Origin of the sequence: Proteiniphilum sp. UBA5384, from assembly GCF_002410825.1 — a bacterium.
In the GTDB taxonomy this organism is placed as follows: domain Bacteria; phylum Bacteroidota; class Bacteroidia; order Bacteroidales; family Dysgonomonadaceae; genus Proteiniphilum.
In genome coordinates this window covers 170,245-285,587 of sequence record NZ_DHOS01000001.1, presented here as the reverse complement: position 1 = coordinate 285,587, position 115,343 = coordinate 170,245, and the positions used below count along the sequence as shown (strand labels likewise).

96 protein-coding genes, 3 tRNA genes and 3 pseudogenes (2 of these 102 only partly in view) are annotated in these 115,343 nt (G+C 42.7%); 55 read left to right on the top strand and 47 right to left on the bottom strand.

Annotated elements, in window-relative coordinates; translation table 11 throughout:
* Positions 1-2,090, top strand: the 3' portion of a protein-coding gene (locus B4G81_RS01160) for an outer membrane beta-barrel protein (RefSeq protein WP_294079196.1). The gene continues 682 nt to the left of window position 1, outside the view; only the last 2,090 of its 2,772 coding nucleotides appear in the window; its start codon lies off the left edge, out of view; the stop codon is at positions 2,088-2,090.
* Positions 2,091-2,217: 127 nt separating this feature from the next.
* Here B4G81_RS01160 and B4G81_RS01155 read toward each other — a convergent pair whose 3' ends face one another.
* The 3 genes from B4G81_RS01155 to B4G81_RS01145 all read right to left on the bottom strand — a co-directional run bounded on the left by B4G81_RS01155 (position 2,218) and on the right by B4G81_RS01145 (position 4,236).
* Entirely contained in the window at positions 2,218-3,192 is a 975-nt protein-coding gene (locus B4G81_RS01155) for a hypothetical protein (protein WP_294079194.1), read from the bottom strand.
* Positions 3,193-3,267: 75 nt separating this feature from the next.
* A complete protein-coding gene (gene ruvC / locus B4G81_RS01150) occupies positions 3,268-3,837 on the bottom strand; it encodes a crossover junction endodeoxyribonuclease RuvC (RefSeq protein ID WP_294079226.1) in 570 nt (189 codons plus the stop codon).
* A gap of 90 nt (positions 3,838-3,927) precedes the next feature.
* Entirely contained in the window at positions 3,928-4,236 is a 309-nt protein-coding gene (locus B4G81_RS01145) for a DUF4286 family protein (RefSeq protein ID WP_294079193.1), read from the bottom strand.
* A 258-nt stretch (positions 4,237-4,494) separates the two neighbouring features.
* Between B4G81_RS01145 and B4G81_RS01140 the strand changes: the two genes are divergently transcribed.
* Positions 4,495-4,571: transfer RNA gene (locus tag B4G81_RS01140), tRNA-Ala, on the top strand.
* Between the two features lie 102 nt (positions 4,572-4,673).
* Here B4G81_RS01140 and B4G81_RS01135 read toward each other — a convergent pair.
* The 16 genes from B4G81_RS01135 to B4G81_RS01060 form a co-directional block, all read right to left on the bottom strand.
* Positions 4,674-6,104, bottom strand: coding sequence for a tetratricopeptide repeat protein (locus B4G81_RS01135; protein ID WP_294079192.1), 1,431 nt, complete (start codon positions 6,102-6,104; stop codon positions 4,674-4,676).
* A 55-nt stretch (positions 6,105-6,159) separates the two neighbouring features.
* A complete protein-coding gene (locus B4G81_RS01130; RefSeq protein ID WP_294079189.1) occupies positions 6,160-7,845 on the bottom strand; it encodes a glutamine--tRNA ligase/YqeY domain fusion protein in 1,686 nt (561 codons plus the stop codon).
* A 349-nt stretch (positions 7,846-8,194) separates the two neighbouring features.
* Positions 8,195-8,380 carry a hypothetical protein gene (locus B4G81_RS01125; RefSeq protein ID WP_294079186.1) on the bottom strand — a complete coding sequence of 62 codons (186 nt, stop codon included), beginning with the start codon at positions 8,378-8,380 and terminating at the stop codon, positions 8,195-8,197.
* Positions 8,381-8,475: 95 nt separating this feature from the next.
* Positions 8,476-9,201 carry a pyruvate formate-lyase-activating protein gene (gene pflA, locus B4G81_RS01120; protein WP_294079184.1) on the bottom strand — a complete coding sequence of 242 codons (726 nt, stop codon included), beginning with the start codon at positions 9,199-9,201 and terminating at the stop codon, positions 8,476-8,478.
* Between the two features lie 184 nt (positions 9,202-9,385).
* Entirely contained in the window at positions 9,386-11,626 is a 2,241-nt protein-coding gene (gene pflB / locus B4G81_RS01115) for a formate C-acetyltransferase (RefSeq protein ID WP_294079182.1), read from the bottom strand.
* Positions 11,627-11,668: 42 nt separating this feature from the next.
* The gene (locus B4G81_RS01110; protein ID WP_294079180.1) at positions 11,669-12,475 is read right to left on the bottom strand and encodes a formate/nitrite transporter family protein; all 807 of its coding nucleotides are present in this window, start codon (positions 12,473-12,475) and stop codon (positions 11,669-11,671) included.
* 215 nt (positions 12,476-12,690) lie between these two features.
* Complete coding sequence (gene tsaD, locus B4G81_RS01105) at positions 12,691-13,707, bottom strand: tRNA (adenosine(37)-N6)-threonylcarbamoyltransferase complex transferase subunit TsaD (RefSeq protein WP_294079178.1); 1,017 nt, start codon at positions 13,705-13,707, stop codon at positions 12,691-12,693.
* A 12-nt stretch (positions 13,708-13,719) separates the two neighbouring features.
* Entirely contained in the window at positions 13,720-14,655 is a 936-nt protein-coding gene (locus tag B4G81_RS01100; RefSeq protein ID WP_294079177.1) for an EamA family transporter, read from the bottom strand.
* Between the two features lie 106 nt (positions 14,656-14,761).
* The gene (locus tag B4G81_RS01095) at positions 14,762-15,166 is read right to left on the bottom strand and encodes a type II toxin-antitoxin system VapC family toxin (RefSeq protein ID WP_294079175.1); all 405 of its coding nucleotides are present in this window, start codon (positions 15,164-15,166) and stop codon (positions 14,762-14,764) included.
* Between the two features lie 3 nt (positions 15,167-15,169).
* Positions 15,170-15,409: a hypothetical protein gene (locus B4G81_RS01090; protein ID WP_294079171.1), complete on the bottom strand. Its 240-nt coding sequence runs from the start codon at positions 15,407-15,409 to the stop codon at positions 15,170-15,172.
* 76 nt (positions 15,410-15,485) lie between these two features.
* A complete protein-coding gene (locus B4G81_RS01085) occupies positions 15,486-15,986 on the bottom strand; it encodes a hypothetical protein (protein WP_294079169.1) in 501 nt (166 codons plus the stop codon).
* Between the two features lie 172 nt (positions 15,987-16,158).
* Positions 16,159-18,357 carry a peptidase domain-containing ABC transporter gene (locus B4G81_RS01080; RefSeq protein WP_294079167.1) on the bottom strand — a complete coding sequence of 733 codons (2,199 nt, stop codon included), beginning with the start codon at positions 18,355-18,357 and terminating at the stop codon, positions 16,159-16,161.
* A gap of 20 nt (positions 18,358-18,377) precedes the next feature.
* Positions 18,378-20,693, bottom strand: a complete 2,316-nt coding sequence (locus B4G81_RS01075; RefSeq protein ID WP_294079165.1) for an outer membrane beta-barrel family protein — start codon at positions 20,691-20,693, stop codon at positions 18,378-18,380.
* A gap of 25 nt (positions 20,694-20,718) precedes the next feature.
* Positions 20,719-22,101: a radical SAM/SPASM domain-containing protein gene (locus B4G81_RS01070; protein ID WP_294079163.1), complete on the bottom strand. Its 1,383-nt coding sequence runs from the start codon at positions 22,099-22,101 to the stop codon at positions 20,719-20,721.
* A gap of 407 nt (positions 22,102-22,508) precedes the next feature.
* The gene (locus B4G81_RS01065) at positions 22,509-22,682 is read right to left on the bottom strand and encodes a hypothetical protein (RefSeq protein ID WP_294079161.1); all 174 of its coding nucleotides are present in this window, start codon (positions 22,680-22,682) and stop codon (positions 22,509-22,511) included.
* Between the two features lie 502 nt (positions 22,683-23,184).
* Positions 23,185-23,379: a hypothetical protein gene (locus B4G81_RS01060; RefSeq protein ID WP_294079159.1), complete on the bottom strand. Its 195-nt coding sequence runs from the start codon at positions 23,377-23,379 to the stop codon at positions 23,185-23,187.
* A gap of 212 nt (positions 23,380-23,591) precedes the next feature.
* Between B4G81_RS01060 and B4G81_RS01055 the strand changes: the two genes are divergently transcribed.
* Entirely contained in the window at positions 23,592-24,956 is a 1,365-nt protein-coding gene (locus B4G81_RS01055; protein ID WP_294079157.1) for a sensor histidine kinase, read from the top strand.
* A 7-nt stretch (positions 24,957-24,963) separates the two neighbouring features.
* On the top strand, positions 24,964-25,644 hold the full coding sequence (locus B4G81_RS01050) for a response regulator transcription factor (protein ID WP_294079155.1): 681 nt from the start codon (positions 24,964-24,966) through the stop codon (positions 25,642-25,644).
* 220 nt (positions 25,645-25,864) lie between these two features.
* On the opposite strand, the gene B4G81_RS01045 is transcribed toward B4G81_RS01050, so the two are convergent.
* The 3 genes from B4G81_RS01045 to ettA all read right to left on the bottom strand — a co-directional run bounded on the left by B4G81_RS01045 (position 25,865) and on the right by ettA (position 31,456).
* Positions 25,865-27,997, bottom strand: coding sequence for an FUSC family membrane protein (locus B4G81_RS01045; RefSeq protein WP_294079153.1), 2,133 nt, complete (start codon positions 27,995-27,997; stop codon positions 25,865-25,867).
* A 91-nt stretch (positions 27,998-28,088) separates the two neighbouring features.
* Complete coding sequence (locus B4G81_RS01040) at positions 28,089-29,690, bottom strand: DUF5686 family protein (protein ID WP_294079151.1); 1,602 nt, start codon at positions 29,688-29,690, stop codon at positions 28,089-28,091.
* Between the two features lie 86 nt (positions 29,691-29,776).
* Positions 29,777-31,456 (bottom strand): energy-dependent translational throttle protein EttA, encoded by a 1,680-nt coding sequence (ettA, locus tag B4G81_RS01035; protein ID WP_294079149.1) that lies wholly within the window; start codon positions 31,454-31,456, stop codon positions 29,777-29,779.
* A 563-nt stretch (positions 31,457-32,019) separates the two neighbouring features.
* Between ettA and B4G81_RS01030 the strand changes: the two genes are divergently transcribed.
* From B4G81_RS01030 to gap, 4 genes are all read left to right on the top strand, one after another.
* The gene (locus tag B4G81_RS01030; protein WP_294079147.1) at positions 32,020-32,763 is read left to right on the top strand and encodes a dienelactone hydrolase family protein; all 744 of its coding nucleotides are present in this window, start codon (positions 32,020-32,022) and stop codon (positions 32,761-32,763) included.
* 89 nt (positions 32,764-32,852) lie between these two features.
* Entirely contained in the window at positions 32,853-33,797 is a 945-nt protein-coding gene (locus tag B4G81_RS01025) for an aldo/keto reductase (RefSeq protein ID WP_294079146.1), read from the top strand.
* Positions 33,798-33,851: 54 nt separating this feature from the next.
* Entirely contained in the window at positions 33,852-34,952 is a 1,101-nt protein-coding gene (locus B4G81_RS01020) for an MBL fold metallo-hydrolase (protein ID WP_294079145.1), read from the top strand.
* 217 nt (positions 34,953-35,169) lie between these two features.
* The gene (gene gap / locus B4G81_RS01015; protein ID WP_294079143.1) at positions 35,170-36,174 is read left to right on the top strand and encodes a type I glyceraldehyde-3-phosphate dehydrogenase; all 1,005 of its coding nucleotides are present in this window, start codon (positions 35,170-35,172) and stop codon (positions 36,172-36,174) included.
* A gap of 142 nt (positions 36,175-36,316) precedes the next feature.
* On the opposite strand, the gene B4G81_RS01010 is transcribed toward gap, so the two are convergent.
* Positions 36,317-36,484: a DUF362 domain-containing protein gene (locus B4G81_RS01010; protein ID WP_294079141.1), complete on the bottom strand. Its 168-nt coding sequence runs from the start codon at positions 36,482-36,484 to the stop codon at positions 36,317-36,319.
* Positions 36,485-36,685: 201 nt separating this feature from the next.
* Here B4G81_RS01010 and B4G81_RS01005 point away from each other — a divergent pair, with 201 nt between their 5' ends.
* Complete coding sequence (locus B4G81_RS01005; protein WP_294079139.1) at positions 36,686-37,390, top strand: porin family protein; 705 nt, start codon at positions 36,686-36,688, stop codon at positions 37,388-37,390.
* Here the strand turns inward: B4G81_RS01005 and B4G81_RS01000 are convergent.
* The 3 genes from B4G81_RS01000 to mtaB all read right to left on the bottom strand — a co-directional run bounded on the left by B4G81_RS01000 (position 37,371) and on the right by mtaB (position 40,775).
* Positions 37,371-38,423, bottom strand: coding sequence for a glycosyltransferase family 2 protein (locus tag B4G81_RS01000; RefSeq protein WP_294079137.1), 1,053 nt, complete (start codon positions 38,421-38,423; stop codon positions 37,371-37,373). The two genes, B4G81_RS01005 and B4G81_RS01000, sit on opposite strands and share 20 nt — an antisense overlap.
* A gap of 136 nt (positions 38,424-38,559) precedes the next feature.
* Positions 38,560-39,462 carry a lysophospholipid acyltransferase family protein gene (locus B4G81_RS00995; protein ID WP_294079135.1) on the bottom strand — a complete coding sequence of 301 codons (903 nt, stop codon included), beginning with the start codon at positions 39,460-39,462 and terminating at the stop codon, positions 38,560-38,562.
* Positions 39,462-40,775, bottom strand: a complete 1,314-nt coding sequence (gene mtaB, locus B4G81_RS00990) for a tRNA (N(6)-L-threonylcarbamoyladenosine(37)-C(2))-methylthiotransferase MtaB (RefSeq protein WP_294079133.1) — start codon at positions 40,773-40,775, stop codon at positions 39,462-39,464. Before mtaB ends, B4G81_RS00995 begins: the two co-directional genes overlap by 1 nt.
* 195 nt (positions 40,776-40,970) lie before the next feature.
* On the opposite strand from mtaB, the gene B4G81_RS00985 reads away from it, so the two are divergent.
* The 13 genes and pseudogenes from B4G81_RS00985 (at position 40,971) to B4G81_RS00925 (ending at position 54,647) form a co-directional block, all read left to right on the top strand.
* Entirely contained in the window at positions 40,971-42,623 is a 1,653-nt protein-coding gene (locus B4G81_RS00985) for an AMP-binding protein (RefSeq protein ID WP_294079131.1), read from the top strand.
* Positions 42,624-42,784: 161 nt separating this feature from the next.
* Positions 42,785-43,018, top strand: a complete 234-nt coding sequence (locus B4G81_RS00980) for a hypothetical protein (protein ID WP_294079130.1) — start codon at positions 42,785-42,787, stop codon at positions 43,016-43,018.
* A 112-nt stretch (positions 43,019-43,130) separates the two neighbouring features.
* Complete coding sequence (locus B4G81_RS00975; RefSeq protein WP_294079128.1) at positions 43,131-44,585, top strand: alpha-L-fucosidase; 1,455 nt, start codon at positions 43,131-43,133, stop codon at positions 44,583-44,585.
* Between the two features lie 92 nt (positions 44,586-44,677).
* Positions 44,678-45,295: a DUF3256 family protein gene (locus B4G81_RS00970; protein WP_294079126.1), complete on the top strand. Its 618-nt coding sequence runs from the start codon at positions 44,678-44,680 to the stop codon at positions 45,293-45,295.
* Between the two features lie 10 nt (positions 45,296-45,305).
* Positions 45,306-45,377, top strand: a tRNA-Arg gene (locus tag B4G81_RS00965).
* Positions 45,378-45,866: 489 nt separating this feature from the next.
* The gene (locus tag B4G81_RS00960) at positions 45,867-46,193 is read left to right on the top strand and encodes a hypothetical protein (RefSeq protein ID WP_294079124.1); all 327 of its coding nucleotides are present in this window, start codon (positions 45,867-45,869) and stop codon (positions 46,191-46,193) included.
* Positions 46,194-46,264: 71 nt separating this feature from the next.
* A pseudogene (locus tag B4G81_RS00955) lies at positions 46,265-46,480 on the top strand (Txe/YoeB family addiction module toxin); the annotation flags it as partial.
* Between the two features lie 30 nt (positions 46,481-46,510).
* Positions 46,511-46,726: a hypothetical protein gene (locus B4G81_RS00950; RefSeq protein ID WP_294079122.1), complete on the top strand. Its 216-nt coding sequence runs from the start codon at positions 46,511-46,513 to the stop codon at positions 46,724-46,726.
* A gap of 31 nt (positions 46,727-46,757) precedes the next feature.
* Positions 46,758-47,297 (top strand): RNA polymerase sigma-70 factor, encoded by a 540-nt coding sequence (locus B4G81_RS00945; protein WP_294079120.1) that lies wholly within the window; start codon positions 46,758-46,760, stop codon positions 47,295-47,297.
* 69 nt (positions 47,298-47,366) lie between these two features.
* Complete coding sequence (locus B4G81_RS00940; protein WP_294079116.1) at positions 47,367-48,344, top strand: FecR domain-containing protein; 978 nt, start codon at positions 47,367-47,369, stop codon at positions 48,342-48,344.
* Positions 48,345-48,558: 214 nt separating this feature from the next.
* The gene (locus tag B4G81_RS00935; protein ID WP_294079114.1) at positions 48,559-51,930 is read left to right on the top strand and encodes a TonB-dependent receptor; all 3,372 of its coding nucleotides are present in this window, start codon (positions 48,559-48,561) and stop codon (positions 51,928-51,930) included.
* A 12-nt stretch (positions 51,931-51,942) separates the two neighbouring features.
* Positions 51,943-53,781, top strand: coding sequence for a RagB/SusD family nutrient uptake outer membrane protein (locus B4G81_RS00930; protein ID WP_294079112.1), 1,839 nt, complete (start codon positions 51,943-51,945; stop codon positions 53,779-53,781).
* A 17-nt stretch (positions 53,782-53,798) separates the two neighbouring features.
* A complete protein-coding gene (locus B4G81_RS00925) occupies positions 53,799-54,647 on the top strand; it encodes an endonuclease/exonuclease/phosphatase family protein (protein ID WP_294079110.1) in 849 nt (282 codons plus the stop codon).
* Between the two features lie 375 nt (positions 54,648-55,022).
* On the opposite strand, the gene ygiD is transcribed toward B4G81_RS00925, so the two are convergent.
* The 4 genes from ygiD to B4G81_RS00905 form a co-directional block, all read right to left on the bottom strand.
* Entirely contained in the window at positions 55,023-55,832 is an 810-nt protein-coding gene (ygiD, locus tag B4G81_RS00920) for a 4,5-DOPA dioxygenase extradiol (protein WP_294079108.1), read from the bottom strand.
* A gap of 44 nt (positions 55,833-55,876) precedes the next feature.
* Positions 55,877-56,533, bottom strand: a complete 657-nt coding sequence (locus B4G81_RS00915; protein ID WP_294079104.1) for a YceI family protein — start codon at positions 56,531-56,533, stop codon at positions 55,877-55,879.
* Positions 56,534-56,639: 106 nt separating this feature from the next.
* Entirely contained in the window at positions 56,640-57,248 is a 609-nt protein-coding gene (locus tag B4G81_RS00910; protein ID WP_294079103.1) for a helix-turn-helix domain-containing protein, read from the bottom strand.
* Positions 57,211-57,372: a hypothetical protein gene (locus B4G81_RS00905; protein WP_294079101.1), complete on the bottom strand. Its 162-nt coding sequence runs from the start codon at positions 57,370-57,372 to the stop codon at positions 57,211-57,213. The genes B4G81_RS00910 and B4G81_RS00905 overlap by 38 nt, the downstream gene beginning before the upstream one ends.
* A gap of 616 nt (positions 57,373-57,988) precedes the next feature.
* On the opposite strand from B4G81_RS00905, the gene B4G81_RS00900 reads away from it, so the two are divergent.
* From B4G81_RS00900 to B4G81_RS00870, 7 genes and pseudogenes are all read left to right on the top strand, one after another.
* Complete coding sequence (locus B4G81_RS00900; RefSeq protein WP_294079099.1) at positions 57,989-58,606, top strand: TetR/AcrR family transcriptional regulator; 618 nt, start codon at positions 57,989-57,991, stop codon at positions 58,604-58,606.
* 147 nt (positions 58,607-58,753) lie between these two features.
* Positions 58,754-60,025, top strand: coding sequence for a TolC family protein (locus tag B4G81_RS00895; RefSeq protein ID WP_294079097.1), 1,272 nt, complete (start codon positions 58,754-58,756; stop codon positions 60,023-60,025).
* Positions 60,026-60,180: 155 nt separating this feature from the next.
* Positions 60,181-61,080, top strand: a complete 900-nt coding sequence (locus B4G81_RS00890) for an HlyD family secretion protein (RefSeq protein ID WP_294079095.1) — start codon at positions 60,181-60,183, stop codon at positions 61,078-61,080.
* Positions 61,081-61,082: 2 nt separating this feature from the next.
* Positions 61,083-61,988 (top strand): ABC transporter ATP-binding protein, encoded by a 906-nt coding sequence (locus tag B4G81_RS00885; protein ID WP_294079093.1) that lies wholly within the window; start codon positions 61,083-61,085, stop codon positions 61,986-61,988.
* A 76-nt stretch (positions 61,989-62,064) separates the two neighbouring features.
* Positions 62,065-62,787: pseudogene (locus B4G81_RS00880) on the top strand (ABC transporter ATP-binding protein); the annotation flags it as partial.
* Positions 62,788-62,790: 3 nt separating this feature from the next.
* Positions 62,791-63,897 (top strand): ABC transporter permease, encoded by a 1,107-nt coding sequence (locus B4G81_RS00875; protein WP_294079089.1) that lies wholly within the window; start codon positions 62,791-62,793, stop codon positions 63,895-63,897.
* 6 nt (positions 63,898-63,903) lie between these two features.
* Entirely contained in the window at positions 63,904-65,019 is a 1,116-nt protein-coding gene (locus tag B4G81_RS00870) for an ABC transporter permease (RefSeq protein ID WP_294079086.1), read from the top strand.
* Between the two features lie 5 nt (positions 65,020-65,024).
* On the opposite strand, the pseudogene B4G81_RS00865 reads toward B4G81_RS00870, so the two are convergent.
* From B4G81_RS00865 to B4G81_RS00820, 10 genes and pseudogenes are all read right to left on the bottom strand, one after another.
* Positions 65,025-65,135, bottom strand: a pseudogene (locus B4G81_RS00865) (FAD-dependent oxidoreductase); the annotation flags it as partial.
* A 21-nt stretch (positions 65,136-65,156) separates the two neighbouring features.
* A complete protein-coding gene (locus tag B4G81_RS00860; RefSeq protein ID WP_294079084.1) occupies positions 65,157-66,791 on the bottom strand; it encodes a PAS domain-containing protein in 1,635 nt (544 codons plus the stop codon).
* 183 nt (positions 66,792-66,974) lie between these two features.
* Positions 66,975-68,612 (bottom strand): CotH kinase family protein, encoded by a 1,638-nt coding sequence (locus B4G81_RS00855; RefSeq protein WP_294079082.1) that lies wholly within the window; start codon positions 68,610-68,612, stop codon positions 66,975-66,977.
* A gap of 95 nt (positions 68,613-68,707) precedes the next feature.
* Positions 68,708-69,589: a metallophosphoesterase gene (locus tag B4G81_RS00850; protein ID WP_349678724.1), complete on the bottom strand. Its 882-nt coding sequence runs from the start codon at positions 69,587-69,589 to the stop codon at positions 68,708-68,710.
* Positions 69,590-69,706: 117 nt separating this feature from the next.
* Positions 69,707-71,161, bottom strand: a complete 1,455-nt coding sequence (locus B4G81_RS00845; RefSeq protein WP_294079080.1) for a hypothetical protein — start codon at positions 71,159-71,161, stop codon at positions 69,707-69,709.
* A 40-nt stretch (positions 71,162-71,201) separates the two neighbouring features.
* On the bottom strand, positions 71,202-74,006 hold the full coding sequence (locus B4G81_RS00840) for a M16 family metallopeptidase (protein WP_294079079.1): 2,805 nt from the start codon (positions 74,004-74,006) through the stop codon (positions 71,202-71,204).
* Positions 74,006-74,467: a hypothetical protein gene (locus B4G81_RS00835; RefSeq protein ID WP_294079075.1), complete on the bottom strand. Its 462-nt coding sequence runs from the start codon at positions 74,465-74,467 to the stop codon at positions 74,006-74,008. Before B4G81_RS00835 ends, B4G81_RS00840 begins: the two co-directional genes overlap by 1 nt.
* A gap of 12 nt (positions 74,468-74,479) precedes the next feature.
* A complete protein-coding gene (locus B4G81_RS00830) occupies positions 74,480-75,904 on the bottom strand; it encodes a RagB/SusD family nutrient uptake outer membrane protein (protein ID WP_294079073.1) in 1,425 nt (474 codons plus the stop codon).
* Positions 75,905-75,927: 23 nt separating this feature from the next.
* Entirely contained in the window at positions 75,928-79,245 is a 3,318-nt protein-coding gene (locus tag B4G81_RS00825; RefSeq protein ID WP_294079070.1) for a SusC/RagA family TonB-linked outer membrane protein, read from the bottom strand.
* A gap of 406 nt (positions 79,246-79,651) precedes the next feature.
* A complete protein-coding gene (locus B4G81_RS00820; RefSeq protein ID WP_294079068.1) occupies positions 79,652-80,620 on the bottom strand; it encodes a FecR family protein in 969 nt (322 codons plus the stop codon).
* Positions 80,621-80,813: 193 nt separating this feature from the next.
* On the opposite strand from B4G81_RS00820, the gene B4G81_RS00815 reads away from it, so the two are divergent.
* Positions 80,814-81,434 carry an RNA polymerase sigma factor gene (locus B4G81_RS00815; RefSeq protein ID WP_294079065.1) on the top strand — a complete coding sequence of 207 codons (621 nt, stop codon included), beginning with the start codon at positions 80,814-80,816 and terminating at the stop codon, positions 81,432-81,434.
* A gap of 15 nt (positions 81,435-81,449) precedes the next feature.
* Here the strand turns inward: B4G81_RS00815 and ypfJ are convergent, their stop codons facing one another.
* Positions 81,450-82,316, bottom strand: a complete 867-nt coding sequence (gene ypfJ, locus B4G81_RS00810; RefSeq protein WP_294079062.1) for a KPN_02809 family neutral zinc metallopeptidase — start codon at positions 82,314-82,316, stop codon at positions 81,450-81,452.
* A gap of 56 nt (positions 82,317-82,372) precedes the next feature.
* A complete protein-coding gene (locus B4G81_RS00805; protein WP_294079059.1) occupies positions 82,373-83,200 on the bottom strand; it encodes a tetratricopeptide repeat protein in 828 nt (275 codons plus the stop codon).
* Positions 83,201-83,307: 107 nt separating this feature from the next.
* Between B4G81_RS00805 and B4G81_RS00800 the strand changes: the two genes are divergently transcribed.
* Positions 83,308-84,228 carry a mechanosensitive ion channel family protein gene (locus B4G81_RS00800; protein WP_294079057.1) on the top strand — a complete coding sequence of 307 codons (921 nt, stop codon included), beginning with the start codon at positions 83,308-83,310 and terminating at the stop codon, positions 84,226-84,228.
* Here the strand turns inward: B4G81_RS00800 and B4G81_RS00795 are convergent.
* From B4G81_RS00795 to B4G81_RS00785, 3 genes are all read right to left on the bottom strand, one after another.
* Positions 84,212-85,786 (bottom strand): peptide chain release factor 3, encoded by a 1,575-nt coding sequence (locus B4G81_RS00795; protein ID WP_294079054.1) that lies wholly within the window; start codon positions 85,784-85,786, stop codon positions 84,212-84,214. The genes B4G81_RS00800 and B4G81_RS00795 overlap by 17 nt on opposite strands.
* A 36-nt stretch (positions 85,787-85,822) precedes the next feature.
* Positions 85,823-86,776, bottom strand: coding sequence for a dTDP-4-dehydrorhamnose reductase (rfbD, locus tag B4G81_RS00790; protein ID WP_294079052.1), 954 nt, complete (start codon positions 86,774-86,776; stop codon positions 85,823-85,825).
* 86 nt (positions 86,777-86,862) lie between these two features.
* Complete coding sequence (locus tag B4G81_RS00785) at positions 86,863-87,423, bottom strand: DUF4924 family protein (protein ID WP_294079224.1); 561 nt, start codon at positions 87,421-87,423, stop codon at positions 86,863-86,865.
* A 232-nt stretch (positions 87,424-87,655) separates the two neighbouring features.
* Here B4G81_RS00785 and B4G81_RS00780 point away from each other — a divergent pair, with 232 nt between their 5' ends.
* Complete coding sequence (locus B4G81_RS00780; RefSeq protein WP_294079049.1) at positions 87,656-88,438, top strand: MBL fold metallo-hydrolase; 783 nt, start codon at positions 87,656-87,658, stop codon at positions 88,436-88,438.
* Here the strand turns inward: B4G81_RS00780 and B4G81_RS00775 are convergent.
* Together B4G81_RS00775 and B4G81_RS00770 are read right to left on the bottom strand one after the other, a co-directional pair.
* The gene (locus B4G81_RS00775; RefSeq protein WP_294079046.1) at positions 88,433-89,911 is read right to left on the bottom strand and encodes a M56 family metallopeptidase; all 1,479 of its coding nucleotides are present in this window, start codon (positions 89,909-89,911) and stop codon (positions 88,433-88,435) included. The two genes, B4G81_RS00780 and B4G81_RS00775, sit on opposite strands and share 6 nt — an antisense overlap.
* 5 nt (positions 89,912-89,916) lie before the next feature.
* Positions 89,917-90,285 carry a BlaI/MecI/CopY family transcriptional regulator gene (locus B4G81_RS00770; protein WP_294079043.1) on the bottom strand — a complete coding sequence of 123 codons (369 nt, stop codon included), beginning with the start codon at positions 90,283-90,285 and terminating at the stop codon, positions 89,917-89,919.
* A 637-nt stretch (positions 90,286-90,922) separates the two neighbouring features.
* Between B4G81_RS00770 and B4G81_RS00765 the strand changes: the two genes are divergently transcribed.
* The 23 genes from B4G81_RS00765 to atpA all read left to right on the top strand — a co-directional run.
* The gene (locus B4G81_RS00765; protein WP_414703141.1) at positions 90,923-92,785 is read left to right on the top strand and encodes an SLC13 family permease; all 1,863 of its coding nucleotides are present in this window, start codon (positions 90,923-90,925) and stop codon (positions 92,783-92,785) included.
* Between the two features lie 212 nt (positions 92,786-92,997).
* Complete coding sequence (locus tag B4G81_RS00760) at positions 92,998-95,106, top strand: M3 family metallopeptidase (protein ID WP_414703139.1); 2,109 nt, start codon at positions 92,998-93,000, stop codon at positions 95,104-95,106.
* A 216-nt stretch (positions 95,107-95,322) separates the two neighbouring features.
* Positions 95,323-98,262 carry a protein translocase subunit SecDF gene (gene secDF, locus B4G81_RS00755; RefSeq protein ID WP_294079037.1) on the top strand — a complete coding sequence of 980 codons (2,940 nt, stop codon included), beginning with the start codon at positions 95,323-95,325 and terminating at the stop codon, positions 98,260-98,262.
* 13 nt (positions 98,263-98,275) lie between these two features.
* Positions 98,276-98,348, top strand: a tRNA-Thr gene (locus B4G81_RS00750).
* Between the two features lie 104 nt (positions 98,349-98,452).
* Positions 98,453-99,964, top strand: a complete 1,512-nt coding sequence (gene atpD / locus B4G81_RS00745) for a F0F1 ATP synthase subunit beta (protein ID WP_294079031.1) — start codon at positions 98,453-98,455, stop codon at positions 99,962-99,964.
* A 60-nt stretch (positions 99,965-100,024) separates the two neighbouring features.
* The gene (atpC, locus tag B4G81_RS00740; protein ID WP_294079029.1) at positions 100,025-100,273 is read left to right on the top strand and encodes an ATP synthase F1 subunit epsilon; all 249 of its coding nucleotides are present in this window, start codon (positions 100,025-100,027) and stop codon (positions 100,271-100,273) included.
* Between the two features lie 38 nt (positions 100,274-100,311).
* Entirely contained in the window at positions 100,312-100,701 is a 390-nt protein-coding gene (locus B4G81_RS00735) for a hypothetical protein (protein ID WP_294079023.1), read from the top strand.
* Positions 100,698-101,798, top strand: a complete 1,101-nt coding sequence (gene atpB / locus B4G81_RS00730; RefSeq protein WP_294079021.1) for a F0F1 ATP synthase subunit A — start codon at positions 100,698-100,700, stop codon at positions 101,796-101,798. The genes B4G81_RS00735 and atpB overlap by 4 nt, the downstream gene beginning before the upstream one ends.
* 238 nt (positions 101,799-102,036) lie before the next feature.
* Positions 102,037-102,423, top strand: a complete 387-nt coding sequence (locus tag B4G81_RS00725; RefSeq protein ID WP_294079018.1) for a hypothetical protein — start codon at positions 102,037-102,039, stop codon at positions 102,421-102,423.
* Between the two features lie 154 nt (positions 102,424-102,577).
* The gene (locus B4G81_RS00720; RefSeq protein ID WP_294079016.1) at positions 102,578-102,931 is read left to right on the top strand and encodes an NADH-quinone oxidoreductase subunit A; all 354 of its coding nucleotides are present in this window, start codon (positions 102,578-102,580) and stop codon (positions 102,929-102,931) included.
* Positions 102,922-103,557, top strand: a complete 636-nt coding sequence (locus B4G81_RS00715; RefSeq protein ID WP_294079013.1) for an NADH-quinone oxidoreductase subunit B — start codon at positions 102,922-102,924, stop codon at positions 103,555-103,557. Before B4G81_RS00720 ends, B4G81_RS00715 begins: the two co-directional genes overlap by 10 nt.
* 119 nt (positions 103,558-103,676) lie before the next feature.
* Complete coding sequence (locus B4G81_RS00710) at positions 103,677-105,308, top strand: NADH-quinone oxidoreductase subunit C (RefSeq protein WP_294079011.1); 1,632 nt, start codon at positions 103,677-103,679, stop codon at positions 105,306-105,308.
* Between the two features lie 30 nt (positions 105,309-105,338).
* Positions 105,339-106,460, top strand: coding sequence for an NADH-quinone oxidoreductase subunit NuoH (nuoH, locus tag B4G81_RS00705; RefSeq protein WP_294079008.1), 1,122 nt, complete (start codon positions 105,339-105,341; stop codon positions 106,458-106,460).
* A 52-nt stretch (positions 106,461-106,512) separates the two neighbouring features.
* The gene (locus B4G81_RS00700; protein ID WP_294079005.1) at positions 106,513-106,986 is read left to right on the top strand and encodes a 4Fe-4S binding protein; all 474 of its coding nucleotides are present in this window, start codon (positions 106,513-106,515) and stop codon (positions 106,984-106,986) included.
* 4 nt (positions 106,987-106,990) lie between these two features.
* Positions 106,991-107,536, top strand: a complete 546-nt coding sequence (locus tag B4G81_RS00695) for an NADH-quinone oxidoreductase subunit J (protein WP_294079002.1) — start codon at positions 106,991-106,993, stop codon at positions 107,534-107,536.
* Positions 107,537-107,539: 3 nt separating this feature from the next.
* The gene (gene nuoK / locus B4G81_RS00690) at positions 107,540-107,884 is read left to right on the top strand and encodes an NADH-quinone oxidoreductase subunit NuoK (RefSeq protein ID WP_294079000.1); all 345 of its coding nucleotides are present in this window, start codon (positions 107,540-107,542) and stop codon (positions 107,882-107,884) included.
* A gap of 5 nt (positions 107,885-107,889) precedes the next feature.
* Complete coding sequence (gene nuoL, locus B4G81_RS00685) at positions 107,890-109,818, top strand: NADH-quinone oxidoreductase subunit L (protein ID WP_294078998.1); 1,929 nt, start codon at positions 107,890-107,892, stop codon at positions 109,816-109,818.
* Between the two features lie 24 nt (positions 109,819-109,842).
* Positions 109,843-111,306, top strand: coding sequence for a complex I subunit 4 family protein (locus B4G81_RS00680; protein WP_294078997.1), 1,464 nt, complete (start codon positions 109,843-109,845; stop codon positions 111,304-111,306).
* An 18-nt stretch (positions 111,307-111,324) separates the two neighbouring features.
* The gene (locus B4G81_RS00675) at positions 111,325-112,752 is read left to right on the top strand and encodes an NADH-quinone oxidoreductase subunit N (protein ID WP_294078995.1); all 1,428 of its coding nucleotides are present in this window, start codon (positions 111,325-111,327) and stop codon (positions 112,750-112,752) included.
* Positions 112,753-113,030: 278 nt separating this feature from the next.
* Positions 113,031-113,300, top strand: coding sequence for an ATP synthase F0 subunit C (gene atpE / locus B4G81_RS00670; RefSeq protein WP_294078992.1), 270 nt, complete (start codon positions 113,031-113,033; stop codon positions 113,298-113,300).
* Positions 113,301-113,315: 15 nt separating this feature from the next.
* Positions 113,316-113,816, top strand: a complete 501-nt coding sequence (gene atpF, locus B4G81_RS00665; protein ID WP_294078990.1) for a F0F1 ATP synthase subunit B — start codon at positions 113,316-113,318, stop codon at positions 113,814-113,816.
* A gap of 2 nt (positions 113,817-113,818) precedes the next feature.
* Positions 113,819-114,364 (top strand): F0F1 ATP synthase subunit delta, encoded by a 546-nt coding sequence (locus B4G81_RS00660; RefSeq protein WP_294078988.1) that lies wholly within the window; start codon positions 113,819-113,821, stop codon positions 114,362-114,364.
* Between the two features lie 17 nt (positions 114,365-114,381).
* Positions 114,382-115,343: the 5' portion of a F0F1 ATP synthase subunit alpha gene (atpA, locus tag B4G81_RS00655; protein ID WP_294078985.1), read on the top strand. It continues 628 nt past the right edge of the window; the window shows 962 of its 1,590 coding nt (coding positions 1-962); it begins with the start codon at positions 114,382-114,384; its stop codon lies off the right edge, out of view.

The following is a 115,343-nucleotide window of genomic DNA, read 5'->3' as shown; positions in this document are numbered from 1 at the left end:
CTCTCAAGCCTCATATGAAAAAAGGAGCTTTCGGAAATGCTTTCGCGGGCTATGGCAGTAAGGAACGCTATGAAGCCAATGCCATGGTGAACTATATGAAAAACAGAGACCAGGTGACTTTCATAGGAGGGGTCAACAATACGAACAATGCCGGTTTCTCCGACTTGGCTTCCACTGTATTCGGCGGACGAAGTGGAGGGAATAACCGAAATGGAGGAAGGGGCGGCAATAATGGAATCACAACATCAGAAAATGCCGGTCTCAATTTTAGTAAAGAATACTCAAAACCTCTGGAAATAGGGGGTAATTTACGCTATAGCCGTACTCATACAGAATTGATATCCAAGATGTATGCACAAAATATTTTGAGCAAAGGAGACACTTTTGAATCAGAGAATGAACGGTCCGACAGCTTCAGCGATAATGTAAATTTTGATTTACGAATGGAATGGAAACCCGATTCGCTCACTACCCTTATTTTTCGTCCCAACGCTTCATTTCAAAGAAATGAAAGGGATGAGGATGGAAATTTTATTACTACCCGCGAAAATGGGGATACTATCAATTTTGGAAATTCCGATTATGCGTCACACGGTGACAGGTTCAACTTGGGTGGAAACCTTCAACTCAGCCGTCGCTTTGGGAAAAAGGGGCGAGTCATCAGCATTGGCCTGGGTAGCGGCCTCAATGATTCAAAAAGCAAAGTAAACAACCTATCAAACACCTATTATACCGGGAAAAAAAAGGACGACTTGATCGACCAGCGCATCACCAATCAAAATAATGGTACGAACTGGCGTTCTTCCATTTCGTATGTAGAACCGATAGGGAAGCGGAAATTTCTCCAGTTCACCTACAGCTATCATCAAAATTCGTCCCAATCAAACAAAGATACCCGTACACAAGATGAGAAAGGTAATTACACTGTTTATGATAAAAAATACAGTAAACTACAAGAAAACAACTCGACGAACCAGAATATAGGCTTCACTTTCCGCTCGAAAAAAGAAAAATATAACTACTCCGTGGGGTTCAGTGCCTTTCCTACCTCTTCCCAAAGGAAGACATTTATCGGCGATTCACTGATCAGCGATCTTACTCAAAAAGTGACCAATTATTCACCCAACGCAGAATTCAATTATACATGGTCCAAACAGAAGAATCTACGATTTACCTATACCGGAACTACTAACCAACCTACGGTCAACCAAATATCACCGGTAATGGATATCACAAATCCCCTGAACGTCACTTACGGTAATCCTGATCTTAAACCCTCGTTTAATCACCGTATCAATATGAGATACCATCATTCTCAACCACAGGATAACCGCTTTTACATGTTAAATACCAGTTTCAACTATACGACTAATGCAATAGTTACATCCCGTTTCACAGATCAGGAATCGGGAAGAAAAGAAAATACCTACATGAATGTGAATGGTAACTGGGATGTCAGCTTGCGATTCACTACCACTCAACCGATCATAAGTAAAAAATTCACCGTCACTACAACTTCCTTTGGAAGTTACAAACAAAACAACGGATTTTCCAATCTTGAAGAGAATGTAAGCAAACAGATCAATCTTTCCGAAAATCTGAGTCTTAATTACAGTTCCTCGAAAATAAGTCTTTCAGTAAAGGGTAATATTACCTATAATAAGGTAAAAAATACTCTTGAAGGAAAACAGGACAGGGAATTTTTTAATTATGGCACCTCAGCCAATACAATCATCTATCTACCGTTCAACTGGAACGTCCAGAGTGATATACGCTATTCTACTAATTCAGGCTATGCAAATGGATTCAAACAAAAAGAAGTATTATGGAATGCGTCTCTGGAAAAACAAATATTGAAACAGAAAAACGGTATTATCCGGTTAAAAGTATATGATATCCTGCAACAAAAAAGTAACATTCGCAGGAATATATCATCAAACTTTATTCGTGATACCACCACTAATACGCTCACCGGTTATTTTATTTTCCACTTTGTATACCGTTTCAATGTATTCAAAGGAGGAACACCGTCTCGCGGCGAGATGCAACGAAGAAATAATAGGGAAAGAAGAAATTCCGGAAGAGGATAAATAATTAAAAATCGGGAAAACGGAATCTCTCAAAAGGCGTTGTCAACGTCTTCCGGTATCTGTAAACCTGATATACCCAATAAAGGACAAATCCTGCAATAATATTATTTTTCAGAGACATAACCAATTATCTTTTTAATATCCAGGCATCAGTATGCCGGGGAAACTTTTTATGTACTTCTTTTAAGTAAACGTCTGCCGCATTTTTATCAGTAAACGATGCTGCATAGACGTCAATACGGTCGGACCGTTTCAACCATCCTGTTTGATGAAAACCTTCGTCGAGCAGCAGTTTTGTGGTCTTTTCGGCCGATTCAACTCCCTTGAATACTCCCATCACTATATAATATTTAGGCGCATTAAGTTCTGCATTCGCTTCGATAACATCCACGATAGGCAAGGTTGCATCGGTCGGAGTTGAACTAACCGATAACTCTTCGACTCTCTTCGCATCTGCTGTTTTATTCGCCTTGACTACAGTAACATTATTCGCCGGTTGTACTACTTTGGGACGAAACCACTCAGTTTCAGAAATTATCCGGGCAGACTGGCGGCGAATATTTGTATCACTTACCGGAAGAATAATCATTAGCACGGCAATGGCAGCTACCGCAGCAGCTGTAACACCTACGCTACGCCTCCAATTGCGGACGGCTTCATTTTCCCTGACTGCCACAACAGGTTGTATCTGTATCAACGGTTTCAAGGTAGCCTGGGTCAGCCCAAAAAAAGAAGGACGTACAAACGTTCCCGGAGTATATACAAAACGTTTATCATCATACATATTGAATATACCCAAGCTCCCCATGTCTACCTGTAAATGCTCATGTAACCGGCGTTTCAATTCTTGCACATCCTGTTCAACTTGCTCCATGGCCAACTCGAATGTCATGTTGCCATTCTTCATATAAGATTGGGCCAATAATCCATCATTATGGGAGAGGTCACGGTTAAAAACCAGTTCACATGAAGGAGCATGAAAGGTCGCTATCCCATCCCTACGGGGAGGAATGGCGTTTACCACGAAACCGCCGAAACCGGGGATAATCACACAATTATGATCATGTAGTAAAAACTCAATATGGGATACTAGTCGATTCATATAACAAAGATAACGAACTTTGGAACGAATCCGATAAAAACAACGATTTTTTTCTCTAAAAGTTTATCTTTGTCTTCACTTATTCACAGATTTGACCTTTTCCGGATTATGGATCGCATAATCTTTCCAGCTTTTGTATTTTTTGTCTCCGGCAATAATATCAGATTGGTAGAAATGACACAATGCAGCAGCAAGTCCGTCCGACGCATCCAATTGCGGAAGCATGTTTTCATCCGGAATACGAAGTATCTTCTGCAACATATAGGCGACCTGTTCTTTGGAAGCCCGACCATTCCCGGTAATGGCCATCTTTATCTTCAATGGGGCATATTCAAAAATGGGAATATCCCTTGAAATGGCAGCCGCCATCGCTACACCCTGGGCACGTCCCAGTTTAAGCATACTCTGTACATTCTTACCAAAGAACGGAGCTTCAATAGCCAGTTCATCAGGGAGATACTCTTCAATAAGCCCTATAATCCGGGCATATATACGCGCCAGCTTCAGGTAATGGTCGTCATATTTGTCTAACTGCATTACTCCCATTGCCTCGAGACAGGGTTTATTCTCGAGAACCTTAAGTATACCGTATCCCATCACTTGCGTGCCGGGGTCAATCCCCATTATAATCCGCTCTTTCCGCATCATCAATATTCACTCACGTTAGATATTTGCTTACCATGGCAAAATACAAACAAATCTGATTCTAGCCATTGGCTTATCGCAAATAGTGTATTAATACTCTATTGTTTGCATTACGATGGAAAAACCCGCCATCTTTTCTTTGAATTTCTTCAACAACGGAGCATATATCCCCCCACTCTCTTCCCTATTCCAACGCTCTAATACATCAATATTAGCGGCCTGGAATTCGATGGCGAAAGAGTGTCCCGGTTCTTCTTCCTTACCAAACACACGTGATAGACGAGGAGATGTAAGCAAGCCACTTTTGGTAGACATAGGAATAAAATACTGAAGCATATATTCTATAAATTCGTCTCGAATATCTTCTTCTACATGGAAGGTCGTATTAAAAACAATCATATTATCGTGATCTTTGAATTTTAGGAACCATTCTTATTTTGAATTTTGTTGTCAGAAATGATATAAACCCGTTATCTCAAATCGGAACTATCTTTCGGAATTGTTTACATTTTAAATCGGCAGATCAAATTTACGGCTATTTTATCAGAAAAACAAACGATATGGAGGCAAAGAAATCATGCGATGAAATTGATTATTTCAGAATAATTATTATCTTTGCACCGTCTAAAGCGATAGACTCTTTTTATAAGTAATCATGGGGGTTTAGCTCATCTGGCTAGAGCGCAACACTGGCAGTGTTGAGGTGACCGGTTCGAGTCCGGTAATCTCCACCAAACACACACATGATAATCAATCAATTAAAATCATGTCGAATAAAAGGCGGACTATTCCTAAAGAAGTAGCCCGTTTTTTTATAAAAAAACGGATGCTAACAATCAATACTTTATATTCTTGAATAGCACTCTGTTTTCCCGGGCTTCATTGAGCCGCGTTAGCATCCTCTCACGAGTGTAATCGGAAAAATCGTTATTGTCGTTACCTGTAATCAGATTAAGCAGATCTTTCAACTCTTGGTCCGAAAATTGTTCCATGATCTGGTCAAACGGTTCTTTGGAGCCGATTTCGAAACGGATAAAGGCTAGCCTCGATTTAACAGTAGGAAAATCAGGGGCAATCTCCAATAATTCTTCCAGGTAGCCAGCTGCCTGTTCAAATTTTCCTTGCGCCACACTGATATTGGCTAATCTATCCAGCACATCCTCATTTCCTTCCGATGCAAGAGCCGCTTTCATATAAGCTGCCTCTGCTCCAACAAAATCTTCTTCATGGAAAGCTAACTCTCCCTCCAGCATAAAATAATCAAACGTTTCCTTTTCCGACTCCGGAATCTGAGAAAACAGTTCTCTCGCCCTATCATACTCATCCTTATTGATATAGACAAAAGCCCGCTTCGCCAACGCTCCTTCACTTCCCAGTATCTTTTCCCTTTTATCTATAAGTTCCATCATCTTATCATACTGTTCCATAGAACCATAAGCCTCTAAAAGTGAATCATATACCGCTTCATCCCCGGGCGACTTTTCCAGACATTCTTCAAAAAGGGCAATTGCACCCTCTACGTTATCATTCAGGTAAAGTGACAACGCTTTCATCTTCAGAATGGCTACATCCTCATCGTTGATGGTAAGTGCAAAATCGAATGCATCTATGGCCTTGTCATGCTGCTCGTTCATGGAATAGAGTTTGCCAATATTCACCCATCCGTCATACGAATAAGGATCGATGTCAAGCAACCGGTTGTTATATTCTATTGCTTTATCCAGATCACCTTTCATCTCATAAGCATAAGCAAGATCAACAATAACATCACTGTTCGAATCATTGATCTTCATGCTTTCTTCTAAAAATGAAATGGCCCGATCGAAAAGATCCACATCATTGAATATATATCCCAGTTCCGTAATGAAGAAGTAAAGATCATCTATGGGAAGTTCCTGTTTCAATGTAGTATTAATCAGTTGATCAGCTGCGGTCTGATTCCCCCTGTGTAGCAATGATTCTATCTTCAATAGAGCCAGGTCCACTTCCCCTTCATCCGAAATCCGCTCCATATAGTCGAGCGCATCCTGATACTTCTCAGAATAGACAAGCATTTTTGCCTTCATCAGCATCAACTCGGGACTGCCGGGATGCATCTTTAGCCCCTCATTGATGAGTTCTTCGGCTTCTTCGTTATCACCTTCCGCATTGTAGTACTCGGCAAGCATGGCAAACTCGTCGGCATCGAAATAAATCTTCCTGCCAAGCACACGCATATGCTCATATTTCTCAATCAATGAGGTTATGTCCAATTCGTTATCGTCCATTTACAGTCTCCTGCGGTCATACAACCATAATATAGCCGCATAATAAAACGGGTCATTATTTTTTCCAGGAATCCTTGAGGGCAACCGTCCGGTTGAATACCAAAGCATTTTCTGTGGAATCCGCATCCACATTAAAATAGCCGATCCGTTGGAATTGGAAGCTATCCAGCGGCTTTGCCCCTTTGAGATATTCTTCCATCTTACATCCCTTTCTCACGATAAGTGAGTCGGGATTCAATAATTCCCTGAAATCCTTTTCTTTCTCACTTGCCGGGTCTTCCACCATAAAAAGGCGGTCATAAAGTCTTACCTCCGCATCTATACTATGTGGCACGGAGACCCAGTGGATGGTTCCTTTTACTTTCCGGTTGGAATCGGGCATACCGCTCTTGGTCATCGGGTCATATTCGGCATACACCTCTATCACGTTTCCCTCTTCGTCCTTCTTGCAACCGGTACATTTTATGATATATCCGTTCTTCAGACGTACCTCATTACCGGGTGTCAGGCGGAAGTATTTCCTGGGAGCCTCTTCCATGAAGTCATCACGCTCTATCCATAGCTCGCGGCTGAATTTCACTTTTCTACTCCCCATGCTTTCATCCTCCGGATTATTGATTGCCTCCATCTCTTCTACCTGGCCTTCCGGATAGTTGGTGAGGACCAGTTTGACGGGATCAATCACCCCCGAGACACGTATTGCATGGGCGTTCAAATCTTCGCGCACTGCATGTTCCAGCAAAGATACATCATTGATGGCCTCATATTTCGTATAGCCAATCTTGTCGATGAAACTGCGGATCGCCTGCGGTGTATATCCTCTACGGCGCATACCGGTCAGGGTCGGCATCCGGGGATCATCCCATCCCGACACCAATTTCTCCTGTACCAATTGCAACAGCTTACGCTTGCTCATCACCGTGTAGGTGAGGTTCAACCGGTTGAATTCGGTCTGCCGCGGACGGTAATCACTGTCGGCCAGTTGATCGATAAACCAATCGTATAACGGGCGGTGTACTTCGAACTCCAAAGTACAAAGTGAGTGTGTCACTCCCTCAAAGTAATCCGACTGTCCATGTGCGAAATCATACATCGGATACGCCTTCCATTGCGTTCCGGTACGGTGGTGTGGAATATGGATTATCCGGTAGATAATCGGATCACGGAAATGCATATTCGACGAAGCCATGTCTATTTTGGCGCGCAATACCATCTTTCCTTCGGGGATCTCATCACTGTTCATTTTCTCGAATAGTTCTAATGATTCTTCGATGGGACGGTCACGATAAGGGCTATGCCTTCCCGGCACAGTAGGAGTTCCTTTTTGTTTTGCGATCTCTTCGGCCGACTGCTCATCCACATAGGCTTTGCCCTCTTTGATAAGTTTTACGGCAAAATCCCACAACTGCTGGAAATAATCGGATGCGTAATAGACATTCTCCCAATGAAATCCCAGCCATTCTATATCCTCCATAATGGAGTCCACATACTCCACATCTTCCTTCACAGGATTGGTATCGTCGAAACGAAGGTTACAGATACCGTTATATCTTTCTGCGATGCCGAAATCGAGGCAAATCGCTTTGGCATGCCCGATATGCAGGTAGCCGTTGGGTTCCGGCGGAAACCGCGTCTGTATGCGGCCGTCGTTTTTTCCTTCTTTCAGATCGTTTTCCACAATCTGTTCTATAAAATTAAGGCTTTTCTTATTGTCTTCCAACACTGGACTTTCTGTACTCATATTATTGAATTATCTTAGAATGTTTTCCAATCCCTTTGGATCTCTTCTACTGTCCCATATAGTTAATACATATATAGCGTCTTTTCTAACTTCATAAAAAATTAGATAGTGGACACAATCTTCACACGTAAATTTTTGTCATCTGTCAGCTTTCCTATTTGAGGATAGGACGAAATTAATCTTAAAGCCTGACTGAATTGCTCATTTAACTTTTTGCTATAAGCTTTAGATTGATTACGTCTACCAAAATATTCAAGGATTCGTCTTCGATCATCCCGAGCCAATTCTGAAAGTATTACTCTTCGAGCCATTGCCTTATCTCGTTTTCGACCTCTTCATTGTCGTAAATCTACCCATTCTTAATCTGTTCCCGAGCAATAGCAATGGCGTCTTTCTGATCATCAGACAAACAATAAACATCCTCTAACTGATTATCTTTTTGAATAAAAAGATAAAGTTCATCCAATAATCTCTCATTCTGAGACCGGTTGATTTCATCTATCAGCTTTCTCCGTTTAACCGCTATTGTTTTCATAACCAATTTTTTATATTTTACCCTGAATACTCATTCAGATTATGATTTACAAATTTAGCGAAAATTTCATTATGAAAGAACTTTTCATTTTCAACTTACCCTACCCGAAGTCCTGCTTCTCTAAAAATAGTACGGACATTTTCCAATCGTTCCTTCGATAGCGGAAGTGTATTTTTCAGGCGGTATTCCATTCCCAGCTGCTCATATTTGCGTGTGCCCATATCATGATACGGCAGCAGTTCTACTTTTTCGATACAGCGGTAGGGAGAAAGGTAATCGGCAGTTTTTTTCAGTAAAAGATCATCATCTGTCCATCCCGGCACAATCACATGGCGGACCCAGGTGGGTTTATTTTTTTCTTCGAGAAAGTTAAGGCTTTTCAACGTGTTATCGATTTTTACTCCGGTGAGTTCTTTGTGTTGATTTGCATCGATCGATTTCACATCAAGCAAAACCAAATCCACCATATCCAATACTCTTTGCACAGCTTGAGTAAAAATGGCGCCGGAAGTATCGAGTGCGGTATGTATGCCGTTCTCTTTACATAAAGAGTAGAATTCATACAGGAATTCGGGTTGCAATAAGGGCTCCCCACCGGTGACGGTCACTCCCCCCTTGGCGATAAAACTCTTGTAACGAAGGACTTCTTCCAGCAGTTCTTCGGGAGAAAGGAGGTATTTCCCGCTTTGCTTCGGATCCCAGGTATCAGGATTATGGCAGTATAGGCACCGCAGGGGGCAGCCTTGCAGGAAAACCACAAAGCGGATGCCCGGCCCGTCAACCGTACCGAAACTCTCCAGTGAATGAATCCGTCCTAACATATCGTGGGATAAAGTATTTGTAACTAAAGCATCCGTCTGACGATATTTTGTGACCCATTACCACTCGTTCGAACTAAAAAGAGTAGAAACTCACTTCGCTCAAACAGCTACTCTTTTTACGCTCTTCACGAGTGATGGGTCCCCACAAAATATCTAAAGGACTCCGCTTTAGTTACAAATACAATTACAGTGCGTGGTTGATCGTCCTTGAGATCACATCCAACTGTTGCTCTTTGGTCAGCTTCACAAAATTCACCGCATAACCCGACACACGGATCGTCAATTGCGGATAATTCTCGGGATGGTTCATCGCATCCACCAGCAGATCCTTGTCGAACACGTTCACATTGAGGTGCTGCCCACCATCCGAAGTGAAATATCCGTCGAGCAGTCCGACCATATTCGTCACCTGTACGTTCCTTTCTTTTCCGAGGGTACCCGGAGAAACGGCAAAGGTGTAGGAAATTCCGTCGTGTGCATGCTGGAACGGCAGTTTGGCCACCGATGCCAGTGCTGCAACCGCTCCCTTGGTATCACGGCCGTTCATCGGGTTGGCACCCGGCGCGAATGGCGTTCCTGCGGGACGTCCGTCAGGCGTTGCCCCGGTCTTCTTTCCATATACCACGTTAGAGGTGATGGTGAGGATCGACTGTGTGGGGATGGCATTGCGGTATGTCTCGTGCTGACGGAGATATCCCATGAACTTGCGGGTGATATCCACCGCGATCCGGTCCGTCCTGTCGTCGTTATTTCCGAAAGGCACATAATCACCCTCCCGTTCGAAGTCCACGGCAATGCCCCGTTCATCACGGATCACTTTCACTTTCGTATCACGGATGGCTGCGAGTGAGTCTGCCACGATGGAAAGCCCGGCGATACCCGTCGCACGGATACGTTGCACATCCCCGTCATGCAGCGACATTTCAAACGCTTCATACGCATATTTATCGTGCATATAGTGAATGATTTTCAATGCGTTGACATATACTTTGGCCAACCAGCGCATCATCTGCTCGAATTTCGCCATCACCTCGTCATAATCGAGGTATTCCGCAGTAATCGGTTCGAATTTCGGTGCCACCTGTACGCCTGATTTTTCATCACGCCCACCGTTGATGGCATACAATAAACATTTGGCCAGGTTGGCACGCGCACCGAACAACTGCATCTGCTTTCCAATCTTCATCGGCGATACGCAACAGGCAATCCCGTAGTCATCTCCATAATCGGGACGCATCAAATCGTCATTCTCGTATTGGATAGCCGAGGTATCCACCGACACTTTCGAACAGAATTGTTTCCAGTTCTCGGGAGAGTGCTGCGACCAGAGTACTGTCAGGTTGGGTTCCGGAGCAGGGCCGAGGTTATAGAGCGTATGCAGGTAACGGAACGATGTCCTTGTCACCAGGGTACGTCCGTCCACGGTCTGTCCACCCAGTGATTCGGTCACCCATACCGGATCACCAGAGAAGAGGTCGTTATAATCCGGCGTACGGAGGAAACGCACTATCCGCAGCTTTATGATCAGTTGATCGACCAATTCCTGTGCTTCCTCTTCAGACAACAATCCCGCTTTGATGTCTTTTTCAATGTAAATATCGAGGAAGGTGGAAGTACGTCCGATCGACATGGCTGCCCCATCCTGGTCTTTCACTGCCGCCAGATAAGCAAAATAAAGGAACTGCACTGCCTCACGGGCATCCTTAGCCGGTTCGGATACGTCAAATCCATATCCGTTACACATTTTTTCGAAAGCTTTCAGCGCTTTGATCTGTTCCGAGATCTCTTCACGACGCTGTATGATATCTTCGGTAATCTCCTGAATGTCGAGGCGTTTCAGGAACTCTTTTTTCTCTGTGATCAGAGTTGTAGTTCCGTAAAGCGGCACACGGCGGTAATCACCGATAATACGCCCCCGGCCATAGGCATCGGGCAATCCGGTAATGATGGCGGAACGGCGTGCAGCCATCATTTCTTCGGTATAAGCCGAGAAAACACCCTCATTATGCGTTTTACGGTAGCGGGTATAAATCTCTTTGGTCATCGGATCGAGTTCGTATCCATACGCATTTAATGCATTCTCTACCATACGGATACCCCCTTTCGGGAAGATTCCCCGTTTGAGCGGAGCATCGGTCTGTAAACCCACGATCACCTCATTATCCTTATCGATATATCCCGGCCCGTAGGTGTCTATTTCCTGCGGGTATTTGGTTTCGGCATCGTACACGCCTTTGGCTTGTTCTACCTTGAACATTTCCGTCAACTTGTTCCAGACTTTACGGGTACGTTCGGTGGAAGAAACCAGAAAACTATCATCACCCTCATACGGCGTATAGTTATTCATAATGAAGTCCCTTACATTTATTTCGTTTCTCCAGATGTCGCCCTTAAAGCCTTTCCAAGATTCATGTTGATTATTCATCGTTGATAATATATTTATTGTGTAATGTAGATATATGCTGTTTTAATTATGCCTGTCTATTTTTGGGGGTTGATGCAGGAACAGGTACCAGTAGACCGTTCCTACCAGTAACATCCCACCGACAATATTCCCGAGTGTGGCCGGAAACAGGTTCTTCGCAAGGAAACCGCTCCAGGTGATATCGGCGCCGCTATATATTGCTGCCGGAATAAAGAACATATTGGCAATCGAGTGTTCATATCCAAGCACCACAAAAATCATAATGGGGATCCATATAGCCACGCTTTTCCCGATGATGTCATTCGCAGTGTATCCCATGAACATGCCGAGACATACCAGCCAGTTAGCGCCAATCCCTTTCACAAAGACACGTGCGAAATCCTGATTCACCTTTGCTTCGGAATAATGGTGCAGGTAAGATTGCCAGGGTTCTTTATCGAACAGGCCCACATTGGCGGACAGTACGAAAGCGATGAATTGCGCTCCTACGAAATTAAAGAGGTAAGAAAGCAAGAGGACTTTCGCCACGTTCATCACCGTTATATCCCGTTTTAACATGGGAAAAGCCAGACCGGCGCAGTCGCTGGTAAACAGGTCTGCCCCCGTGACCGAGACCATGATAAGTCCTACAGGAAAGAGAGCCCCCGCCACAAACTTCACCAGTCCGGGATTAGCACTGCCGGTTTCCGGCATTCCACCGGCCACCATCACAGTGAGTAACCCGCCGAGTGCGATGAATGCCCCACCGAGAACAGCCGCAATAGCAAAATGAAGAAACGGGAGTTTCGACTTATTAATTGCTGTGATCCTAAACGCTTCGGCAGCTTCTGCCGGAGTATAATAATTCATACTTAATACGTAAAATCCAGAACGGTAAAGGGAAGTGCTTTATCGCAAGAAAAGTATTTCCGTATAACCCTAAACAATCCTAATCAAATCGGGGGCAAAGGTACGAATTAACTTTTAATTAAAGAAATATTTCTGTAATTAATTTTCAACAATACGAGATCTCTTTTAGTAAATTATACATAGAATATGATGCATCACAAACATCTAATTCATTATCAGATTGAGACCCTCGCATAAGGTATAACATCCGGCGAACAAAATTCACCGTCGAGATATTTATAATATCCTGTAATGGCGACCATAGCGGCATTATCTGTAGTATACGCAAATTTAGGGATATGTATCTTCCATCCGTAACGGCGGCTATATTCTTCAAAAGCAGCCCGCAGACCCGAGTTCGCCGATACGCCTCCCGCTACTGCAACCTCTTTTATCCGCAGGTCTTTGGCAGCGAGGTAGAGTTTATCCATAAGGATATCAATAATAGTCTTTTGAAGCGACGCACAAAGGTCTTCCTTATTTTTTTCGATGAAGCCGGCATCTTTTTTCAGTTCATCCCGAAGAAAATAGAGAAACGATGTTTTCAATCCGCTGAAACTGTAATCATACCCTGCGATACGGGGTTTACTAAATGTAAACCGGTCGGCGTCACCCAGTTTCGCCAGACGATCTACCACCGGCCCTCCGGGATAACCCAGTCCCATCACCTTGGCACACTTGTCGAACGCTTCGCCTGCCGCATCGTCAATGGTTTGCCCCATGATCTCCATTTCATCATAAGACTTTACCAATATGATTTGGGAATTACCTCCCGAAACCAGCAGGCAGAGAAAAGGGAATCCGGGTTGGTTGGTATCCTGCGCATCCTCCTTGATAAAATGGGCCAACACATGTGCCTGGAGATGGTTAATCTCAATCATCGGGATATTCAGCGCAGAGGAAAAACCTTTTGCAAAGGATGTTCCCACCAATAAAGAACCCAATAATCCCGGTCCCCGTGTAAAAGCAACCGCCGAGATTTCTTCTTTGGAGATACCCGCCTGTTTCAATGCGTCATGCACTACGGGAATAATATTTTGTTGATGGGCCCGTGATGCCAGTTCGGGCACTACGCCGCCATACCGTTCGTGTACTGCCTGTCCGGCAATTACGTTAGAAAGGATCACCCCGTCACGGATCACCGCCGCTGAAGTATCATCACAGGAAGATTCTATGCCTAATATTGTAATCATTTGGTTCGGTTGTTATTCAGTTGTTATTCGGAATTTTATATTCGTAAGCACGATGGCAGAGAGGATCAGTAAAACCCCGACCCATTGCAGTGCCTGTACATTCTCACCGAGAATGAAACTGGAAGAGATTACCGCAACCGGCAATTCTGCCGCGCTAAGGATGGCACCCAACGAAACACCGGTGCGCGGCATCCCGAAAGAGAAAAACAGGGGAGGAATCACTGTGCCAAGCAAAGCCAGTGTCAGGCCCCATTTATACAGACCGTCGAAAAACAGTCCATCAAACAGAAATAACGGAGGAAAGATGGTCCATGTGACAATGCATGACCCGGTAATCATCAATGCTCCTTTCTTCAATACAGGAAGGTCATTCCCTACCCGACCGCTGGCTATCAGGAATATGGCATAACAAAACGCTGCCAGTAGACCAAATCCTATTCCTTTTATGTTTAAAGTCACAGCCTCGTTGAAGACTCCGGCAGCGAATGCTGTGCCGACAAGCACTATAGAAGCGGCAATCAATTGCATTTTATGTGGTTTTTTCTTAAAGACTACCGCTTCAATCAAAATACTGATCCACAGGTACTGCATCAACAGGATAATAGCAATGGAGGCCGGGAGCAGTTTCACACACTGATAGTAAAAAATACCTACCAATCCCGTAAATATACCGGCGAAAGAAACCTTCCACCATGCCGTCGGTCTTGATGAACTGTTCTTCTCTATTTGTGGATGCTTTATAGGTGTACTATTTTTCCCTTTGAAAAGAGTACTATGCAAAAAATAGAGTACCCACAATATCACCATTCCCAAAAAAGCCTGTGATCCGGTTATCTGCCCAAGTGTATAACCTTCCTTATACGCATTCTTTACAATTGTCGACAGTACCCCGAAGCTGCAAGCTCCCAGAAAAACAAAAATACCTCCTGTGAATTTATTCTGATTCATCTCCCTATATTTCCAACTCACGAAAACATAAAACGAAGTTCGCAAGCAATCTACATTTGATAAAACGAGTACAAAGATACGAATGATATCAGTATCATGGCATAGATTATTTTCTATCGAACCAGTTTTCGAGTTTCAAGTTTTTGATAAATTTAAAATCTTTGGTGTTATCAGTCACCAAAGTCAAATCATTGGCAAGTGCAGTTACGCCTATTATCAAATCAAATTCATCGTGTAAAGGTGTACCGTTTTTTCTTAAATAGACTTTGGTTTCGGCATATTGATTTACTATTCCATAAATAGGAATAACGGTCAATCCTTTGACAAATTTATCAACTGCTTGATGTGATTTTTTAGGATTAGTACTATTTTCTGCTCCGTATTTTAGTTCAAATACTGTAAGTTCTGATATAAAACAATTGTCAAGTCCTTTTTGCCTGATGATTTCATCAAATTTTAGCATTCCACGGAGAAAAAAAATACAAATATTGGTATCAAGCAAATATTGCATAACTCAAATTTTAAGATCTTTTTTTCTAAACTTTCTACTGTCTCTAATTTCTTTTGCAATTTCTTCGGCAGGTTCATCAGAAGCAAATGCTCCAAACGAACTAAAAAAATCCTTTTCTTTAGATTTTCCATCTTTCCTAATAGACTTTGCAAGACGTTCAAGTAATTCCAACTTACCAAGGGAACTTAAACCCTCAAAAAGCCCAGAATAAGTATCTATTATATGTCGTTCTGTATGTGTCATATTGATAGCTCTTTCCACAAAGATACTAAAATAATTGCTAAACAATAATCTAATCTCAATATTTCTTTCGATTATTCTATTTGTTTACTGATACCTTAATAATCATCATAATCCACTTCCAAAAAGTGGTGTACCTCAATTCTATTTTCGCAGGAAAGTTAAAGGGCGTTGGTATTTCAATGGCCCGGGCATCATTATCCAAGGGATGGACCTCCACTTCGTACCAACCTCCCGATGAAGAGACGTACAACGTGTCGGGAACATCATGGAAGATAAAGCGCACCGGCACCGCACCTTCCACCGGAGGATTTGCCGCTATAAAAGCGAAGTTTTCCTGCTGCGCCATAGCCCGTTGCGGTATCCGTGCCGTATAGTGCACCTCTCCTGTTTCGTCCTGTGTGGCTGTGATTTCGATGGAGATCTTCGGTTGGTAGGGAACAAAGGCGGCAATGCCCGCCAACACCAGTAACGCACCGACGATCATCACAGTGCCATACCGCACCAACACCGGCGGCATCCGCCCGATAATGTTCCGCACCTTTTCACTGCGCAATTCTATGGGTTTATTCTCTTCCATTTAGCAATCTTTCTTAATAATCTCACCCCGTCAGGCCGGGATCTCCACTTCGTTTCGATTAGCACTACCCGTCCCGGTTTCCCGATAAATCGGGCCAAGTTATCGGGATTAGTCTCATTGGTACATTGGTATATTTAACTACGCTTTGCTCCGTTGAACGTTGTTTGTCATATTAATTTCCCAATTCCAACTGGTTCTTCACCAGTTCGTAATACTTACCCCGTTTTTTTGTCAGTTCCCCGTGGGTACCCGATTCGGCGATGCGTCCGCCGTCGAGCACCACAATCTTGTCGGCGTTCTTCACTGTGCTGAGACGGTGCGCCACCACGATCACCGTCTTGTCATGGTAGAACGTCTCCAGGTTCTCCACTATGGCACGTTCGTTGTTCGCGTCCAGCGAATTGGTCGCCTCGTCGAGGAAGATGAACGGCGGGTCCTTGTACACCACCCGCGCGATAAGGATACGCTGCCGCTGCCCCTGGCTCACCCCCTGCCCGTCCTGCCCGATCTTCGTGTTGTAGCCCAACGGAAGGCGTTCAATGTCTTCCGCGATATTGGCTACGAGGGCGGCATGGCGCAGCCGTTCCACATCAATCCCGTCGCCTGCCACTGCGATGTTGCGGGCAATAGTATCGGAGAAGAGGTAACCGTCCTGCATCACCGCCCCGCACTGTGTACGCCACCAGGTAAGGTTGACTTCCTCCAGGCCGGTTGTCCCGGCAGTGATCCGCCCCTCGTTAGGAGCGTAATAGCCCAGCAGGAGTTTTACGAGGGTAGTCTTTCCGCTGCCGCTGGCACCCACGATGGCGGTCACCTTCCCCTGTGGTATGATCAGGTCGATATCTTCCAGCACATAATCCGGCCGTGCACCGTCGTATTTGAAGCACAGGTGTTCGACATGGATGGAGCGCTCTGAAGGCAACTCCGCCACGGTACGGCTCCCGTCCTCCTCATTGCGCTGCGTATGTATCTCGTTCATGCGGTCGAGGCTGATGCTCACGTCCTGCCACTGGTAGATAAATCCCATGATCTGTTCCACGGGGCTGTTCAACTGGCCGATGATGTACTGGATGGCCAGCATCATCCCCAGGGTGAGGTTGCCGTTTATGACGGCGGTAGCCGCCAGCACCGTCACCAGAATGTTCTTCAGTTCGTTGATCAGGATGCCGCCCGCTTCCTGTCCCTGCCGCAGGTTGAGCGATTGCAGGTTCACGTCGAACAGGTCCGCCTGCACGTCCTCCCATTCCCAGCGCTTGCGCTGTTCGCATCCTTGCAGCTTGATCTCCTGCATGCCCGTGATCAACTGGTAGGTCACATTCCGGTTGATGCCCTGCTGCTCGAACATCCTGTAGTCGAGGATCCGCCGTTTTTTCAGGAATACCATGATCCACAGGCCGTAGAGGATGCTGCCGGCAAGGAACACGGCGAAGACAGGCACGTTATATATGAACAGCACCACGGAAAAGATCACGAAGGTAAAGGCGGAGAGCAGCACCGAGATGGTCTGGTTGGTGAGGAAGTTCTCGATGCGGCGGTGGTCTTCAATGCGTTGCAGCAGGTCGCCCGTGAGTTTGGTGTCGAAGAACTTCATGGGCAGCTTCATCAGCTTGATAAAGAAATCGGAGATAAGCGACACGTTGATGCGGGTACTGATATGCAGCAGTATTTTCCTGCGGATAAAGTCGATGGCCGTACGGCTGAACAGCAGCATCAACTGGGCGATGAGCACCAGCCAGATAAAGCCGATATCTTTCCCGGAGATACCGGTATCCACGATCGCCTGGGTGAGGAACGGGAAGATAAGTTGCAGGATACTGCCTATAAATAGGCCCAAAATCAATTGTGTAAAAAAGCGCTTGTATCTGAGCAGGTATTTCCAGAGGAATTTCAGCCGGTTTTGTGCGGGGGCTGCATCACCCTCCTGCTCATAGAACAGGTTGGTAGGCTCCAGCAGCAGGGCCACCCCTTTCTCTTCGCCTTGGGTGCGGGTACTGATCCAGTTATTACAGAATTCTTCCCGAGAATAGGTAAGCAATCCCTTTCCCGGATCAGCCGCGGAGATTCTGCAATCTTTCCTGTTTTTCCTTATCCCGTACACCACCACAAAGTGCTCCTGCTTCCAGTGGACAATGCAAGGCAGCGGGGCTTTCTCCGCCAGCTTGTCGAAGGTGAGGCGTCCTCCCACGGTATGGAATCCGATCTTTTCCGCCGCACGGCTGATACCCAACAGCGACACGCCGTCACGCCCGATAAAGCAGTTTTCACGCAGGTGCTCCAGCGTGTACCGCTTGCCGTAGTGCTCACAGACCATACTCAGGCAGGCAGGGCCGCAGTCCATCGAATCGGGTTGTTTGGTAAAAGGAAAGGGCATAGTGTATGATAAATATTTTACTACAATCTATTGATTTCGTCTTGAGAAACCGATTGTCCTTTATATGTTTTCTGATAATTATTGAAACGCCAGACAACGTTAAAAATTAGAGAACGGCGGTCTTGATAATCCTCATTGTGCATGTAAATGTGATGCACTTGCCCATTGAGACGTATAATATCTTTTCCAAAAATATCTTTTGCAGTAAGGCTTAGTTGCAATTTGTCTTTGAAAAAGGTTTTCTGCACACGGGCATTGAAAACGTGCGTTGGCTCAATATAAAACATCCCAAATGTTCCACGTCCTGTGTAGGTATATTGAACGTTAAACAAGAAACCATTTGACAGGTCAATATCATTGTTCAAATCCACGTAGCCGTAAGGCTTTTTGATTTTTTCTAAACCCTTATTGGTACTTACGTTTAAAAAATTCTGCATATATGCCAGTGTGAGCGAAGGAGTGTAGGCCCCAAACGTATAGCGCAGGTTTAGTATTGCTTTTATTTGTTGCAAATTATCATAATTTATCCATGTATTTTTTATAATGTTTGATGTCGGGGTTAGACTTTGAAGTTCACTTTGTATCGAATTTTTTATGTTATTGTATCTTAGAGAAAAATAAATATACCGATACATTAGGTTATATTGAATATTGTGCAATATCTCAGGTTCCAATTTTGGGTTTCCTTCCTGATATACAAACTCATTGACATAATATGTACTACCATTGAGTACGCTGTAAGAAGGGCGTGTAATTCCTGAACGATAAGACAAACTTTGGGTAATCAAGCCTTTCCGATAGCTTACTCGAACATTGGGAAACACATTACTGTAACTTCTGTGTATGTTATTGTTATCATTAAGAAGATCATTATATCGGGAATTTACCCATTCATAACGCAATCCGGTACCGAAGATGAAACCATTCTCATTATTATACGAATAATCCAGATATCCGGCAAACTTTGTTTCCGAAGTTTCGCTTCGGGTGTCACTTAATATCTCAGGTTCGTATTTCAGCATAGTCTGCACGCCTACCGAATTAAACTCGGTGCCTGCCGAGAGTTGATGCCGGGCGTTGAAGGCATAACGAAACTTTGGTGTAATGCCGAATAACTTATTATCTGATTGAGTATTTACTTTGGTTGTTTCCTTCTCGTTTGCTGTCGGTTTCTCCGTTACGGTCTGGTTTCCATTTGTTTGCCTTTTAAGCCAGTCAGCATAAAGTTCCATTTGCAGTTTGTCCGTCAGTTTTCCACGATAATAGGCGTTGATATAGTGGCTGTTTTCTTTATCTGATTTATCAGATAGTCCATCTATTGTCTTAAAAACTTTATCGTTCGCCCAGAGCGTGAGTGGTTGCGAGATTAACGAGTAAGTATGATTAAAACTGCCATCGTATTTTAACCCGATACTGTGTTTCTTTGAAAAAGTATAATCCCCACCTGCGGTATATTCGAGAGTTTTAAAAAATCGTGACAACTCTCGCATCGGCATATAGCTCCGCCACGTAGTGTCTGGTGCGTAAATGATGGTTGTAAGATTCTGTCCGGTTTTTTTCCGATAGTCCGAATATCCAATTTGCCCGAAAAGATTAATCTTATCTTTTTTGTAATTAATTTTCAAAGAATTATTGTACGTGAAATAACTATTTAATCGTGCCATAGTTTCCACATGCAATGCTAAACCGTCCAGTCTATTATGTGTAATAATAAGCAGGACAGCACCGGCAGAACTATCGTATTCTGCACCTGGATTGGTATTCAATTCTACAGATTTGATGTTTTTTACTTCCAACTGCTTGACTTCGGTTATCGACTGTACTTTTTTTCCATTGACGTAAATAATAGGCGTTCCACCAATAAATGACGAAAGTTGTTCGTCTTTCAATGTCATTCCGGGTATTTTCCGAAGAACTTCCAAAACAGTTACTTCTTTCCCAAGTAATGTCCCCGACACGTTTGCCACAATATTCCCGTTTTCCATCTGAAATACTTTGCGATGCCCCTGAACAACTACTTCGTCCAGAAATATGCTGTCGGCTTTCAGCACAACGGTTTGTTCCGAAACTGCCGGAACCGTTTGTGTTTCGTAACCGATAAACGATATTTTTAGAAAAGCATTGATGTTATCGTTTAGTGTAAGCGAAAATTCGCCTTGTTGGTCGGAAACAGTTCCTGTAACAAAGGTGCTGTCGGGAAGTGAATAAAGAGCCACGTTGGAAAATTCAATGGGTTGGTTATCGGTGTCGGTAACTTTACCTCTGATTTGTTTTTGTTGTGAATAGCCCGCAGATGTAATTAGAAATAATACTTGAAGTAGAAAAACATATTTCATCGGTTCTATTATCAATTTAATGGATTTACAATTGCATTTGTCTTTCTTTAGCTTTTGCCATAAGTTTTTCCCAATAAAGAGGTTCTCGCCTTAGAGCAGCTATCATAAGAATTATTTGCGCAATATGTTGTTTATTTATTTCACAAAGTTCGCTATTTGGCTTTTTCTGGAATTTTTTTTGCTGTTTATTATAAAATTGATGTACCGCGCATCCACCACACAAATATTGACACCAACACCCATTACATTTTGGATTGTCTTGCAAATCTATTATAAATTCACTCGATTTGTAAAGAGTTCTTTGGTTAAAGAAATTTTGGGCTTTTATGTTTCCAAGATTATTATTTGTATTTCCGGCTAACATATGACATGGGAATATGTATCCATTAGAAGATATTGAAAAAATTCTCTTCATTACTGGACATATTTTTCGTGACTGCTTCCCTGCTATAGATTTAAGTATACTCCAAAATCCAATTGGCATATTTTCAAAGTTATTTTCAGCAATCATCTTATAATCATAATTTTGCCAATAATCCAATATGCGATTTATTTCTAAACTTTCTTCTTCTACTATTACTCCTTTTATTCCAAATTCATTTAACATAAAATTATGTATGTCTTTCGACTTATATTGCTTTTCAATGTGCTGTCTGGTGTAAGTAGCCTCATAGATAATAGGAATTTTTGTTTCACTCTTAACAGTTTTAATAAATTGTTTTATTGTCTCATAGCTGCCTTTTCCATTGCTATAAACCCTATTTTCATCATTTATATCTTTTGGTCCATCAATGCTTACTGTCAAGCTTGTGATATTTTCCTTCAAAAATGAAATTATTTCTGGATTAAGAATTGTACCATTTGTAATTATCCCAAATTCTGGCATCTGAGATAATCTCCCACTAGAAAAATTATTTTTGAACAGATTACAAATGTACTTCATAATCTCTATATTTAACATTGGCTCTCCACCGAAAAAAACAATTCGGTTGATTTGGTCAAAATGATTTATACAAAAATCTACAAAATCATTTGCTGTTTGTTTGTTCATGAATGCTCGGTCTTGATTGTAATTACCTCCTAAAGCATAACAATATCTACATCTTAGATTACAATCATTTGATACATGCAGGGTTATTCTATCTATAACTCTATTGTTATTAGAATTCTGTTGTGGCAAATAATTTTCATTTTTCGATATTTTTTCTTCAATAAATTGAATTACGGACATAACATCATTCTCTGAATATTTAGCTTCCTTTGATATTTGAATTACCGAATACCCCCTTTTTAAAGCCTCAAGTATCTGGCAAACTTCATCTTTTACAACCATCATCGTGAATGTTTTATAGTGATATACAACATTTATACCCTCACCTTTAATTACATGTATCTCGTTGTAATTCATAATATTATATATTTTTATCCGAATAAGATTTTTTAATAATAGAAATACTGAATCCCATTTTGTGATTTTAAGACTTTTCCACAAATGATAATTTATTACACATTTCCTCACCCATATTTCAATTTGTTTTTTACATTAGAGTTTATATTTAATAAATGATTATTTTATATGATTATCAGTTTCTTACGAAAGTAAATGTTTTAAACATCACTGATTATCAACCGTTTGAAATGCGGAACTTATAACTTGTTGATAATCATATATCCCAAATCTTATTGCGTATAATGTCTATTTTATATATTTTGTTCGGTATTTAATCTCTTTGGGTTAACTTCTCCGCCGCAAGCAGCAGAGAAGTCCATTAGAATTTGAGAAAGGTCCTGCCTCTCTCAAATTCAACTATACAATTACGATTGATCATCACTAGCCTTGCAACCGCCGCTAAGGGGAGCAAAACATCCAACGTCTCCTTCTTCCACTTTGCTTGAATTTCCACCAAGTACTTGGCTTAATTCGCTAAAATCCAAAACATCTACTACATCAATGTATTTTTGTTTTGCTTCTAAATTAATCTTGTCCATTTTTTTAGTTGTTAGCTTCTCATCCCTCATTCAATTTTTATCGAGTGCTGAGAAAATTATTTTTAAAATTTGGCAGGTCTTACGTTTTACAAGATTGACCCACCCATCTCTATTTACTCATCTCACTTTTCGGAATTGCTTTCCGATTATTATACTCTACAGTTTCATCACATAGCTATATCTCTGTAAGAAATACATCTACCGAGTATATTCCAAACATTCTGATTTTGCCCTTAAGATACTTTTCTTCTCTATTCCGGGCAGTTTCCGGTAAGATCTGTTATACCCAAACCCGTGGGTGTTTGAAATTACCGTGTGTTGTATTATCTTTACAGCGCCTTTCTTTGTTGGTTTAGTGATACTTCCTGCGAGTTTGCTTTCATGTTGGGTTGTTTCGCTTTCCTGGCGGGGGAAGGCTTTTTTGCTACCGGTCTTTTTTGACCCTTAGCGTTGGCTTTCCGGGTTCTGAATCCGTTTTGCCGTTGTTGGTTTTTGTCCTTTACTAAAGCGGTTTCATCTCAATAATTTGTCCTGCGCTGTTTCTGATAACTAAATAGGGAACACCGTCAATATAAACTATTTCATACTCTTTTTCGGCATCAGCCGTTCCACCTTTTAGTTGTGCCATGGCTACACCCTGTAATACATCGGCACGTTGTATGAACGTGTAATTGATACTTATTTCCCGGTTCTTCATACGTTGTTTTTTTAATGGTTTTTATGGGAGATAAAATTGGAGACTCTTTTCAGAATTGTCTCTAACGAAATACTAACATTTGTCTAACCAATCTAACGAAACGGAATTAATTCCGTTTTATTAATATTCATTTTGATTAATTTTTAACCTGCCCGGCATATCCATATTCCAATTTTTTATTTAGATTTGTACAGTATATTATAACACCGAGTATGAAACGAGTCGTAAAAAATTACTTGTGGGTTATCCTATCCATAATGGCCATCGCCTTGCTCATTGTATCTCAGATAGTGTGGGTGAGGCAATGGATGATACGCGACAAAGAAATCTTCGAGACAGATTTACAGCAAAGTTTAAGAAGCATTGTACCCTTTTGCCTTTCCCGGGAAATAAGTAAAAAAGGAGACGCCAATAAACAGGATTTTACACTCATCCCCCTCGATCCCTCTAAATTACCTCCCGGAGCAGTGATCAGAGGCTCTTTTAATACAGGAGAGTATCAATCGAATAAAAATTTAGGCAGTTTCCTGGTAGGTGCCTTTGCCGAAGAACTCTTACAAAACAACAAGATACCACTGGAACCTATCGACTCTCTCTTCAGAAAAGAATTTGTGCATTATCACGGGATTAAAAATTATTCCATGTATCTGCTGAAAAATGACTCCGTGACGCGGGAGATGCATGTGGGCGGTAAAGCAGCCCCGGCCCTACAAGACCAGGATAAAGGTGTCACCGTTAATATTCCGTTAGGAGAAACCGGAACTTACCGTTATATGGCGCATATAGCATTCAAACCCTCGGTATATATGCAACGGTTACGTTCCACTGTAATCCTTTCGGCCGTCGCAGTCATACTTATTTCACTGCTCATGCTATACCAACTGGTGCAGCTGAAGAAAAGGGCAGACTTACTGGCAGCGCACAGGCAGGCGGTGAGCGGTATTGTGCACGACCTGAAATCTCCTCTCGCGTATGTATATACCATGCTGGGAATATTTGAAAAGAATGAAACGGTTGCCGAAAAGAAAACCATGCTGCATACCGCCAAAATGAGGATAAAGTACCTTTCGGACAAAATTGGCGTTTTGCTTACGATGGTGAGAAACGGAACGGACATCCTACAAATAAATCCGGAAGTTTTCCCTTTCACCCTGCGTTGCAAAGAGATATTAAAAGAACTGCAAGTGGTGTATGGCGACAAGAAAATCTCCTGTACCATTGAACCCGAAACGGAAGTAACAGTGTTGGCCGATCCGGTCTATTTCGACGGTTGTGTACGCAACCTGCTCGATAATGCCATAAAATATGCGGGTGAAGAGCCTGAGATTAAGATCACTGCCGAGACACCCCCCGGCAGGGTAATCCTCTCTTTTACTGATAATGGCAAGGGAATGGACGAAAAAGAACAGAAAAGGGTGTTCAGCGAATTTTACCGCTCCGACGCACGGTCATCCCTGAAAGACCACGGCATCGGGCTGGCTTTTGTGAAACAGGTGGTCAAAGCGCATAAAGGAAAGATCAACATAGAGAGTTCACCGGGAAAAGGTAGCACTTTTACCATCACCTTACCACAATGATTTTTATATGATGGAAAATCCTGTTAGAGTAATATTGGTTGACGATGATACCCTTCTGGGAAATATGGCCAGTAAGGAATTAACGGCTGATGGCTACAAGGTACATTTTCAGAATTCGCTTACCGGTATCAACCATATTATTGAAGAGTTCAAACCCTCCATACTGGTATTGGATGTGGAGATCGGCGAAGAGGATGGTATCAACTGTGCCAGGGAGATACTCAAAACCTACCCGTCGCTGCCGATATTGTTTATTTCTTCTCATATCGATACCGGAAGTGTAACCCGGGGTGTGGGTACCGGAGGCGTGGGATATATCCGCAAACCATTTGACATGGAGGAACTAAAGGTGTTTATTGATCGCTTTGCCCATCCCGTGAAGGATTATTTAGTGATACCTTTAGGCCACAACTATTCATTACAGATCAAGACAAGGGAATTGCTCTATCAAACAAACCCGGAGAAACGGTTGAGTCCACATGAGTTTGATGCTTTATTGTTGCTGGCACAAAACAAGGATAACCCGGTATCTTATGAAAAATTATCTGAAAAAGTGTGGGGCAAGAAATATTCCGAAACAGAAGCATCGATGAATAACCTGATTTCCAAATTAAGGAAGTTATTGGCAAAAGACCCGGATATACAAATACTTACCTTAAAGAATGAAGGGCATAAATTAGTCTGCTGATTAATGGTGACTTTATTTTTGACCGATTCTTATTCCGTCACATATCTTTCATAGAAAGGCTTTTAGATGCCATCTCGCACAAAAATTTACAACTGTAAAATTTACGACCGTAAAGTTTACCATCCACAAAAATAGACTAATTTTCCACTGCAACAAAATAAAATGAGAAATTTATTGAAGATTCTACAAGTTACAAATGCCCTGAATATCAAAAGATTTTTCACTGATCAATAATGATCCCCCTCGCCTCCAACAGCAATTCCCGTGAAACATGCGCTATATTATAAATAAGCCTTACCCTTCTGTTTCCGGGGTCATTCATCATCACTTCCATCTGCTCATCCCAACAGTTTGCTTTTTGAAGATAAGAGGCTATCTGCGCCTCATCGGCTTGACGGGTTAGCATTTCGGAAACCAACCGGAGTACATCACTCACATCACGGCAAAAATCGAGTTCTTTCTCTGACAGGTCTTCTGCTGATTTATGTACACCCAAAGCGGAAATATAAGATAATAGGGCGTGGTTCAGATTGGTAAGATTAAAAGCCCTGTCCTGGTTTCGGCGTACATTTTTAGGTTCCAGCCGCATCCATTTCCAGGCGGAAGTAAGCGCATTGTCGGCATTGTAAGCGGTACGCCGGTTATGAAGGTAGTCCTCTTCGGTAATAGCACCGTCATAGATACTCTCGAAATAACGCCGACTCTTTACTACCGCATTCAACAACAATCCCGGGAGTTGCTTGTACTGCCAGTTGGGCCAGATAAAGCGTACCGACAGATATGCCAATACGCCACCGACTATTGTATCGATCACCCTCGGAAAGATGACCGCAATCCCTTCGTTGGCGAGAAGATCGAACGCTCCCATCACAAATGTAGTAATAAAAATAACGGCAATCGTATAATTTTGTTTTAACCAATAGAAGAAGAGGTAGATGGAGCCGATCATCAACAGGATATGCCCCGGAACCGTCGGCAACAGTTGTGTCAATGCCACCCCGGCAACGACTCCCAGCAAAGTCCCGAACAGCCGGTGAAACAAGCGGAGCCGGGTAGCGCTGTAAGTCTGTTGAAAGACGATCAGCGATGTCATCAGTATCCATGACCCTTTCCCGAAATTCAAATAAAACATGAACCCATATCCCAATAACCAGCTCAGGGTGAGCCTTACGGCAAAACGAAAACGTGGATGGGTCGGATTCAGTAAAGCCTTCAAACTGTTTCTTTCCGGTTTACGGCTATGAAAAACGGCCACATCTATCTGCCCGATGGTTTTCTCTTCCTCGCGAAGGTTTATTTCCATCCCTGTCAGGTTCCTCATCAGCAGCGACAAAGTAAGATAATGCGGTTCATCCTTTTCAGCTTCAAGCATTGTCTGCAAGGCCGATATCGTCCATTTCAACGATAGTGGATGTTTATAGGGTTGATCCGTCAGCAACGAGTCGGCATAAAGATGCGCCGCCGATGCGATTTCCCGCATCAATCTACCGAATCCATCCAGCAACTCGCTATTTTTTACTTGCTCTGAAAGCAGATCATACTGTTCATGGCTCGAGATGGCTCTTTCCTGCATGGCTTGCAGCAGGAACCATATACGGTAATAATGATCTACGGTCTGCAGTGCTTCTTGACTGCTTTCCCCCGAAAAACTATAGAGGTCCTGCTTGCAAGCCTCTATCTGCTGTGCCAGTTCTATATTTTTTTGTGCCAACTGGTTTCTGAGGGTTACCTGTATCTGGGGATCACTGGGGAACAGGTTTGCCTTCAGGTCGATATATTCCGCCAAAGAGTGAAAACCTCGGGCCAGTTGCTGCTGCAATAACCGGTAGGGTCTGAAATACAACAACGAGATGGAGACAAGGGAATAAATGAATGCGCCTATGGTGAGGAGTACCGGCTGATAATACCATTCCAGATCGTTGCCATCGGCCCCCAGCATGGTGTAAACGATAATCAGCATGGCTCCGAAAGTCACTCCCTGTAACCGGGAATCAATGCCGCCGACCAGTATCAGCGAAAACGACATCACTGCCAATACAACCGCAAACCATGCCGGATGGGGAAGAAAAATAGTCACCAGGCTACTGGCGACAAAGAATAAAAGCAACGCGATGGCAGCCGATTTGATACGCCCGACGGGATGCACATCGGTCTCCCCCAATGCCATCGCCACCACACCCAGCGCCAGCGTAGTACCGATAAAAGAATTATGGAAGATCAATTCAGCAGGGATCAACAGGCAAGCGATGGAGACTGTCACCTTCAATGCCCATAAATGATTCGGGCTTTTCCAGAAGACATTGACCCAAATATAGGTTATCCCATCTACGAGTCGTTTTATACCATTATTCATCTTTTTATCTTTTTCCATCTTCACTCCGGAAATTAATTACCAATTTTCATTAGCCCTATTGGCACATTAGTCTCATCACTACATCATCACATCATAACGTTACATCCACCCTGAAAGCACCACGTAATGCATTAGGATGATCCCGGTATGTGAAACGGTGTACATACTCCACGCGTAATAGTCCGAGGATATTGGTAATACCGATGGTTCCTTCTATATAAGGCACATTATCGTATTGATGTGAGACAGCTGGGAAGCGATACAATCCATCCGGAGAAACCTCCGGATTGTTTTTGTCGCTCAAGCGACCATAGGCCGCCCTCAACGAGAGCAGTTCCCTTATCTGCAACAGATCGGCTATGGGTATTTTTGCCAGCAGGAGGTCGTCTCCCACAAAAGTCATCCGCAACGTATATTGCTCATCGGCAACAAACTCCAGAGAACGATTCAGGAAGAAAAAGTTATTCTCGATCCGATGCCGGAAGCGCTGGTTGGGATATACCAATAGCGGGAAGGGCACTTTATCCCATACTTTCATTACATCACCCACTACATCCAGACGGCCTATACCACGCAGTAAAAACCGTTTCTGTGCCGAAAAATCAGTCCTGTGGTAGGCCACTTCACCACCCATAAAATTATTGATCCCTATCGTGTGCGAAAGGAAAAAGACAGGGAGCGTCATCGCCAGCGGTATCCTTTTCCGTTTTTGCTGATCATACGCCTCCCTTACCGAATAGCGCAACAGCAGACCTACATCGGCAGTATTCAATTTATTGCTGGTAAGCACTTTTCCCTCTTCAAAATCCCGGTTGAATTGCAATTTTCCCTGGGGGACAAATCGCGAACGTCTCACCTTCAATGTATATGCCAATCCGTTTTTATGTTCCCTCTCATAATTGATTTCTGCAAAATTCCTATAAGTCGCTTCGTTCTTCGCTCGCCTGATCGTAATCAGCAGCAGGTCGTTCATTACAAAGGGATGCATATCACCGGGAGAATAGAGATCATTTTCGTAAGCCAACCGCAGGTTGTTTTTCGGAAATTCATCTTCGTGATACGCCTTTTTATTGAATGAATAGACGGCTTCACCCCGGTATTTGATTTTTTTGTCTATAAAACCATAAGCCACATACCCATTCACAAAAAAATGAGGGCTCAACCGGGAATTGGAAGCGAACCCCGCCCTGAGACGGATACCTTCAATAGGGTTGTAAGTGGGAAAAGTTTGGATCCTTCCTAAATCGAACCGGTTGGTTTCCGCATCACCAAGCGGAATCCAATCATTTTCCACGAATTGTACTACTTTTGAAAGAAATACCCCAAATTTACCGGAACTTTCTGCGATGCTATCCTGTAGTGCCCGGATTTCATCCATGTGTTCTTGCGGTTGCAATGCCACAATCAATTCTTCTGTGTAGTGTTCATCCAAAGAAAGAGACATCAGCTGGAACCCATCTCTCGCGATCATCAATTGCTTACCGGAAAGTGAATCAGGAACTGCGAACGAGAATTCCCCCACGTTATCGGCCAGAGTTCCCACGGGGAAGCCTTGGATAAATAGTGCAGCATAAGGTACCGGAGTGTGATACTCCGCATCCACCACCACTCCTCTGACCAGCATGTTTTGTGTAAATACCGGAATACCGGTACTTACCAATAACAGGAAAAACAATATTGAACCCTTTTTCATTAATTCAGAGTAAGGCATCCCATAACGTTTTTATCCTTTCCTTGTTGGGATTAGCCTCATTGGCATATTGGATCATTCGATCATTATTAAAGTTTCCTATACCTCACCCTTTTCGGCTCCTCATTTCCGAGACGCATCTTCTTATTCTCCTCATATTCACTGTAGGAACCCTCGAAGTAAAACACCTCCGAATTACCTTCGAAAGCAAGGATATGGGTACAGATACGGTCCAGGAACCAACGGTCATGCGAGATCACCACGGCACAACCGGCAAAATTTTCCAATCCCTCTTCCAACGCACGCAAAGTGTTCACATCTATATCATTGGTCGGCTCGTCGAGCAGCAACACATTGGCACCTGCTTTCAATGTCAGCGCCAGATGCAAGCGGTTGCGTTCACCACCCGACAGCACGCCGCACAGTTTCTCCTGGTCGGCACCCGAAAAGTTAAACCGGGAAAGATAAGCACGGGCATTAATCTCTTTTCCACCTACACGCACGAACTCCGAACCGCCGGACACTACCTGATACACTGTCTTCTCAGGATCGATGGCTTCGTGTGCCTGGTCCACATAAGCCGTTACCACAGTCTCACCCACTTCAAATTTCCCGGCATCAGGAGTTTCCATTTCCTGGATCAACCTGAAAAGTGTGGTCTTTCCCGCACCGTTAGGACCAATCACCCCGACAATACCATTGGGTGGCAACATAAAGTTCAGATTATCGAACAATAGTTTGTCGCCGAATGCTTTTTTTACATCGACCGCTTCAATTACTTTATTTCCCAATCGCGGACCGTTTGGAATAAATATTTCCAGTTTTTCTTCTCGTTCCTTCTGATCTTCGTTCAACAGCCTCTCATAAGAGTTCAGACGGGCTTTTCCCTTGGCCTGACGGGCCTTCGGTGCCAGATTAATCCACTCCAACTCCCGCTCCAGGGTCTTACGCCGCTTGCTGACCTGTTTTTCCTCCTGCTCCATCCGTTTGGTCTTCTGCTCAAGCCATGAGGTATAATTCCCTTTCCAGGGGATTCCTTCGCCACGATCCAGTTCGAGGATCCAACCCGCCACATGGTCGAGGAAGTAACGGTCGTGTGTGATACAGATCACTGTACCCTTATATTGCTGCAGATGCTGTTCCAACCAGTCAATCGATTCGGCGTCGAGGTGGTTGGTCGGCTCATCCAGCAACAACACGTCCGGCTCCTGTAGCAGTAGCCGGCAAAGTGCTACCCTACGGCGTTCACCTCCCGATAATTCCCGGATAGACTGTTCTTCCGGGGGACAGCGTAAAGCATCCATTGCCCGTTCCAGCCGGTTGTCAATACTCCATGCATCGGCAACATCGAGCTTATCCTGTAATTCGGCCTGACGGGCAAAGAGGGAGTTCATCTTATCTTCATCCTCATAATATTCGGGCAATCCAAATTTGAGGTTGATCTCTTCATATTCTGCCAAAAGGTCCATAACAGGTTGCACGCCCTCACGGACTATTTCAATCACCGTCTTATCCGGATCAAGCGCCGGATCCTGCTCGAGATAACCTACCGAGAAACTCTTATCGGATACCACTTCACCCTGATACTCTTTCTCAATTCCGGCAATGATCTTCAACAGTGTAGATTTCCCTGATCCGTTGAGACCGATAATACCTATCTTGGCACCATAGAAAAAAGAGAGGTAAATATCTTTCAATACCTGTTTATGCGGCGGAAACGTTTTACTTACACCCACCATGGAAAAAATAATTTTTTTTTCGTCGGACATATTTTTTTAAATTACTATTTTTTTAAGTTACTAATTACCAATAAATTTTCTGATTTTATCTTTCTTGTGGCTCATATATGCCATTTGTGCACTAAACTATATAAACCTGAAATGGAGCACAAAGATATATAGAATCTCGCAAAGATAAGCAAAATCCGGAAAAATAGAGTAAGGTCTTGACAATTAGTATTATTCGTCGTTATTCGCTGTATTCTTCCAGTAGGCCAAAAGGAAGAATATAGAGTAGTTAAGCAAAAGATTTGCTACCTAAATGCAGCCGAAGTGAACGATTGTTGAATAAATGATTATTGCATAGGGTAACGAATAGTTTAGTAACAAATAATTAGAGAGGAAAACAATGCAACAAGCCCCTCATAAAATAATCAATAGGAAAATACAATGAAGGCTATGGATTGACATATGCAAATCCTGCACATAGATAAATAACGGGAAAAGGGATGAAACATTCAATCCCTTTTTTTGTTTTAATGAAAGATGATTGTAAAAAGAGGGAGATAAGACTTCACATGGTATGTTTTTCACCAATAAATGAATGGACTAATATGAACAAATTAATTGCAATAGTATCACTGATGACCATTATACAAATGGGTTCGGCACAGTCGCTGAAAACAGTCTCCTATATGGACGGCACACAGGAGTTGAACGGTTTGGTTACTGCCAATGCCGGTCGGCAATTACCGGGCGTATTGATCCTGCCCGCATGGAAAGGGATAGACGATGAAGCCAAAATGGCGGCATTGGAATTAGAAAAATCAGGCTATATCACTTTTATCGCTGATATATACGGCAAGGGAAATATTCCGGAAGACAATGCCTCTGCTGCAAAGTTGTCCGGTGCTTACAAAAACGACTACAAGGCTTATCAGCACCGAATCGCTTTGGCATTAGATGAGTTGAAAAGTCAAGGTGCTTTGCCTGACAAGATAGCTGTCATCGGTTATTGTTTCGGCGGAACGGGAGCACTGGAAGTGGTGCGGGCAGGATTTGAGGTGCAAGGAGCCGTCTCGATCCACGGCGGATTGAATAAAGACAAAGACCGGCCAAATATTCCGATAAAGGCAAAAGTATTGGTGCAGCATCCGGCCGAGGACAAGAGTGTATCCCGGGAAGATTATGACAGTCTGGTAAAAGAACTGCGGGATGGTAACGCCGATTGGCAGATCGTCACTTATGCTAATAGTGGTCACACCTTCACCAATCCGGAATCGCCCGAATACAATGAAATAATGGCCAAAAGGGCGTGGAACCATCTGCTGATGTTTCTCGAAGAAATATTGAGATAGGTCTATTACAGGGAAGATGATTGTAACCCAAAATGCGTGTCAGGTTATATCCTGAGTATCTTACATAAAATAGAAAAGAAGTATTTATTATGAGCAAAGTAAAAATTAACAACACAGACTTGGAAATAACCCGTATCAATCTGGGCGGTAATGTATTCGGGTGGACATTAGATGAAGCCAAATCCTTTGAAATCCTGGATCAATTCGTTGCACAGGGTGGAAATTTCATCGATACCGCCGATACTTATCCCTGGTGGGTAAACGGTACAGGAGGATTGTCGGAAACCATTATCGGGAAATGGATGAACTCGAGAGGAAACCGCAAGAGTCTGGTGATCGCCACCAAAGTGGGTTCACAAACCAAAGAGCACGGGTTCGACATCAGTAAAAAACATATCCTGAGATCGGCAGATGAGTCGTTGCAACGGTTGCAAACCGATTATATCGACCTTTATTACACCCATTTCGATGATGGTAAAACGCCCGTTGAAGAAACATTATCCGCCTATGATGAAATCATCAAGGCCGGAAAAGTCCGGTATATTGCCGCATCCAATGTATCACCCGAAAGGCTGGTCTCCTCCTTTGAAGCGGCAGAAAAGAATAGCTTCCCGAAATATGTCGCTTTACAACCACATTACAACATGATTGAAAGAACTAAATATGAGCACGAATATGCTCCTTTGGTAGAAAAATATAATTTGAGCGTCTTTCCCTACTACTCTTTGGCGGCAGGTTTCCTCACAGGCAAATACCGTTCCGAAGCTGATTTCGGGAAGAGTGTCCGGGGAGAAGGCGCAAAAAAATACCTGAACGAGAAAGGTTTTACGGTATTGGGAGCTTTAGACAAAGTATCCGTGAAACATGGCGCCTCACAGGCGACGGTCGCCTTGGCATGGCTTCTGGCACAACCACATATCGGTGCACCCATCGCAAGCGCCACCAGTCAAAGTCAGTTAGAGACCTTGTTCGCGGCTATCCGACTGAATTTAGCCAAAGAGGATCTGGTATTGTTGGACAAAGCCAGCGAATAGCCAAGTATTAAAGAGGAACAGCTAGCTTGTTATATGAACTTTATAAAAAGAATAATGACAATATTTCTAAGTGTTGTATTGCTATTGGGCATTACAACATTTTTCTATATGCGGTTACCAACGTTCGGAAAAGCGCCGGGTGGAGAACGACTCGAGCAAATACAACAATCCCCGAATTACCAAGATGGACAGTTCCATAACATCCACCCTACACCCAACCTTACAACCGGTGGATTCCCTGTGAAGATTTTCTTCACCTTTCTTTTCAAGAAATTTCCACGCACAAGGCCTGTGGATGAAATCCCGTCGGTAAAGACTGATTTGAATAATCTGACTTCCGACAAAGATATACTGGTCTGGTTCGGTCACTCCTCTTATTTTATTCAACTCAACGGAGTACGGTTCCTGATTGATCCGGTCTTTAGCGGTAATGCTTCACCGGTACCCGGAACCAACAGGTCGTTCAAAGGAACGGATATCTATTCAGTTAAAGATATGCCCGGAATTGATTACCTGCTCATAACCCATGACCATTATGATCATCTCGATTATCCGACCATCAAGAAGCTGAGATCAAAGGTCGGGCATGTTGTTTGCGGTCTGGGCGTAGGCGCACATCTCGAGCATTGGAAATACGACCCGGCCATCATTACCGAAATGGACTGGAATGAAAGCATGCCTCTCTCCGGCAATATCACCCTGTATACGGCACCGACACGCCACTTTTCAGGCAGGAGTTTTAAAAGGAACAACACTCTTTGGCTAGCGTTTATTTTACAAACAGCGAAGCAACAATTCTATCTCGGCGGTGATGGTGGTTATGATATGCATTTCACTGAAATAGGAGAGAAGTTTGGCGGATTTGATTTGGCAATCCTGGAAAACGGTCAGTATAACGAAGCATGGCACGTCATCCACCTACTACCGGAAGAGGGATTACAAGCAGCCAAAGATTTGAAAGCAAAACGCCTGTTCCCGGTCCATTCCTCCAAATTCAAATTGGCCCAACATCCTTGGGATGAGCCTTTAACGTCTGTTATCGAGATGAATAAGCATGGAGACCGGATTCCTCTGGTAACTCCAAGGATAGGTGAAGTTGTTTTTCTAAACGATACCACACAGATTTTCAGTAAATGGTGGGGAGGGATTCATTGAGTTTTTCAGTTTTTTGTTCTGAATAATTTTATCAAACCGAAAAAATATGCTATTTTTGCAAGTCCATTAAAAAGATGGTTTTAAAGATGGTTTTTAGGGACGATCTTCATTATATGGAATGGGCTGAATAAAGGTAGCATTACCGGAATGACGCCAAGCAAATATAATAATGTAACAATTAGCGATAATTCTTTTAACAAATAAATTCAACAAAGTTATGATTAAAGTAGGTATTAACGGATTTGGCCGCATAGGACGTTTGGTTTTCCGTGCTGCGCAAAACAGAAGCGATATCCAGATTGTGGGTATCAATGACTTGCTCGATGTAGATTACATCGCATATATGTTAAAATACGACACGATCCACGGTCAGTTCACCGGATCGATCGATGTAAAAGATGGTAATTTGGTGGTAAACGGAAATACAATCCGTGTATCTGCTGAAAGAAACCCGGCTGACCTGAAATGGGATGCCGTAGGCGCTGAATACGTAGTTGAATCTACCGGTTTGTTCCTTTCTAAGGACAAGGCACAAGGCCATATCGACGCCGGTGCAAAATATGTAGTGATGTCTGCTCCTTCTAAAGACGACACACGTATGTATGTTTGTGGAGTAAACGAAAATACTTACACCAAAGGTGAACAATTCGTATCCAATGCATCTTGTACAACCAACTGTTTGGCCCCCATCACAAAGGTGTTGAATGACAAGTTCGGCGTATTGGAAGGATTGATGACTACCGTACACTCAACCACTGCCACACAAAAGACAGTAGACGGTCCTTCAGCAAAAGACTGGAGAGGCGGACGTGCTGCTTCTGCCAACATTATCCCTTCTTCTACGGGAGCAGCCAAAGCAGTAGGTAAAGTAATTCCTGAACTGAACGGCAAACTAACCGGTATGTCAATGCGTGTTCCTACACTGAACGTATCTGTAGTTGACTTAACTGTACGTTTGGCAAAAGAAACTACTTACGCAGAAATCTGTGCCGCTATGAAAGAAGCTTCTGAAGGAGAACTAAAGGGTATTCTCGGATATACTAACGAAGATGTTGTTTCGAGCGACTTCATCGGCGATTCACGCACATCTATCTTCGACGAAAAAGCAGGTATTCAATTGAGCCCTACTTTCGTGAAGGTGATTAGTTGGTATGACAATGAATGGGGTTATTCCAATAAAGTACTTAACCTGATTGCCCATATGGCAAAAGTAAACGGATAATATATCGTCGTACTTATCTTATAAAAAACGCCTCTTAACGGAGGCGTTTTTTGTACATTGGAAAGATGTGAAAATTGGAATAAACCCATAAAAAAAGCCGGACAGGAATGTTCGACTTTCTTTTTATCAAATATACCGGTTTCTATTCCGGATGAATTGATTCTGTGGGACACACTTCTGCACAAGAGCCGCAGTCAGTGCATAAATCAGGATCGATTACATAGATATCGCCTTCTGATATTGCCTCAACAGGACATTCATCGATGCATGTTCCACAGGCAATGCAAGTATCATCAATTACGTAAGCCATAATAGATAAAAGTTTGTTATTGTAATTAGTTATATAAGTGCAAAGATAATTAGTTTTTTTCTAATAAAAAAAATGTGCTATACTTTGCCTCCTATTTAGAATCTGTATAAATTTCCTTTTCCTTTGATGTCGTTTCCAATCGTACCGTTTTCTGTCCATGTAAAACACAATAAGCCGGAAAAAAAAACGTTTAAACAAAGCATGATAAAAAAAGTGACATATTTACTTCTACTCATTCTGCTTTCGGGAAATCTCTTTGCCCAGCATCGTAAGCTCCAGCACCGCCCCTATGCAGACCAGCGGCTATTCCATCTGGGTTTTACACTCGGATTGCATACCCAGGACCTGATACTTACACACTCGGGCTTTATCAATGAAAACGGGGAGGCATGGTTCTCCGAAATTCCCGAGTATTCACCCGGGTTTGCTGTTGGTATTATCGGAGATATGTATCTAAACAGGTTTATGAATCTTAGATTAATTCCATCACTTTATCTGGGTGATAAAAAATTCATATTCAGGGAACAATCATCCGGAGAAGAATATACTATGCGTATTCGCAATAATTATATAACCCTACCGTTACATCTTAAAATATCGGCTGACAGGATCAACAATTTTCGCCCTTATGCCCTTGTGGGAGGATACGGGTGTATAGAACTATCCTCTGCAAAAAACCGTGCGGTATTGCTGAAGCCATACGATGCAGGAATCGAATTTGGAGTGGGGTGTGACTTTTATCTGCCTCTCTTTAAGCTCTCACCGGAGTTGAAGTTGAGTTTTGGGCTGATCGATATTCTTGAAAGAAACAGAAATGACCTGAAAGACGATGAATTCCGAAAATATGCCAACTCCCTGTCTAAAGCTACCCAACGAATGATCACTCTCAGTTTTCATTTTGAATGAGCCTCCCTTTATCCTTGAAAACTGCAGAGTAAGTCTTTTTTCCTTTGAAATAAAAATTCAATAAGATGCTTTTCCTGTATTGAGTAGGAATTCTTCCAACGATTGTTTTAGCCAGATTCTCTTTCCGTACCGTCTTATAATACGGGCGCATTTTCAGGAAATCACTATAGGCCTCCACCACCGCATATGCACTTTTGAAATTACCGGTCGATAAGAGTCGAACAAAGGCCATGATATCAAAGAAAAAACGCATGATAAATACAGAATAGTATCTTCGCTGTGGCATATTTTTATAAAGCATTAGCAGGTTGTTACGGAAATTGAGATACATCTTTTTCGGATTATCCTGGTTCAATGAAGCTCCCCCAACATGATAGACTACAGATGAAGGCACGCACATTACCTTCCTGCTACGCGCATTCAAACGCCAACACAAGTCTATCTCTTCCATATGGGCAAAGAAACGGGCATCCAATCCACCCACTTCCATGTAATCCTTCTTTCTGATACAAAGGCATGCCCCTGTCGCCCAAAAAACCGGTATGATAGAATCATATTGACCGCGATCCTGCTCTACCACATTCAGGATCCGTCCTCTACAAAAAGGATATCCATAACGATCGATAAATCCGCCCGAGGCACCGGCATATTCAAACAGCATCTTATCTTTGTAGGAACGTATCTTCGGCTGTACTGCCGCCACTTCGGGATGTGCATCCATATAAGCAATCAGTGATTCAAGCCAGCCGGGCGAAGTCTCCACATCGGAGTTTAGCAACACCATATATTCCGAGTCTAACTGTTGCAGCGCCTTATTGTAACCATCCGCAAACCCATAATTCTTATCCAGCACGATTACCGGTAGATCAGGGTAATAATTCCTGAGAAATTCCAGCGAATCATCACTTGAATTATTATCTGTCACAACCACGCGACACTCATCATTTAAGGAATGTTGCAATACCGGAGGAAGGAACTGCTCCAGCAATTTTTTCCCGTTCCAGTTCAATATGACTACGGACGTTTTTACCAATTACTTTCCATTTAAAATCCAGATAAAACCGGATATTTTACTATCAATTACCCTGAGATTAACTTTTAAATCACATCGTTAAATCATCGCTACTCGTCCCGATTTATCGGAATCAGCACATCGTCAAATCAGCAAATCAATTTCCAGGTTTTTTAAATTTCCAGCGGTCATGCGACCATAAGTAGTAGGCCGGCTCCCGCATTACAGACTTTTCTAATTTCCTCAGATACTGTTCAGTTATCGTATATTCATCTTCTTTACTGGCATCGGAAGTAATTACAAAAAATTTGCCGGAATAATATCCTCTTTTTACTTTTTGAATATCTAAATAGACAACCGAAGTACCAAGATGACGTGCAATTTTTTCCATTCCGGTCTGTACCGGCGTCGGCTGATTCATAAAAGTAGTCCAATAATGTCCCTGACGCTTAGAAGGGCGTTGATCACTAAGAAAGCCCACGACCATTGTTTTCCCTTCGTTTTGAAGACGGATCATTTGCCGGAAAGCATTATGCATTTCAATAGGGATTGGATCAAAGCGGGTCCGCATCTTCAAGAAAAGCTGATCGAATACTTTTGAATGCAGTTCTTTATAGATGAACCCTTGCCCCAATCCCGGCCTAAAATTCAGTACGATAGAGGGCACCCACTCCCAGTTAGCATAGTGACCAAGGCTCAGTATACAGGATTTTCCATTGGCTGTCAACTGGTTAAAGATATCCGGATTCTCTAATTTAAACCGTTTTCGCACCTCCTTGTCCGTAAAACGAAGCATCTTGAGTGTTTCAAAGAAATAATCGCACAGATGACGATAAAATTTTTTCTCGATCTTCACGATACTTTTTTCTGTCTTCTCCGGAAAAGCATTTTTCAGGTTTTTCCTGACAATCTTTCTCCGGTATCGTGCTACATAATATGCAAGCAGATACAGAATATCAGATAATACATATAGTACCCTGAATGGCAGCAACGCATGCAGATATGCAACCCCATATAACAGTGAATATCCAATTCCTTTTTTACTTTCTTTCCCCTCCATTAAAAAATCGCTTTCATTGCCATTTCGTTCTCGTCATACGCACCCACTTCTACCTCTATCACCTTGTTTACAAGAGATGCATCATAATCAGCATACAATTTTACATAATTTTCGGTAAACCCGTGCATTTTTTTACCCCGTTTTGTATGTTCAAACAACACTTTTCTCCGGCTACCCTGCTGAGACAGGTAAAACTCCTCCAAACGCCGATCGGACAAGTCCAATAAAGTTTTACTTCGTGCATGTTTAGTCCTTGGATCTACTGCGTAGTCAATCGTCAGGGCAGCAGTACCCGGACGTTCAGAATAGGTGAACACATGCAATTGCGAAAAATCGATGGAACGGATAAATTCTTCACCCTGGAAGAAATAATCATCTGTCTCACCGCGGACACCTACAATAACATCCACACCTATAAAAGCATGCGGAAGCACTTTTTTAATCTTTTCCACCTTGTGGCGGAACAAGGTACTATCATAACGTCGTTTCATCAATTTCAAGACATCATCACTTCCTGATTGCAGCGGCATATGGAAATGAGGTGCAAAACGATTCGAACCGGCGACAAAATCAATAATCTCATCTGATAAAAGGTTCGGTTCAATGGAAGAGATTCGGTATCGCTCTATACCTTCCACCTTGTCTAGTTCCTTGAGGAGATCCAAAAAAGACTCTTTGGTTGTATGTCCGAAATCTCCAATATTCACCCCTGTAAGCACTATCTCTTTACCCCCTTCCTGTACTACTTGTCCGGCCTGCTTCACCAAGTCGGCAATCGATCCGTTGCGACTCCTTCCCCTGGCAAAAGGAATGGTGCAAAAAGAACAAAAATAATCACATCCGTCCTGCACTTTCAAAAAATAACGGGTACGGTCGTCCGCTGAAACAGAAGGGACGAATGACCGGATACGATGCGTTTTGGATGTAACTACCTCGCCCTTCTCCTTTTTCTTCAGATCGTCAAGATATTTGACCACATCCAGTTTTTGTTCTGCGCCAAGCACCAGATCTACTCCATCTATGCCGGCCACCTCTTCCGGTTTTAGCTGGGCATAGCAGCCGGTAACAACGATGAATGCAGATGGGTTCTCTTGTATCACCTTCCGGATAGCCTGACGCCCTTTCTTATCGGCCAGTTCCGTAACGGAACAGGTGTTTATCACACAAATATCGGCTTTCTGCCCCTTTCGCGCACGACGCACACCGGAGTTCAAGAGTTGCCGGCCGATAGCCGATGTCTCGGCAAAATTCAGTTTGCAACCCAAAGTATAGTAGGCCGCCGTTTTATCTTGAAATATAGTTTTATCAATCATATCTGGGTTGTCATTTTCGTAAAATCTCCTCCCGGAAAATACTTCAGCGCAGAGATAATTCACATGACACATGGATTAAGCTGTAAATAATAAAACCGCAAAATTACAATTTTACTCCTAATTTACCTCCCTTTTTTCTTTGATAATACATTTTTAGCTATTATTTTTGCACAGAATTAGAGATAATGTGCAATCATGATTGAACAAAACTTCATCAAAATTTACGAAAACAGTTTTAAAAAGAATTGGGATTTACCTGCTTTAAGTGATTACAAAGGAGACAGGTCATATACATATGGAGAGTTGGCCCATGAAATAGCAAAACTGCATCTCCTTTTTGCGGAGTTACAGATCGGGAAAGGAGACAAGATCTCACTGATAGGGAAAAACCATTCTTCATGGGCCGTTATTTTCATGGCTACTGTCACTTATGGTGCCGTCATTGTCCCCATCCTTCACGAATTCAATAAAGAAAGTATCGAACGGATCATTAACCATTCTGACTCTAAGATGGTATTTATAAATGAATCTATCTGGAAATCAATCAACAAGGATAATTTTCATATTCCGGTATTCGATTTATCTTCTTTTTCGCTCTTAAAAGAGGAGGACGGCAGTATGATCAAAAAAGTAAAAGAATTGAAGGTAACTTTTCATAATGCCTATCCAAATGGCTATTCACGCGATGATATCCGTTATGCCAAAATTAGTAACGAAGAAGTTATCTGCCTCAATTATACGTCAGGAACAACGGGATTCAGCAAGGGTGTGATGCTTACAGCAAATAATTTTGCAGGAAATGTCACCTATGCACACACATTAGAGTTACTTCATACCGGTGAACGTATTCTGGCATTCTTACCATTAGCCCACGCCTATGGCTGCGCTTTTGATTTTCTATACGCACTTTCTGTAGGAGTCCATATCACTTTATTGGGAATCTCCCCTACCCCGCAGAATCTTATTACTGCTTTAGGCGAAGTGAAACCTCACCTTATCATCACGGTGCCGCTCATCTTCGAGAAGATATATAAGAAAAAGATCCTGCCGACAATACAAAAACCGGCGATTAAGATACTTTTGAAAATACCCGGGGTCAATACACTTATCCTTAACAAAATAAATAATTCACTGAGAAATACATTAGGCGGTAATTTCAGAGAAGTAATTATTGGAGGTGCCGCCCTGAATACGGAAGTAGAAACCTTTTTCCATAAGTTGAAATTTCCTTTTACCGTGGGCTATGGCATGACAGAGTGTGCTCCACTCATTTCTTACGATCATCATTACAATTTTATACCTGCTTCTTGCGGTTCCATATTGGACGATATTATGGAAGGACGCATCGATTCTGCCGATCCCGAAAATATACCGGGAGAAATCCAGGTCAGAGGTGAAAATGTAATGAAAGGATATTACAAAAATCCCGAAGCAACTGCAGATGCCTTCACCGACGATGGGTGGCTGAAAACCGGTGACCAGGGTATTATGAAGGGAAAACGACTGTTCATTAAAGGAAGAATAAAAACTATGATTCTCTCGTCCAGCGGGCAAAATATATACCCTGAAGAGATTGAATCCCGGTTGAATAATTTACCGTACATATCTGAAAGTTTGGTCATTGCCCGCAACACAAAACTGATAGCATTGGTATATCCCGATTTTCCTGCGATGGAGGAAAATAATATTCCGAAAGAGAAACTGGAGGAAATAATGAGTGAAAACAGAGATATACTTAATCAATCAGGGGCTCAATATGAGAAAGTCGCCTCCATTGAAATAATACCCTCAGAATTTGAAAAAACTCCAAAAAAAACTATCAAACGATACCTATATGAAGACAAATGATAAAAAAGAATGATTTTTACTTCAAATCATCAAGGCCGACAATCACTTAAGATTATTTAACTATAATTTTTTAGAGAAACATGTTATAAAACATGTTTTTGATATAATTTTGCATCGTTTTTGATAAAGCAATATTATTTATCGTTTAAAACTACTAAAAGATGAAAAAAGTACTTTTCTTAGTTGCCTTCGTAGCAACTTTAGGTTTCGTTTCTTGCAACAATGCTCAGACAAAGGCTGAAAAAGCGAAACAAGACAGTATCGCCGAAGCAGCCAGACTAGACAGTATTGCCGCTGTTCAGGCGGACAGCATCCGTGCTGCCATAGAAGCAGCTGAAGCAGCCGCAGTCGATACTTTGCAACAAGTGATTGAAGAACCTGCTGAAGTGAAGTAATAAGCAGCAAAGTTGAAATTGAAGTGCAGCCACCCCAAAAGGGTGGCTTTCTTATTTGATATTCTCTCAAAAATTGTAACTTTGCTTCTCTGTTGCCAAATATTATAAACTTATGAGAAAACTCCTTTTGACTCCATGTATGGTCTGCTTTGTACTACTCTCAGGATGTAACCAGAGGGCCAATACTTATTTTGAGAAAAAACTAACCTTCCCCGACATACTTCTTACCTCTGACCAAAAAGTCAAACTTTCGGCGTATGTAGTTCCTACAAACAACCAATATGAATGGCAACGGATGGAATTGGCCGCATTCATCCATTTTGGAATTAATACTTTTACTGGACGGGAATGGGGTGACGGTACCGAAGACCCGGCGTTGTTCAATCCTACTGACTTCGATGCAGAACAATGGGTATCCACACTACAGGGATCCGGCTTCAAAATGTTGATTCTCACGGCAAAGCATCACGATGGGTTTTGCCTTTGGCCAACCCAAACCACCTCTCATTCAATTGCTTCCTCCCCTTGGAGAAACGGGTCGGGAGACGTAGTAAAAGAAGTGAAGGAGGCTTGTGACAGGTATAATATGAAATTCGGAATCTACCTTTCTCCATGGGATAAAAATGCCAAAAGTTATGGAGACTCTCCTCGCTATAACGCCTTGTTCGCACAACAATTGGCCGAACTTCTCACAAACTATGGTGATATTCATGAAGTATGGTTTGACGGGGCGTATGATGAAGGACATAATGGCAAAGTACAAAAATATGATTGGCCACGATTCTACCAAATTATTGACAGCCTCCAACCCAACGCAGTAAAAGCGATCATGGGCAACGATATACGATGGGTAGGCAATGAAGATGGGTTAGGAAGGGAAACAGAATGGAGCGCTACTCCACTGCAGCCTGACATCTCTGATACACATATTAACGAAAATCTACGGCTGGATATTTCTCCTACTGCCGAAGATCTGGGTAGCCGCCGGCTTATCGCTGAAGCACAAAGCATTCACTGGTACCCCTCAGAAGTAGATGTCTCCATCCGTCCCGGTTGGTTTTACCACCCGGAGGAAGATGAAAAGGTAAAAACATTATCACAATTGGTGGATATCTATTTTCATTCTGTCGGCATGAACTCGGTACTCCTCCTGAATATCCCGCCGGATAAACGAGGCAAGTTACATGAAACAGACAGGCAACGCCTCCGTCAACTGGGCAATTATATCTCCCAAACATTTGATAATGAAATGTTAACTAACGGAAATATGGAATGGAAAGCCCGTGCGGGAGCTATCAGGGAATTCAACGTCATACCCGGCGAAACCATCAATACAGTAATGCTTCAGGAAGATATCCGTAAGGGGCAACGTGTGGAAGAATTTGCAGTGGAAGGATGGGTAGATGACGAATGGATAGAGCTTGCTTCAGGAAGTACGGTCGGTTATAAACGGTTACTTAGGTTCGACGATGTCACAGTCCCGAAGATACGGGTAATCATATCAGGGACACGGGACATTGCCAATATTTCCAAAATAGGAGCTTATCATGCTCCGCATTTGGACTAGGGTTGAGGATACTTATCCTTAGCAGACGATCAGATTAATGGGATTAATGGGATTAATAAAGATTGAAATAGAATAATAAAATAATAACGACTATGCGAAATTTTATATGGATATTTTTCCTATCGGTTTCCTTGCTGGCAGAAGGACAAAATATAGGGGATCTGTTCAAGTTAATGCCATCGGAACTCCTTCCGGGTATGTCAGAGGGCTCTAAGACCATGCTATTGGTCGATTCAGGTGAAACAGCTGTTCCCTATGCTCTGGGAGAGATCAAGAAATTAAAACAAAGTAGCGACTATCTCAAGATAAAAACATCAGACGCGGGCACTACTCAATTGAAGCTATTGACACTCAATAAGGATTCTGCGATCGTGTGCATGATCAGAACAGTATGTGCAACCGCTTGCGACAGCCATATATCATTTTACACTACAAAGTGGGAAAAAATAGAGAATAACGGGTTTCTACCGGAAATTTCTAAAGAAATTTTTTTCGATTCTTCCAAAAAAGAGATGGAAAATTATAAATATGCTGTATCTTTGCACCACATTTATCCGGTCTCGGCTGCATTCAGTGAACAGGGAAGCGATTTAACACTGACATTCAATTACAAATCGCTTTTAACCGATGATCAGATAGCAGAAATAAAACCTTTTCTGAAGAGCGATTCCATTACTTTAAAATGGAAGAACGCCACTTTCAGGGAATAAGGTTGATCCTGCGCCCGTAGTTCAATGGATAGAATATCGGATTCCGGTTCCGACGATGTGGGTTCGATTCCCGCCGGGCGTACTAAAAACCGCTGTAAATCACCTGTCGAGGAAACTGACTAATTGAAAAAAAACGAATTTATCCTTATGCATTGTTGTTCTTTCTAAGAACTACAAAGACGAGAATTGAAATCCGTTTAATCCAAAAATGACTACAACTAACTAAATTTCAAATATTTCAAAGAACTCTACGAGATTTTAATAGGACAGTAATGTTATGGAATATAAACATAATATATTATCTGTTGATACTTTCTTTTTATGTCTAATTGGGTCACCCACTGTTTGAATGACACCAAATCACTCTCCGGATCCTTGTCAGGATCGTTAATTTTGACACCGTTTTTCGCAAAGGCCCTGGCAGCTCGATGGGTTATTTGGTGTCTTCCGCTGTTTGGATATCGGAATGCCGGAGGAAGATCCTTCACTGTCGAGGCATCAAAATAAATTAGGTTTCAGTTGTGTAGATCAACAAATGTATGTATATTTGTATGTACAAAAAATAATTGATATGAAAGTAATCACAACAAGAGAAATCGTCAGGGAGACAAAGACATACTTTGAACTGGCAGAGAAGGAAAGGGTTGTAGTTAAACGGGGTAAGAAATACGTCAATCTTATCGTAACTGATAGCCCGGATGATAAATTTGTCAATGAGGACTGGATTAACGAGTTTATGAACATCCCCGAAGAGTACAGGGTGAATCCGTTTGATATAAGCCCGTCAGGGGATTTATTCTTTGCGGACAGGAGAAACATCGATCACATTGATAAAGCCCGTGCAGGTCGAACAAAACGGCTTTCTGATGAAGAAAGAAAGAAACTGTTTAGTTTATGAAAGAAAGCATAGAATACATCTTGGAATATACCGAACAATTCATATAAGATGTCGAAGCACATAAAAAAACGGGACAGAAATCAATCCTTTCAAAAATCAACTCCCTTATAGACGAAATACAACATCATCCAACAACAGGCACGGGTAAACCTGAAGCTTTAAGAGGGGATCGAAAGGGACAATGGTCGAGACGGATCACACAGGAACACCGGCTAATCTATGAAATTCACGAAGATATTATTACTGTTGTGATGATAAGCGCTGCCGGCCATTATGGAGATAAATGATATGTACTATTTTTTACACACTAAGCCCTGATGAAAGAAAAATTAATTGACAAACAGACCGCAGAGCATTATTTTGGGGGAGACAATTGTGATTATTGGGAATTAACTGAAACATCCAGGCTTTCGGTAAAACAGGAATGTATGCCGGGAGGAACAAAAGAAAACTGCATTTTCACACGAATGTGCAACAATTTTTTTGTACTTAAAGGTGCTGCAACTTTTACTTATGCGGTTTCGCGACTTTGACACTTGATCTTTTAGATACCCAATACCCAAAATGGATGCCGCTTCTTTCCGTATCATATATGACTTGTATTTCGAGTCAATATGCGAATTTCTGGCTTATTATACCGGTGATACCGCCGCTATTGAGGATGTAGTGCAAGATGTTTTTGTCAGTTTATGGGAAAATAAAGAGTATTTGGAAATTCAATACATGAAAACATACCTTTACAACGCGGCACGTAACAGGATACTAAATTATCTGCGGAATAGACAAAACAGGATGGTTTTACTAACCCAATGGATAAAAGACAAAAAAATAGCAGAAAGGAGTCCCGATTGTTACGATCTGGAAGAATTTTCCGTAATATTGAAGAAAGCGGTTAATCTGCTTCCTGAGCGGTGCAGAGAAATTTTTATCCTGAATAAAAAACACAAACTCACTTATAAACAAATAGCCGCCTATTATCAAATTTCAGAGAAAACGGTAGAAACACAGATGTCCATTGCATTGAAACGAATCCGCGATTTTGTGTCCCGGAATTATGGTTCAATAATACAGACGGGCATATTTCTCCTATGGCTATCGGTGTAAATAATTTATCAATTTCCTTTCAGGGTATTTTCTTTTCGGCGGGTCTATTTATAAACATGACTAAAATAAATGGAAATACCTTACGAACAAATTGCAGCGTTTTTAAAGGGAGAGATCTCAACGTCGGAAAAAATGAAATTGGAAGCGTGGCTTGAAGACAATCCCCGTCATCGCGCCATTTTTTATTCTTTGGAAAAAGAGTGGAAATTCTTGAAAGCGTCACCTACAAACAAATTACCGGATAAAGAGCAAGTTTGGGCAAAGATCCAAAAGAAGATTGATTTTCCGACAGCGGCCACCTTGTATACAAAACATACAGTACTAAAAATTACCGGTATTGCCGCCAGTATCGCATTAATATTAGGTATAAGTCTTTCTTTCTTAATAAACCGAACAGAACACCAATCCATACAATTTACTGCGTTTGCCCCTTTAGGTGAAAAAACACAGCTTACGCTTCCCGATTCATCCCGGGTATGGCTGAACTCCGGTTCCACACTCACCTATTATGCACATCCACACCAACGTTTGATCAGTCTACAAGGTGAAGCCTTTTTCGATGTGAAGAAAAACCCCCACAAACTTTTTATCGTCCAGTCGGGAGAGATTAGTGTACAGGTACATGGTACCAGCTTCAATGTTTCTGCATATGAATCCGACAAGGTTATATCTGTATCACTCGAAAAAGGGCACGTATCACTTATAAATCAATCAAATGGAGTGGTACTGACAGATCTTCGTCCCAACCAGATGGCTGAAATCACCAAATCAGACTTGAAATACCGCGTTGTTGCCGACGATGTAGAAACAACCAAATTATGGACAAAAAACATTTTGAAGGTTTACAATAATGATATCTATGAAGTCGTAAAAAAACTGGAACGTTGGTATGGAGTGAACATTACCCTTGAAAATGTAACCTCACGCCCACACTACACCTTTGTGGTAAAAACAGAATCAATGAGAGAATTTCTGGATCTGATGAATAGAATGACACCAATAACATATAAGATAGAAGGAAAGGAGGTGTATATCCAATTGAAATGAAACAACTTACTCATATCTCACTTAGTTTTATCGATCATTATCCATCGATGAATGGATTATGATTTTTATTATTTGGAGTTACAAATTCAGGTAAAGAATTTATCTAACTAAATCTTAATTTATCATGTATAAAAAAATCTTATTATTATCCTTTTTGTTATTCTCCTTCCTGACAAATGCGCAAACAGACAATCTACAACGCATTAATATTGAAATGAATAATGTAATTTTGAAAGATTTCTTCTCATATATTGAGAAAAACTATTCTTATACATTTATGTATGACAATACCGAAATAAACGACAACGTGCGGATCTCGGTGAACGAACAGAATCAGCCCATTGAGACGATATTGTCTTCTTTATTGAACAGTAAAGGAATTAACTACGAAATGCAGGGAAAGCAGATAATCCTGACAAGAAAAAGCTTAGAAGCGTCAGCAAATACCAACCAACCGGAGCGGCGGACGGTAAATGGAAAAGTACTGGATGAACACGGCGACCCTGTTATTGGTGCCAATGTTGTAGAAAAAGGGACTACTAATGGCACTGTGACGGATATTGAAGGCCGGTTCTCGCTACCCGTTTCCAAAGACGCCATGCTACAGGTTTCTTATATCGGTTATTTGACACAGGAGCTTGCCACTACCGGAAAAAACGTAGTGGATTTCATTTTACAGGAAGACTCAAAAAGTCTGGAAGAACTTGTGGTTGTGGGATATGGCACGCAAAAGAAAGTGAATTTAACGGGAGCTGTTGATCAGGTTACAAGTGAAGTTTTTGAAAATCGCTCTGTTGCCAATGTTACTCAGGCATTGCAGGGAACCATTCCCAACCTGAATATATCACTTGATGATGGAAAGCCCACCCGAAGCGCAGGGTACAATATTCGCGGTAAAACATCTATCGGTCAGGGAGGTAGCGCGCTGGTACTTATCGATGGTGTGGAAGGAGATCCTGCTTTATTAAACCCGAATGATATTGCAAGTGTATCGGTATTAAAAGATGCTGCTTCCGCGGCTATTTATGGAGCCAGAGGATCGTTTGGAGTGGTACTGATTACAACAAAAGATCCGGAGAAAGGGAAGGTTAGCATTAACTATACAGGAAATGTTTCGTCACAGAAACCAACAGCCGTACCCGATTTCGTCTCCGACGGTTTGCTGTACGCAGAGCATTTTCGTGAAGCCTACTATGGGTGGAACAACTATTCTTCGTTACCCAACAAAATCAATAAAAGTCAGCTGTATTCCGATGCATGGTTAGATAATTTCAGAAAGCGCCGAGAGCAAGGAATAACTGACGATATTGTAGTTGAGCCGGACGGAACATATACTTATTATGGTAATGTAGATTATTATGACATGTTGTATAAGAATCGAACCTTTGCACAGGATCACAATATGACCATTTCGGGTGGATCGGAAAAAGCCGATTTTTATATCTCCGGGCGATACTATGGATATGATGGATTGTTCCGATACAATTCAGATGATTATGATATGTTGAATATCCGGGCCAAAGGGTCTCTCCAATTGACGAACTGGCTACGTATAACAAACAATATGGAGTTTTCAAACATGACTTATCACAATCCTCTAAATGTGGGGGAAGGAGGTTCAATTTGGAGAAATATTGCAGATGAAGGGCATCCAACATCGCCTATCTTCAATCCCGACGGTTCATTGACCATGTCTGCAGCATACACGGTTGGAGATTTCATTTATGGAAAAAACGGGATTGATACACACAAAAAAGTGTTGAAAAACACCACCGGTTTTTCAGCTATGTTCCTGAATAACAAGCTGCGTGTAAATGGAGATTTCACATTTCGAAATTACGACAACAACGAAGCGCAACGCCGCGTGCCCGTACCCTATAGTGTGAAAGAGGGAGTTACAGTTCTTCTGAGCGAGAAATATAACGATTACAAAAAGAGCATTCGCAATACGCTATATACGGCTACCAACCTTTACGCCGAATACGAAGACACTTTCAACGATGCACATTATTTTAAAGGGATGATTGGGTATAATTACGAAACGTCGAAATATGAAAGCACTTACGTGCAACGAAATGGGTTGTTGTTTCCCGATTCCGAAAGTATAAACCTTGCCCTTGGTGATGCTATCACCACATCGGCCGGTTGGGAAAAGTGGAAGATAGCAGGTGCATTTTTTCGTTTGAATTATGCTTTCAAAGATCGGTACTTAGCCGAATTGAACGGTCGTTATGATGGTTCTTCCAAATTTCCGGAGAATGAAGAATGGGCATTTTTCCCCTCATTGTCACTCGGATGGCGAATTTCGGAAGAGTCTTTCTGGCATGTAAACGAAAATTTCATTTCGGATATAAAACTGCGTGGTTCTTATGGCTCGTTGGGCAATGGAAATGTATCGTCTTACAACTATATGGAGCTCTTGTCTATTGAAACTGCAGGTTATATTGTAAATGGTGCCAAGAATAAATACACAAGTGCTCCCGATGTTATTCCGCGGTCCCTTACCTGGGAAACGGCAACCACTACGGATATAGGGGTTGACATGGGATTCCTTGGCGGGAAGTTGAGGCTGACCGGCGATTATTATGTGCGCAAGACCAAGGATATGTATACAAAAGGAGTCACCCTGCCCGATGTTTTTGGTGCAGATTCGCCCAAAGGAAATTATGCCGATATGACTACAAGGGGGTGGGAATTGTCCCTTAGCTACAACAACAAGTTTACATTAGCCGAGAAACCCTTCAACTATGAAATACGGGGTACTTTAGCAGATTACAAATCAAAAATAGACAAATACAACAATGCGACCAGGAGTCTGGACGATTATTATGAAGGACAAACGGTAGGTGAAATTTGGGGATACCGCACCGATGGATTTTTCCAATCGGAAGAAGAGATAAAAGGTTACGTGAATACTATTATCAAGACTTCGGCTAATGGAACCACTTATCCCGGCGATATCAGGTTTGTGGATGTGAACGGCAACGGAAAAATAGATTACGGCGACAAGACGGTCGACAACCCCGGCGATCAGGTCATTCTCGGTAATGAAGAACCACGCTATATCTATAGCTTCACCTTAAGCGGGGACTGGAATAATTTCTTTTTCTCGGCATTCTTTCAGGGTGTTGGAAAACAAAATTGGTTCCCAAGCAACGAATCGGGTTTCTGGGGACAATACAATCGCCCGTACAACCCACTCCCTAAATGGCACTTGGGAAATTACTGGACAGAAGATAATCCCAATGCTTATCTTCCACGCTATGCCGGATATACCCCTTCATTGCGCGAAACAATTTCTGACAGATATTTGCAGAATATTGCCTATATCCGGCTGAAAAACATACAGGTAGGATATACAATTCCTCAACACCTGATAAAAAGGGCCGGCATGCAAAACGTACGTGTATATGTAAGCGGAGAAAATCTATGGAGTTGGTCACCGTTATATAAGCGAACCAAAGATTGGGACGTAGCAAACACGTTTTCGGGCTCCGATCCCGACTTGACCAGTGGAACCAGTGGAGACAATTACACCTATCCACTGATGAAAAATTTGACACTCGGATTATCAATAACATTCTAAAATATAGATGTAATGAAAAAAATACATTATTTGTTTATTTTTCTTTCAGCCCTATACCTTACTTCTTGTGATTTGTATGAAGAACCTAAAGCTTCGGTTACCAAAGGTGCGATTATGAGTTCCGAAGCAGGGTTGAAAACCTATGTATATTCGTTTTATGAAAAGTTATTCCCATCGGGAAGCGATGCCAGTCAAATGGAAATTAATCTGGTTGATTTCGGCGCAATCAATAATCTTCCTGATTTCCAGGTAAAAAATGCATATAGTGAAACAAATGCCGGTGGATGGTCGTGGAGCAATCTTCGAAATATCAATTATTTCATAGAGAATTGTACCGACGAACGGGTGGAAGAATCGGTACGTAATCATTACATTGGAATTGCCCGTTTTTTCAGGGCATATTTCTATTATGATATGGTGAAACGATTTGGTGATGTTCCGTGGATTGACAAAACACTTGATGTGGACGATGAAAAATTGTATGCTCCCCGTGATTCCCGGGAGGTGGTAATGGAAAAGGTTTTTGAAGATCTTGAATTTGCTTGTAACAATATCACTATGCTAACAGATGCCTCAGGAAGTATGGTAACAAAATGGGTTGCTTATGCTTTTGCCTCGCGTGTCTGCCTGTTTGAAGGAACATTTAGAAAATATCATCATTTAAACCTGTCCACATCAGCCGACGAATGGTTGGAGAGAGCAGTGGATAAGGCTGAATACGTGATAGATAATTCCGGAAAAACACTCTATACTGCGGCCGGAACAAGCAAATCGTACAGGGCCCTGTTTACAAGCGACGATCCTGTGACCGACGAAGTACTATTGGCGGTGAATTCTAGTGCGGATTTGGGCGTTTTACACCACGCAAATTGGAAATGGACTTCTCCCACCTATGGCAACCGGTTCAGCATGACACGTACATTCATCAACACCTATCTTCAAACGGACGGCACACCCTATACTTCACGAAACGGTTGGGAAACAGAGGTATTTTATGAAGAATGTCAAAATCGTGACGCCCGTCTTGCCCAAACCATCCGCACACCTGGATATACACGCAATGGCATAGCTACTGCACCCAATTTTATGGGATACGTCAGAACCGGGTATCAGCCATTGAAATTATGTCTCGATGATCCTAAGTACGATAATGCTGCTTTGAACACCAATGCAATCCCTCTTTTTCGTTATGCCGAGGTTCTGCTGAATTATGCCGAAGCAAAGACCGAATTGGGAACCCTGACCGATGCCGATTGGGTGTTAACGGTGGGTGCATTGCGTGCCAGAGCCGGAATTACAGGTGGACTCACAACAAAACCAACTGTCGTGGATTCCTATTTTCAGGAAACTTATTTCCCCTCCATTTCAGATCCGGTACTACTCGAAATAAGGAGGGAACGTGCTATTGAACTCTGTCTTGAAGGATTTCGTTTTGACGATATTCGTCGTTGGAAATGTGGTTACTTACTGTTAAAAAGCTGGGATGGCATGTATTTCCCGAAACTGAATGAAGCAATTGACCTGGATCGGGATGGAACCTACGACGTGTTGTTTTATGACACCGATGCCAACCTGGCGGCTGCAAAAGAAAAATTGGATTGGGATACAGTAGGGAAAACCTGTGCAACCATTCAAATTCAGGGAACCAATGTATTACAAAGGGTAAAAGAGGTTGAACCCGGAAATCCTTCTGCCGGATATTATCTGACATGGGACACCCCAAATGACCATAAACGCGTATTCGGAGAAAAACAGTATCTTTACCCAATTCCATCTTTGGTTATGGTGAAGAACACCAACATTGTGCAAAATAAAGGATGGGAAGAGGGCGCATCAAATGACGGAAATTAATTAATAACAATAGAAAAATGAAAACAAAATGGATTCTTTTAATCGTATGTTTGCTGGGAGTTACACTTCCTATAAATGCAAAAGAAAAATGTAAAATGCGAGTGGCTACATTCAATCTGCGAATGGACACTCCAAATGATGGTGAGAACGCATGGAAACATCGAAAAGAAATGGTAAAGTCTCTGGTGATGTTTCATGGATGGGATGTTTTTGGAACACAGGAAGGATTCAAGCACCAATTGGACGGTATTCTTGAAACAGGAAAATATGCTTATGTAGGAAAAGGTCGTGATGACGGTGAAGATGCCGGTGAACATTCGGCGATCTTCTATAATAAGGAACGCTTTGAGGTATTGGATAAAGGGGATTTCTGGTATTCCGAAACTCCCGATGTTCCCGGTAAGGGATGGGATGCTGAATGTTGTAATCGGATTTGTTCATGGGCTAAATTTAAAGATACCGTAAGCGGTAAAGAATTTTATTTTTTCAATTCCCACTATGACCACCAGGGAAAAATCGCCCGAAGAGAATCGTCTAAACTCCTACTATCCAAAATGAAAGCTATTGTAGGCAAAGGGACATTCTTCTGTACAGGAGATTTTAATGCCGCACCCGAAGATGAACCCATCCAGATCATTTATCATGATGGCTTTCTTACTGATTCAAGAAAAGTAACCAAAGAACCGCCTTACGGTCCGGAAGGAACATTTACAGGATATCAAATCGATGCTCCGATGAAAGATCGAATAGATTATATCTTTGTGTCGAAAGATGTAACGGTCGAAAAATATGGAGTTTTAACAGATAGTCAATATGGACGTTTTTATTCCGATCATTTTCCTGTGATGATCCAAGCGACTTTCTAATAGTAGAAGAAACAAGAGAGTCATATTTTAACTATTAAGGTGATCAGTTGCAGGGTAGACCTGCATTGATCACCTTAATTTTATTTACTTTCTAAGATCTCAGTTTTCGATGTTAAACTTGACTCAGGCATCAATCAATTCTTGACCTACCTGCTTCACAGCATTTATAATTTCCTTCTCCCGTTCTTTTGAAGATTTTTCATTTCCGCTTATATAAGCAGCCAAAAAGCTTTGTTTCACTCCTAGGCGCCGAGCAATTGCCGACACATTCAGTTCAGGATGTTTGCGGAAAATCCTTGCAACTCCTACAGGTTCGGATCATCGTAGAGAAAGCTGTTCAGCGACATATCTTCGTCCACATCTTCCCAACGTATCCTACTGCCTGATAATAACCGATGTCATTGTCAGTGAGCCGGCTAAGGCCTGATCGTTAAAAAACTCGATATCGTCTTTCTTCTCCTGCAAGGATAGCGCGTAGAGCAGGGGGATGTAGTGATCGGGAGTTGGGATGGCAAGCTTCGCGGCCTTGCTTAGCGACGGATAATCAATCAGCGCCTGATGATCGGCAGATCGGATTTTTCTTTTAAAAACATCGTTCATCTCCAAAGCCCAGTCATACCCGTAAGGTTCGTTGAATCCTTCTATGGATTTCATGTGGATTAACCGCAGGTTATGCACCATATTACCACTGCCTACAATAAGTACTCCCCTTCTGCGCAGAAAGGCCAGTTCTTTTGCCAGATCGTAATGGTATTGCATTCCCCGGGTGTAATCAATACTCAATTCCAATACGGGTATATCGGCTGCGGGGTAGATATGCCGCAATATACTCCAGCTTCCATGATCCAGTCCCCAGTCGGTATTCAGTTCCACAGGATACTGTTTTATTTCCTCCTGTATGCTCGCCGCCAATGCCGGATTGCCGGGAGCAGGATACTGCACTTTAAACAGTTCACATGGAAATCCACCGAAATCATGAATGGTTTCCGGATAGGGCATAGCCGTAACAAAAGTGCCGTTTGTTTCCCAATGAGCCGAAATACAGAGGATGGTGGATGGGCGGGGCAGCTCTTCTCCTATTTGCTTCCATTTCCTGGAGAAAAGATTATCCTCTATCGCATTCATCGGACTACCATGACCAACAAAAAGCACCGGCATGGCCGGTGTACTTTTCGTTTTATCCACAAGATTTCTCAGATTATTCATCATCCGGATTTTTCATCGCCTGATTACGCATTTTTCGCAACCAACGTTATGGTTATTTCCATGTCGTCGTTGATAAAGGCATCCTTCAGGTCTTTAAAGATATTTTTTGAACCGTAGTTTACGCCCCATTGTGTACGGTCGATTGTGAATGTCGCTGTCTTAGCGGTATAAGTATCACCATCTTTAGAGATTGTCGCGTCAAAAGAGATATTCTTTACCGCTTCTTTCAATTCCAGATTACCGCTAATCTTATGCGTATACTCACTTCCCGAAAGTTCTTCAACACCGGTAATGGTAAACTTTCCTTCCGGATATTTTTCCACATCAAAAAAGTCCGCGCTCTTCAGATGTCCTTCCAACTGTTCTTTTCCTTTTCCGGCTTCAAGATCTTCTACGTTAATAGAATTCATATCAATCACGAATGTACCTGATTTCAGCTCGCCGCCATCGATATACAGTTCACCTGATTTGAGACTCAAGACACCATAATGACTACCGCCGGGTTTAAATCCTTTCCAGTTAATGGTTGAAGCACTCAGATCAACAACCAGGTCCTGCCCTTCGGCAACTGCCACTTCCTTAGCCGCGGATGCTTCCGTTTTATTTCCTGAACTTTTTCCACCACATGCGGATACCGCTAAAATAAGAGCCAATGCTATAAAATAATTATACATTTTCATATTCTTGTTGTTTTAATAATTAATTATACCGCAAAGATCGGGGTATTTTAAAGGGCAGAGGTAATACTTTTAGGAAGAATAGTAGTAAATATCGGTAATATAGCGATTAAAGCATCTTTTTCATCTCATTACGGAACCCAGACGGAGTTACTCCCGCTTTTTTCTTGAATACTTTCGTGAAATAGGCCTTTTCATTATAGCCAAGATCGAATCCGATTTCGGAGATTGTCTTGTCGGAATGCATAAGCAGATTCTTTGCTTCGGTCAGTTTACGGGTTTCGATAATTTCAGATACACTCCGTTGCAAAATACTGCGACAGATCAGATTCAGATTACGCGCGGACATATTCAGTTTCTCCGCGTAAAAGTCCACGCTTACATCCCGTTTGAAATTATCTTCCAGAATGCGCAAAAACGATTTAAAAGTAATATTCTGATTATTATCCGTAGTTACAGGCAGGGCTTTCTTTTTTCGCTCGGCTTCGATTAACACGAAAAGGGTGCTTAAAAGGCTTCTGATTATGGAGTAATCAGCCGCATCTTTTACATATTCATCTTCGATCATTTGCGTAACAACACAGATCCGGTCAAAACTCTCCCCTACCGGCAGTTCCACATTGGCGTAATCGTGATAGTTGGAATAAAGCTGGAAACGCGATTCTGAGATCAGACTACTCTTAAACCGTAATATCCAGTATTTTTCCTTTACTGACAAAACAAACCAGGGGAGCAATCAGTCTCGAACGTTCGAAGTCGATAAGGTGTTCTATCATCCCGGTCTTACAGATCACAAGCTCTTCAAAGTCATGACTATGCGGCTCAAACGTAAAATCCGACATACGTTTTGACTTTTTTTCCGTAAACCGAGTGATAGTAAACAATTGCTCCATAGCATTCCCTGAGTTTATATCATGCAAAAATAACTTTTCCCGTGAATATTACACAATATTTACCCCTCTCTTTTGATATCAGGAACAACCCGCACTCGAATGGGCTGAAGCTGTTACACTGATTTCACAGGATCATATCTCTGATGAAATTTATGAAAATGTCAGAAACATTTCAGCGAACAGGAATTGTTGCGGTTAACCATCGGAATCGTTGCAATCAATGGCTGGAATCGCCTTGCAATTCCGTTCAGAACACCTGCCGGAAATTATGAGCCCAGATAATTAATCTGACAGATCTTTCAATCCGGCAAAATGGTAAAACCTTTTTGTCGAATTGGGAGATCTTTTTTAACCGGACAACAACAGCCGGTGTTTATAATTGAAAGAAAATGAACCTCCCCGCCGCAAGCGGTCGGAGTATCTATAAAGAATAATTTTCCATGTAAAGATTGCCCATAAAAAAATCTATTATTTTTTTCCTCGAAAAATTCTCCTGTTTAATTATTTCATTTAACTTTGAATTTTAATAGACAAATTTAATCAATCAATTAAATAATTCAGAACAATGAAAGAAGATGACAAAAGCATGGAATTCCAAATTTTGGAAGCAGCCGAAAATCTTTTTCTGAAACAAGGATATGCAAAAACATCAACCGGTCAGATTGCGAAGCTGGCAGGCTGTAACCAGGCATTGGTGCATTACTACTACCGCACCAAGGACAACCTGTTCGAAAAGGTATTCGAGGAAAAAATCGGGATGATAGCCTCAAATATTTTAAGTACAGGAGAGAATATATCCAACATAGAAGAAAGGATAGCCCAATTGGTAAGCTTCCATTTCAATTTTTTGAAGCAAAATCCGATGCTTCCGCAGTTTGTATTGAATGAAATATCCTCCAATCCTGACCGGCTCCAATCTTTAGTAGACAGGTTGAAAGTACACATGATTCCTGTTTTAACCCAATTGGAAGCCGAACTTGAAAAGGAAATCGAAAAAGGGACTATTCGTCCGATTCTGGCCACAGACTTGCTAATTACCATTTTATCGTTGAACATCATGCCATTTTTGGTAAAACCCGTACTCCAAAGAGCGTTCAGCATACCGGACGGAAATTTTGAAGAAATGTTGGAACAACGGCAAAAAGAAGTAATCGAAACGGTTTTATCCCGTCTAAGGGTATGATTTTCCCGGGATATACTGAACAATTCGATAAATATAATAGTTTGAGTCAACAGCTTAACGATTCAACAATTCAACATTCCAAACAATGTATTTTTTTACCACCGGATTAACTGATCAATTAAATAGTCAAATTAATAAAAGACCTCTATGACAAAAAAGTTTTTCATTCTACACCTTTTGTTGCTAGGTTATCTTACAAGTTTTGCCCAAATAACAATCGAGGATTGCTATACAAAAGCGCAGGCAAATTACCCGCTTATCAAACAATACGATCTAGTCGAGAAAACTACAGCGTATAATCTCTCGAATGCCAATAAGGGATACCTGCCGCAAGTCACATTCTCGGCCAAAGCCTCCTACCAGTCGGACGTGACAAAGTTTCCGATTGACTTGTCCCAATTGGGAATACAAGACATAAGTATCCCTACATTGAGCAATGACCAGTACAGCGCCACGCTTGATATCAACCAGGTAATATGGGACGGCGGCACCATCAAGTCGCAAAAGGAAGGAATGGAAACGGCAGCCGAAGTGGATAAAAAAAATGTAGAAGTGAGCATCTACGCCCTCAACGAAAGGATCAACCAGCTTTACTTTGGCATTTTGCTCGCCGAGGCGCAAACTCAACAGAATCGCCTATTGCAGGACGAACTCGAAAGGAATTATAACCAAATAGAATCATACATCCTTAACGGTATCGCCAACCAGTCCGATTTGGATGCTATAAAGGTAGATTTATTAAAGGCAAAACAGAATGAAGTCCAGTTTTCCAATACAAAAAAGGCATACATCGAAGTATTGTCGAAGCTGATTGGTGAAGAATTGGGAGAAGATACAGAATTTGTAAAACCCATGCCGGTACGTCCCTCAACCCTCACGATCAACCGTCCCGAATTGAGTTTATACGACGCGCAGATCCAAAACCTTGCCACAAAAGACCGTGAAATCACTTCAGGGCTGATGCCGAAACTCGGATTGTTTGCTACAGGCGGATATGGCAAACCGGGACTGAACATGCTGAAAGACGGTTTCGAGGCATACTATGTCGCCGGTGTCAGAGTATCCTGGAATATCGGCAACTTTTATACCCAAAAGAACAACCGCAAGGTTATTCAAAACAATATACAGAGCATCGAAACACAACGTGAAACCTTCCTGTTCAATACCAATCTCGACATTACACAAAAAAGCAGTCATATCGACAATTGGGTCGAACAGTTAAAATACGATGATGAAATCATTGCCCTGAGAGGTTCGGTCAAACGTGCTTCAGAAGTGAAAATGGCCAACGGCACCATCTCCGCCAGTGATCTGACACGCGATATCAATGCCGAACAAATGGCGATTCGGGACAAGCTCTTACACGAAACGGAACTACTGCTCGCCCTCTACAACCTCAAGTTCGCCACCAACAATTAGAATATAATTGAATGTTTGCGATAAGCGAGTACAGAGGAAAAATTTGTTTTTACCGGGTCGAGCGTAGCAAACACCTAAATTTACAACGTGAATTTGAATAACAACTGAATAACAATCGAATAACAACCGAATAACAACCGAATAACAATCAAAATATGAAAACGAATATTTTATTTATCGTCGGGATCACTACCCTAATTTTCACTTCATGCGGGAAGAATAATGGAACCTATGATGCTTCGGGTATTTTTGAAGCAAGGGAAGTTACCGTATCGGCCAGGTCAACCGGGGAACTGATCCAATTCGATATCGAAGAGGGGCAAAAACTGGAAGCAGGCAAGCAAGCAGGTTATATAGACACCGTGCAACTCCATCTCAAGAAAATGCAACTATTGGCCGGCATGAAATCGGTAGAGAGCCGCCAGTATAATGTCTCCCGGCAAATCGCTTCGATCCAACAACAAATCGCCACCCAAAAAAAGGAACAGAAAAGATTCGAAAACCTGGTACAGTCCAATGCCGCCAACCGGAAACAACTGGATGACATCAACGCGCAGATCGCCCTGCTAGAAAAGCAACTCTCCGCGCAAACCGAGACATTGGAGAACAACAACCGCAGTGTTTCAGGAGAAAGTTTGGGATTGATCGCACAGATCGACCAGATCGACGACCAGATACAGAAGAGTATTATCTCAAGCCCTATCGATGGAACTGTGTTGTCGAAATACGCCGAACAGGGCGAATTGGCCATACAGGGACGGACATTGTTCAAGGTGGCCGATATCGAGAATATGACATTGCGGGTATATATTACCGCCGACCAGCTAACTTCCCTGAAAATCGGGCAATCGGTGAAAGTATACGCTGACCGGGGGAAATCGGACCGAAAAGAATATTCCGGAACCATCACCTGGATTTCTGACAAGGCCGAATTCACGCCCAAGACGATCCAGACCCGAGATGAACGCGCCAACCTCGTGTATGCCGTGAAAGTGGCTGTTAAAAACGACGGCTATATCAAAAAGGGGATGTATGGAGAGATTAAAATCAATTAATCATGGTAGCCTTATCAGCCAATAACCTCAACAAAAGCTACGGAACGGTACAGGCCCTCACGGATTTGAGCCTGGAAGTGGAAAAGGGCGAAATTTACGGTATCATCGGTCCCGATGGCGCCGGCAAGACTACTCTTTTCCGTATCCTGACCACACTCCTGCTCGCCGACAGCGGCACGGCGACGGTGGATGGACTGGACGTGGTAAAGGATTATAAACAGATCCGACAGATTATCGGGTACATGCCGGGGAAATTCTCGTTGTACCAGGATTTGACGGTGGAGGAAAACCTGACCTTTTTCGCCACTGTTTTCCATACCACTATCGAAGAAAACTATCACCTGATTGAAGATATTTACAAGCAGATAGAACCATTTAAAGACCGCAGGGCGGGAAAACTGTCCGGCGGGATGAAACAAAAGCTGGCGTTGAGTTGTGCCTTGATCCACAAGCCGACGGTCCTGTTTCTCGATGAACCCACCACCGGGGTAGATCCCGTCTCTCGCAAGGAATTCTGGGAGATGCTGATGAAATTGAAAACAGAAGGAATTACCATCATCGTTTCGACACCCTATATGGACGAAGCCACGCTCTGCGACCGCATCGCCCTGATACAGGATGGTGAATTCCTAAAAGTGGACACGCCCCGAAACATCGTAGCCGACTATCCTGACACCCTGTGGGCCGTGCAGGCAGACCAGATGCATCAATTATTGCGGGACTTACGCGACCTCCCTTTTATTCGCCGTTCATTCTCATTTGGAGAGACGTTCCATGTCACATTCGACAACGATACGACTCCCGGGCAATTAAAAGATTTTTTAGCAGCAAAATCCTATACAAATATTGCTATTAAGGAAATAGAACCCACAGTAGAAGACTGCTTCATGCTGTTATCCCGAAAATAGCCCCGGAAGAGGAAGAGAAATGCAATCCTCTATCAAAAATCAAAGAAAGAAAATAATGGAAGATAAAGCAATATATACGGAAAACCTGACCAAGCGGTTTGGCAATTTCACGGCTGTCGATCAGATCTCCTTTGAAGTGGAAAAAGGGGAGATCTTCGGATTCCTTGGTGCCAACGGAGCCGGTAAAACCACCGCCATGCGCATGTTGTGCGGATTGAGCCATCCCACCTCCGGAAAAGGAAACGTCGCCGGATTCGATATTGCCCGGGAACCGGAAAAGGTAAAACAAAACATCGGCTATATGAGCCAGAAGTTCTCACTGTATGAAGATTTGAAAGTGTGGGAGAACCTGCGGCTCTTCGGCGGTATTTACGGCATGAAAAGTAAAGAGATCGCAGTCAAGACCGATGAGGTCTTACAGGAACTCGAACTGGAAAGGGAACGGGAGACTCTCGTAAAATCACTGCCTTTGGGTTGGAAACAAAAACTCTCTTTCTCAGTATCCATTTTCCACGAACCGAAAGTGGTCTTTCTCGATGAACCCACCGGTGGCGTGGATCCCGTCACCCGGCGACAATTTTGGGAACTCATCTATCAGGCGGCCGAACGGGGTATCACCGTCTTTGTGACGACCCACTACATGGATGAAGCCGAATATTGCAACCGTGTGTCCATCATGGTGGATGGTAAGATCGAGGCCCTCGATACCCCTAAAAATCTGCGCCAACAATTCGAGGTATCCACCATGGACGACGTCTTCCAGCAATTGGCGAGAAGAGCCACACGCAAAGCAGATTAAGATATGAAACAATTCAGATCATTCGTAAGGAAAGAATATTATCACATTTTTCGTGACAAGCGGACAATGCTGATCCTGTTGGCCATGCCGATCGTGCAGATACTGCTGTTCGGTTTCGCCATCACCACCGAAGTGAAAGACGTGAAGGTAGCCGTGTTCGACCCGTCAAAGGATGCTTCCACGCAACGGATCAAGGAACGCATCAATACCAGTGAATATTTCACCATTGCCGAAGAACTGACAAATATCGACCAGATCAACGACATATTCAAATATGGCAAAATCAACTTGGTGATCGTATTTAGTGAAAATTTTGCCGAAAACCTGTTACACACGGGTGAAGCGAAAGTGCAGCTGATAGCCGACGGCACCGACCCCAACCAGGCATCCACGCTTACCGGCTATGTTTCGGGCATATTGGGTTCTTACCAGCAGGAACTCATGGAGCAATACCAGGTGCCGTTCCAGATCATCCCTGAAACAAGGATGCTCTACAACCCGCAATTGAAGAGCGCCTACAATTTCGTGCCGGGTGTGATGGGACTCATCCTGATGTTAATTTGCGCCATGATGACATCGATAGCCATTGTGCGCGAAAAGGAGACCGGTACGATGGAGGTACTGCTTTCATCGCCGATGAAACCGATCTACATCATCCTCGCCAAAGCGGTTCCCTACTTCACTTTGTCCATCGTAAACCTCATCACCATACTCCTCCTGTCGGTGTTTGTGCTTGGCGTGCCGGTTTCCGGAAGCCTGTTCTGGCTTGCGATCCTATCCTTGCTATTTGTCTTTGTAGCGTTGGCGCTGGGCTTGTTCATCTCCACACTGGTCAATACCCAGATGGCCGCCATGCTGGCCTCGGGTATGGGATTGATGATGCCGATCATGCTCCTGTCGGGCATGATGTTCCCCATTGAGAGCATGCCGCCCGTATTGCAGTGGGTCTCCGCCATCGTGCCTGCCCGATGGTATATTGAAGCGGTAAAAAAGATCATGATTCAGGGAGTGGAATTGCAGTATATTGCCAAGGAACTGGTTATTATAGGAGTTATGGCGATCAGCCTTATCATGCTTGCCTTGAGTAAATTTAAAACCAGATTAAGTTAGACAGCCATGCTGAAATTTTTAATAGAGAAAGAATTCAAACAAATTGTCAGGAATACCTTCCTTCCGAAAATAATCATAATGATGCCTGTGATGATGATGTTGGTGCTTCCATGGGCGGCCAACCAGGAAGTAAAAGACGTCAGGTTGAGTATTGTCGACAACGACCATAGTGTCTATTCTGAACGGCTGGTGAATAAAATCATTGCTGGAGGTTATTTCAAGCTGACGGATGTGTCCGCCAGCAATCCCGAAGCCATGCGTAGCATTGAATCGGGGAAAGCGGATATTATCCTGGAAATTCAGGATGAGTTTGACAAGAGTCTTATCAACGAAGGTGTGGCCCGTGTGATGATTTCGGCCAATTCGGTCAATAGCACAAAAGGGGGCTTGGGTTCATCCTACTTGTCGGCCATATTGGCTGATTATGCCACTGAGCTTCGGGAAGAGGGAGGGCAAGCGGTCGTGACAGCGGTCGAAGTTCCCTCATTCGGTGTGATGCCGCAATACAAGTTCAATCCCCATCTGGATTACAAGGTATTTATGGTACCCGCCTTGATGGTGACCCTTTTGACGATGCTGTGCGGATTCCTGCCCGCGCTGAACATCGTCGGTGAGAAAGAAGCCGGCACCATTGAACAGATCAACGTGACCCCGGTAAAAAAACTGGTTTTCGTACTGGCGAAACTCATTCCCTACTGGGTTATCGGCTTCGCGGTGTTGACAGTCGCCATAGGGTTGGGAGCATTGGTTTATGGTATTTATCCCGTAGGCAACCTGCTTACCATCTTCCTTTTTGCCACAATCTATATTCTTGTGGTTTCAGGGATGGGACTGGTTATCTCCAACTACTCCGATACCATGCAGCAGGCCATGTTCGTGATGTTTTTCTTTATGATGATCCTGCTGTTGATGAGCGGGTTGTTCACCCCCACCACCAGTATGCCGGAATGGGCGAAAACCATCACCGTTTTTAATCCGCTGAAATATTTTATACAGGTAATGCGGTTGGTATACCTTAAAGGGAGCACGTTCTTCGAAATGATACCCCAATTCCTTGCCTTGTGTGGCTTTGCCTTGGCATTGAACACATGGGCTGTGGTGAGTTACCGAAAAAGTCAGTAGTTGATCATCGCGATAGATGCGGCGGTGGCAGCGGATTGCCCCATTATCATAAAGACCGGTTCCATCCTTATCGAGCCAAAAGCGATATGTGACGAAAAGATTGCACATGTAACCAAAAAAATGACACCTCGAAGGCTTCAATAACTCGCAATCAGTTCTTTGAGTTTGTCGATCAGTTCCTGCGGTGGCATACCTGCTTGTTCGCTCATCATCTTGATGGTGGCGATGGGTATCATCACTCTTGCCATAGGGCTCTTCAACATCGAGAACCGGGGATGGATACTTGGCAGGTCATCTCTCAGTTGAGGATAGCGGTGAATCAATACTTTCAGTTTGGTTTCCGCAGAAATAATTATCTCACCTTCATCACTATCACCTTCGTTCAGATCGTTATCGTTATTACTTTTGTCTTCACTTTCGTTTTCCGGCTCCCGGGAATAGTGGGAATCCCGGGCTGTTTGGGAAGGAGCCTCTTCTCCCCCACCCTGCAGTTTTTGTTCCTCTTCCCAAGTAAGCAACCTTCGTTCCCCTTCGAGCCGGCGTATATGGGTGCAATCCTGCATCATTTCCAAGACGCCTCTGAAAGTGCCGTCCTTGTCCCTCACTGCCACATAGACGATATAAATAAAGAGATCCGGCTTGTTGATCCAGAATTCCGCTTTGCTCTGCGCACCACTGCGGAATTTCTCAATAATCTCTTCCACGGCGTGCAAGCTTTTTGGAGGATGGCAATTACGCACCTCCCTGCCGATTACTCCACTGCTACGTGGAAAGACACGATGCTCGGTGTCGGTATAGAATTTCACCAAATCGTTTTCATCCACGTAGGAAAGATCCACGGGCATGTGCCGGAAAATGAGATTGATCTGATCCAGCGTAAGTTTGCCTTCAGCCACATCGAGTATACTATCTTTGGGTGCCGTATCTATATTTTTTCCATATTTGGAGAGTAACAAGGCCAGATCGTCCATCAGGCCGGCTTGTCCTGCTTCTGCCGGTTCCTCTTCTTTGGCAGATGAGGGACGCTCAAGGTCGGGCATATCAATCAGGAAGAAACCGATTTCCCTGTCACCGGACTTCATCTCTTCAAACTCATTCTCCGGAATCAACTTCAACGAAGTAGGATAAAGGATCATCTCTTCTTTCTCCATCAGGTCTCTCAGGTCGACGGTCATTTGCGTATATGCATCGAGAAAGAATTCGGGATTTACATTGCCGTTCCGTAAAATCTCGAGCGCTGTGTTCATCTCGTCACGTATCTCGTCGTCGTAAACCCACATAGTGGTAGACGGACGGTCGAAACCATGTCTCTCTAATGCAGAATAGAGCTGGTTCTGCTTGCGGCTGAAATGTACTTTGTATTGGATGACTTGCTCCATCAATTCCAGCCAGGGATTCAGGATAAACGGCTTTTGGGCCAGCTCATCCCCTTTCCGGAGCAACTCTCTCATTTTTTTAATTTCCCGCAAATAGGCATCGATGGGATGGCCATACGGAAGACCCGGCTCATCGGGTTGGATCAATCCTTCAAATATATCCAACATGGAACGGACATCTTCATTGCGACATTCGTCGGGATCCTCGTCCTTGAGCAGCTGCTCGGCGGCGGCAAACTCTTCGGGTGAGATTTTCCCTACTTCGTTTTTCATCCGGCTCTTCGCTTCATCAGCCGACAGACTACCATTCTCGTATTGTTGCTTGATCTGAAGCATCCTTTGGAGTTTGTCACGATCTAAACTCTCAAATGTGGTGTTGCCCATTTTTTCGTCCATAATATTCTTTTTACAGAAGAGTCCTTCTATTTTACGCTGTGATTATTTATTGTGTGATACAAAAGCTCTGTTATGAACCAGTCGTTTTGCACTGCTGTCACAAAGATACGAGATCAGGGACATATTCCACAATCACAATAAATAGCTATTTTTCAGGTGAAATATCCCTCTTTATAGCCATATTTATAGCCCGTTTATATTTGTATCCAGCCATTGGAGGCGTTTTTCCACAAAATCTACCAGATAATCAACCTCCGCCTTATAAGATCCCCTGGTAATTGATGAGTTCCATTCAGGTTTTGTGATGATCCATCCGGCACCGGAAGGCTTCGGGCTGAAGTTCTTGGCTTGGGATTCCTGTAACGCAGCAGCATGTTCTCTTATGAAATCGGGGATTTCATCCAATTGGGGTTTTAATTCGTTCCATCGTTTTTTCACCTCAGTGACAAAATAGGGGTCTTCAAAGAAACGGTCGAACCAGGGAGTATAAGTATTATCATTAGCACTATAGCTATTAATAAACCAGCCGTCCCATTCCCGGGAAGAAGCACCTTGCTCCCATGTGATATGGTCGGCATTCCCGAAAGCGATATCAAAATCCCATACCAATGGCTGCTCTATCTTTCCGTTCCGTTGAATAGCCAGATAACAACTACCCCGCATATTGCCATCCACATTCTTGGCAAGTTCCTGTATGATAAAGTAGTTTACAAATGATTCCACATCGATATATTTGCGGTAGCCATCTTCGGGATCTTTGAAATTATCTCCGTATAAAACTGCCTCGGCTGTATTGAAATAATTTTCCACAAACTCAAATTGCGCCGGTGTAGGTTCATCCGGATCTTTGAACATGATAGGTAACTCCTTCATGGCCGTTTTGAACTTATACGGTTCATCAAAATGAAAATCCAATTCCAGAAAATAACCACCGGTCAACGCTTCACCTGAATTATCGGAAGGAGTTACCAGCTCTATATCAAGCCTCTCATCCGAAACCTTTACATGTTCTGTCAATGCATACACTCCCTGATATGCATCATTCAGGTAAAGATCCACACTATAAGAAGACGGTGTCCAACTCATTTCCGCAATCTCCGCAATTTCAAAAGCGGTTATATTTCTCAATAAGGTCTTGTCTGTATGATTGGCGAGCAACGCCCAATTCTTATCTTTCCCCATTCCCAAAAGGGATGCGCTCTCGTCCAGCTTTATGCGGTATGGTTTTTTATCCATTCCCCAGGTAGAGTTGCCGCGTCCTCTTACTCCTGCCGATCCTTCAAATTCAACTCCGTCGGTATAGTATTTATCGAGATCCTCCACTCTGACCGTAGAAGTCACGTAATTTTCCTTATCAAGGATAGGAGCCCCCCCTTCTGTATTGACATATACCCTTGGAATACGGCGTTGCATATTCGTAACGGTAATCCTATAATCTGTTCTTGTCCCGTCTTCGGCAATAATGCTATAAACGACAGTTTCGCTAAAATCATTTTTTGTAACTTCACTGGTTTGTTCCTCCTCTCCTATTTTCACCGATGCACCCTCATAGGTAAAAGTAGCGATTAAACCATCGGTTGATACATTATAAGGGAATGATACGCTTATATCCGTGCCGGATATCACACCCAATACCGTTTCCTCCAATGCTTCATTGAGTTCGGGACGAAAAGTAAATGACTTGAATTGGGAGACAGAAGACAACACCGGATCCTTATCCGAGCAGGAAATAAAAAATGTGAATGACAGAAGGAATAAAAGTATGCGACCTGCAGGATACGTCTTGATAAATTTTGACGGTGATTTTTTTAAATATTTCATAAATGTACTGATTATAATTTACACTCACTGCTTGATTCAAATTATTACAAACTTTAAAGGTAACAAAAAATTCATCTTTGCAAAGTAAAAGAAACCTATTCTTTTGCACCCCAATTATAATCAATATATTTATATTCAAAATTGTTGTTATCAAGTATGTCTATCTGCACAAAACCTTCCTCCATATCATTCATCTTGCCCATCCACCATTTACCACAAAATGAAGGAGCCGAGATTACCGTTGTTTTATTCAATATATGCAAGGCCTCATAATAATGGATATGACCTTGTAATATCAATCTGAGATTTTTATTTTTAAACAATCGAAGAATTTCTCCGCTGTTCTCTATGGCTAACTTATTATTGTTGGCATTTATCCCTCCGCCATACCATTGTGAAAGCGTAGTAATGAACGGAACATGTGCCATTATAACCACGGGGGTGGCATCGGCTATCTGCTCGATATCTTTACGGAGCCATTCCAATTGCACGGAATCGACCCTCCCGATATATCTGCGGTCTTCTGTAACAATCATATCATCCAAAGTGATAAAATGCCATCCCTTATGGTCAAACGAGTAATACCGGGGACCAAAATATTTTTCATAAAAATTCTTTCCGAAAAGAGGATGATCCACATCAATCATTTTATTATAAAGGGCAAAATGATCATGATTGCCTATTGCGTAATAGATTGGGGCATTCAATTTAGAGACTTTCTCCAGAAAGAGTTCTCCCTGTTTCTCAGCTTCTTCCTGTGAGCGTCTCAAAGCATCATACACCATATCTCCCCCCACAAGGATGAAGTCAGGATTCAGCTTGTTAATCGTATCAATGGCCATATCGAATGCCTCGGGTGCTCCGTTCTTATCATGATAATGTACATCGGCCATAAAAATAAATCTGAAACTATCCTGGGCATATCCACTGCACAGGAAGAAAGAGACAATAATAAATGTAACTATTTTTTTAATCATACTATTTACCATATTTAAAATAAATGGATTACAGAATGCAACAAAATAAGAAAAATGAAAGGGTTTAACAAACCGCCAAACCCCTCCATTATTCCAATTATACTTTACATTTCCCTATTATTGTCCGGGGGCATCATATTTATAGCTGTAGAGTGTTCTATTCTTTGTATAGACAGCATACGCTTTTCCGTCCGGAGCAAAACCGATCGACAAATTATCTCCTTCTGAAGCTTCCAGAATATTGGGCGTAGTCCAGTCCTGTGTATCTTTATCCAAAGAGACAACGGTCGGGAAAAGACTTTCATTCCTATAGAAAAGATAAGGGACTCCTAAGGGAGAGAGAGCCAAATCAAAATCAAACAGTCCTCCGGACGCTCCCGGTAAATAACTACCAACACTTGAGATTTGTTTCGTGTCAGCCTCCCATTTAATTACTCTATACTTGTAGACACCTTCTGAACTATTATCGGCCAAGGCGGCATATACATTGCCATCCTTATCCACAGCCATCTCAAAGTCTCTCACATTAATTCCGGTTGCATTTTCATCCGTCCACTTGTCAACAAGCGTAGTCCAGTTACCATTTTCATATTTATAAATCGATATAGTATTGGGTGTTACGGAATTATGAGCTCCCAGATAGAGTGCATTCCCCAATCTTTCCGCTCTCACCAACGAAGGGATCAAGTCATCGGTCCTTCCCGTAATTTTTGCGTTATGGATCCAGGTGCCACCCTCTAATGAATTCACCGTTAATGCTCTCCGGGGAAATACATTATCATTCAATTCATACCGGGCAAATACCATTAATTTATTATCAGTTGCATAGTTCATAGCGAGATGCGAAACCCTATTGGTAGTTGCCAGATTACTTCCAACCGCGCTCCAGGTGGTACCATTCCAAGATTTTACCGAAGCCTTACGATCAATTGGCGATGTAAAATCCAGGTATGAAACTACCGGAAGATTATCAGATGTAAATGCGATATCATAATATGAGTCTACACGTCCTTCCGAAGGTTGTCCTAAAGAGGTCCATGCACCATCTTTCAAAGTCATCACACCAAGCGCTTCCTCATCCGATTCATCTCGTTTCATCTTGTATACTATATAAGGGACACCGGTCGGACTGACGTCCATAATTAAAGAAGAAAAGTCTTCTTCAACAGCGGGCAATGAAGTCCAGACAAATTCAGGAGCCTTCCCTACCGTTATTGTATATTTCACATTGGCTGTACCTTCTGAGACAATATAATCAACAGGGCCGGTAAAATCATTGACCGTTACACCACTTTGCTGCACAACAGTACCCACCTTCACAACATCGTTTTCTGAAACGGTGAAACGTGCTACTAACGCAGTTTTATCCACGTCTTCCGGCAATAAGATAGAAATAGACGGACCAATGGAGGAGGCTATATAATCCTGCACAATTATATCTCCATTATCTTCTGCATAAAATCCAAAAGAGGTCATTTCCGCCACATAGACGGGTGCATCCGGCTCATCGGATGAACAGGAGGCCAATAGAATAGCCACCGAGAGGGTAAATAAAAAACTTTTTAATTTCATAACTACATTCATTTAAACTTATTGGTTAGTAAATTTGACATCAATTATTTTTTGGAAGCAACACCGCTTCAATCATATTATTTATATTATAGTATTGTGACAAGAATTTTGAAATATCTTCGTTAGTGATATTATCTACCATATTCCTAAAATTGGAAACATAGTTCCACTCCTCGTCCTCTTCAAAAGTAGAATTTCTTATAAAGGAACTCCAATAGCTGTCTTTTTGCACATTGGCAGCCATATCATTTACCAGGCTTAACTTTATATTTTCGATTTCCGTGTCATAGCTATGGGGATTTTCTATCATCTCTTGTAAAATCGTTTTAGTTTTATCAATCAAAACCAAGTAATTACCGGTATTGCAAGTAAACGAAATGGTATTGCGTGCCAGTTCGGCAGGATATTTTCTGGCACCGCCCGATACTCCTACACTGTACACCATTCCCATTTTTTCCCTTAATTCCGACAGCAATTTCATCCTTACCACTCCACTGGCTATATTACTTTTCAAGTCATATACTTTTTTTCTGTCCTGAAGATCGGTATGTTGAAAAATCAGCGACACAATAGTGCGATCAGCGTCACCCGCCCGACGTACCAATTGGGCAGAAGAGGTCTCTATTTTCCCTCCATCATACATGAACGGGACTTCCGTGTCATCCTTCATTGCAGGTAAAGAGCCGATATAATTATTGATATAAGGAACCAATGCTCCAAGTTCGCTATCTGAGATAATCACAAAGGTAAAACCACCGGCATCCCCGAAAAATCGATGAAAGACCGGGAGCATCTTTTTAAAATGGAGTTGCTCTTCTATAATAGAATCGGTCATTTCCCTTGTCACATAGTCTTTACCTCTCATCAAATAATTCAAATCCTGATAAAAGACAGTTTCATCAGTGATATTCTTATGCCGGTAATTTTCTATTGCCCGCTTCTTCGTCATCTCAAAAACCGAAGAATCAACTTTAGGTTGTGTCCACTTCAAATAAATAAGCTGAAACAGGGTTTCTATATCGTCCAGCGACGCGCTACCCACCATGCCGGTCCGTGTATTCTCGATCAGCAACCGCACCGAAGCGGAGTTACCCGCGAGAAAATAGGATAGCTCATCCCTCGAAAAACTACCGGCGCCACTCAGCGACACTACACCGGGAGAGAATTGTCCATTCACATAATCAACTGAATCCAAAGAATAGAGTCCCCCTTTCTTATAGGCAGAGATGCTGATCCTCTCTTTACCGGAAACGGATTCTTTATAGATCACCCGGATCCCATTGGAAAGCATAAGTTCCACACCATTGATCTCCGGTATTTTTTTCTCACTGATAACTCGTCCCGAGGTCGGTTCATCCTCTAATAATTGGGATGGAATATCCATCTTCAATTGATAGGGCTCAATAGTCTCACTTTGGATAGAATCTACAAATTGAATCAACCGCAGGGAATCAGCCATATCTTCTTTTTCAAAGGATGAAAAGATATAATGCATATGGTCTGTCTTCACCAGCTGCTGCAACGAACCAGTTATTGAAACGGAATCAATCTCATTAATATATTTTTTAGTCAATCGATATTCCTCTTGCGGCGTAGTAATCGTATAATCCTTATAAAAATCGGCATATACCTCCTCCATCAATTGGGAGGAATTGACCGGTTGTTCCGATTTGGCTGCCCGTTCTCTTGCGTTTAGCAATGCTTTTTTCACTTTCTCTATCTCTTCAGGAACAAATCCATATTGATATATTTGAGACAGTTGGGAGATAAAAACAGATATTCCTTCCTCAACCCTGCCGGGTACCAGTTCAACTGAAGCCATCAATACACCTTTTGTATTTAAAAAGTCGGATATCCCGATACTCCCTTTTGAATAAGCATCATTGGTAAAGGATAATGTATTCAATCTATTCCTAAATAACCTGTTAAGAATGGTACGCTGCAGATAAAGGGAATAATCACTTTCGTTTCTTACTGCTTGGGAACGGGGCACAAGTTGTATGACTGTCAACTCCGTTTTTTTAAGTGCGTCATTCACTACAATCTTTGCTTCCACATTCTCATAATCGGGAATGGAATACACTCCCGATTCCGGCTTATCCCTTTTCTCCATCCCCGAAAATTTAGCATGGATCAAATTCTCCACTTTCACCGGATCCACATCACCCACAACAGCCACAGCAGCTAAACCGGGTCGATACCATGTACTGTAATAACCACGCAGTGTCTCATACGGGGAATGTTGAATGATTGCCGTATCTCCTATTACTTTTCTCTCAGCGAATCTCGAACCATTCATCAATGCATCAAGCAACACATCATTTACCTCTGCCTCCGGTTTTTGTTTAGAGAGCCACTCCGACATGATCACCCCCCTTTCCGAATCAATTTCATCCGCTTCCAGCAAAAGACCATCGAGCCAATCGGCAAGTATGGTCAAAGTGGTATCCACCATACCGTCTGTGTTGGTAGGAAGTTTTAATTTATACACAGTTTCGTTATAAGAAGTGTGCGCATTTAGATCTCTACCGAATTTTGCTCCTTTGGATTCTAAAAATTTTACCAGTTCATTACCCGGAAAATGTTTTGTACCGTTAAAGGCCATGTGTTCCAGAAAATGAGCAAGTCCCCTCTGCTCCGGAGTTTCATTGATTGATCCCGATTTGATAAATAACCGGTAGACAGCTTCTCCTTTTGGATAGTCATTCGGATAGATATAATATGTCAATCCGTTTTGAAGAGAACCTTTGACCAGTTTAGGATGTGCCGGGATATCTTTTGCGGAAAGATACCCCGTGAATAATAAGAGGATAAATGAAATAAACAGTTTTTTATATAATCGCATTACACTTTTGTTATAGTTAATTCTGACTGATTCTTTGCAGGACCGGGTAGTCCGATTGTATATCCCTTGTCGTTGCTGATCAATTTGATTTTAATCGTGTTGTCCTTAGAGGAATCCACGGGATTTGCCATCCATTGGATGCGGATTGGCATGTCGTAGATACCGGGAAGAAATGTAAGGGTATTGTCATTACTCATCAATTTATAATCAACACCCTCTTTCAATCCATCACCCACTATTATTTCATAGGTAACCGCTACTGTTTCATTCGAAGCGGGGGCACTCAGATAAACATTATAGCTACCTATCGTATTTGCTCTTTGGGAAACATTTACCGCAGAAGATTCATTCACCATGATATGGATAAATTTCAAATCATACACCGGGTTTTCATCTAATCCACACGAATTGAACAACAACAATATACCCAAAACAGAGATAATATATTTTTTTTGTCTCATATGTTTTTTATTTTAATTATTAACGGTAGGATTACCCTTCATATTTGTATTGGCATTCAATTCTGTAAGAGGTATTGGTAATACAAACAAATCATTCGGGTATGGAAGGTATTCCACATTGGAAGTGGTAGTGGTGCCTCTCACCAAATCATCCTTGTATCTCACTATATCAAAGAAATTATGCCCTTCGAAACTGAGTTCCTTTGCCCTCTCTTTTTTTACCAGAAGCAGGAGTTCATCCCTATCGGTATAATTCAAATCCACGTCTGAGGCATCCTTCTGCAATGCTCTTCCAATAATCTCTTTCAAATCATTGGCGGCATTTGTCAGATCATTCTTCCTCACATAAGCTTCAGCCCTGTTTAAATACATCTCGGACACCCGTAAAATAAAAGGATCGTATCGTTCCTGCTCCGGTGTATAATCAATTTTTATCCTGTATTTGGTTGTAATCCTTGCGATATTACTATTATCAGGGGTAAATAATTGCAGCCTGATATCTTCAGCATCTGTATACAAACTCAAAAGGGTATCCGCAGCAATAACATCCGCTTCTTTGGCAGAGAAAAAAGTACCTAAAGACTTGGCCTTTAGTGTACCGTTTAACCGCAATATTGCCTCCTCTCCGGCAATCAGATTATGATACATGGCCAGATAATCCTCTTCGTACGCCAATGATGAAACATCCATTACTTTCGAAGCATAAGTTATCGCATTGTCCCAATCCTCCTTATAGAGGTATACCCTGCTCAACATAGCCCATACCGCCGTTTTCGATACATGGTAGGCGTCTTTCATAGGGATATCTCCAAATAGTGCCTCGCTCGCATTCAAATCCTTGATGATCTGCTCAAACACCTGCTTAGCGGTAGCACGTGAAGGCAAATCGTCAGGACCGGGTGTGACCAATAAAACCGGGACCCCCAGATGAGAAGCATCGGCAGTGTAATTATAGGGCTGGGCATATACCCTGTACAGGTCGAAATGACAAAGAGCCCTTAGAAAATATGCTTGCGCCTGTACCTGTTTGATATCGGCTTCCAAGTGGGGAAATTTATCAATCAGCGGCGGTGCATACTCCAAGACATTGTTCACGTTTGCCAAGGCATCCAGTATCTTTCTCCAAATGTAGCCAACTGCGCCAATTTCCTGTTCGGGATCGGACGTAAAATTAAATTGATCCATCATTTCCCCTCCAGAACTGACAAGATTTATATCCACCATATTCCCTGCCACCTCCGGATATTTATAAAACTCTGAAGAGTAATAATTATACATCTTGCTATAACTACCCGTAAGGCCGGCTTTCAAACCCGGGAGATCCGAGAAGAAGTTAGGCATCGTTGTCCTTCCAACTGTTTCCACCTCCAGAAAATCACAAGAGGAAATGGAGAAAAACAAGCTGAGTACAATCACTATTTTACATATAGTCTTCATATGATTCTTATATTGTATAATTTCTAAAAACTTAAATTCACTCCCAATGATACCGTTGTCTCCAAAGGATACCCCCTCATCGATTGCTTGTAACCGTTACGATCTTTTTTATCATAAGGAGTCCAGATCAAAATATTATCGGCAATCAAATCAATACTACACACATTGGCTCCTATAAGGTTTGCAAACCGGGAGGGCAAATTATAACCCAAGGCAATATTATTGAGTTTCACATTGGTCGTCTTGTATATATGCCGGGTAGAACTCATGACCGATTTGGTAGATGTACCCCATATCGGTTTGGGAGATAGCGCCACATCACCCGGTTTTTGCCAGCGGTCCAACTGGTTTACAGACTGATTTTCTGTCATGATATTATAGCCATCAGACATCACATTACGACCAAAAGTACTAAAAGCATATCCTCCCACTACAAAAGAAAACATCCCAGTAAGTGAAAAGTCTTTATAATAGATTCGGGAAGTAAGGCCTCCAGCCAGCACAGGAGAAGCCGATTTCCAGGGAACCCGGTGCTGATCGCTATAATTACGTGTTAAATTGCCTTCACTGTCATACCATAACGGAGCTCCGTCTCTGGGGTCTACTCCGGCCCAACGTATGACATAAAAAGTTTTCAGGTCTTTTCCTTCCCGCCAGATATAATTACCCATCACCTTCTCGATCCCATTATACAACTCCACCAATTTATTTCTATTGTGGGACATATTCAATTCGGCCGACCAGGTAAGATCTTTCTTTCTAATCAGATCCGCGTCTATCGTAAATTCAACTCCCCGATTGACTATTTCTCCGGAGTTACGGTAACTCCTCGTATCACCGGTAGTCCTTGACACATCAATATTGCTAAGAAGGTTTACTGTTCTTTTGTTATAAGCCTCCACTTCAAAATCCACCCGGTTGAACATCCTTATCCTTACCCCTATATTCGTCATATAGGCAGTTTCCCAACTCAGTTTTTTATTAGGGCTTCCGGACATTGTCCCTCCCAATTCACCCATATAGTTATGGCCTTCGCCATAGGAATATAAGCCTAATGCCTCTTGAGAACCTATTCTGGAATTACCGTTTGAGCCGTAAGACATTTTTAATTTCAACACATCAATCACCTCTGATTGAAAAAAGGACTCATTATGGATATTCCAGGAAGCACCCACAGAGGCAAAGTTACCCCATTGCGAATCGGAACCAAATCCGGAATTACCGTCCCTACGGGCGTTTATCGTGAAATAATAACGATTGTCAAACGAATAAACTCCCTGTACAAAATAGGACAATGACTTTGATATACTCCTACCACTACTTCCATTCCTATCCACAGCATAGGATACCTCTTTGATCTTGTCATTGATAAAACCGGAGCCGTTAGCTCCCATCGTCCTTGTATCCTGCGAACTGGCCTCAAGTCCGAGCAATCCCCCCACACTATGTCTGCCAAATGTTTTGTTATAATTCAATCGCTGAATAGCAGTCCATGTCAGGAAGTTGGCACTATTCCGGTAAGAATAACCAACACTCCCCGTGGTGGTGGACATACCCGACCAGTTCGTCCCCGCTGAATAGCGATCTTCGTTTAAAGACTGGTAATCAATACCAAACTGGGTAGTGGACGCCAAACCTTCTATTATTTGATAACCTAAAACAGCATTTACATTGGCTACGGCTGCCTTTTGTTTGTTATCATTCTCCTCTCTCTCGGGCACCGAGTTCAGGAAACGGGATATCTGCCAGATAGGATTCCCGTTGGAATCAATTCCAGATACAGTTTTATTATATAACCGATATGTACCGTCAGGATTTACAGGGTCATAAATAGGTAGGAATTGATAATAATCATGTCCGGGAACAAAAATATCGTTGATATTGTATGATGCCGCATAATTCAGTGAAAAGTCAAACTTGGGAGACATTTTGACCCCCGTTCTCCCTCTCACAGAATAGCGTTCCTGTTTGTTTCCTATAACAGTGGACTGATTGGTATAATAACCTCCTGAAAGATTATAGTCTATTTTACCCTCTTCCCCCGAAATAGATAAATGCGCATTTGTCTGGTATCCTGTATCATAAAACACTTTAGACCAATCTGTACTGGTTGTACTATAATTGTTCATATCATTATCCTGAAAAGGAAAACTTCTCATATCACGTCCGGAATTCAAGTATGATTCCTTCGCCAGCAGTAAATATTCCTCTCCATCCAACACTTTAAATTTGGCACTTTGATTAATTTGTGATATTCCTGTGCGTAAAGAGAACCTGATTTGCGGTTTCCCACGTGAACCACTTCTGGTGGTAATCAATATAACTCCATTGGCGCCATCTGCGCCATAAATAGAAGTTTCCGTGGCATCTTTAAGCACCGTGATACTTTCTATATCATTGGGATCCATATAGCTCAATGGACTAATAGATAGGCTCATTCCCGCAACCATATTCGTTCTATCGCCGCTAAAAACACGTACACCGTCTACAATCCAAAGCGGCTCGTTGGAAGCACTCATGGATCCCTCTCCTCTTACTCTTAAATTTAACCGCTGTTTGGTACTTGAGGGATCGTCAGAGTTTGGCAACACTTGTAAACCGGGGACAATCCCTTCCAATAAATTGTCCACACGGGCAGCCGGCAAGGTCCTTATTTTATCCGAATTAACCTGAAAGGCAGAACCCACCATATCTGATTTTTTTTGTACAGTACCATAGGCGCCAATAATAATCACATCCTCGAGCATGGCCGCATCTTCGCGTAGTATTATACTCATTTCGGAAGTTCCATCCCACACCCTTTCTTGTTTCTCAAAACCAATGTATGAAAATACAAGCGTACTATTTTGTGAAATTCTTAAGGAGAAATTACCATCCATATCGGTAACAGTTCCATTTGAAGTTCCTTTCTGAACTACATTCACGCCAATCAACGGTTCCTTATTGTCGTCAATAACCCGTCCTTTTGCCGTTCTTACCTGTTCAACTTTCTTGGCTTCAGCAACTTTTGTTTCAGATACTTTGACTATGACAATGTATTCCTTTTCGCCTACTTTTTTATAAGTATAGTCAGAATCCCTCAACGATATGTCCAGCCATTCTTCCATATTATTTGTACGGGCAGTAAACGCCGGAGCCATTCCATTGATGACGGAGCGACTGTAAGACAATATCTGCCCGGTCTCTTTTCCTAACTCTTTTATCCTTTCCAATCTCTCTATCATTGGCTCTCTATTAAAGGCGAAATGTTCATTTTGCGCAGAAACAGATAAAGGAGCCAAACTCAGCCACAGTATCATCATATCGACAATACTCCTTGTGGTTAATTTTTTTTTCCCCATTCAATATCAAATTTTACAATAATCAACTGTTCAAAAAATATTAACATAAAAAATTTGTCATTAGAGTTTATATTTAATAGTTTATTATAGCCCTCTTTTACATACCTTTGTGATAAGATAGGATCAATTATCACAAATGAAATACGACAAAGTCCGAAAAACTCTAAGTCAGTTGCTGTCCTTGACGGGTTTTACACCCGAAGAATTTGAAGCGTTCGTACCCACTTTTGAGCATCACCGGAACGAGTACTATAGCCATTTTACCCTAAAGGTGCTTGTGGACTCTATAACTTTAGAGTGACAATGTCGCTCTGTTTGAAACATATATAATTTTAATGAATATAATGTCTATTTTATGCACGATAGTAAGAATATTAAATTCTTCCATATCTTAACCTAAAACTTTTCAATAAAAATAAATTGTATTATTTTCTATCTTATAGAAAACACCAAACACATTTGCCACATTCTTTACCACATGTTCTAAAGGTGTACTTATATGAAAAGAGGTGTATATTTCCATCTCTTCCGAAACAGCTTTATTTACCACTTCTACCCCATAATATTGTTTAAGCCTGAATGCAAGCTCGTTCATTCCAACATGTTCTAAAACAATAAGGCCACTACGCCAATCCGCGGCAGCAGTACCATCCGTGAGTCCAGCTGTGATTTGTTGTGTAGCAGCATGAAAAATGGCTTTCTGGTTGACATCCAATAATACCTTTTCACCTGTTTCGTTACTGACCTGAACACATCCTGTTTTTACACTCACAACCTGACTTTCCAATTGATGATATGCCTTAATATTGAATGAAGTTCCTAATACTCTGGCATTCATCCCATCCGGTGTATGTACAATAAAAGGACGTCCAGGATCTTTAACCACCTCAAAAAAAGCTTCTCCTTCCTCCAACCACACTTCACGGGTATACGCATTAAATTTTCCGTTTCTCAACTCAATTACCGTACCCTTATTCATATGTATTTTTGATCCATCGGCAAGTGTGATCCGTTTCATATTATCATCGGTGACGAATTGTCTTGTAACTTCAGTCGTCGCATGTCGTTCCGGATGCCCCCCTGAATTGAGTCTTTCAGAGGGAAAATCTAACAAGACCAGCAATAAAATAATAGCCGCAGTGCCCACTAATCCATACAGAATTCGAGGACTCCACCGACGCTTCGTTTTTGTTCTTTCTTCATATATAAGAAATTCGTTCCATATTCGTTGAGAAAATTGTTCTACTTCATCATTACTCACCGGATCAATCAGAGATTTACCTTTCTCTTCGAACCAGAGGTCAATAATTTTTTTCTCATCTCTGGTCGATTTTCCACGAATATAGTTCGAAAAAAGCTTTTTAAGCTTATTCATAATGCGCTGAAATTATATAAAATCAAATAATCGAGCTTACTACATTAGTAGCAGGCTTTTTCATATAGACGTCCCTATTAATTTTAATCAAATAAAAATAAAAATTTATAAAATGAAAGAAGTCAGCCACTCAAAAAATGAATTTATAATATTCATTTTATTACTTTGCATTATCAATTGGTAGAATTTTGATATGTTTTTTGATATTAATACAACAAAAAGTATTACAGACATAGAAGCATTAGGCAATAAATCTCTGTTTCAGATAATTTATATTCGGTATGCTACTCGTTTATACAAAACTGCGAGTCGTTATATGGGTAAAGATGATGCGGAGGATATCGTACAGGAACTTATGATAGAAACCTGGAATAAGAAAGATTCCCTTAAAGGGAATGCTGACGGCTGCCTTCAAAATTATTTATTTATCAGGTTAAAGTATAAAATCATTGATTTCTATAGTAAAAAACCGAAATATGTACTTTGGGAAGATACACTTCCCGAGTTAATTCAATTGGCGACTAACCAAACGCATGAAAAAACCATCATAAAAGAATTGGAAAAGGTTATTGCTGATACAGTTCGAAAAATGAGACCCTCAGATCGGGAAGTATTCCGTTTACGTTGGGAACAGCAATTATCTGTACAGGAAACAGCAAAATATATAGGTATCTCTCATAAATCGGTCATAAACAGATTTGCAACTGCTATAAAAATGATACGAAAAAATGTTTCGAAATATTATAATAATGAATCCATCATAGAGTATCAATCTATACTCCTGTTACTTATCTTTATAAAAGTATTTATATAAAACTATATTTTCTTTCTATCTCAGTCCGGGGTCGTTAAAAGTATCCCCCTGACTGATATCGCCGCTCTGCATCCCTTTCCTGAACCAGTAAGTACGTTGTGCCGCAGTGCCATGCGTGAATGAATCGGGAACGGTATAGCCTCTTGCACGTTTCTGGATGGTGTCATCGCCCACTGCGGTAGTGGCACTGATCACCGATTCCAGATCACCCGGTTCGAGCCGGATCATATTCATCCGCTGTGCATGATACACCCATACTCCCGCCAGGAAATCAGCCTGCAGTTCCAACTTTACATTCATCTTATTGTATTCCGCTTCACTGATCCGCCCCCGGTATTGATTGACCTGATCAATAATACCCAACAACTTCTGCACATGATGCCCCACCTCATGGGCTGTCACATAGGCCATGGCCAGATCGCCTTCAGCCCCGAAATCGGATTTCAATTGATGAAAAAAATTGAGATCGATATACATTTTCTGGTCGGCGGGGCAGTAAAAAGGGCCCACCGCCGCTGTTGCCCCACCACATTCGGTTACCGTTGCGTCGGTGAAAGTAACCAAAGTAGGACGTACATATTGCTTATCGAGTTGTGACCTAAAAATCTCTGCCCATACGTCGTTGGCACTGTTAAAGACTCCAAGTGTGAGCACCTTCAGGTCTTCATTCTCATTCGCCCTGGATGGATCCACAACCTCAGAGTCTCCACCCGGCGCCATATTGCTCACCATGTCTATGGCCTGGAAAGGATTTTGTCCCAGCAACAAAGCAATCACGGCAACAATAATCGCTCCTACTCCACCGACGGCGGCATTCCTTCTACCTTTACCTCTACGATCTTCATAGTTGGCCTGGCTATCGTTCCTATTAATCCACTTCATAAAACAAGTTTTGGTTTTCTTTATTTCTCTTGACTACTTCTCTCTCCCGGTGCCTATTATTCCGCTTTTTTCAGCCAGTCCTTCACTATATCTGCATCATAGCCCAGCTCTTTGGCCTTATTAAAATCGGCACGGGCGGCTATCTTATCGAATTGCGACAGACGAATACGCCCCCGGAGAATGTAATAATAAGGGTTTTCCCTTTGTGAGCCCTCCACTGCCCGTAAATCGGCCGACGCCCTGAAAACCTGATCACTGTTCACATAACATTCCGCCCGGTTCATGTAAAAGCTGGGATCAACCTTATCAGACGACTGGATAAGGCCGGTATAAACCTTCTCGGCAGCCTCCCAATTATCATCGAGTTTATAAAGCAGTGCCCTGCTCAACTTCGTATACATGTTATCCGGATCTATCGTGTCCGAAGTTTTGAAATCAGCTTCGGCTTTGGCTCTCTCATTCTTTTCAAGAAAAAGTAATCCTCTCCGGTAATAAGCCTCTACATCCTCCGGATAATTGCGGATAAGGGTGTTATAATCCTCCATTGCTTCATCAAAACGCTCCATCTCGCACAAAAGGGAAGCCCGGTTATGTAACACCAACTCAGACAAAGGACTATTCCCCAGGGAAGCGGTGAATGAAATATAGGCATCGTCATAAAGCTTCATTTGACGCTGTAATATTCCAAGATTAAGCAGTAAGACGGGGTTATTTTCATTGGCCGGCTCCAGCGCCATCGCCTTTTGCAGTGCCACAGCGGCACTATCAAGCCGGTTTTGTTCTATATGACCAGCCGAACGCTCTACCCATCCCATATAATCCAGTGACTGGGCAGAGAGCCCGTAAACAAGGAAAAACAATATAACCGTAAAAATAAACTTCATTTTATATCGTATATGAATAGTAAAAAATAATGTATCAATTCTTTATTCTCTTACAAAAATAATTGTTTTTTTGTACTTTTGCGATGTTACACTGTACAAAAACCAAAATGATGACATTGCTTCAAATATCGACTCCTTCCGACAGCATTTTCGTGCCACGATCTATCGATAATCCTTCTTTCGGTCAACTGATCAAAGAGGGTAAATATAATGAAATTCTGGATAGTTTCATCGCCTGGGGTATTGACCTTATAGTGAATATATTAATAGCCATTGTATTGTTCATCATTGGCCGTTTTTTGATTACGAAGATTGATAATTTCTTGGCAAAGGTCATGCGGAAGAGTTCGCTTGATAACACACTGAAAGGATTTATAAGCAGCGTATTGCAAACATTCCTTTTCATTGTATTATTTATGATCATCATCAATTCGGTAGGAGTAAAGACAGTATCGATTGCCGCCATTATTGGCACGGTAGGTCTGGCGATAGGACTTGCCATGAAAGATAACCTCGCCAATTTTGCAGGTGGGGTAATGATTTTGTTGAGTAAACCTTTCAGGAGCGGAGACACTATCAAAGCGCAGAATCTGGAAGGAACCGTGGAGCAGATCGGCATTATGCATACCATCTTAAGAACCGGTGATAACAAGACAATTTATATACCCAACGGACCACTATCGACCGGCAGTATCATCAATAATAATAGCCTTAATGGCTTACTTCGCGCCGAGATTATCGTCAATGTAGATTATGGCTGTAATGTGGAAGAGGTTAAAGAGTTGTTGCTACAAACAGCAGCAGAGCACCCCAAGGTATTGAAACAACCGGCACCTTTTGCAAGGATGTCGAAGATCAATCCTACTACCCTCGAATTTATTTTCCGGGTATGGACAAAGAAAGGGGACGAGGGAGGGGTGAATCACGATTTGAGTGAAGCCGTTTACAAACAACTTTATGAGAAAGGGATGATTAGCTCCATACAACGTATGTCGGTCACCTTGGAAAGCCCTAATACTCTGAACTGAAGTTGAATATAATATTTTTAAAATCCTGTTGTGCCATCATCAGAATATAGTTAGACTCGGCCAGGAAGACATCCCTCCCCTCTTTGTCGTGTGCCATATACTGGTATTTCCGTTTCTTGAAATCCGCCAGTTGTGCAGCATCATCGCTCTCAATCCAGCAAGCTTTATACAGACTGATAGACTCCCAACGACATTGCGCACCGTACTCATGCAATAAGCGATACTGTATTACCTCAAACTGAAGCTGTCCGACCGTTCCAATAATTTTCCGTCCATTAAACTGGTTAGTAAAAAGCTGCGCAACTCCTTCGTCCATCAACTGTTCAATCCCTTTTTGAAGCTGTTTAGACTTCATCGGATCGGCATTCTCGATATATTTGAACATCTCAGGGGAGAAATTTGGCAATCCTTTGAAATGCAAATCTTCACCTGATGTAAGGGTATCGCCTATCTTAAAATTGCCGTTATCAGGCAATCCCACAATATCACCGGCATACGCTTCATCCATGATTTCTTTCTTTTGTGCCATAAAAGCAGTGGGCGAGGAGAATTTCATCATCCGGTTGAAGCGGACATGCTTATAATTCACATTCCGTTCGAATTTTCCGGAGCAGACTTTGACAAAAGCAATACACGAACGATGATTCGGATCCATATTCGCATGTATTTTGAAAACGAATCCCGAAAAATTCTCTTCATAGGGATCCACTACGCGTTCTTCGGTTTGTACCTTACGAGGCGACGGAGCGATATTCACAAAACAATCCAATAATTCTTTCACTCCAAAATTGTTTAGTGCAGATCCAAAAAATACAGGTGCCAGTTTTCCGGCAAGGTATTCCTCTCGGTAAAATACAGGATAAACCTCAGTAATTAGTTCTACATCATCACGCAACTTTTTTGACAACCGGTCACCAATATGATTTTCCAGCTCCTGGGACTGGATATCGAGTCGTAACGATTTTGTCACTACCTGTTTACTGGGCTGATAAAGATCCAGACTGTTCTTATATAAATTATATACTCCCCGAAAGCGTTCCCCCATATCTATCGGCCAGCTCAACGGACGGACACTGACTCTTAGTTCTTCCTCCAGTTCATCGAGAATATCAAAGGGATCTCTCCCCTCACGGTCGAGTTTATTGACAAAAATCATCACCGGAGTATGTCGCATACGACAGACTTCCATCAATTTACGCGTCTGGGCTTCTACCCCTTTCGCCACGTCCACCACCACGATTACACTATCCACAGCCGTAAGTGTACGGTAAGTATCTTCCGCAAAATCCTGGTGGCCGGGCGTATCCAGAATATTGATCTTATGCCCGTCGTATTCAAACCCCATAACCGATGTAGCAACAGAAATTCCGCGTTGCTTCTCAATCTCCATCCAGTCGGAGGTAGCTGTCTTTTTAATCTTGTTCGATTTTACGGCTCCCGCCACGTGGATAGCTCCTCCAAAAAGGAGTAATTTTTCCGTCAATGTGGTTTTTCCCGCGTCGGGATGACTAATTACGGCGAATGTACGCCGACGTTGTATCTCTTCTTTGAATGTCATTCTTTTAATATTGTTGAAAGTTGAATTGTTAAATCATCACATCAACAAATCAACACATCGTTTTAAAGCCTCCTTCCAATCGGGAATCTCCACATGAAAGGCTGCGCATATTTTCGACAGGTTCATCACGCTATATTTCGGGCGGGGAGCAGATGCTCCATACTCACGTGTCGTGACAGGCACTAATTCACACCTGTCAATCCCTGCCGTTCTTTTGATCTCTTCAGCAAAGCCAAACCACGAAGTTTCCCCCCTGTTTGAGAAATGATAAATACCCGTTTTCCATTCGGTCTCTTCCGTATATTGCAGGATATGAACAATCATCTCCGCCAGGTCGGCCGCATAGGTAGGTGCCCCGCGTTGATCATCCACGATAGTCAATCTATCCCGCTCACGCATCAACCGGATCATTGTCTTCACAAAATTATTGCCATACTCTGAATACAACCAAGAAGTGCGTAGGATAATCCATTCTCCGCCTGCCGCTTGCAGAGCTTTCTCCCCTTTCAGTTTCGACTGGCCGTAGACAGAAAGCGGATTCGGCTCAGTTTCCTCGGTATAAGGAATTTTCGACTGTCCATCGAATACAAAATCGGTAGATATATGAATTACTTTTATGCCTTCTTGTCTTGTTACGAGTGCAATATTTTCCACTGCTTTTTCATTGACTGCATAAGCTGCTTCAAAATCTGTTTCTGCTCTGTCCACAGCTGTGTAAGCAGCACAATTGATAATATAAAGGATACGGTAATCTCTTACAAAAGCAGACAATTGCTCCCTATCGGTCACATCCAGCGTATCACTATCTGTAAAAAAGAATTGGAACGGCAGGTTCATACGAGCAGTCAAAACCCTTAACTCATTTCCTAACTGACCATTTGCACCGGTTACCAGTACATTTTTCTGTACCAGCCCGTAAAAAAACTGCTGTTTCAGGGTCTCTTTTTCCGTTTCCCCCAACAATTTAGTCATCCCTGTAAATATTGGCATGCTTTTTTTTAATTACTAATTACCAATTTTTTATTCGTCTCATTGGCACATTAATCATCACTACTCGTCCCGAGTTATCGGGATCATTAAATCATTACTTCCAGTTCCGAGTTATCGGGATCATCATCAACCTCCTTATATTTTTTCGAAAGAAGTCGCAGCAAACCGGTAATTTGTGCAATAGCAGCTTGGGTTTCACCCGAGATTTCCCGTTTCTGCAATCTTAGCAACAAATACCCGTACATAGCCGTAAAGCAGGTTTCCAGTTCAGGAACATCTTTACGATCCGACTTTGCCCTTAAAGCCACAATATGAGGCAGGGTATTATAATAGACACCGATATACGCCGATTCCTTAGGATCTTTCAATAACCGCAGGTGTAAATCAGTAAGGTCTATAATCAGGTTCTTGTTAATTTGCAGATGTCCTTTTGCTTGTACACCCTCCGATTTCATCATCAGGATGAGCCCTTCATACCAGTCTCGGGCCTCTTTCCTTTCTTCTTCCGTATGATACACCGGATCGACCAGCAACTGCTGTACCTTGTCGATGTCCAACTCATACGAGCGCAAAATATCTTCCAGTTGCCACATATACAACAGATATTCCGCAATATTCTCTTGTTTCTTTTGCCGGGCTATCAACATAACGTAATTTTGTGCAAAAATACAACGAATGATCAAGTTTTGCATCATCGAGTCGTCATATTTTCTCTCATCTTCCAATAACGACTTATCTCTTCAGATAGTTACCATTCATTATTACCGGAAATATCGAAGATTACGGTCCTATTTTTATCAATGACCGTTGAATGAAATCTGACGATTTCAGTGCGCAATACCGCAAAAAGTGCTAATTTTGCATAAACATTTATAGTGTATGATCAAATTCCATATCATTGAATCGGGATATTTCCATGGCGACGGCGGCGTGATGTTTGGCACCGTACCAAAAAAATACTGGTCCGTAAAATACAAGGTCGATGAAAAGAATATGTGCGTGATGGCGCTTCGCTGCCTCTTTATTGAGACAGATACACGACGTATCCTGGTGGATGCGGGAATAGGTGACAAGCATAACTCCCGCTTGAAATTCTTTCAGCCGTTCGACCAGAAAGATATTGCCGGGGAAATCCGAAAAATCGGATATACGCCGGAAGAGGTGACCGACGTGATCATCACTCATCTCCATTTCGACCATTGTGGCGGCTGTACAGTATTCAATAGCGATAAAAAGGCAGTACCCGCCTACCCCAACGCTACTTATCATTTGAGCCTTGCCCAATGGAAAAATTACCGCACCCCTTCGCTTTTTGAAAAGGGATCTTTTTTCGCCGACAATATTGAACCGGTATATGATGCGGGACAATTACAGTTCGTGTTGGAAGATAGGCAACTCGATGAACACATCCGGCTGGAACTCTATGACGGACATACGCCGGGACAGATCGCCGTGTTTTTCGATACAGAAGAAGAAAATTACGCCTTTCCGGGGGATGTGGTACCCACTTCGCTCAACCTCTCATTAAGCTGGCTTTCGGGCTATGACAATAGTGTGGCCGTAGCCATGGAAGAAAAAAAACGCTTTATGGACAAAGCGATAAAAGATAAGCGCACACTTATCTTTTACCACGATGCCTATACTATGTCAGCAAAATTATAAGGTTTTTTTCGTGATAATGATCACGCCGTTCTTTCCTTCTTCTCCATAAATATCAGTAGCAGTTTTATCTTTTAACACCGAAATCGACTCAATATCATTCGGATCGATGGAATTCACTTTAAAATCTTCAGGCATCTTTTCTCCGTCAACAACAATTAAGGGTAAATTTGCATTGAATGAATCTAAAAACGGAGAGTTACCATCTTGTGATCTTATTACTATGTGATTCATATTACCCCGGAGAGAATCCATTGAGCCGTGACCTATTGCTACAACATCATTCTCCTTATTCCTCTTTTTTGTCTCGATCAGGAGCACACCATTCTTTCCTTTATCTCCATACATTTGGATAGCTGAGTTATCTCTCAAAACTGAGAAAGATTGAATATCGTCTACGTTTAGTTTTTGATATTCTTCATCAGAAATAGTCACCCCATCTACAATCTTTAGCGGTTTATGAGAGGCACTATCACCTTTGAAACCCCTTATGACAATATTGCCTATTCCGGTTGATTGGATGGGTAATATTGAATCTTTCTCCACAATTTCAGCATTACCTGAATCCGGGAGATCAGCATTTAAATCGGGAATGTTTGCATTCAGTTTTGGCACTGAAAGCGCAATCATGGCAACCAACAATGCCGGTAAGGATATTGCATAGTTCCATTTCATTTTTCTGTCTGTTTTCTCTTTCTTCATCATTATAATTCGTTTGTGCAGGTCGCGTTGATGAAAATTATTCGCCAAAGCAAATTTATAATCGCCTACGCTTTTGCGGATTAATAATAGTTGGTATTGTTTGGAATCGATTCCCTGATTGATGACTTGTTCATCCGCCTGGTATTCATGCACAGATTGTATTTCCCGGCGCAATAACCAGGAAAAAGGATTGAACCAGAAAATACAGGTAAAAATATCGCATAGGATCATATCAAAAGAATGACGGTAATGAATGTGCGCCCTTTCATGACGTATCACCGCTTGATTATCCGATGACCACTCCTTTCGGGAAAGCACGATATAGCTCATCCAACTGAAGGGCAAAATATGCTTATCGGTGATACATAAGACGGTATGATCAGCCAAGATTTGTTTTTCTGCTTTACGGATGATGGAAACAATATGACCAATCCCAATAAGATAACGGGCAAATGTGAATAGAAATCCCACCACAAACAAGATCATCAGGATCTGAATCCATGGAATTTCTATCCGCGGTTGCGTTTCCACTAACCCGGTAACTGGAATGGAAGAAAAATCCGTCCAAAAAGATTCATCAAGAAGTTCCGGTTGCTTCCCAGGAATAAGATTAAAACGGAAAAGGGGAAGCACTGTTATCGACAATAACATCCATATCAACGAAAAACGGTTGACACTGTGGAAAGTATTATTGGCAAAAAAACACTTGTATAAGCCATAAAACAGTGCCATTAAGACCGATGCACGGAGCAGGTAAAAGAGAAAAAATTCCATAATAGTTATTTTTTAGGATCCGACTTCTCCACTTCATCCAATAGTTTCCGTATTTCCTCTACCGAAATATCCTGCTCTTTTACAAGTGATGAGACCACACTCAGATAGGAATTATCGAAATACTTCTTCACCACACTCCGCAATGTACGATTTCTATATTCTTCCTCACTGATAACCGCGAAATAACGGTAAGTGCTTCCGAATACTTCGTGCGACAAAAAACCTTTCTCTTCCAGCATACGCGCATAAGTCGATAAGGTATTGAAATGCGGCTTCGGATCGGGATACCTCTCCAATAATTGCTTTACGAATTGAGGACCGTCATCCCAAAAATATCGCATTACTTCCTCTTCCCTGGGTGTCAACTCTTTCATATTTTCGATTATTAAACTGTTATACTTCATTTTGAATGTTGCGTAATCACCAATTTTAAACGTTTCATCCCGATTCGAAGAACAAAACTTGATAAAAATCAATCACCATACAAATATAACTAAAACATTTCGTTATATAACGAATATATTTAGTTAAATAAATAAGATTCAAAAGTTAAATTTTCAATTAAAAGAATTAAATGACTGAAAATCAATTGATTAATTATTGCATATTTTTCATTTATTTGCATAGTTAATTCCCTAGTTTGATAGGGGGGGCTGAATTCTAAGTCATCTCCAAATTAAAAATCAGTTTCTTTGGTCAAGCTTGATGTTTTTAACATTAAACTTGGGCAGAATTATAATTTAAAATGATATCATTTTAATATCACAAAGACATATACTTTTTCGATTTTCAAAATTTCCCCCTATTTATTTTTATTGTTTAGGTTGTTCAGACAAGTAATATTTCTTGCTTCAAGGAAAGCGATTTATAACGGAGAAAACAGAGATTGCAACTTATACCCCATACTAGAACAAGGGAACTAGCCAAAACAAAAAAAATAATTACTAACTTTGCGACCGCTGTGATAGTCAACTTCTCATTTAGCTACACTCAATACGTATGGATACAAATATTTTTATAGTTTTCGGGATTATACTCCTGACGGTTACTCTTTTCGTTTGGGGGAAAATACGATCGGATATTGTCGCCCTCTCCTCGCTGGTTTTATTGGTATTATCCGGAATACTCACACCCGAAGAGGGTTTGTCGGGATTTTCCAACCCCGTGGTAGTCATGATCGTTTGTCTCTTCATTGTGGGTGGAGGCATCTTCCAGACCGGTCTTGCTAAAATGATTAGCACAAAGATCCTCACCCTGGCAGGCGGCAACCAGTTCAAGCTTTTCGTACTGGTGATGCTGGTGACCGGAGGAATTGGAGGGTTTGTAAGTAATACCGGCACAGTAGCACTGATGCTGCCAATCGTGATGAGTATGGCAACAGACGCAAGTACAGACTCGCGGCGGTTTCTTATGCCGATGGCATTTGCCAGCAGCCTCGGATTGCTCACATTGATCAGCACCCCTCCCAACCTGATCATCAACGATGCACTGATCAGCGGTGGATTCGAGGGACTATCCTTCTTCTCCTTTCTGCCGGTCGGATTGATTACGCTAACGATTGGCATCCTGCTATTATGGCCCCTCAGCAAGATACTCGTCTCGGGGAGAGATAAAGAAAAATCTGCTGTAAAGAAAAACAAGTCGCTCAATCAACTGGCTTCAGAATATCAGTTGGCCGACAATCTTTATAGGGTGCAAATAGAAAAAGAATCTCCCTTTGTCAATAAAACCCTGCAAGAACTGAATATCTCCCAGAAGTATAACGTAAGTATACTTGAAATCCGCAGGATCAATGCTCGAAACCGTTTCCATAAGACTGTAGACATGAAGATGGCAGGCCCTTCGAGCACTTTAAAAGAAGACGATATATTGTATGTGTTGGGGAGTTTCAACGATGTGTCGTCGCTCATCGATGCGAATGGTTTGACCTGGGTTGACACCCACAAGACAGAGGGTAACGGCAACTTAACGTCTGCTTCCAAAACGGGAGGGTTGGCTTTCAGTGAAATAGGCATCGCGGAAGTGGTCCTGATGTCCACCTCAAAGCTAATCAACAAATGCGTCAAGGAATCTAATTTCCGACAATTGTATAATGTGAATATACTGGGAATACAGCGAAAAGACGGATATATCCTGCAGGATGTGAAGGATGAGAGAATGTTTTCGGGCGATGTGCTCCTGGTACAGGGAAAATGGACTGATATTGAAAAGTTGAATGAAGAGACCTCAGAATGGGTGGTGGCCGGACAACCTATGGAGAATGCGTTGAAAATTCCACGCGACCATAAAGCACCGATCGCCGCTGCTATCATGGTAATGATGATCGTGGCGATGGTCTTCAACATAGTGCCTAATGTGATCGCTACAATGATAGCAGCACTTCTGATGATCATATTAGGCTGTTTTCGTAATGTGGAATCGGCCTATAAGAGCATCAACTGGGAAAGCACATTTCTCTTCGCCGGCATGTTTCCTCTGGCGATTGCCATGGAAAAGACAGGCGCTTCCGACCTGATTGCCAATGCAATCGTGAATGGGCTGAGCCAATTTGGACCGGGAGTGGTATTGGCAGGCATCTATCTTGCTACATCTATACTTACCATGTTCATCAGTAATACTGCCACCGCCGTATTGTTCGCTCCCATCGCTCTGCAATCAGCTATCACAGTAGGAGTCAGCCCCTATCCGTTTCTATTTGCAGTGACAGTAGCAGCCAGCATGTGCTTCGCCAGCCCGTTCGCCACGCCGCCCAATGCCTTGGTAATGTCGGCGGGACGATATAAATTTATGGATTACATAAAAGTGGGACTGCCATTACAACTCATCGTAGGTATTATTATGGTCTTCCTTCTGCCTCTTCTGTTCCCTCTTTAATAATTTTCAGAAAAATCATCGACCTCCCTTATGCAAAAAAGGTAAAATGCGAAGTTCAACTTAGATGTGCAAATAGTCAATGGATAATTTTAGATATTGAAGTAAAAATCATATCTTTGTACCTATTTATTTGAACCCAAGCAAATATCAGACATCAAATGAACCAAACATAGTTTACTTCATTGTTTAAATCACATTTAATTAGAAGTCGCATGAGAAAGATTTTTATCATTTCATTAGTATTTATGACGTTATTTGCCTGCAACAACACAAAAGCCGGTGAAGCCGGCGCTATTTTTTATACCGGATACGATACTCCGTTCGGTATGCCTCCTTTCGACCGGATTTCTTTCGCAGATTACAAGCCGGCCTTTCTGAAAGGAATAGAAGAACAGGCTGCAGAAATTGAAGCGATTGTCAGCAATCCCGAAGCACCTACTTTCGAAAACACAGTGGTGGCGCTGGACAACAGCGGACAATTACTCAATCGTGTTTCGAGTGTGTTTTACGGATTAAAAAGCGCTGACACCAATGATTCCATACAGGCATTGGCTGAAGAACTGTCACCATTATTGTCGGAACACAGTGATAATATCTACCTGAACGATCGACTTTTCAACCGGATCAAAACATTGTACGACGACACCACCGGTATGCAACTCAATACCGAACAGTACAGGCTTCTGGATACTAATTACAAACATTTTGTACGCTCGGGAAGCATGCTCACTGAAACAGAAAAAGCACGACTAAGGGAAATCAATAAGGAACTGTCCGGCCTTACCCTCCGGTTCGGCACCAATCTCCTGAATGAAACCAATGGCTATCAAATGGTGATTGACAAAGAGGAAGACTTGGCAGGGCTCCCTGAAGGAGTGATTTCTGCGGCCGCTGAAGCAGCAAAAGCTGCGGGACAAGAAGGTAAATGGATCTTCGGCCTCCAAAAACCAAGCTGGCTACCCTTTTTACAATATTCGGAAAAACGCGGCCTGCGCGAGAAATTATATAAGGCAATGTATATGCGTGGAGACAACGATAACGAAAATGATAACAAAAAGATTATCAACGATATCGTAAACCTGCGGATAGAAAAAGCACAAATGCTTGGCTATAAAACACATGCCGATTTTATATTAGAAGAAAGTATGGCTAAGAATCCGGAAAACGTCTACAAACTCCTCAATGACGTATGGAAATACGCCCTGCCCCAGGCTAAAAAAGAAGCTGCAGAACTACAGAAACTGATCGATACCGAAGGGGGAGACTTCAAGCTGGCATCGTGGGATTGGTGGTATTACACCGAAAAACTCCGTCAACAGAAATATTCGCTGAATGAAGAAGAAATCAAGCCTTATTTTAAAATGGAGAATGTACGTAAAGGTGTATTTGAAGTAGCTAATAGATTATATGGACTAAATTTCAGGAAGCTGGAAAACGTCCCGGTATATCATCCTGAAGTAGAAGCATACGAAGTACTCGATGCTGATGGTGCACACTTGGCAGTATTCTATTCCGACTATTTTCCGAGAGCCGGTAAAAATGCAGGTGCATGGATGAGTAGCTTCCGCGATCAACAGATACTCAATGGGGAAAATATTCGTCCGTTGATATATAATGTAGGCAATTTCACCCGTCCTACCGGTGCAGAGCCTTCATTACTCAACCTGGATGAAGTTGAAACGCTGTTCCATGAATTCGGACACGCACTGCACGGTATGCTCTCAAATGTAACATACGTAGGGTTATCAGGGACAAGTGTATCGCGCGATTTTGTTGAATTGCCTTCGCAGGTACTCGAACACTGGGCTTTCCATCCGGAAGTATTAAAATTATACGCCAAACATTATCAAACCGGAGAAGTGATTCCCGACGAACTAATTGCTAAAATCGATGCAGCTTCTAAGTTTAATATGGGCTTTACCACAACCGAATTCGTTGCTGCTGCATTACTCGATATGGACTACCATACGCAGGATGCCACAAAAACTTTCGACGTGCGTGAATTCGAAAAGAAATCGATGGAAAAAATCGGGCTGATCAACGAAATTATTCCCCGTTACCGCAGCACTTATTTCTCTCATATTTTCAGCGGTGGTTATTCTGCCGGGTATTATGCATACCTGTGGGCAGAGGTTTTGGATGCCGACGCTTTCCAGGCATTTGTGGAAAATGGTGTCTTCGATAGGGCTACAGCCACGAAGTTCCGCGATAATATCTTGTCTAAAGGTAACTCCGATGACCCAATGGAGCTTTATAAAAGATTCCGTGGCACTGAGCCCAATCCGGTATATCTGTTGAAAAACAGGGGATTTATCGAGTAAATCAAATAAGAAGGTTCACCCCTTTCTTGGATCACCGGATAATTTCCAACAAAAATTATCCGGTGATATTGTTCTTAAAAAGATAAAAATAACGTATATTTGCACGCTCAAAATAGGAAGGCATCAATCATGCCTTTATTTTTACATATTTACGGGGTTAGTAACATGGAAAGAACGTAATTGAAAATAAAATAGTAAACAAAAAGTAATATTGAAATGCAAAACAAAGGATTCATTAAAGTTTTCAGTATTATCCTGACACTTATTAGTTTGTTTTACCTCTCTTTTACTGTAGTAGGTAGGCAATACAACAAGAAAGCGGATCAATACGCCAATGGAGACTTAGCTCTGAAGAATCAGTATCTTGATTCCCTCTCGACCGAGAAAGTATATTTGAACTATACACTCAAACAGGTCAGGGCGAAGGAAATCGGACTGGGACTTGACCTGAAAGGGGGAATGAACGTTGTCCTCGAAATTGATGCGGCACAGGTTATTTCCTCATTAGCCAATACCGATGATCCACAATTTAATCAGGCATTAAAAGAGTCTATTGCTCAGAATCGCAGGGGCAGTTCGGCCGATTTCATCACACTATTCCGTCAAAACTACGAAAGAATAGCTCCGGAAGGAAAACTGGCCAATATATACAGCATCACTATGGGTGACAGGGTACGTCCGACTGCCTCCAATGATGAGGTGATCACCATATTGCGTCATGAACTGACCAGTGTAGCCAACAATTCATTTAACGTATTGGCTACCCGTATCGACCGTTTCGGGGTAGTAGCACCCAATATCCAAAAGTTAGATCGTGCAGAGCGTATCCTTGTTGAACTCCCCGGAATCACAGAACCGGAACGCGTCCGTAACCTATTACAGGGAAGTGCCAATCTCGAATTCTGGAAAACATACAACGTAAGCGAACTGGGGGTTTATTTCAACGAGATGAATGCCAGGTCTAGCGAGTACGTTATGGCACAGAGGACAGCCCAAGCCACTACGACCACTTCTACCGACGTAGAAGAAGAAACTATTGCTACTGATTCTCTCACTCAGGCTGATTCACTTTCATTGCCACTTTTGGAAGAGGAAGGTAAAAAAATCGTTATCAATAAAAACTTTACAGAGTATTTCAATGAGCCTTACTTTGCCATGGGTGGAGCCGGAGGCCCTATAGTAGGAACCGTATCTAAGCTTGATACTGCCGAAGTTAATTTCCTGCTGAACAGATACAAAGATATATTCCCTGCTGATGTAAGGTTTAAATGGGGATTCAAAGCTATAGATAATCGTGAGACCTACTTCCAGTTGTTCGCCCTCAAAGGTGACGGCAGTAAGCGCGGTCCGGCATTGGATGGCGACGTAGTAACAAATGCCCGAGCCGACCAAGGACAAAGAGGATCGGCATGGGAAGTGAGCATGACAATGAACTCAACCGGTGCCAGCCGTTGGGCAACCATTACCGGTGCAGAAATTGGTAAATCCATCGCCATCGTATTGGACGGATATGTTTATTCTGCTCCTACCGTCAATGGACGGATTGACGGCGGGCGCTCCCAAATCACCGGTAATTTCACACCACAGGAAGCCCAGGACCTGGAAAACGTGCTTAAGTCGGGTAAAATGCAAGCCGGCGTACGCATCGTCCAGGAAGACATTGTTGGTCCCTCTCTGGGACAGGAAGCCATCCGTGACGGATTTATATCTTTTGTAATAGCATTAGTGGTGCTTTTTATTTTCACTTGTATGCTCTATGGTGTCATACCGGGCACGGTGATCAACGGAGCCCTGCTCCTCAACTTTTTCTTCACCTTGGGAGCACTTGCGGCATTCCAGGCGGTGCTCACCCTTCCCGGTATTGCCGGTATGATCCTGTCGCTCGCCATGGCGGTCGACGCGAATGTGCTTATCAATGAGCGTATCAAAGAAGAACTGGCGGCAGGGAAAACAATTAAACGGGCGTTAGAAGATGGGTATAAGAATGCGTTCTCAGCTATCTTCGACTCTAACCTCACCACAATCATCACCGGTATCATCCTTGCGATTTTTGGTGTAGGAGCTATCAGAGGATTTGCCATTACACTTATTATAGGTATTGCCATTTCATTCCTTACCGCTGTGTTCATTACCCGTATGGTATATGAAACCCAATTGGGAAAAGATAAATGGTTGCATCTCACCTTCAATACGGGATTCTCAAAAGCAATATTTAAAGAATATAAATTCGATTTTCTTCGTAATAGTAAGAATGTACTTATCGCAATCGGTGTCTTCGTGGTGATCAGTGTAGTCTCACTCTTTACATTGGGCTTGAACTCTGGAATTGACTTTACAGGAGGACGTAATTATATTGTCCGTTTCGACCAACCTGTGCGTGTGGGTGATATAGAAAATGCCCTCAGCCCCTATCTGAATGAATCAGTGCAGGCTATCACCATCGGTTCAAGCAATCAGGTACGTATTTCCACCAATTACATGATTGAAGAGGAAGGCTCCGGAGTGGAAGAGCAACTGAGGGATCTGCTGGGACAAGGGCTGAAAGAATTCATAACCCCGGGAAAAACGATTGACGACCATATACAGAGTTCCCAGAAAGTAGGACCAAGCATTGCGGAAGATATGATAAGGAATGCATTCCTGGCACTCTTCATTGCATTGATTTGTATGGGTATCTATATCCTTTCCCGCTTCCGCAACTGGGGTTTCTCAGTAGGTACAGTGGCTGCACTGGCTGTAGATGCCTTTGCCGTAATAGGATTGTATTCACTGCTTTGGAAGGTAATGCCTTTCTCCATGGAGATGGATCAGACATTCGTAGCAGCAATCCTCACCATTGTAGGTTACTCCATCAATGACAAAGTGGTAGTGTTCGATCGTGTACGTGAATACAGGCAACTTTATCCCAAACGGGGACTACGGGAGCTTTTCAACGATTCTATGAACGCAACGTTAGCACGTACTATTAACACCGGTTTAAGTACTATACTTGTGATCATCTGTATTCTTATATTTGGGGGTGATGCGGTGAGAAGTTTCGTTTTCGCCATGCTTATCGGCGTGGTAGTAGGAACCATTACCAGTTTATTTGTAGCTGCACCTGTCGCCTATAAAATGATGATTAACCAGCAAAATAAAAAGAAATTAGATAAGTAATAATGCATGGCAGGCCACAATAGCTCAGTTGGTAGAGTAACGCATTCGTAACGCGTCGGTCGCGAGTTCAAGTCTCGCTTGTGGCTCTTTTTAGCGATTGTGCAAATAAAATTAAAATTATTTGTACAATCGCTTTATTTTGTACCTTTGTAAAAAGCGTGCATATATTGATCAATAAATACATACAATTATGTCAATATTAAATGGACATATCTCTCAAATCATCGGTCCGGTAGTGGATGTACGTTTTGATCTTTCCCAAGCGGAAGAAGCAAAACTACCTGCTATCGACGATGCCCTTCTCGTGAAACGATTGGATGGACAGAATATCTTCCTGGAAGTACAACATCATATCGGTGAAAATATTGTTCGCACCGTGGCAATGGAAAGTACCGACGGGCTCAGCCGAGGTCTGGAGGTGGAAGCATTGGGACGTCCTATCAGTGTTCCCATAGGGGAACAGATAAAAGGTAGATTGCTCAATGTGGTGGGTGCCTCAATCGATGGATTGTCGAAGCTAAGTCGCGAGAATCAATACCCCATCCATCGCCCGGCTCCCAAATTCGAAGATCTTGTCACTTCAGAAGAGATACTTTTTACGGGGATCAAAGTGATTGACCTGTTACAACCCTATCTGAAAGGTGGAAAAATCGGACTCTTTGGAGGAGCAGGCGTTGGAAAGACCGTTGTGATCATGGAACTGATTAATAATATTGCCAAAGGACATAACGGTTATTCCGTCTTTGCCGGTGTAGGCGAACGTACCCGTGAAGGGAATGACCTGTTGCGTGAAATGATCGATTCCGGCGTTATCCGATATGGAGATGAATTCAGGAAAGGAATGGAAGAAGGCAAATGGGATTTGAGTAAAGTCGATTACGAAGAAGTGAAAAAATCCCAGACAACACTTGTCTTCGGCCAGATGAACGAGCCTCCCGGCGCCCGCGCATCGGTTGCCCTTACCGGATTGGCCGTAGCCGAATCGTTCCGTGATATGGGAGGTGAAGGCAGTGATACTCTCCTCTTTATAGACAATATCTTCCGATTCGTGCAAGCGGGATCAGAAGTCTCCGCCTTGCTTGGACGTATGCCCTCAGCAGTAGGATATCAGCCTACATTAGCTTCGGAAATGGGTATGCTGCAGGAACGGATTGCTTCTACCAAATATGGGTCCATCACTTCCATTCAAGCCGTGTATGTACCGGCCGACGATCTTACCGACCCGGCACCGGCCACCACATTCAGTTATCTCGATGCCACCACCGTTCTTAGCCGTAAGATTGCCTCACTGGGTATCTATCCAGCGGTAGACCCGCTGGAGTCCTCATCACGTATACTTGATCCGCATATTGTAGGCGAAGATCATTATAATACCGCGATGCAAGTAATACAAATACTGCAACGATATAAGGAATTACAGGATATTATCTCCATACTGGGGATGGAGGAACTCTCAGATGAAGATCGCCTCACGGTAAACCGGGCTCGTAAAGTACAACGTTTTCTCTCTCAACCATTCTTTATGGCCGAACAATATACAGGTGAACCCGGAGTGATGGTTTCCATTGAAGATACCATCAAAGGATTTAAAATGATTCTCGACGGAAGCCTCGATCGTTATCCGGAGTCGGCATTCATGAATGTGGGAACCATCGAACAAGCTATCGAAAAAGGCGATAAGCTAATGGAAGCTAGCAGGTAAACTGATGTGATAATTTACTGATTAATCGGCAACTAGTAATCAATGAATTAATTAAAAAAGATGACACTGGAAATTCTTACACCTGAGTCTGTTTATTATAAAGGAGACGCTGAGTCTGTCACTCTACCGGGAGTTTTGGGTTCATTCCAGATACTGAACAACCATGCTCCCATTATTTCATCGCTGACCAAAGGAGTGCTCTCTTTCAGGTCAAACGGTGAGACCCGGCAGATCGAAATAACGGACGGGTTAATAGAAATGCATAATAATAAAGTGTCGATTTGCGTGGATGAGATCCGTGGAATATGAAAAAACTCACCATATATTTCCTCATTGTGCACACGACAATGTTGTTCATCACAGGATTCGGATTGTGGTTCATCCTGCATGAATTCTTTCCGGAATTGATGATCGACTATTACTTTGTTATTCCACTCTTTTTCTATATAATGGGTGTCATTTTTATTTTCCGATTCAGGCGTACTCCCATCGATGAACCCAAGAAAATGGTCAACCTCTATATGCTTATACGTATGATCAAGATATTCTTGTCATTTGTGATCATACTTATATATTGGTTCTTGGACAGACAGCATATTCGTAATTTTGCCGTTATTTTTATCATTTTCTATCTTATCAACCTGATTTGGGAAACATATATCTATATGAGGATGGAACTCTATTTTAAGTATAAGGATAAACAACAAAAAAATCCGAAAAAGTCTATTGAGCAATGAAACGAGTCATATATATTTCAGGCCTTTTTCTAGCGCTCCTTTTTATGGGAGGTTCTCCCGTAGTGGCGGAAAATCAAGACAATGCCAAAGAGGAATTGAATGCCAAAGAGCTTATTATCGAACATCTGGCCGACTCTTATGAGTGGCAGATTGTGAGTAACGGGACTAAACAAGTAGCTCTCCCTCTTCCGGTGATTCTTCATAGTAAAACCTCAGGATGGCACTTGTTTACATCGTCACATTTTCACCATGGAGCAAGTTCTTATAAAGGATTTGAAATTGCATCTGAAGGCAAATACAAAGGTAAAATAGTAGAAACGGATGTCAATGGGAATATCTCCCGGCCACTCGACTTTTCGCTCACAAAAAATGCAGCTTCCCTGCTCTTCGCATCTTTGCTGGTCATCCTGATTATCATGGGTGTAGCACGTTTGCTGAAACGTGACCCGATGAAACCCAGGAAAGGGTTTCCCGGAATGATAGAAATGCTCGTACTCTCTATCAATGACGATGTCATTAAACCCTCAATCGGAAAAGATGCTCCGCGATATGCCCCTTATCTGCTGACAGTTTTTTTCTTTATTTTCACGAACAATCTGTTGGGATTAATTCCTATCTTCCCGGGGGGTGCCAACGTAACGGGCAACATAGCCATCACACTCGTACTTGCGGTCATCACATTCCTGATCGTCAATTTAACAGGAACAAAAGAATATTATAAAGAAATATTCTGGCCTGATGTGCCTACCTGGCTTAAGGTTCCTCTTCCACTGATGCCGGTTGTGGAGATAGTAGGAACACTCACCAAGCCTTTTGCTTTAATGATCCGTCTTTTTGCTAATATGATGGCGGGGCACTCTATCGTATTAGGATTGACAATGCTTATTTTTATTACTGCCAGCCTTGGCTTCGCTATCAATGCCTCCATGACGGCCTTATCGGTCATATTCACCGTATTCATCGATCTTGTGGAACTATTGATTGCATACATCCAAGCCTATGTATTTACACTCCTTTCAGCTGTTTTCATTGGCCTGGCGCGAATAGAATCCCATTCCGAAAAAAAGAATGTGATCGAAACAGGACAGGCAGCATAAAAAATCCCCCTGCCCAAGGGCTTTTTTTGTAATTTAGCAATAAGGGCTTGTGAAGTCAAATATATTCATTACATTTGCACGCAAATTCAGAAGGGGTTTTATATTCAAATTTTGACGCCATTAATTTTTAATGCAACCCTTAGAGATTATTAAAAAGGTTTCTTGTTATAGAATGAAACGGTTTCTTGTTTATTTGTTTTGCTTTTCTATTATTTTACAGTCAATTATCGGACAATTTATGTTCATTGATAATTCGACGGACACTTTCTACACCTCCATTCCTTCCTTGTTATCCGGAAAAAAAAGAACAGACGTACTTTCCCATACCGCAAGCTTGGCAAAACCGGAGCACAATTGTTCTGACAATACGAACAATGCAAATGCCAACCTTCCGAAATTCGTACGTGATTCGTTTGCGGAACATCTTTTTTCACCATCCAATTGTCCTGAAGCAGGACTCACTTTAATTTTTTTCTCTTGCCTGTTCCTTGGTCACTGTTTCGATCTGTTTGCCATAGAAGAGAAAATCAACAATATTGTACATTTTTATTCTTCCTTTTTTAAAAACATCCAGATAGGACTCCCTTCTACCAAGATCATATATCCCTATCACAATTTCTATTAATACCTATCGCTAAAAACACGGCTAAGAAGTATTATATCAATTTTTGCTGAATTGATTATACTGCATAAAAGAGGCATATAACTTGTGTTTCTATGAGAATGTATTAGATTTTCCACCACCGGATCGTTATAATTCACATTAAAATAATATATCAATGGATAATTTATCACTGTTCGTGATAGTGCTGTTGGCGGGTATTACGCTGGTTACAGTAGGTATAACTGCTGCCCGGCTCCTATCACCTAAGTCCATCAACTTTCAGAAAGGAGAACCCTATGAGTGCGGGCTCCCCACGCATGGTACATCCTGGATGCAATTCAGGGTGGGATATTACCTTTATGCTATTCTTTTTCTGATGTTCGATGTGGAAACGATTTTCCTCTTTCCATGGTCAACGGTAGTTAGAGATATTGGCATGGCTGGATTGGTCAATATCCTGATTTTTGTGGTAATACTGGGCTTAGGGCTTGCCTATGCCTGGAAAAAAGGAGTTTTAAAATGGACGTAAAGGATATAAAAATTAAAGGTCTTCCTGCAGAAGAGTTCAAAGATAACGACACTCTGCAATCATATATCGACCAACTGAGAGCTGGTGGTACTCCTCTGGTGCTGGGCAAACTCGACGAAGTAGTCAACTGGGGACGATCCAATTCATTATGGCCGCTGGCTTTTGCCACTAGTTGCTGCGGCATTGAGTTTATGGCAGCGGCTGCTGCCCACTATGACCTGGCCCGGTTTGGGATGGAAGTGACACGTAACAGTCCGCGGCAAGCTGACCTGATGGTGGTGGCAGGTACCATTGTCAATAAAATGGCTCCACTCTTACGCAGGGTATACGACCAGATGGCGGAACCGAAATATGTGGTGGCAATGGGAGCCTGTGCGATATCGGGCGGCCCCTTTGTGAACTCCTACCATGTTGTCAGCGGAGTGGACAAGATCATCCCCGTAGATGTATATGTACCCGGTTGTCCTCCGCGTCCCGAATCACTTTTTTATGGTTTGCTTCAATTACAACGCAAAGTGAAAGTCGAAAATTTTTTCGAACAAAGGCATATTGTACGGCCCTACAATCCGGAAACACTCACAGACCCCGATACAGGAGAAACCATTGACCCGGGGACCGGAGGATGATGTGATGATCCCGATAAATCGGGACAACTTGTCCCGACATTTGGGAAGTAGTGATGATTCGGTAATCTGATAATTTACTGATTTCATTTCCAATTTCCATTTTTCAATTTTCAAAACAAATGAGAGATATTCAACAATTTATATCGAAAACAGTAAGTGACGCGGTGATTGAACAGAAACAGAAATTTACCGTCACGGTCGCTCCTGAACAGGCATATTCCCTGATCAAAGCGCTTCATGATAACGAAGAACTGCCTTTCGATTATCTTATCAGCCTTACGGGGATGGATTGGGAAGATAAGCTGGGAGTAATCTATCTCCTCTCCTCTTCCGGAGACCTAAGCAAAGAAATTGTGGTCATCACGGCAACAGAAGATCGGGATAATCCGCTTCTCTATTCGGTGACCGATATATACGAAACTGCCCATCTCAACGAACGGGAAGCATATGCTATGTTCGGCATCCGCTTCATTAACAACCCCGATATGCGTCGCTTCCTGTTATCCGACGACTGGAAAGGATTTCCTCTCAGGAAAGACTACGATGGTAACCCGGGACTGAATCCTATTACCATCGTAAATAAAGAAATCGTGGACATCGCTCCCCGTATCATGGAAGATGCCAAAGGGAATTTAATAGAAAGTACGGTTAAAGTATTTGAAGATGATGATTATATCGTCAATATAGGGCCCCAGCATCCTTCCACTCACGGGGTAATGCATTTTAGAACCGCACTCAACGGCGAAATTGTCAAGAAAATCGATGTCAAGAGCGGATATATCCACCGGGGTATTGAAAAACTGTGTGAAAGCCTCACCTATCCCCAGATACTGCATTTTACCGATCGGCTGGATTACCTCTCGGCCAATATTAACCGCCATGCACTCTGCATGTGTGTAGAAAAAGCAGTTGGTATTGAGGTGCCACCACGGGCTGAATATATCCGTGTGATTATGGATGAACTGAACCGCATCAGTTCCCACCTGCTGGCATTCGCCGCACACTGCAACGATCTGGGAGCTACCACCGCCTTTATTTACGGGATGCGGGAACGGGAACATATCCTCGACATTTTTGACAAAACCTGCGGTGGAAGACTGATTATCAATCAGGACGTGATAGGAGGAGTAATGTTCGATATCTATACCGACTTTCAGAAAGATGTAAAAGCATTTATCCCCTATATGCGAGATAAGTTGAAAGAATATGACGATTTCTTTTCACATAACCCGATTGTACTCAGGCGTATGATTGGCGTAGGCAACCTAAGTTTCACCGACGCCGTCAGTTATGGTGTGACAGGACCTGCCGGTCGAGGATCAGGATGGTCGTGTGATGTACGCAAATACAAACCCTATTCACTTTACGACCGGATAGAATTCAAGGAAGTGATCCGTACCGAAGGCGACTCCTATGCCCGTTATCTGAACCGACTAGATGAAATAGAGGTGTCGTTACAAATCATCGAACAACTCATCGACAATATACCTGAAGGGAACATAGTAGGAACAGTAAAACCGGTACTGCGATTACCCGAAGGACAATATTTTCAGAGTGTGGAGACCGGCAAGGGTGAATTCGGTGTCTTCATAGAGAGCAAAGGTGATAAACATCCATACAGGGTAAAATTCCGGTCTCCCTCCCTATCCGCCGTTTCAGTGATGCCTCTGATCTGTAAGAATGAATTACTCTCCGACTTCATCGGTATCGGCGGATCCATGGATTATGTGATACCCGATATAGACCGATAAGTAGCAAGAAAAATAAATAGTTGTAATCGTATGAACTACAAACAGCCATTAGAACTGAACGGATTGCTCTTGCAACTCGATTTATTCCTCAGGGGTAATCTGCCGCCGTTTTGGGCATCATTGATTGAAGGCTTACTGATCCTTATTGCAGTATTGGCTGCCTATGCGGTAATTGCCTTAATCCTGATTTATGCAGAACGAAAAGTAACCGCTTTTTTTCAGGCGCGATTAGGTCCCAACCGCGTGGGTAAATATGGTTTTATCCAGAGTATAGCCGATATGATCAAAATCTTGATCAAAGAGATTATCCATATCAACAGGGTGGACAGATTCCTGTTTTATGCTGCCCCTTTCTTTGTAATATGCGCTTCGGTAATGGCCTTTGGTGCCATACCGTTCGGACAGGGATTACAGGCGGTCGATTTTAACATTGGAATCGTTTACGTATTGGCCGTCTCTTCGCTGGGAATCATCGGCGTACTCCTGGCCGGATGGTCGAGTAACAATAAATATTCGATGATCGGAGCGATGAGAAGTGGCGCCCAGTTTATCAGCTATGAACTGTCGGCTGCATTTGCACTGATGACAATAGTGGTGATGACCGGCACAATGCAGTTATCAGAAATTGTAGAAAACCAGCGTTATGCCTGGAATATTTTTAACGGGCATATACCGGCTATTGTCGCCTTCGTAATCTACCTGATCTCCGGACATGCGGAAACTAACCGGGCTCCGTTCGACCTGCCCGAAGCCGAAGGCGAGCTCACAGCCGGATACCATACCGAATATTCTGGTATGCAGTTCGGTTTCTATTATCTGGCAGAATACCTCAATATGTTCATTATCGCCGCCATCGCCACAACCGTCTTTCTGGGCGGATGGATGCCTATCCAGATAAAAGGGATGGACGCTTTCAATCAGATCATGTGGTACATCCCTTCTTATGTATGGTTTATCGGTAAGACGGCCGTACTGGTATTTATCAGCCTATGGGTACGTTGGTCATTTCCGCGCTTGCGTATTGATCTGTTACTTAATTTGGAATGGAAGTATCTCCTCCCTATTAATCTGGTAAACATTCTGATAATGGTACTAATCGTACTGGCCGGATGGACGCTGACCGATCTGTTTCCCATTCTGTTCGGAAATTGACAGTGGACAATTGGCAACAACTCATAATTGGTAATTGGTAATTTAAAAAAAGATGCAATCATTTTCAAAATATATTTCCGGGATTTTCACGTCACTTCGGTCGCTTCTGAAAGGGATGGGCGTTACATGGAAAGAGTTCTGGACAAAAAAAGTGACTATGGAATATCCCGAAAACAGGGAAACATTGGTCATCTCCGACCGTTGGCGATCAGAACTGATCATGCCGCACGACGAAAACAATGAACACGCTTGTACCGCCTGCGGCATTTGCATGATGAATTGCCCCAATGGCACTATCAAGGTGATATCTGCTTCTATTGAGACGGAAGAGGGTAAAAAGAAAAAAATATTGGATAAACATATCTGGGATTACGGAAGTTGTACCTATTGTAACCTCTGCGTCATCACCTGTCCCTCGAATGCTATCATCTTCAATAATGACTTTGAGGGCGCCGTATTCGACAGGAATAAATTGGTACATCAACTAAATAAGCCGGGCTCCAAATTAAGAGATAAGAAAAAGTAAAACTATGTTAGAACAAATTATTTTCTCGATTTTGGCCATTGCGATAGCGCTGTTTTCGGTACTGGCCGTCACAAGCAAACGAATCATCCGTTCGGCAATCTACCTGCTGTTCGTCCTCTTGGCTACAGCCGGATTATTCCTGATGCTCAACTACCATTTCCTCTTTGCCGTACAGGTTACAGTGTACGCGGGTGGTATTATGGTATTGTTCATTATGGCAATATTCCTTACCCACAAGCCGGGAAAAATTGTTGAACGGAGAACAAATTTAAAAATAATTTCTTCGATATTACTTTCTGGCGGCGGACTCATTTTGTGTGGATATATCATCCTCCGGAATGTTACCCGAGTCTACAATTACCTGAAAATAAATGAGATAAACATGCAAGATATAGGTCGTGCGATGATGGGAACCGAAAAATACCAGTTCCTGCTGCCCTTTGAAGCAATAAGCTTATTATTGCTGGCATGTATCATCGGCGCCATCATGATTGCAAGAAAAGAAAAGAATATCGAAACAAACGACAATAAAGATTTAGATCATAAATAAAATATGGGAGAATTAATAGTAAATACATCAGGGGGGGCACCAATCCCCTTAACGGCATACCTGATCGTAAGCCTGATTATGTTTTTTGCCGGGATTTACGGTTTCTTTACCCGTAAGAACCTGATTCTGATCCTGATTTCCATTGAGTTGATTCTGAATTCGGTCGACATCAATTTCGCCGCATTCAACCGCTACCTGTTCCCCGACCGGATGGAAGGCCTGTTTTATGCGTTGTTCGTCATTGCCATTTCAGCCTGTGAAACAGCAGTAGCCATCGCCATCGTTATCAACGTCTACCGGAAATTTGGCAATACGGAGGTCGATAATATACAACAAATGAAGAATTAATGGATATGGATTATACACTACTCATTCTGCTGTTGCCATTGTGCTCATTCCTGTTTATCGGTTTATCGGGCACGAAACTAAAACCGGCTGTCGCCGGAATAGTCGGGACCCTGTCCCTTACAGCGGTCACGCTATTATCTTATTATACCGCTTATGATTATTTTAGTTCTCAAAATATAAGCGGCGTATGGCAAACGCTGACTCCTTATAATTTCACATGGCTGCATGTGGGAGAAAAACTGCATATCGACCTGGGTATCCTACTCGATCCCATTTCAGTATTGATGCTGGTGGTTATTTCCACCGTATCGCTGATGGTACATATCTATAGCATGGGTTATATGAAAGGAGAAAAGGGATTTCAGCGTTATTATGCATTCCTGTCGCTTTTCACCTTCTCAATGCTCGGTTTGGTACTGGCGACCAACATCTTCCAGATGTATATCTTCTGGGAGTTGGTTGGCGTTTCTTCTTACCTCCTGATTGGCTTTTATTATACCAAACCGGCGGCGGTAGCAGCTTCCAAGAAAGCATTTATCGTCACCCGGTTTGCCGATTTCTTTTTCCTTATCGGGATACTGGTACTCTCCTACTTCACCCAGACCTTCGATTTCGAAGCGCTTCTGATCGGTGACGGCAGCATCCTCAGCGGGGCGATGGGATCTACCTTTATCGGTGCATCGGCCCTCACTTGGGCAATGGCATTGATCTTTATCGGCGCTGCCGGAAAGTCGGCCATGTTCCCCCTTCATATCTGGCTGCCCGACGCGATGGAAGGACCTACTCCCGTATCGGCATTGATCCACGCCGCCACGATGGTGGTAGCCGGCGTATATCTGGTAGCGCGGATGTTCCCCATTTATATCGGTTTCACCCCCGAAGTGCTGCAGGGCATTGCTTATGGAGGTGCTTTCACCGCCATGTTTGCCGCGGTGATCGCTATTGTACAGACCGATATCAAACGGGTGCTCGCCTTTTCCACCATCTCCCAGATAGGATTCATGATGGTCGCCCTCGGCGTTTCCACCTCGATGCAACTGGCAGAACACGAGCACGGCGGACTGGGATATATGGCTTCAATGTTCCACTTGTTTACCCACGCCATGTTTAAATCGCTATTGTTCCTTGGTGCAGGATCTATCATCCATGCGGTACACAGCAACGAGATGGCAGATATGGGCGGATTGAGGAAATATATGCCCATCACCCATATCACCTTCCTGATTGCCTGTCTGGCTATAGCGGGAATCCCTCCTTTTTCGGGATTTGTAAGTAAGGATGAGATCATGACTGCTGCCTATGGCTTCGGCACGGGAATGGGAATATGGATGACCATCACAGCTGGACTGACCGCCTTTTATATGTTCCGACTCTACTATCGTATTTTCTGGAATAAGGAATATGAAGTACATGGAGGCCACCTTCCCCATGAAAGCCCACGGTCGATGACCATCCCTCTGATGTTCCTGGCACTGCTCACTCTTGTGGGAGGATTTATACCTTTCGGAAAATTCGTTACCGCCGACCATACCCAATATACGATCCATCTGGATACTACCATCGCCATCATCAGTGTAGTGGTGGCATTGGCAGCAATCGGGCTGGCAACCATCCTTTACCGGAAAGAAAATGACCAACCGGCGCGACTTGCAGGCAGGATGCAAGGATTGTATAAAGCCGCCTATCACAGGTTTTATATAGATGAAGTGTATCAATTTATTACCAAGAAGATTATCTTCAACGGCATTTCCCGTCCTTTCGCCTGGTTCGACCGTCATGTGATCGACGGCGCCATTAACGGTCTGGGATGGATCACCACCCGTACCTCTGAAGCCGTCAAAGGATTCCAGTCAGGAAGCGTACAGTGGTATGCCTGGGTATTCCTCTTCGCCACCCTACTGATCACATTCCTGACAATTCTATTCACCCATTAGTCACACATCATCACATCAACTAATATGAACTTCCTGATAATATTCATCCTCATACCGGTAATTATGTTGCTCTCCTTGTTTGCTGCAAGGAACCGTAAACAGATACTGGCTATAATGGTAACCGGCAGTATAGCTTTGGTAGCCGCATCCGTTTACCTGGTGATACGTTATGTCACAGAAAATGATACGACAACAGGCACCATGCTCTTCACCTCCACCCACATGTGGTATAAGCCGCTGAACATAGGCTTTTCATTGGGTGTGGACGGTGTTTCGGTAGCGATGCTCTGCCTCTCTTCAGTGATTGTTCTCACCGGCACCTTCATTTCGTGGAATATCCAACCCCTCACCAAAGAGTTTTTCCTGTGGTTCTGCCTGCTCTCCTTAGGAGTATTCGGATTCTTCATCACCACCGACCTGTTCACCCTATTTATGTTTTATGAAGTAGCACTCATTCCCATGTACCTTTTGATCGGTATCTGGGGCAGCGGAAAAAAGGAGTACTCCGCCATGAAGCTGACACTGATGTTGATGGGTGCATCCTCTTTACTGTTGGTGGGGATCCTCGGAATCTACTTCAGCGCGGGAGCGGTAAGCATGAATATCCTCGATATTGCCAACATCCACATTCCATTGGATAAACAACTCTTCTTCTTCACCCTTACTTTTATCGGCTTTGGTGTGCTGGGCGCCCTTTTCCCGTTCCATACCTGGTCACCCGACGGTCATGCTTCGGCCCCTACAGCCGTCTCGATGCTTCATGCCGGCGTATTGATGAAACTGGGGGGATATGGCTGCTTCCGTGTATCGATTTACCTGATGCCGGAGGCCGCTGAAATCCTTGCTCCCCTATTCCTTGTACTCACGGCCACAGGCGTTTTCTATGGCGCATTATCAGCTATACACCAACGCGACTTAAAATATATCAATGCTTACTCTTCCGTCAGCCACTGTAATCTGGTGCTGTTTGCCATCCTGATGCTCACCCGCACCGCCATGACGGGAGCCGTACTACAAATGCTTTCGCATGGCTTGATGACGGCACTCTTCTTCGCCTTGATCGGAACCATCTATCAGCGGACACATACCCGCATGATCAACGAAATGGGGGGATTAATGAAAGTGATGCCTTTTCTGGGAGTAGCATTTGTAATTGCAGGGCTGGCATCATTGGGGCTTCCCGGCCTAAGTGGATTTGTGTCAGAGATGACTATTTTCATTGGAGCTTTCGAAAATGCAGATATCTTCAGGAGAGTACTGACAATCATAGCCATATCATCCATCGTTATCACTGCGGTCTATATCCTCCGTATGGTCGGGAAATTCCTCTATGGACCGATCCAAAACGAACAGCATGCTGCATTGACCGATGCTGTCTGGTATGAGAAACTGGCAGTAGTGATATTGATCGCTGGAATTGCCTATATCGGCATGTTCCCTCTTGGATTGTCGGACATGCTGAACGAAAGCCTGTCATTGATAAAATAAAAAACAGATACAAAGAAAATGGATAGTTTCAGTAATTTTTTATTTATGCGCAGCGAAGTATCGCTACTGGTAGTCATTCTTGCCCTGTTAGTATTCGACCTGACAGCCGGCAAAAGAGGTATGAGATACTTCCAACCGATAGCTATCATCCTATTGGCAATACATACCATCCTGCATTTATTACCACACGAGGCGGGTATTGCGTTTGGCGGTATGTACACTTATACTCCCATGGCGGGGGTAGTGAAAACCATCCTCAATATTGCTACACTGATTATATTCCTGCAGGCGGAAGCATTCAACAGCGAAAGAATGAGCAATAAGAAGGGTGAATATTATTTCCTTACACTGGTTACCCTGCTGGGCTTCTATTTCATGATCTCAAGTGGGCACTTCCTCCTTTTCTATATAGGTTTGGAAATGGCCTCCATTCCCATAGCAACGCTCGCCGCCATGGAAAAACAGAGCAAAAGATCAGCAGAGGCCGGTGCCAAATATATTTTAATGGCCGCGTTCTCATCCGGAATCATGTTATTCGGAATTTCATACCTGTATGGTACTACAGGAACACTCTATTTTGCTGATATGCCCGCTTTGATTAGCGCCAATACACTTCAGATCATGGCTTTTGTTTTCTTTATAGCCGGCATGTTCTTTAAAATATCACTTGTTCCTTTCCATCTTTGGACACCCGACGTATATGAAGGAGCTCCTACAAATGTAACATCCTATCTTTCAGTAGTATCAAAAGGAGCTGCCGTTTTTGCCCTGGCACTGCTCTTATACAGAGTGTTCAGTAATATCATCGAACAATGGCAGAGTATCCTCTATGGTCTAATTATAATAAGTATCACACTGGCAAACCTGTTTGCCATCCGTCAGAAGAACATAAAACGATTTTTGGCTTTTTCTTCCATTTCCCAGGCGGGTTATATTGTATTGGGTATTATCGGGGGTACGCCATTCGGTATGACTACATTGGTATACTATATATTTGTATACCTCTTTTCTAACTTGGCGGCTTTCGGTGTGATCACCATCATCGAAAATCGTACAGGCAAGGTAAATATTCCCGATTACAAAGGGCTGTACAGTACCAATCCGAGGCTAAGCTTCGTGATGATGTTGTCGATGTTTTCCCTTGGAGGAATTCCACCCTTCGCCGGTTTTTTCAGCAAATTCTTTATTTTTGCCGCAGCCATGGAGCAGGGATTTTATATCCTGGTGCTGATCGCTGTGATCAACACCATCATTTCACTCTATTATTATCTGCTGGTGGTAAAAGCCATGTTTATCGACAAGAATGAACATCCTATCCCTTCACTGCGGACGGATAGTTATAATAAGGCAAGTCTTATATTCTGTACTGCAGGGATTTTGTTGGTAGGTATTTTCAGTATCTTCATGGAAAAAATAGAATTATTCAGTTTTGCAATGATACAATAAAAAGGTGTTTTGAGGATAAAAAGAAAGCAAAAGAATATGCCTCTAAGGTTTTGGAATTGAAACCTGATGATGATGCTTCTCTTACAATAATGGAAGTCCTGAATAATTAGCTTATTCAAACCTTCATCGGGTTTTAACTTTAGTTCGGTATACAAAATAGCCGTTTGGGTAATTTTTAGACACAGGTATTATATAAAATCTTATCTTTGCATAGTTAAAGCAAAGGATGAGAATCGCTTTTCTATTATAGATTTCACAACAAATCAAAAATAAATGTTATGGTATTACTTACAGTTTTATTACAGACAGTCGGTACAATATTACAGGTAAGCGCCGACGGGTTAGGATCATTTGGTGCGGCCATAGGGATAGGTCTTGCAGCCATTAGTGCGGGGATTGGAATCGGTAAGATCGGGGGATCTGCCATGGAAGGCATCTCCCGTCAACCCGAAGCAGCCTCCGATATCAGGATGAACATGATCATTGCAGCGGCACTTATAGAAGGGGTTGCCTTGTTTGCAGTAGTTGTCTGTGGCTTTATTCTCTAATCAATGTAATAAGATATGTCATTACTTACGCCAGAACCCGGTCTTCTTTTCTGGATGCTGATTTCTTTCGGTATTACGGTGTTCTTGCTGGCAAAATTCGGATTTCCCGCCATCCTCAAGTCGGTTGAAAAGCGGAAAGATTATATCGAAGAATCGCTCCTCGCTGCCAAGAAAGCGCACGAGGAGCTGGCCGGCATAAAGGAGATCGGTGAAGCCATATTGGCACAAGCCCGCAAAGAACAGGCAGAAATCATCAAGGAAGCCACCCGGAGACGGGAAGAAATGATAGAAAAGGCTCGGGAAGAGGCTCGCCTCGAATCGGAGAAGGTAATTGCTTCTGCGCGCCGGCAAATTGGTGCAGAAAAAGAAGAAGCCCTCCGTTCAATCCGGAATGAAGCTGCTTCATTATCGCTGACGCTCGCCGAAAAAATATTGAGGGAAAAGTTGGGAACTGAACAGGAACAAAAGAAGATGATCGACAGATTATTGAATGAAATAGATATCTCAAAATCATAAATATGAATACCGGACTCATTTCTTCACGTTATGCGGACTCCCTTCTGCAATATGCCGTCAGCCTGAATGAACAGGATGAAGTGTATGATAAGATGAAACTGCTTTGGGAGATGTATCGGAAAGTACCCGCTTTGCGTCGTGCGGTGGTAAATCCCTCGGTATTGGCTGCGGACAAGAAGAAAATCCTTGTTACGGCTTGTGGCGGGGATGTTCCATCATCACTTTCTAAAATGCTCGATCTTATCCTTCGGAACGAAAGAGAAGAGAACTTACCATACATGGTCCTTCGCTTTATCGATCTCTACAGGGAGAAGTTCAGCATCCGGCGCGGAAAATTAGTGACCGCAGTAGCCATCGACGAGGAAACAGAGCAACAATTGATTGCCCGGATAAAAAAAATGGTAAAAGCAGACATAGAAATAGAGTCGGTTGCCGATCCCGGAATTATCGGCGGTTTCATACTAACCCTCGATGATTTCAGATGGGATGCAAGTATATCAGGCGAATTGGCCCGTATAAGGAATAAGTTCCGGAACGGGCAGTTCTAACTTCTTAATTAAAACAAATGTCCAATAATAATATCAAGATAAGCGAAGTCTCCGATGTACTTCGGATGCAGCTCGAGGGTCTCGATACCGGCATTCAATTCAACGAGACCGGTACGGTCATCACTGTAAGCGATGGTGTCGTACGTATTTTCGGACTGCGTAATGCCGAAGCAAACGAGTTACTGGAATTCGATAATGGTATGCGTGCCATCGTGATGAACCTCGAAGAAGACAATGTAGGAGCCATTTTGTTGGGTAGCTCCAGTGAGATCAAAGAAGGATTTACCGTAAAACGTACCGGACGGGTAGCTTCTATCTTTGCAGGTGAAGGCATGCTCGGCCGTGTGATTTCTCCTGCCGGTGAACCGGTCGACGGCAAAGGCGCCCTGACAGGTGAACTGGTAGAGATGCCGCTGGAGCGGAAGGCTCCCGGCGTAGTTTTCCGCCAGCCCGTGAATACTCCGCTACAGACCGGATTAAAGGCGGTGGATGCTATGATCCCCATTGGACGCGGCCAACGTGAACTGATTATCGGCGACCGCCAGACCGGAAAGACCAGTATCGCCATTGACACCATCCTCAACCAGAGGAGGAATTTTGAAAACGGCGATCCGGTCTACTGCATCTATGTGGCAGTGGGACAAAAAGGCTCTTCCGTGGCCTCTATCGTCAAAACACTTACCGACGGGGGAGCCATGGATTACACCGTGGTGGTCTCTTCCGCCGGATCTGACCCGGCCGCCATGCGGTATATCGCTCCTTTTGCCGGTGCCGCCATTGGTGAATACTTCCGCGATACGGGCCGGCATGCCTTGGTGGTCTATGACGATCTTTCAAAACAGGCGGTTGCATACCGTGAGGTATCGTTGATCTTACGCCGTCCATCGGGGCGTGAAGCTTATCCGGGTGATATCTTCTACCTTCACTCCCGCTTACTGGAAAGAGCGGCCAATATCATTTCCCAACAGGATGTAGCGGA

Bases quoted from the DNA above. Each gene is read 5' to 3' on its own strand.
- B4G81_RS01155 (WP_294079194.1), bottom strand. From the start codon at position 3,192: ATGAATCGACTAGTATCCCATATTGAGTTTTTACTACATGATCATAAT.
- ruvC (WP_294079226.1), bottom strand. From the start codon at position 3,837: ATGCGGAAAGAGCGGATTATAATGGGGATTGACCCCGGCACGCAAGTG.
- B4G81_RS01145 (WP_294079193.1), bottom strand. From the start codon at position 4,236: ATGATTGTTTTTAATACGACCTTCCATGTAGAAGAAGATATTCGAGAC.
- B4G81_RS01135 (WP_294079192.1), bottom strand. From the start codon at position 6,104: ATGGACGATAACGAATTGGACATAACCTCATTGATTGAGAAATATGAG.
- B4G81_RS01130 (WP_294079189.1), bottom strand. From the start codon at position 7,845: ATGAGTACAGAAAGTCCAGTGTTGGAAGACAATAAGAAAAGCCTTAAT.
- B4G81_RS01125 (WP_294079186.1), bottom strand. From the start codon at position 8,380: ATGAAAACAATAGCGGTTAAACGGAGAAAGCTGATAGATGAAATCAAC.
- pflA (WP_294079184.1), bottom strand. From the start codon at position 9,201: ATGTTAGGACGGATTCATTCACTGGAGAGTTTCGGTACGGTTGACGGG.
- pflB (WP_294079182.1), bottom strand. From the start codon at position 11,626: ATGAATAATCAACATGAATCTTGGAAAGGCTTTAAGGGCGACATCTGG.
- B4G81_RS01110 (WP_294079180.1), bottom strand. From the start codon at position 12,475: ATGAATTATTATACTCCGGCAGAAGCTGCCGAAGCGTTTAGGATCACA.
- tsaD (WP_294079178.1), bottom strand. From the start codon at position 13,707: ATGATTACAATATTAGGCATAGAATCTTCCTGTGATGATACTTCAGCG.
- B4G81_RS01100 (WP_294079177.1), bottom strand. From the start codon at position 14,655: ATGAATCAGAATAAATTCACAGGAGGTATTTTTGTTTTTCTGGGAGCT.
- B4G81_RS01095 (WP_294079175.1), bottom strand. From the start codon at position 15,166: ATGCAATATTTGCTTGATACCAATATTTGTATTTTTTTTCTCCGTGGA.
- B4G81_RS01090 (WP_294079171.1), bottom strand. From the start codon at position 15,409: ATGACACATACAGAACGACATATAATAGATACTTATTCTGGGCTTTTT.
- B4G81_RS01085 (WP_294079169.1), bottom strand. From the start codon at position 15,986: ATGGAAGAGAATAAACCCATAGAATTGCGCAGTGAAAAGGTGCGGAAC.
- B4G81_RS01080 (WP_294079167.1), bottom strand. From the start codon at position 18,357: ATGCCCTTTCCTTTTACCAAACAACCCGATTCGATGGACTGCGGCCCT.
- B4G81_RS01075 (WP_294079165.1), bottom strand. From the start codon at position 20,693: ATGAAATATGTTTTTCTACTTCAAGTATTATTTCTAATTACATCTGCG.
- B4G81_RS01070 (WP_294079163.1), bottom strand. From the start codon at position 22,101: ATGAATTACAACGAGATACATGTAATTAAAGGTGAGGGTATAAATGTT.
- B4G81_RS01065 (WP_294079161.1), bottom strand. From the start codon at position 22,682: ATGGACAAGATTAATTTAGAAGCAAAACAAAAATACATTGATGTAGTA.
- B4G81_RS01060 (WP_294079159.1), bottom strand. From the start codon at position 23,379: ATGAAGAACCGGGAAATAAGTATCAATTACACGTTCATACAACGTGCC.
- B4G81_RS01055 (WP_294079157.1), top strand. From the start codon at position 23,592: ATGAAACGAGTCGTAAAAAATTACTTGTGGGTTATCCTATCCATAATG.
- B4G81_RS01050 (WP_294079155.1), top strand. From the start codon at position 24,964: ATGATGGAAAATCCTGTTAGAGTAATATTGGTTGACGATGATACCCTT.
- B4G81_RS01045 (WP_294079153.1), bottom strand. From the start codon at position 27,997: ATGAATAATGGTATAAAACGACTCGTAGATGGGATAACCTATATTTGG.
- B4G81_RS01040 (WP_294079151.1), bottom strand. From the start codon at position 29,690: ATGAAAAAGGGTTCAATATTGTTTTTCCTGTTATTGGTAAGTACCGGT.
- ettA (WP_294079149.1), bottom strand. From the start codon at position 31,456: ATGTCCGACGAAAAAAAAATTATTTTTTCCATGGTGGGTGTAAGTAAA.
- B4G81_RS01030 (WP_294079147.1), top strand. From the start codon at position 32,020: ATGAACAAATTAATTGCAATAGTATCACTGATGACCATTATACAAATG.
- B4G81_RS01025 (WP_294079146.1), top strand. From the start codon at position 32,853: ATGAGCAAAGTAAAAATTAACAACACAGACTTGGAAATAACCCGTATC.
- B4G81_RS01020 (WP_294079145.1), top strand. From the start codon at position 33,852: ATGACAATATTTCTAAGTGTTGTATTGCTATTGGGCATTACAACATTT.
- gap (WP_294079143.1), top strand. From the start codon at position 35,170: ATGATTAAAGTAGGTATTAACGGATTTGGCCGCATAGGACGTTTGGTT.
- B4G81_RS01010 (WP_294079141.1), bottom strand. From the start codon at position 36,484: ATGGCTTACGTAATTGATGATACTTGCATTGCCTGTGGAACATGCATC.
- B4G81_RS01005 (WP_294079139.1), top strand. From the start codon at position 36,686: ATGATAAAAAAAGTGACATATTTACTTCTACTCATTCTGCTTTCGGGA.
- B4G81_RS00995 (WP_294079135.1), bottom strand. From the start codon at position 39,462: ATGGAGGGGAAAGAAAGTAAAAAAGGAATTGGATATTCACTGTTATAT.
- mtaB (WP_294079133.1), bottom strand. From the start codon at position 40,775: ATGATTGATAAAACTATATTTCAAGATAAAACGGCGGCCTACTATACT.
- B4G81_RS00985 (WP_294079131.1), top strand. From the start codon at position 40,971: ATGATTGAACAAAACTTCATCAAAATTTACGAAAACAGTTTTAAAAAG.
- B4G81_RS00980 (WP_294079130.1), top strand. From the start codon at position 42,785: ATGAAAAAAGTACTTTTCTTAGTTGCCTTCGTAGCAACTTTAGGTTTC.
- B4G81_RS00975 (WP_294079128.1), top strand. From the start codon at position 43,131: ATGAGAAAACTCCTTTTGACTCCATGTATGGTCTGCTTTGTACTACTC.
- B4G81_RS00970 (WP_294079126.1), top strand. From the start codon at position 44,678: ATGCGAAATTTTATATGGATATTTTTCCTATCGGTTTCCTTGCTGGCA.
- B4G81_RS00960 (WP_294079124.1), top strand. From the start codon at position 45,867: ATGAAAGTAATCACAACAAGAGAAATCGTCAGGGAGACAAAGACATAC.
- B4G81_RS00950 (WP_294079122.1), top strand. From the start codon at position 46,511: ATGAAAGAAAAATTAATTGACAAACAGACCGCAGAGCATTATTTTGGG.
- B4G81_RS00945 (WP_294079120.1), top strand. From the start codon at position 46,758: ATGGATGCCGCTTCTTTCCGTATCATATATGACTTGTATTTCGAGTCA.
- B4G81_RS00940 (WP_294079116.1), top strand. From the start codon at position 47,367: ATGGAAATACCTTACGAACAAATTGCAGCGTTTTTAAAGGGAGAGATC.
- B4G81_RS00935 (WP_294079114.1), top strand. From the start codon at position 48,559: ATGAATAATGTAATTTTGAAAGATTTCTTCTCATATATTGAGAAAAAC.
- B4G81_RS00930 (WP_294079112.1), top strand. From the start codon at position 51,943: ATGAAAAAAATACATTATTTGTTTATTTTTCTTTCAGCCCTATACCTT.
- B4G81_RS00925 (WP_294079110.1), top strand. From the start codon at position 53,799: ATGAAAACAAAATGGATTCTTTTAATCGTATGTTTGCTGGGAGTTACA.
- B4G81_RS00915 (WP_294079104.1), bottom strand. From the start codon at position 56,533: ATGAAAATGTATAATTATTTTATAGCATTGGCTCTTATTTTAGCGGTA.
- B4G81_RS00905 (WP_294079101.1), bottom strand. From the start codon at position 57,372: ATGTCGGATTTTACGTTTGAGCCGCATAGTCATGACTTTGAAGAGCTT.
- B4G81_RS00900 (WP_294079099.1), top strand. From the start codon at position 57,989: ATGAAAGAAGATGACAAAAGCATGGAATTCCAAATTTTGGAAGCAGCC.
- B4G81_RS00895 (WP_294079097.1), top strand. From the start codon at position 58,754: ATGACAAAAAAGTTTTTCATTCTACACCTTTTGTTGCTAGGTTATCTT.
- B4G81_RS00890 (WP_294079095.1), top strand. From the start codon at position 60,181: ATGAAAACGAATATTTTATTTATCGTCGGGATCACTACCCTAATTTTC.
- B4G81_RS00885 (WP_294079093.1), top strand. From the start codon at position 61,083: ATGGTAGCCTTATCAGCCAATAACCTCAACAAAAGCTACGGAACGGTA.
- B4G81_RS00875 (WP_294079089.1), top strand. From the start codon at position 62,791: ATGAAACAATTCAGATCATTCGTAAGGAAAGAATATTATCACATTTTT.
- B4G81_RS00870 (WP_294079086.1), top strand. From the start codon at position 63,904: ATGCTGAAATTTTTAATAGAGAAAGAATTCAAACAAATTGTCAGGAAT.
- B4G81_RS00860 (WP_294079084.1), bottom strand. From the start codon at position 66,791: ATGGACGAAAAAATGGGCAACACCACATTTGAGAGTTTAGATCGTGAC.
- B4G81_RS00855 (WP_294079082.1), bottom strand. From the start codon at position 68,612: ATGAAATATTTAAAAAAATCACCGTCAAAATTTATCAAGACGTATCCT.
- B4G81_RS00850 (WP_349678724.1), bottom strand. From the start codon at position 69,589: ATGATTAAAAAAATAGTTACATTTATTATTGTCTCTTTCTTCCTGTGC.
- B4G81_RS00845 (WP_294079080.1), bottom strand. From the start codon at position 71,161: ATGAAATTAAAAAGTTTTTTATTTACCCTCTCGGTGGCTATTCTATTG.
- B4G81_RS00840 (WP_294079079.1), bottom strand. From the start codon at position 74,006: ATGCGATTATATAAAAAACTGTTTATTTCATTTATCCTCTTATTATTC.
- B4G81_RS00835 (WP_294079075.1), bottom strand. From the start codon at position 74,467: ATGAGACAAAAAAAATATATTATCTCTGTTTTGGGTATATTGTTGTTG.
- B4G81_RS00830 (WP_294079073.1), bottom strand. From the start codon at position 75,904: ATGAAGACTATATGTAAAATAGTGATTGTACTCAGCTTGTTTTTCTCC.
- B4G81_RS00825 (WP_294079070.1), bottom strand. From the start codon at position 79,245: ATGGGGAAAAAAAAATTAACCACAAGGAGTATTGTCGATATGATGATA.
- B4G81_RS00820 (WP_294079068.1), bottom strand. From the start codon at position 80,620: ATGAATAAGCTTAAAAAGCTTTTTTCGAACTATATTCGTGGAAAATCG.
- B4G81_RS00815 (WP_294079065.1), top strand. From the start codon at position 80,814: ATGTTTTTTGATATTAATACAACAAAAAGTATTACAGACATAGAAGCA.
- ypfJ (WP_294079062.1), bottom strand. From the start codon at position 82,316: ATGAAGTGGATTAATAGGAACGATAGCCAGGCCAACTATGAAGATCGT.
- B4G81_RS00805 (WP_294079059.1), bottom strand. From the start codon at position 83,200: ATGAAGTTTATTTTTACGGTTATATTGTTTTTCCTTGTTTACGGGCTC.
- B4G81_RS00800 (WP_294079057.1), top strand. From the start codon at position 83,308: ATGATGACATTGCTTCAAATATCGACTCCTTCCGACAGCATTTTCGTG.
- B4G81_RS00795 (WP_294079054.1), bottom strand. From the start codon at position 85,786: ATGACATTCAAAGAAGAGATACAACGTCGGCGTACATTCGCCGTAATT.
- rfbD (WP_294079052.1), bottom strand. From the start codon at position 86,776: ATGCCAATATTTACAGGGATGACTAAATTGTTGGGGGAAACGGAAAAA.
- B4G81_RS00785 (WP_294079224.1), bottom strand. From the start codon at position 87,423: ATGTTGATAGCCCGGCAAAAGAAACAAGAGAATATTGCGGAATATCTG.
- B4G81_RS00780 (WP_294079049.1), top strand. From the start codon at position 87,656: ATGATCAAATTCCATATCATTGAATCGGGATATTTCCATGGCGACGGC.
- B4G81_RS00775 (WP_294079046.1), bottom strand. From the start codon at position 89,911: ATGGAATTTTTTCTCTTTTACCTGCTCCGTGCATCGGTCTTAATGGCA.
- B4G81_RS00770 (WP_294079043.1), bottom strand. From the start codon at position 90,285: ATGAAAGAGTTGACACCCAGGGAAGAGGAAGTAATGCGATATTTTTGG.
- B4G81_RS00760 (WP_414703139.1), top strand. From the start codon at position 92,998: ATGAGAAAGATTTTTATCATTTCATTAGTATTTATGACGTTATTTGCC.
- secDF (WP_294079037.1), top strand. From the start codon at position 95,323: ATGCAAAACAAAGGATTCATTAAAGTTTTCAGTATTATCCTGACACTT.
- atpD (WP_294079031.1), top strand. From the start codon at position 98,453: ATGTCAATATTAAATGGACATATCTCTCAAATCATCGGTCCGGTAGTG.
- atpC (WP_294079029.1), top strand. From the start codon at position 100,025: ATGACACTGGAAATTCTTACACCTGAGTCTGTTTATTATAAAGGAGAC.
- B4G81_RS00735 (WP_294079023.1), top strand. From the start codon at position 100,312: ATGTTGTTCATCACAGGATTCGGATTGTGGTTCATCCTGCATGAATTC.
- atpB (WP_294079021.1), top strand. From the start codon at position 100,698: ATGAAACGAGTCATATATATTTCAGGCCTTTTTCTAGCGCTCCTTTTT.
- B4G81_RS00725 (WP_294079018.1), top strand. From the start codon at position 102,037: ATGTTCATTGATAATTCGACGGACACTTTCTACACCTCCATTCCTTCC.
- B4G81_RS00720 (WP_294079016.1), top strand. From the start codon at position 102,578: ATGGATAATTTATCACTGTTCGTGATAGTGCTGTTGGCGGGTATTACG.
- B4G81_RS00715 (WP_294079013.1), top strand. From the start codon at position 102,922: ATGGACGTAAAGGATATAAAAATTAAAGGTCTTCCTGCAGAAGAGTTC.
- B4G81_RS00710 (WP_294079011.1), top strand. From the start codon at position 103,677: ATGAGAGATATTCAACAATTTATATCGAAAACAGTAAGTGACGCGGTG.
- nuoH (WP_294079008.1), top strand. From the start codon at position 105,339: ATGAACTACAAACAGCCATTAGAACTGAACGGATTGCTCTTGCAACTC.
- B4G81_RS00700 (WP_294079005.1), top strand. From the start codon at position 106,513: ATGCAATCATTTTCAAAATATATTTCCGGGATTTTCACGTCACTTCGG.
- B4G81_RS00695 (WP_294079002.1), top strand. From the start codon at position 106,991: ATGTTAGAACAAATTATTTTCTCGATTTTGGCCATTGCGATAGCGCTG.
- nuoK (WP_294079000.1), top strand. From the start codon at position 107,540: ATGGGAGAATTAATAGTAAATACATCAGGGGGGGCACCAATCCCCTTA.
- nuoL (WP_294078998.1), top strand. From the start codon at position 107,890: ATGGATTATACACTACTCATTCTGCTGTTGCCATTGTGCTCATTCCTG.
- B4G81_RS00680 (WP_294078997.1), top strand. From the start codon at position 109,843: ATGAACTTCCTGATAATATTCATCCTCATACCGGTAATTATGTTGCTC.
- B4G81_RS00675 (WP_294078995.1), top strand. From the start codon at position 111,325: ATGGATAGTTTCAGTAATTTTTTATTTATGCGCAGCGAAGTATCGCTA.
- atpE (WP_294078992.1), top strand. From the start codon at position 113,031: ATGGTATTACTTACAGTTTTATTACAGACAGTCGGTACAATATTACAG.
- atpF (WP_294078990.1), top strand. From the start codon at position 113,316: ATGTCATTACTTACGCCAGAACCCGGTCTTCTTTTCTGGATGCTGATT.
- B4G81_RS00660 (WP_294078988.1), top strand. From the start codon at position 113,819: ATGAATACCGGACTCATTTCTTCACGTTATGCGGACTCCCTTCTGCAA.